Annotated in this window: 105 protein-coding genes and 1 tRNA gene (1 of these 106 only partly in view); 42 read left to right on the forward strand and 64 right to left on the reverse strand. The window is 71.1% G+C overall.

Annotated elements, in window-relative coordinates:
• Positions 1–1534, reverse strand: the 5' portion of a protein-coding gene (locus ACIGWZ_RS25135) for an N-6 DNA methylase (RefSeq protein ID WP_400068266.1). It extends 650 nt beyond the left edge of the window; only the first 1534 of its 2184 coding nucleotides appear in the window; it begins with the start codon at positions 1532–1534; the stop codon falls past the left edge of the window.
• 142 nt (positions 1535–1676) lie between these two features.
• On the opposite strand from ACIGWZ_RS25135, the gene ACIGWZ_RS25140 reads away from it, so the two are divergent.
• Entirely contained in the window at positions 1677–2450 is a 774-nt protein-coding gene (locus ACIGWZ_RS25140) for a DUF4190 domain-containing protein (protein ID WP_400068269.1), read from the forward strand.
• 146 nt (positions 2451–2596) lie between these two features.
• Here the strand turns inward: ACIGWZ_RS25140 and ACIGWZ_RS25145 are convergent, their stop codons facing one another.
• The 4 genes from ACIGWZ_RS25145 to ACIGWZ_RS25160 all read right to left on the reverse strand — a co-directional run bounded on the left by ACIGWZ_RS25145 (position 2597) and on the right by ACIGWZ_RS25160 (position 6780).
• Positions 2597–3883 (reverse strand): hypothetical protein, encoded by a 1287-nt coding sequence (locus ACIGWZ_RS25145; RefSeq protein ID WP_400068271.1) that lies wholly within the window; start codon positions 3881–3883, stop codon positions 2597–2599.
• Positions 3873–4442 (reverse strand): DUF6114 domain-containing protein, encoded by a 570-nt coding sequence (locus ACIGWZ_RS25150; RefSeq protein WP_400068273.1) that lies wholly within the window; start codon positions 4440–4442, stop codon positions 3873–3875. Before ACIGWZ_RS25150 ends, ACIGWZ_RS25145 begins: the two co-directional genes overlap by 11 nt.
• Before the next feature lie 132 nt (positions 4443–4574).
• Positions 4575–5189 (reverse strand): DUF6230 family protein, encoded by a 615-nt coding sequence (locus ACIGWZ_RS25155; RefSeq protein ID WP_400068275.1) that lies wholly within the window; start codon positions 5187–5189, stop codon positions 4575–4577.
• Positions 5190–5808: 619 nt separating this feature from the next.
• Complete coding sequence (locus ACIGWZ_RS25160; RefSeq protein WP_400068278.1) at positions 5809–6780, reverse strand: tetratricopeptide repeat protein; 972 nt, start codon at positions 6778–6780, stop codon at positions 5809–5811.
• 404 nt (positions 6781–7184) lie between these two features.
• Here ACIGWZ_RS25160 and ACIGWZ_RS25165 point away from each other — a divergent pair, with 404 nt between their 5' ends.
• Positions 7185–7832, forward strand: coding sequence for a TetR/AcrR family transcriptional regulator (locus ACIGWZ_RS25165; protein ID WP_400068280.1), 648 nt, complete (start codon positions 7185–7187; stop codon positions 7830–7832).
• An 18-nt stretch (positions 7833–7850) separates the two neighbouring features.
• Here the strand turns inward: ACIGWZ_RS25165 and ACIGWZ_RS25170 are convergent, their stop codons facing one another.
• A complete protein-coding gene (locus ACIGWZ_RS25170) occupies positions 7851–8900 on the reverse strand; it encodes an SDR family NAD(P)-dependent oxidoreductase (RefSeq protein WP_400068282.1) in 1050 nt (349 codons plus the stop codon).
• A complete protein-coding gene (locus ACIGWZ_RS25175; protein WP_400068284.1) occupies positions 8897–10051 on the reverse strand; it encodes a UDP-N-acetylglucosamine--N-acetylmuramyl-(pentapeptide) pyrophosphoryl-undecaprenol N-acetylglucosamine transferase in 1155 nt (384 codons plus the stop codon). The genes ACIGWZ_RS25170 and ACIGWZ_RS25175 overlap by 4 nt, the downstream gene beginning before the upstream one ends.
• 63 nt (positions 10052–10114) lie before the next feature.
• On the opposite strand from ACIGWZ_RS25175, the gene ACIGWZ_RS25180 reads away from it, so the two are divergent.
• Both ACIGWZ_RS25180 and ACIGWZ_RS25185 read left to right on the forward strand, forming a co-directional pair.
• On the forward strand, positions 10115–10834 hold the full coding sequence (locus ACIGWZ_RS25180; RefSeq protein ID WP_400068286.1) for a response regulator transcription factor: 720 nt from the start codon (positions 10115–10117) through the stop codon (positions 10832–10834).
• Positions 10831–12234: a sensor histidine kinase gene (locus tag ACIGWZ_RS25185; protein ID WP_400068288.1), complete on the forward strand. Its 1404-nt coding sequence runs from the start codon at positions 10831–10833 to the stop codon at positions 12232–12234. Before ACIGWZ_RS25180 ends, ACIGWZ_RS25185 begins: the two co-directional genes overlap by 4 nt.
• 19 nt (positions 12235–12253) lie before the next feature.
• On the opposite strand, the gene ACIGWZ_RS25190 is transcribed toward ACIGWZ_RS25185, so the two are convergent.
• The 3 genes from ACIGWZ_RS25190 to ACIGWZ_RS25200 form a co-directional block, all read right to left on the reverse strand.
• On the reverse strand, positions 12254–12622 hold the full coding sequence (locus ACIGWZ_RS25190; protein ID WP_400068290.1) for a hypothetical protein: 369 nt from the start codon (positions 12620–12622) through the stop codon (positions 12254–12256).
• A 35-nt stretch (positions 12623–12657) separates the two neighbouring features.
• A complete protein-coding gene (locus tag ACIGWZ_RS25195; protein ID WP_400068292.1) occupies positions 12658–13833 on the reverse strand; it encodes a hypothetical protein in 1176 nt (391 codons plus the stop codon).
• A gap of 86 nt (positions 13834–13919) precedes the next feature.
• Positions 13920–14258: a WXG100 family type VII secretion target gene (locus ACIGWZ_RS25200; RefSeq protein WP_400068294.1), complete on the reverse strand. Its 339-nt coding sequence runs from the start codon at positions 14256–14258 to the stop codon at positions 13920–13922.
• A gap of 220 nt (positions 14259–14478) precedes the next feature.
• Between ACIGWZ_RS25200 and ACIGWZ_RS25205 the strand changes: the two genes are divergently transcribed.
• Complete coding sequence (locus ACIGWZ_RS25205) at positions 14479–15072, forward strand: hypothetical protein (protein WP_400068296.1); 594 nt, start codon at positions 14479–14481, stop codon at positions 15070–15072.
• Positions 15073–15264: 192 nt separating this feature from the next.
• On the opposite strand, the gene ACIGWZ_RS25210 is transcribed toward ACIGWZ_RS25205, so the two are convergent.
• From ACIGWZ_RS25210 to ACIGWZ_RS25225, 4 genes are all read right to left on the reverse strand, one after another.
• Positions 15265–16965 (reverse strand): methylmalonyl-CoA mutase, encoded by a 1701-nt coding sequence (locus ACIGWZ_RS25210; protein ID WP_400068298.1) that lies wholly within the window; start codon positions 16963–16965, stop codon positions 15265–15267.
• Positions 16966–17217: 252 nt separating this feature from the next.
• The gene (locus tag ACIGWZ_RS25215; RefSeq protein ID WP_400068300.1) at positions 17218–17550 is read right to left on the reverse strand and encodes a DUF3817 domain-containing protein; all 333 of its coding nucleotides are present in this window, start codon (positions 17548–17550) and stop codon (positions 17218–17220) included.
• Positions 17551–17650: 100 nt separating this feature from the next.
• The gene (locus ACIGWZ_RS25220; protein ID WP_400068302.1) at positions 17651–18160 is read right to left on the reverse strand and encodes a MarR family winged helix-turn-helix transcriptional regulator; all 510 of its coding nucleotides are present in this window, start codon (positions 18158–18160) and stop codon (positions 17651–17653) included.
• Between the two features lie 360 nt (positions 18161–18520).
• On the reverse strand, positions 18521–19834 hold the full coding sequence (locus ACIGWZ_RS25225; protein ID WP_400068304.1) for an MFS transporter: 1314 nt from the start codon (positions 19832–19834) through the stop codon (positions 18521–18523).
• Between the two features lie 79 nt (positions 19835–19913).
• Between ACIGWZ_RS25225 and ACIGWZ_RS25230 the strand changes: the two genes are divergently transcribed.
• The gene (locus tag ACIGWZ_RS25230) at positions 19914–20894 is read left to right on the forward strand and encodes a DUF5937 family protein (protein WP_400068306.1); all 981 of its coding nucleotides are present in this window, start codon (positions 19914–19916) and stop codon (positions 20892–20894) included.
• Positions 20895–20962: 68 nt separating this feature from the next.
• Here the strand turns inward: ACIGWZ_RS25230 and ACIGWZ_RS25235 are convergent, their stop codons facing one another.
• Together ACIGWZ_RS25235 and ACIGWZ_RS25240 are read right to left on the reverse strand one after the other, a co-directional pair.
• Entirely contained in the window at positions 20963–21262 is a 300-nt protein-coding gene (locus tag ACIGWZ_RS25235) for an MTH1187 family thiamine-binding protein (protein WP_400068307.1), read from the reverse strand.
• Positions 21259–21609 (reverse strand): DUF3817 domain-containing protein, encoded by a 351-nt coding sequence (locus ACIGWZ_RS25240; RefSeq protein WP_400068309.1) that lies wholly within the window; start codon positions 21607–21609, stop codon positions 21259–21261. Before ACIGWZ_RS25240 ends, ACIGWZ_RS25235 begins: the two co-directional genes overlap by 4 nt.
• Before the next feature lie 192 nt (positions 21610–21801).
• Here ACIGWZ_RS25240 and ACIGWZ_RS25245 point away from each other — a divergent pair, with 192 nt between their 5' ends.
• The 4 genes from ACIGWZ_RS25245 (at position 21802) to ACIGWZ_RS25260 (ending at position 24547) form a co-directional block, all read left to right on the forward strand.
• Entirely contained in the window at positions 21802–22440 is a 639-nt protein-coding gene (locus ACIGWZ_RS25245) for an AIM24 family protein (RefSeq protein WP_400068310.1), read from the forward strand.
• On the forward strand, positions 22440–23090 hold the full coding sequence (locus tag ACIGWZ_RS25250) for an AIM24 family protein (RefSeq protein ID WP_400068312.1): 651 nt from the start codon (positions 22440–22442) through the stop codon (positions 23088–23090). The genes ACIGWZ_RS25245 and ACIGWZ_RS25250 overlap by 1 nt, the downstream gene beginning before the upstream one ends.
• On the forward strand, positions 23087–23860 hold the full coding sequence (locus ACIGWZ_RS25255; protein ID WP_400068314.1) for an AIM24 family protein: 774 nt from the start codon (positions 23087–23089) through the stop codon (positions 23858–23860). Before ACIGWZ_RS25250 ends, ACIGWZ_RS25255 begins: the two co-directional genes overlap by 4 nt.
• 210 nt (positions 23861–24070) lie before the next feature.
• Positions 24071–24547 (forward strand): MarR family winged helix-turn-helix transcriptional regulator, encoded by a 477-nt coding sequence (locus ACIGWZ_RS25260; RefSeq protein ID WP_400068315.1) that lies wholly within the window; start codon positions 24071–24073, stop codon positions 24545–24547.
• Positions 24548–24583: 36 nt separating this feature from the next.
• On the opposite strand, the gene ACIGWZ_RS25265 is transcribed toward ACIGWZ_RS25260, so the two are convergent.
• Together ACIGWZ_RS25265 and ACIGWZ_RS25270 are read right to left on the reverse strand one after the other, a co-directional pair.
• Entirely contained in the window at positions 24584–26011 is a 1428-nt protein-coding gene (locus tag ACIGWZ_RS25265) for an ATP-binding protein (protein ID WP_400068317.1), read from the reverse strand.
• Positions 26004–26666: a response regulator transcription factor gene (locus tag ACIGWZ_RS25270; protein ID WP_400068319.1), complete on the reverse strand. Its 663-nt coding sequence runs from the start codon at positions 26664–26666 to the stop codon at positions 26004–26006. The genes ACIGWZ_RS25265 and ACIGWZ_RS25270 overlap by 8 nt, the downstream gene beginning before the upstream one ends.
• Positions 26667–26801: 135 nt before the next feature.
• Between ACIGWZ_RS25270 and ACIGWZ_RS25275 the strand changes: the two genes are divergently transcribed.
• A complete protein-coding gene (locus tag ACIGWZ_RS25275) occupies positions 26802–27488 on the forward strand; it encodes a PepSY domain-containing protein (RefSeq protein ID WP_400068322.1) in 687 nt (228 codons plus the stop codon).
• A 43-nt stretch (positions 27489–27531) separates the two neighbouring features.
• Here ACIGWZ_RS25275 and meaB read toward each other — a convergent pair whose 3' ends face one another.
• The gene (meaB, locus tag ACIGWZ_RS25280) at positions 27532–28491 is read right to left on the reverse strand and encodes a methylmalonyl Co-A mutase-associated GTPase MeaB (RefSeq protein WP_400068324.1); all 960 of its coding nucleotides are present in this window, start codon (positions 28489–28491) and stop codon (positions 27532–27534) included.
• A 36-nt stretch (positions 28492–28527) separates the two neighbouring features.
• On the reverse strand, positions 28528–29703 hold the full coding sequence (locus ACIGWZ_RS25285; RefSeq protein ID WP_400068748.1) for an acetyl-CoA C-acetyltransferase: 1176 nt from the start codon (positions 29701–29703) through the stop codon (positions 28528–28530).
• Positions 29704–29876: 173 nt separating this feature from the next.
• On the opposite strand from ACIGWZ_RS25285, the gene mce reads away from it, so the two are divergent.
• The 7 genes from mce (at position 29877) to ACIGWZ_RS25320 (ending at position 40376) form a co-directional block, all read left to right on the forward strand.
• Positions 29877–30317, forward strand: a complete 441-nt coding sequence (gene mce, locus ACIGWZ_RS25290) for a methylmalonyl-CoA epimerase (RefSeq protein WP_400068326.1) — start codon at positions 29877–29879, stop codon at positions 30315–30317.
• A 208-nt stretch (positions 30318–30525) separates the two neighbouring features.
• On the forward strand, positions 30526–34773 hold the full coding sequence (gene scy, locus ACIGWZ_RS25295; RefSeq protein WP_400068328.1) for a polarized growth protein Scy: 4248 nt from the start codon (positions 30526–30528) through the stop codon (positions 34771–34773).
• Between the two features lie 114 nt (positions 34774–34887).
• The gene (locus tag ACIGWZ_RS25300) at positions 34888–35826 is read left to right on the forward strand and encodes a cellulose-binding protein (RefSeq protein ID WP_400068330.1); all 939 of its coding nucleotides are present in this window, start codon (positions 34888–34890) and stop codon (positions 35824–35826) included.
• Positions 35827–35956: 130 nt separating this feature from the next.
• On the forward strand, positions 35957–36970 hold the full coding sequence (locus ACIGWZ_RS25305) for an ATP-binding cassette domain-containing protein (protein WP_400068332.1): 1014 nt from the start codon (positions 35957–35959) through the stop codon (positions 36968–36970).
• 3 nt (positions 36971–36973) lie between these two features.
• On the forward strand, positions 36974–37747 hold the full coding sequence (locus tag ACIGWZ_RS25310) for an ABC transporter permease (RefSeq protein ID WP_400068334.1): 774 nt from the start codon (positions 36974–36976) through the stop codon (positions 37745–37747).
• A 131-nt stretch (positions 37748–37878) separates the two neighbouring features.
• Positions 37879–39084, forward strand: a complete 1206-nt coding sequence (locus ACIGWZ_RS25315; protein ID WP_400068336.1) for an ABC transporter ATP-binding protein — start codon at positions 37879–37881, stop codon at positions 39082–39084.
• Positions 39081–40376, forward strand: a complete 1296-nt coding sequence (locus ACIGWZ_RS25320; protein ID WP_400068338.1) for an ABC transporter permease — start codon at positions 39081–39083, stop codon at positions 40374–40376. The genes ACIGWZ_RS25315 and ACIGWZ_RS25320 overlap by 4 nt, the downstream gene beginning before the upstream one ends.
• A gap of 12 nt (positions 40377–40388) precedes the next feature.
• On the opposite strand, the gene ACIGWZ_RS25325 is transcribed toward ACIGWZ_RS25320, so the two are convergent.
• Positions 40389–40706: an ATP/GTP-binding protein gene (locus ACIGWZ_RS25325; RefSeq protein ID WP_400068340.1), complete on the reverse strand. Its 318-nt coding sequence runs from the start codon at positions 40704–40706 to the stop codon at positions 40389–40391.
• Between the two features lie 225 nt (positions 40707–40931).
• On the opposite strand from ACIGWZ_RS25325, the gene ACIGWZ_RS25330 reads away from it, so the two are divergent.
• Positions 40932–41972: an LLM class flavin-dependent oxidoreductase gene (locus ACIGWZ_RS25330; RefSeq protein WP_400068342.1), complete on the forward strand. Its 1041-nt coding sequence runs from the start codon at positions 40932–40934 to the stop codon at positions 41970–41972.
• 170 nt (positions 41973–42142) lie between these two features.
• Here the strand turns inward: ACIGWZ_RS25330 and ACIGWZ_RS25335 are convergent, their stop codons facing one another.
• Positions 42143–42535, reverse strand: a complete 393-nt coding sequence (locus ACIGWZ_RS25335; protein ID WP_400068344.1) for an SCO5389 family protein — start codon at positions 42533–42535, stop codon at positions 42143–42145.
• A 251-nt stretch (positions 42536–42786) separates the two neighbouring features.
• Here ACIGWZ_RS25335 and nucS point away from each other — a divergent pair, with 251 nt between their 5' ends.
• On the forward strand, positions 42787–43449 hold the full coding sequence (gene nucS, locus ACIGWZ_RS25340) for an endonuclease NucS (RefSeq protein WP_400068346.1): 663 nt from the start codon (positions 42787–42789) through the stop codon (positions 43447–43449).
• A gap of 57 nt (positions 43450–43506) precedes the next feature.
• Here the strand turns inward: nucS and ACIGWZ_RS25345 are convergent, their stop codons facing one another.
• The 4 genes from ACIGWZ_RS25345 to ACIGWZ_RS25360 all read right to left on the reverse strand — a co-directional run bounded on the left by ACIGWZ_RS25345 (position 43507) and on the right by ACIGWZ_RS25360 (position 48501).
• Complete coding sequence (locus ACIGWZ_RS25345) at positions 43507–46077, reverse strand: ATP-binding protein (RefSeq protein WP_400068348.1); 2571 nt, start codon at positions 46075–46077, stop codon at positions 43507–43509.
• A gap of 295 nt (positions 46078–46372) precedes the next feature.
• Positions 46373–46696, reverse strand: a complete 324-nt coding sequence (locus tag ACIGWZ_RS25350) for an STAS domain-containing protein (RefSeq protein WP_400068350.1) — start codon at positions 46694–46696, stop codon at positions 46373–46375.
• Positions 46697–46852: 156 nt separating this feature from the next.
• The gene (locus ACIGWZ_RS25355) at positions 46853–47701 is read right to left on the reverse strand and encodes a 3-hydroxyacyl-CoA dehydrogenase family protein (RefSeq protein ID WP_400068352.1); all 849 of its coding nucleotides are present in this window, start codon (positions 47699–47701) and stop codon (positions 46853–46855) included.
• Positions 47702–47859: 158 nt separating this feature from the next.
• On the reverse strand, positions 47860–48501 hold the full coding sequence (locus ACIGWZ_RS25360; protein ID WP_400068354.1) for a TetR/AcrR family transcriptional regulator: 642 nt from the start codon (positions 48499–48501) through the stop codon (positions 47860–47862).
• Positions 48502–48583: 82 nt separating this feature from the next.
• Here ACIGWZ_RS25360 and ACIGWZ_RS25365 point away from each other — a divergent pair, with 82 nt between their 5' ends.
• The 3 genes from ACIGWZ_RS25365 to ACIGWZ_RS25375 are packed head-to-tail and all read left to right on the forward strand — an operon-like array spanning position 48584 to position 50745.
• A complete protein-coding gene (locus ACIGWZ_RS25365; RefSeq protein WP_400068356.1) occupies positions 48584–49369 on the forward strand; it encodes an ABC transporter ATP-binding protein in 786 nt (261 codons plus the stop codon).
• 28 nt (positions 49370–49397) lie between these two features.
• Positions 49398–50162 (forward strand): ABC transporter permease, encoded by a 765-nt coding sequence (locus ACIGWZ_RS25370; protein ID WP_400068358.1) that lies wholly within the window; start codon positions 49398–49400, stop codon positions 50160–50162.
• A 10-nt stretch (positions 50163–50172) separates the two neighbouring features.
• On the forward strand, positions 50173–50745 hold the full coding sequence (locus ACIGWZ_RS25375) for a cob(I)yrinic acid a,c-diamide adenosyltransferase (protein ID WP_400068360.1): 573 nt from the start codon (positions 50173–50175) through the stop codon (positions 50743–50745).
• Here ACIGWZ_RS25375 and ACIGWZ_RS25380 read toward each other — a convergent pair.
• On the reverse strand, positions 50742–51332 hold the full coding sequence (locus tag ACIGWZ_RS25380) for a hypothetical protein (RefSeq protein ID WP_400068361.1): 591 nt from the start codon (positions 51330–51332) through the stop codon (positions 50742–50744). The two genes, ACIGWZ_RS25375 and ACIGWZ_RS25380, sit on opposite strands and share 4 nt — an antisense overlap.
• 125 nt (positions 51333–51457) lie before the next feature.
• Here ACIGWZ_RS25380 and ACIGWZ_RS25385 point away from each other — a divergent pair, with 125 nt between their 5' ends.
• Entirely contained in the window at positions 51458–52723 is a 1266-nt protein-coding gene (locus tag ACIGWZ_RS25385) for a sensor histidine kinase (protein WP_400068363.1), read from the forward strand.
• Positions 52720–53406 carry a response regulator gene (locus ACIGWZ_RS25390; protein WP_400068365.1) on the forward strand — a complete coding sequence of 229 codons (687 nt, stop codon included), beginning with the start codon at positions 52720–52722 and terminating at the stop codon, positions 53404–53406. Before ACIGWZ_RS25385 ends, ACIGWZ_RS25390 begins: the two co-directional genes overlap by 4 nt.
• 149 nt (positions 53407–53555) lie before the next feature.
• Here ACIGWZ_RS25390 and ACIGWZ_RS25395 read toward each other — a convergent pair whose 3' ends face one another.
• From ACIGWZ_RS25395 to ACIGWZ_RS25515, 25 genes are all read right to left on the reverse strand, one after another.
• The gene (locus tag ACIGWZ_RS25395) at positions 53556–54023 is read right to left on the reverse strand and encodes a DUF2550 domain-containing protein (protein ID WP_400068367.1); all 468 of its coding nucleotides are present in this window, start codon (positions 54021–54023) and stop codon (positions 53556–53558) included.
• Between the two features lie 145 nt (positions 54024–54168).
• On the reverse strand, positions 54169–54552 hold the full coding sequence (locus ACIGWZ_RS25400) for a F0F1 ATP synthase subunit epsilon (protein ID WP_018087383.1): 384 nt from the start codon (positions 54550–54552) through the stop codon (positions 54169–54171).
• Between the two features lie 108 nt (positions 54553–54660).
• The gene (atpD, locus tag ACIGWZ_RS25405; protein ID WP_400068369.1) at positions 54661–56103 is read right to left on the reverse strand and encodes a F0F1 ATP synthase subunit beta; all 1443 of its coding nucleotides are present in this window, start codon (positions 56101–56103) and stop codon (positions 54661–54663) included.
• Between the two features lie 5 nt (positions 56104–56108).
• On the reverse strand, positions 56109–57029 hold the full coding sequence (locus ACIGWZ_RS25410; RefSeq protein WP_400068371.1) for a F0F1 ATP synthase subunit gamma: 921 nt from the start codon (positions 57027–57029) through the stop codon (positions 56109–56111).
• Between the two features lie 20 nt (positions 57030–57049).
• Entirely contained in the window at positions 57050–58642 is a 1593-nt protein-coding gene (gene atpA / locus ACIGWZ_RS25415) for a F0F1 ATP synthase subunit alpha (RefSeq protein WP_400068373.1), read from the reverse strand.
• Between the two features lie 144 nt (positions 58643–58786).
• Entirely contained in the window at positions 58787–59602 is an 816-nt protein-coding gene (locus ACIGWZ_RS25420) for a F0F1 ATP synthase subunit delta (RefSeq protein WP_400068375.1), read from the reverse strand.
• Entirely contained in the window at positions 59599–60147 is a 549-nt protein-coding gene (locus tag ACIGWZ_RS25425; protein WP_400068750.1) for a F0F1 ATP synthase subunit B, read from the reverse strand. Before ACIGWZ_RS25425 ends, ACIGWZ_RS25420 begins: the two co-directional genes overlap by 4 nt.
• Positions 60148–60204: 57 nt before the next feature.
• The gene (gene atpE / locus ACIGWZ_RS25430) at positions 60205–60450 is read right to left on the reverse strand and encodes an ATP synthase F0 subunit C (protein ID WP_030065540.1); all 246 of its coding nucleotides are present in this window, start codon (positions 60448–60450) and stop codon (positions 60205–60207) included.
• A 79-nt stretch (positions 60451–60529) separates the two neighbouring features.
• Complete coding sequence (gene atpB / locus ACIGWZ_RS25435; RefSeq protein WP_400068752.1) at positions 60530–61327, reverse strand: F0F1 ATP synthase subunit A; 798 nt, start codon at positions 61325–61327, stop codon at positions 60530–60532.
• 279 nt (positions 61328–61606) lie between these two features.
• On the reverse strand, positions 61607–62044 hold the full coding sequence (locus tag ACIGWZ_RS25440; RefSeq protein WP_400068377.1) for a hypothetical protein: 438 nt from the start codon (positions 62042–62044) through the stop codon (positions 61607–61609).
• 289 nt (positions 62045–62333) lie between these two features.
• Positions 62334–63662: an MraY family glycosyltransferase gene (locus ACIGWZ_RS25445; protein WP_400068379.1), complete on the reverse strand. Its 1329-nt coding sequence runs from the start codon at positions 63660–63662 to the stop codon at positions 62334–62336.
• A 110-nt stretch (positions 63663–63772) separates the two neighbouring features.
• Positions 63773–65113, reverse strand: coding sequence for a serine hydroxymethyltransferase (glyA, locus tag ACIGWZ_RS25450; protein WP_400068381.1), 1341 nt, complete (start codon positions 65111–65113; stop codon positions 63773–63775).
• A gap of 129 nt (positions 65114–65242) precedes the next feature.
• Complete coding sequence (locus tag ACIGWZ_RS25455) at positions 65243–65920, reverse strand: protein-tyrosine-phosphatase (RefSeq protein WP_400068383.1); 678 nt, start codon at positions 65918–65920, stop codon at positions 65243–65245.
• Positions 65917–66564: an L-threonylcarbamoyladenylate synthase gene (locus ACIGWZ_RS25460; protein ID WP_400068385.1), complete on the reverse strand. Its 648-nt coding sequence runs from the start codon at positions 66562–66564 to the stop codon at positions 65917–65919. The genes ACIGWZ_RS25455 and ACIGWZ_RS25460 overlap by 4 nt, the downstream gene beginning before the upstream one ends.
• A gap of 88 nt (positions 66565–66652) precedes the next feature.
• Positions 66653–67492, reverse strand: a complete 840-nt coding sequence (gene prmC / locus ACIGWZ_RS25465) for a peptide chain release factor N(5)-glutamine methyltransferase (RefSeq protein ID WP_400068754.1) — start codon at positions 67490–67492, stop codon at positions 66653–66655.
• Between the two features lie 108 nt (positions 67493–67600).
• Positions 67601–68680, reverse strand: a complete 1080-nt coding sequence (gene prfA / locus ACIGWZ_RS25470; RefSeq protein ID WP_400068387.1) for a peptide chain release factor 1 — start codon at positions 68678–68680, stop codon at positions 67601–67603.
• A 156-nt stretch (positions 68681–68836) separates the two neighbouring features.
• Positions 68837–69058 carry a 50S ribosomal protein L31 gene (gene rpmE / locus ACIGWZ_RS25475; RefSeq protein ID WP_400068388.1) on the reverse strand — a complete coding sequence of 74 codons (222 nt, stop codon included), beginning with the start codon at positions 69056–69058 and terminating at the stop codon, positions 68837–68839.
• A gap of 174 nt (positions 69059–69232) precedes the next feature.
• Positions 69233–70357, reverse strand: a complete 1125-nt coding sequence (locus tag ACIGWZ_RS25480) for an LCP family protein (protein ID WP_400068390.1) — start codon at positions 70355–70357, stop codon at positions 69233–69235.
• Positions 70358–70717: 360 nt separating this feature from the next.
• Positions 70718–72796, reverse strand: coding sequence for a transcription termination factor Rho (gene rho / locus ACIGWZ_RS25485; RefSeq protein ID WP_400068392.1), 2079 nt, complete (start codon positions 72794–72796; stop codon positions 70718–70720).
• 382 nt (positions 72797–73178) lie between these two features.
• Positions 73179–74096 carry a homoserine kinase gene (gene thrB / locus ACIGWZ_RS25490; protein WP_400068394.1) on the reverse strand — a complete coding sequence of 306 codons (918 nt, stop codon included), beginning with the start codon at positions 74094–74096 and terminating at the stop codon, positions 73179–73181.
• 349 nt (positions 74097–74445) lie between these two features.
• On the reverse strand, positions 74446–75531 hold the full coding sequence (gene thrC, locus ACIGWZ_RS25495; protein ID WP_400068396.1) for a threonine synthase: 1086 nt from the start codon (positions 75529–75531) through the stop codon (positions 74446–74448).
• Positions 75532–75539: 8 nt separating this feature from the next.
• Complete coding sequence (locus ACIGWZ_RS25500; RefSeq protein ID WP_400068398.1) at positions 75540–76832, reverse strand: homoserine dehydrogenase; 1293 nt, start codon at positions 76830–76832, stop codon at positions 75540–75542.
• A 155-nt stretch (positions 76833–76987) separates the two neighbouring features.
• Positions 76988–78379: a diaminopimelate decarboxylase gene (lysA, locus tag ACIGWZ_RS25505; protein ID WP_400068399.1), complete on the reverse strand. Its 1392-nt coding sequence runs from the start codon at positions 78377–78379 to the stop codon at positions 76988–76990.
• Between the two features lie 34 nt (positions 78380–78413).
• On the reverse strand, positions 78414–79406 hold the full coding sequence (gene nrtL / locus ACIGWZ_RS25510; protein WP_400068401.1) for an ArgS-related anticodon-binding protein NrtL: 993 nt from the start codon (positions 79404–79406) through the stop codon (positions 78414–78416).
• Positions 79407–79514: 108 nt separating this feature from the next.
• Positions 79515–80114: a response regulator gene (locus ACIGWZ_RS25515; protein ID WP_400068402.1), complete on the reverse strand. Its 600-nt coding sequence runs from the start codon at positions 80112–80114 to the stop codon at positions 79515–79517.
• Positions 80115–80327: 213 nt separating this feature from the next.
• Here ACIGWZ_RS25515 and ACIGWZ_RS25520 point away from each other — a divergent pair.
• Positions 80328–80399 (forward strand) — tRNA-Arg (locus tag ACIGWZ_RS25520).
• A gap of 221 nt (positions 80400–80620) precedes the next feature.
• On the opposite strand, the gene ACIGWZ_RS25525 is transcribed toward ACIGWZ_RS25520, so the two are convergent.
• The 4 genes from ACIGWZ_RS25525 to ACIGWZ_RS25540 all read right to left on the reverse strand — a co-directional run bounded on the left by ACIGWZ_RS25525 (position 80621) and on the right by ACIGWZ_RS25540 (position 87789).
• A complete protein-coding gene (locus ACIGWZ_RS25525) occupies positions 80621–84277 on the reverse strand; it encodes a DEAD/DEAH box helicase family protein (protein WP_400068404.1) in 3657 nt (1218 codons plus the stop codon).
• 191 nt (positions 84278–84468) lie between these two features.
• Positions 84469–85635 carry a restriction endonuclease subunit S gene (locus tag ACIGWZ_RS25530; RefSeq protein WP_400068407.1) on the reverse strand — a complete coding sequence of 389 codons (1167 nt, stop codon included), beginning with the start codon at positions 85633–85635 and terminating at the stop codon, positions 84469–84471.
• Entirely contained in the window at positions 85632–87164 is a 1533-nt protein-coding gene (locus ACIGWZ_RS25535; RefSeq protein WP_400068409.1) for an N-6 DNA methylase, read from the reverse strand. The genes ACIGWZ_RS25530 and ACIGWZ_RS25535 overlap by 4 nt, the downstream gene beginning before the upstream one ends.
• An 88-nt stretch (positions 87165–87252) precedes the next feature.
• Complete coding sequence (locus ACIGWZ_RS25540) at positions 87253–87789, reverse strand: HPP family protein (RefSeq protein WP_400068411.1); 537 nt, start codon at positions 87787–87789, stop codon at positions 87253–87255.
• A gap of 339 nt (positions 87790–88128) precedes the next feature.
• Here ACIGWZ_RS25540 and ACIGWZ_RS25545 point away from each other — a divergent pair, with 339 nt between their 5' ends.
• Positions 88129–88308 (forward strand): hypothetical protein, encoded by a 180-nt coding sequence (locus ACIGWZ_RS25545; RefSeq protein ID WP_400068413.1) that lies wholly within the window; start codon positions 88129–88131, stop codon positions 88306–88308.
• The gene (gene rfbB, locus ACIGWZ_RS25550; protein WP_400068415.1) at positions 88305–89297 is read left to right on the forward strand and encodes a dTDP-glucose 4,6-dehydratase; all 993 of its coding nucleotides are present in this window, start codon (positions 88305–88307) and stop codon (positions 89295–89297) included. The genes ACIGWZ_RS25545 and rfbB overlap by 4 nt, the downstream gene beginning before the upstream one ends.
• A gap of 117 nt (positions 89298–89414) precedes the next feature.
• Here rfbB and ACIGWZ_RS25555 read toward each other — a convergent pair whose 3' ends face one another.
• Positions 89415–90701, reverse strand: coding sequence for a cytochrome P450 (locus ACIGWZ_RS25555; protein WP_400068417.1), 1287 nt, complete (start codon positions 90699–90701; stop codon positions 89415–89417).
• A gap of 435 nt (positions 90702–91136) precedes the next feature.
• On the opposite strand from ACIGWZ_RS25555, the gene ACIGWZ_RS25560 reads away from it, so the two are divergent.
• From ACIGWZ_RS25560 to ACIGWZ_RS25580, 5 genes are all read left to right on the forward strand, one after another.
• Positions 91137–92237, forward strand: a complete 1101-nt coding sequence (locus ACIGWZ_RS25560) for a Gfo/Idh/MocA family protein (RefSeq protein ID WP_400068419.1) — start codon at positions 91137–91139, stop codon at positions 92235–92237.
• A 95-nt stretch (positions 92238–92332) separates the two neighbouring features.
• Positions 92333–93871 carry an FtsW/RodA/SpoVE family cell cycle protein gene (locus ACIGWZ_RS25565; RefSeq protein ID WP_400068421.1) on the forward strand — a complete coding sequence of 513 codons (1539 nt, stop codon included), beginning with the start codon at positions 92333–92335 and terminating at the stop codon, positions 93869–93871.
• Positions 93868–95352 carry a penicillin-binding transpeptidase domain-containing protein gene (locus ACIGWZ_RS25570; RefSeq protein WP_400068423.1) on the forward strand — a complete coding sequence of 495 codons (1485 nt, stop codon included), beginning with the start codon at positions 93868–93870 and terminating at the stop codon, positions 95350–95352. The genes ACIGWZ_RS25565 and ACIGWZ_RS25570 overlap by 4 nt, the downstream gene beginning before the upstream one ends.
• A 4-nt stretch (positions 95353–95356) precedes the next feature.
• Positions 95357–95851 (forward strand): HD domain-containing protein, encoded by a 495-nt coding sequence (locus tag ACIGWZ_RS25575; RefSeq protein ID WP_400068425.1) that lies wholly within the window; start codon positions 95357–95359, stop codon positions 95849–95851.
• A gap of 34 nt (positions 95852–95885) precedes the next feature.
• Complete coding sequence (locus ACIGWZ_RS25580; protein ID WP_400068428.1) at positions 95886–96731, forward strand: ABC transporter ATP-binding protein; 846 nt, start codon at positions 95886–95888, stop codon at positions 96729–96731.
• Here the strand turns inward: ACIGWZ_RS25580 and ACIGWZ_RS25585 are convergent.
• Positions 96728–97624 carry an ADP-ribosylglycohydrolase family protein gene (locus ACIGWZ_RS25585; protein WP_400068430.1) on the reverse strand — a complete coding sequence of 299 codons (897 nt, stop codon included), beginning with the start codon at positions 97622–97624 and terminating at the stop codon, positions 96728–96730. The genes ACIGWZ_RS25580 and ACIGWZ_RS25585 overlap by 4 nt on opposite strands.
• A gap of 219 nt (positions 97625–97843) precedes the next feature.
• On the opposite strand from ACIGWZ_RS25585, the gene ACIGWZ_RS25590 reads away from it, so the two are divergent.
• From ACIGWZ_RS25590 to ACIGWZ_RS25600, 3 genes are read left to right on the forward strand one after another with little or no spacing between them, the layout of a single operon-like run.
• Positions 97844–98236: a hypothetical protein gene (locus ACIGWZ_RS25590; RefSeq protein ID WP_400068432.1), complete on the forward strand. Its 393-nt coding sequence runs from the start codon at positions 97844–97846 to the stop codon at positions 98234–98236.
• A gap of 60 nt (positions 98237–98296) precedes the next feature.
• Positions 98297–99424 (forward strand): hypothetical protein, encoded by a 1128-nt coding sequence (locus ACIGWZ_RS25595; RefSeq protein WP_400068433.1) that lies wholly within the window; start codon positions 98297–98299, stop codon positions 99422–99424.
• Positions 99425–99457: 33 nt separating this feature from the next.
• The gene (locus ACIGWZ_RS25600; RefSeq protein WP_400068435.1) at positions 99458–99781 is read left to right on the forward strand and encodes a hypothetical protein; all 324 of its coding nucleotides are present in this window, start codon (positions 99458–99460) and stop codon (positions 99779–99781) included.
• A 58-nt stretch (positions 99782–99839) separates the two neighbouring features.
• On the opposite strand, the gene ACIGWZ_RS25605 is transcribed toward ACIGWZ_RS25600, so the two are convergent.
• On the reverse strand, positions 99840–100949 hold the full coding sequence (locus ACIGWZ_RS25605; protein ID WP_400068437.1) for a ferritin-like domain-containing protein: 1110 nt from the start codon (positions 100947–100949) through the stop codon (positions 99840–99842).
• A 271-nt stretch (positions 100950–101220) separates the two neighbouring features.
• Here ACIGWZ_RS25605 and ACIGWZ_RS25610 point away from each other — a divergent pair, with 271 nt between their 5' ends.
• The 4 genes from ACIGWZ_RS25610 (at position 101221) to ACIGWZ_RS25625 (ending at position 104438) form a co-directional block, all read left to right on the forward strand.
• Entirely contained in the window at positions 101221–102168 is a 948-nt protein-coding gene (locus ACIGWZ_RS25610) for a diiron oxygenase (RefSeq protein ID WP_400068439.1), read from the forward strand.
• Positions 102169–102233: 65 nt separating this feature from the next.
• A complete protein-coding gene (locus ACIGWZ_RS25615; protein WP_400068441.1) occupies positions 102234–102974 on the forward strand; it encodes a TetR/AcrR family transcriptional regulator in 741 nt (246 codons plus the stop codon).
• Between the two features lie 54 nt (positions 102975–103028).
• Positions 103029–103307, forward strand: coding sequence for a hypothetical protein (locus ACIGWZ_RS25620; RefSeq protein WP_400068443.1), 279 nt, complete (start codon positions 103029–103031; stop codon positions 103305–103307).
• 117 nt (positions 103308–103424) lie between these two features.
• On the forward strand, positions 103425–104438 hold the full coding sequence (locus ACIGWZ_RS25625) for a coiled-coil domain-containing protein (protein ID WP_400068445.1): 1014 nt from the start codon (positions 103425–103427) through the stop codon (positions 104436–104438).
• A gap of 87 nt (positions 104439–104525) precedes the next feature.
• On the opposite strand, the gene ACIGWZ_RS25630 is transcribed toward ACIGWZ_RS25625, so the two are convergent.
• From ACIGWZ_RS25630 to ACIGWZ_RS25650, 5 genes are all read right to left on the reverse strand, one after another.
• Complete coding sequence (locus ACIGWZ_RS25630; protein ID WP_400068447.1) at positions 104526–105779, reverse strand: styrene monooxygenase/indole monooxygenase family protein; 1254 nt, start codon at positions 105777–105779, stop codon at positions 104526–104528.
• A 59-nt stretch (positions 105780–105838) separates the two neighbouring features.
• Entirely contained in the window at positions 105839–106495 is a 657-nt protein-coding gene (locus tag ACIGWZ_RS25635) for a GTP-binding protein (protein ID WP_400068449.1), read from the reverse strand.
• The gene (locus ACIGWZ_RS25640; protein ID WP_400068451.1) at positions 106476–106877 is read right to left on the reverse strand and encodes a DUF742 domain-containing protein; all 402 of its coding nucleotides are present in this window, start codon (positions 106875–106877) and stop codon (positions 106476–106478) included. The genes ACIGWZ_RS25635 and ACIGWZ_RS25640 overlap by 20 nt, the downstream gene beginning before the upstream one ends.
• A 73-nt stretch (positions 106878–106950) precedes the next feature.
• A complete protein-coding gene (locus tag ACIGWZ_RS25645; protein ID WP_400068453.1) occupies positions 106951–107457 on the reverse strand; it encodes a roadblock/LC7 domain-containing protein in 507 nt (168 codons plus the stop codon).
• The gene (locus tag ACIGWZ_RS25650; protein ID WP_400068455.1) at positions 107454–110321 is read right to left on the reverse strand and encodes a nitrate- and nitrite sensing domain-containing protein; all 2868 of its coding nucleotides are present in this window, start codon (positions 110319–110321) and stop codon (positions 107454–107456) included. The genes ACIGWZ_RS25645 and ACIGWZ_RS25650 overlap by 4 nt, the downstream gene beginning before the upstream one ends.
• A gap of 73 nt (positions 110322–110394) precedes the next feature.
• Between ACIGWZ_RS25650 and ACIGWZ_RS25655 the strand changes: the two genes are divergently transcribed.
• Positions 110395–110544 carry a hypothetical protein gene (locus ACIGWZ_RS25655; RefSeq protein WP_400068457.1) on the forward strand — a complete coding sequence of 50 codons (150 nt, stop codon included), beginning with the start codon at positions 110395–110397 and terminating at the stop codon, positions 110542–110544.
• A gap of 242 nt (positions 110545–110786) precedes the next feature.
• Positions 110787–111632 carry a hypothetical protein gene (locus ACIGWZ_RS25660; protein WP_400068459.1) on the forward strand — a complete coding sequence of 282 codons (846 nt, stop codon included), beginning with the start codon at positions 110787–110789 and terminating at the stop codon, positions 111630–111632.
• Positions 111633–111634: the final 2 nt, after the last annotated feature.

Genomic DNA, 111634 nt, shown 5'->3' on the forward strand with positions numbered 1-111634 from the left:
GAGTGTCGGTCAGCCGGTCGCGGACCTGGGCCAGTTCGGCGGGGCCGCCGGCCGCCGCGGGCGGCGGGAGGTGGCGGGCCGGGGCGAGGTCGACATCGTCGTCCAGGAGGTCGATGGCGGCCAGCGAGCGCCGTACGCCGGGCATTTCCTCGACGCCGCCGTCGCGGTCGAAGGCCTGCCAGGCGTCGACGGCGGCGGCGCGGACGGCCCCCCAGTCCAGCTTGTCGCGGCCGCCGGAGGCGGCGGGGGCCAGGCCTGCGGTGTCGACGACGAGGAGGTGCGGGGTGGGCTGTGCGCTGCCGTCGGGCTTGCGCAGCACCCACAGGTGGAGGGGGATGCCGTTGGGCGGGGCGGCGCCGGCGGGCAGCGCGATGACGGCGCGCAGGGCGCCGCGGCGCAGCAGATCGGCGCGGATGCGGCGGCCGGAGCGGCGGGAGGCGGCGGCGGGCGGCATGAGCAGGACGGCGGTGCCGCCGGGGTGCAGGCGGGCCAGTGCGTGCTGGACCCAGGCGAGTTCGGATTCCGTGCGGGCCGGGAAGCCGTACTCCCAGCGGGGGTCGTAGGCCAGTTCGTCATGGCCCCAGTTGCGTTCGTTGAACGGCGGGTGGGCCAGGACGGCGTCGGCGGCCAGCTTCGGGAAGGCGTCGGCGCGCAGGGTGTCGGCGGCGCGCACCCGGACCTGGGCGTCGGCGACGTCGAGGGCGAGGCGGAGCGCCGTGAGCGCGGCGAGGTCGGGATCGGCCTCCTGCCCGTACAGGGCGAGGGGGGCCGCGTCCGGCTGCGCGGCGGCCCGTTCCCGGGCGGCGGTCAGCAGGCCGCCGGCGCCGCAGGCCGGGTCGAGCACGGAGCCCAACGCGCCGTCCAGGGCGGCGAGTTCGGCCATCAGGGCGGCCGGGCCGGGCGGCGTGAGGGTGTACTGGCGCGGGTTGGCGTCCAGATGACGGCCGAGCAGGAACCCGTACGCCTCGGGGGCGCCGTCCAGGGCCGCGAGGTCGGCGGTGGCGCGGACCAGGGCGGCGGAGGGGGCGAGCGCCTCCCGGGTCAGGCCGTGTACGGGGTGGCCGTCGCCGAGCCGGGCGGCGAGGACGGAGTCGAGCATCGCGGGCAGTACGCCGGTCAGATCGGCGTCGTCGGAGGCGCCGCGCAGCTGCTTCCAGGCCGCGGGCCGGTCGCGGACGAGAAGCAGTACGGCGCCGGCCTGCCGTAGCGCGCCCGCGGCGCCGGCCGGATGTCCGGCGATCTGCTGCCAGACCCGCTCGCGCAGCGGCACCTCGGCGAGCTTGCCCTGGTCGCGCAGCCACTGCTCGATGTCACGGAGGGCGAAGGCGGGGCTGGTCTCCGTGCCGCCGACCGGCTTGGGGAAGTCGGCGTGCCGGCGGCGCCAGTTGCTGACGGCGGCCCGGCCCACCCCGGCGAGGCGCGCGATACCGGCGGCGGTCACCTCGGTGGGGCGGTCCGTCGCGTTCTCCGTTGGTGCGATGTCCGGCACCTGGCTGGCTCCCGTCCCGATGCGTGACCACTGTGTCAGCAGCATACCCATCCTTGCGTGAGCCATCCCTTCACATCGTGAACAAGTAATCTCCGCGTGTTCGTGTTGACTCGATTCACACGCTCTGCTGTTATTGACCCATCGCTTCAGCGGACTCGATTCAGCGCCCGGAAGGGGCCACTCCCGCATGTCTCAGCAGATGCAGTACCAGCCAGCACCCGCCCCACACGGCGCACCGGCCCCGCAGGCGGCCCGTAACGGCCTCGGCGTCGCCGCTCTGGTCCTCGGCATCATCGGTGCGCTCAGCGGCATCCCGATGTTCTTGTTCTGGATAGCCGGGCCGCTCGGCGTCCTGTCCCTGATCTTCGGCATCGTGGGCATGGGCCGGGTCAAGAAGGGTCAGGCCACCAACAAGGGTGTGGCGGTGACGGGCACGATCCTGGGCGCCCTCGCGATCATCCTGGCGATCGTCGGCGTCATCGTCTCCATGCTGGTGGTCAAGGGGGCGGTCGACGAGGCCACAAAGGAGATCGAGAAGCAGACGGGCAGCAGCAGCGCCACCAAGGACCTCGGCGTGGGCTCCGCGGCGAAGTACAACAACGGCCTCAAGGTCACCGTCTCGAAGCCGGCCGCGTACACCGTCGACCCGAACACCGTCGTCAGCGGCCACACCGACGGCAACAAGGCCTACAAGGTCACCATCTCGGTCAAGAACGACGGCGACAAGGCGTACTCGGACCCCCTCATGCTGACCAAGGCGGAGGCCGACGGGAAGAACGCCGAGGAGGTCGACGACAACACGCACGGCATCCTCCACCACAAGTGGGAGAAGCAGCTCGACCCCGGTGAGACCTCGAGCGTGGAGATGGTCTTCGACGCGCCGCCGTCCACCAAGGAGCTCACGATCAAGGTCACGCCGGACATCGGGCTCACCGACGCGACGTGGAAGCTGAAGCTCTGAGCCTCGGACTCCCTCTGCACAACAGCGCGTCGGGGGGGGGCCCCCCCCCCCCCGGGGGGGGGGGCCCCCCCCGGGGGGGGGGGGGGCCCCCCCCCCCCCGTTTCCACAGCTTCCGGGGAGCGCCGGCACCGGGCCGGCGCTTCCGGTCAGTCCTCGATGGTCACATGCATACCGGGGACGTGGAGATTTCCGCCGAACTGGCCCGCCTGGTCGAGCTTCACCTTGGTGAAGTAGGCGAACGAGACATTGATCGGCGGCGGGTGCTCCGGGTCGAAGACGATCGGGATCAGACCGAAGAGATTGCCCTGCAGCCGCTCGGTGTACAGCGTCACCTTGCCGCCGCGGATCGTGGACGTCGACCCCGGTGTCGACCGGACGTGGTACTTCTTGCCGGACGCCGGGTCGTCGACGATCTGGTGCAGATCGCCGATGTCGATGCTGTCGGCGGTGAACTTCAGAGCCTGCTTGGTGTGGCCGCTCTGCGTGGTGACGTTGACGACGCCCGCGTAGTCCAGACCGCGCAGGGTGAGCCCGCTGGACTCCAGGTGCCAGGGGGCGTCGGGCAGGGTGGCGGGCGTCTGCTCGTCCTTGCCCTTCTGCGTGTTCTTGACGACGCAGGGGAACGCCTGCTTGCCGCTGGCGTCCTTGCCGTCGAGTCCGCCGCCGGGCAGGGCGTTGTCCACCGTGCCGACGGCACCGTGGACGGTGTCGTTGGCCGCCCGGGCCGGATCCTTGACGGCCCTGGTGGCGCCGTCCTTGAGGCCGTTGACCGTGTCCGTGACCTTGTCGGTCCCGGAACCCGCCGCGGGGGACTCGGTGGCGGAATCCTTTGCCGCGGAGTCCTTCGCCTCGGTGTCCGTGGACGCGGACGGCGAGGGGCTCGGCTCGGTGGATTCCTTGTCGTCCGGGGTGAAGAAGTCCTTGATCTTCTCACCCAGACCCAGGCCCAGCAGGCCCCCGTCGTCCTTCTCCTCGGAGGCCGACGGCGACGGGGTCGCGGAGCTTGTGGGCTCGTCGGTCTTCGCGGAGCCGGACGGCGTGGGCTCGGGCGTCCTGCCCGCGTCCGCGGAGGGCGAGGCGGAGGGCTTGGCGGACGGCTTGGCGGCGTCCTGCCCGGCCTTCGCGTCCTCCTTGGCCTTCGCGTCGTCCTTCGCCTTGGCGTCCTGCTTGGCCTTGGTGTCCTTGCCCTCCACCTTGTCCGGGGCAGTGACGCAGGGGCCGTCCTTGAAGGGGCTCTTGGGCGCCGGCTTGGCGATCGCCATCTGGGGCGTGAGCCCCATACCCATGAGCACGGCGGACGGCATCGCGGCGATGGCTATCGCCTTGCCCGCGGGCACGTGGAGCCGAGTCAGCAGCGGCTTCCTCGGCGCCGCGTGGCGCGGTCCGGTTCTCGGCCCGGCGGCTGCGTTCTCGTGCAGCTCGTCACCCGGCACGGTGCCTCCCGTTCGATCCGTTGGTCGGGCTCGTTCCTGACAGGTCGTCCAGTCCGAAGCCCAACCCGGAACCGCCACCGGTGGCCGGTGCGGGGTTGGTGGCGACCACCGGTCCGGCGACCACGTCGCGGGCCGGTTCACCGGCGTCGTTCTTGCTCTCCGGCTTACCCGGCGCCCAGGCGACCGCCAGCGCACCGCCGATCAGCCCCAACAGGTAGCCGACCAGGAAGCCGCCGAAGTTCGAGACGACCAGGGAGACCAGGGAGAGCAGAATCGCCGCCACACCCGCGAACACCCGCGAGACGGGCTGGAACCACATGGTGAGACCGAGCACGACCAGCAGTACGCCGATGATCAGCGAGCCGGCGCCGGCGGTGGTCGCCATGCTGAGGGTCATACCGCCGAGCGAGAGATGCGCGTAGGGGAAGTACATGATCGGGACGCCGCCGAGCAGAGCCAGCATGCCGCCCCAGAACGGGCGGCGGCCGCGCCACTCCCGGAACGAAAGGCGCTTCTGGCCGATGGTCTCGATCAGCCGTGGTCGCGTGTCGGCGCTCATGTTGTACAGCTCCTCGGGACTGGCAAATCGGTGGTACTGAACTGGAGTGCCTATGTGGCGCAACCGGCGTACGGGCACGGGGCACGGCTCGAGTCGCCGTACAGCTCACCCCGCGCCCGCACGCTCAGTGCGTCAGTAGCACTCGTTCTTGCCCTTGGCGACGCTCATCTTCAGGCCGCTGAGCTTGAACGTGCCGGCCGTGGTGGCCCAGGCGCGCTGCTTGACGTTGGTGAGCGTGGCCGATTCGGCCTGCTGGGCGAACGAGCCCGGGTCGGCCTTGTCGCCCTTGTGCATGCCCGGACCCTTGGTCGTCGAGCCTGCAGCAACACCGATGTCGATGTTGTTGAAGGTCGCGTCCGCGTCCAGCTGGTCCAGGTCGATGTAGAGGTTCTTGGCCTCGACCGGCGTGGTGCCGCCGGCCTGCAGCTTCATCGACACATCGCCGAACACCGGGACCGGCACGACGACGGACTGGCACAGGTTCTTGATCTTGGCGCTCGAGAATCCCGAGACCGCCACCGGAACCTGCTTGCCGCCCTTCTGGGCGTCAATGGCTCCGTACTGAACAAATCCGGTGCCGTCCAGGCGCTCGGTAGCGACCTTGAACTGCTGACCGGAAACGCTGAACGACGCCGCGAGCGCACCCTGCGAGAGGGCTACACCGATCGCGGCCGTCGCGGCAACGCTCGGCACCATGACGACGGCGAACCGCTTCCATCTGGTCCCGCCACGAGCCAGGGACTCCATGACATTCCTCCTTCTCGGACGTACATCTCCGGTACCCGCCCTCGAAGTTGAGAGCAGCCGCACCTGGGATGGGAGAAGTGCTACGTCCTCGGGAAGGAGAGCGCCCGTCCTCGGAGGCCATGTGCGTTCCGATTACCGGCGATCACCCCCGAGCGACAACCACTGGCCACGCTCTCGCGCAACCGCACTGGACAGGCCCTGCCGGATGGGGCAGAGACCCCCCTGTCCAAGGCCGGCGCTCACTGCCGCCGGCCACTCGGTGGGGACCCAAGTACCCCGCTGCGCCGACCGGATGCCGGGCTGCGGGAAGGGACCGAGCGTGGCCGATCGTCGTGCATTCGGAGCCGCCGCACAAGGGGCTCGTTACTTGCGGGTAACGGACCGATAACCGAGTCGCGACCCACTGATACCGAACGGGCACACACCGTCGCGCTGATCGCAACGGGACATCGGTCAATTGCGGGCACAACACCGCAAGATTGGCGGCTTGGCTTACTCCAAGTAACAGCGCCTACGATTACCAAGATTTGGTAAAACGTAGGCGCCATTCCGTTTGGCGAGACACCCCGGGAGAGGTGTGGAGGTCAGGCGGTGTCGGCCGCCGTGACACGAGGGGCTGTCAGAACAGCACGCGCGCCAGGGCCGTGCGCCCGGCGGTCACCCGCGGGTCGTCCGAGCCGATCACCTCGAACAGCTCCAGCAGCCGCACCCGCGCGGCCTCCCGGTCGTCACCGGAGGTCCGCTTCACCGCGTCGACCAGCCGCCCGAAGGCGTCCTCGACATGCCCGCCGACCAGGTCGAGGTCCGCGGCGCGGATCTGCGCCTCGACGTTCGCCGGGTTCTCCGCGGCCTCCTTGCGCACCGCCTGCGGGTCCAGGTCCTGCACCCGGCGCAGCAGCTCCGTCTGCGCCAGACCCAGCTTGGCCTCCGGGTTGCCCGGGTCGTCGGCGAGGACGTTCTTGTACGCCTGGACGGCACCGCCCAGATCGCCGGAGTCCAGCGCCTGGCTCGCCGCCTCCAGCAGCGCGTCGTAGGGGCCGACGGGCACGGGCTGCTCGGCCGCCTGCGGTTCGTCCGCGGCCTGGGCGTCGACCGGCGCGCCCACGATGCCGAACTGCTGCTCGGCGGCCTGCACCAACTGGTCCAGCACCTGCCGGATCTGCGCCTCGGGGGCCGCGCCCTGGAACAGCGGGACGGGCTGACCGGCGATCACCGCGAAGACGGCCGGGATGCCCTGCACCCCGAACTGCTGGAAGAGCATCTGGTTGGCGTCGACATCGATCTTGGCGAGGACGAACTTGCCGGCGTACTCGGTCGCGAGGCGCTCCAGCAGCGGACCCAGCTGCTTGCACGGCTCGCACCACTCGGCCCAGAAGTCGATGACGACCGGGACCTCGGTGGAGCGCTGCAGGACGTCCTGCTGGAAACCCGCCTCGTCGACGTCGAACACCAGGCGGGCACCGCCCGCGGGTGCCTGCCCCGTACGGGCCGCCTCGGCGCGCGCCTGTTCGGCCTTCTGCTTCGCTTCCCCGGCCGCCTTCACCGCTGCGAGGTCGACGACTCCACTCATGGACATGTTGCGTGGCTGCATGAGTCCATCCTCCCCCCTGGGCGCCTTGTTCCGAAAAGCGATCCGAAAAAGCGGTGCGGAAAGTGCGGCGGGATGGCACGGTCACAGCTGCCGCCCGAACCGCCGTCGCCCTGCCGCCGGGCACCGTCCCTCGCGTACGCCCCGCCGGAATGCCGGCGTACGTCCGGGAAGGTGCCCGCGCCGGTCCGAGGAGGACCGGCCGTGGTCCCGAGGAGGACCGTTTCGTCCGGCCGTGGGTCCCCACCCACGGCCTGTGGTTGTCGCCGCGCGAGCCCGTACGCTGCGAGCTCTTACGCTACGACCCGTAGCGTAACTGCCCGCGACCCCCGCTCGGCACCCCGCCTGGGCCCACCGCGACGTGATCTGCCTCACGAGCCTCGCCGCCGGGGTGCCTACCGGCCGGTATGGTCGCCCGCATGCACGACTCCACCAGCCCCCGGAAAGGCCGCATCGGCCGACCGCGCAGCGTCGAGGCCGACCGCGCGATCCTCGACGCGACCCGTGCCGCACTCGTCGACCTGGGCTGGGGAAAACTCACCATGGGCGATGTCGCGGCGCGGGCCGGCGTCGCCAAGACCACGCTCTACCGCCGCTGGGCCAACAAGAACGAGCTCGTCGTGGACGCCGTGGCGGTCCTCTTCGACGAGCTCGAACTCCCCGACCGGGGCTGCCTGAAGGACGACATCGAGGGCGTGGTGCTCCAGTTCGGGGCGCTGCTCGCCCGGCCCGAGACCAAGACGGCCCTGATGGCCGTGGTCGCCGAGTCCACCACCGACTGCGCGCTGCGCGAGCGGATCCGCTCGGCGATCGTCGACCGCCAGAAGCGGCTGGTCGTCCTCGGCCGCGAACGCGCCCAGAAACGCGGCGAACTACCGCCCGACAGCCCCGGCCCCGAGGGCTCGCAGGCCGCCGCGGAGGCCATCGGCCTGATCTTCGACGTCATCGCCGGCGCGATCCTCCACCGCACCCTGGTCAGCTCCGAGCCGGTGGACCCCGCCTGGGCCCACCGGTTCTCGACGATGCTGCTGACCGGGCTGGTCGGCCTGGGCTGACGGGGTCCGGGCCGCGGCTCAGACCTGGTAGCGGTCGGCCGCGAACAGGTGCAGGTTCCCGGCCACCCACTGCGACGTCCGCGCCAGCCCCTCCTCCAGCGACACCTCCGGCCGCCACGAGGCCCACTCCCGCGCCCGGGAGTTGTCCGACAGCAGCCGCTCGACCTCACTGCCGGAGGGCCGCAGCCGCGCCGGGTCCACCACCACCTCCGCCTCCCGTCCCGAGGCCGCGATCAGCGCCTCGGCGAGCGCCCCGATCGCGATCTCCCGTCCGGTGCCGAGATTGACGACCTGGCCGAGCGCCCGGTCGCAGTCCGCCATCGCCAGGAAGCCCGCCGCCGTGTCCGTCACATAGGTGAAGTCCCGGGTCGGGGTGAGCGAGCCGAGCTTGATCTGCCGGGCGCCGGAGTGCAGTTGGGCCAGGATCGTGGGGATCACGGCGCGCGCGGACTGCCGGGGGCCGTAGGTGTTGAAGGGCCGTACGACCGTCACCGGCAGCTCGAACGCGTGCCAGTGCGACAGCGCCATCATGTCGGCGCCGATCTTCGAGGCGGAGTAGGGCGACTGGGGCTGGAGCGGGTGCTCCTCGCTGATCGGGGCGGTCAGCGCCGTCCCGTACACCTCGCTGGTGGAGGTGTGGACGAGGCGCCGGACGGCATGCCGGCGGCAGGCCTCCGCGATGTTCTCCGTCCCCACGACGTTCGTCTGGACATAGGCGCCCGGCGCGTCGTAGCTGTACGGGATCCCGATCAGCGCGGCGAGATGGAAGACGGTGTCGCACCCGGCGACGGCGTCGCTCACCCGGCCCGCGTCCCGGACGTCTCCCGCGACCATCTCGACCGGGCTCCCGGGCCGCTCCAGGTAGCGCGCCAGATTGCCCTTCTCCGCGTACGGCTTGTAGTGCACGAAGGCGCGCACCTCGGCGCCGGCCTCGACCAGCATGTCGACCAGGGTGGCGCCGATGAAGCCCTCGGCCCCGGTGACCAGGACCTTGCGGCCCGACCACCGCGCCGACGTACCGCCGTCGCCCAGAGGGCTGTTCATGCTGTTGCCCGTGCTGTTGGTCATGCTGACTCCTTGATCGTCATGGGGTGGGGGTGGCCCGCCAGCTCCAGGGCCTTGGCGGCCAGCAGGTCGGCGGCGCGGGCGTGGGTGCCCGGGTCGGCCGCCGCGCCCATCGCGGCGAGCCGGGCCGGGTCGGCGAGCAGCGCGGTGACCAGCGCGTCCAGCCGTTCCGCCGAGGTCTCCGCGTCCGGCAGCAGCAGCGCCGCCCCGGCATCGGAGAGCACCCGCGCGTTGTGCGTCTGGTGGTCGCCGGGCGCATGCGGATACGGGACGAGGACGGCGGGCATCCCGATGGTGGCCAGCTCCGCGACGGTCGCCGAACCGGCCCGGCACACCACCAGATCGGCGGCGGCGTAGGCCAGATCCATCCGGTCCAGATACGGCACCGCCTCGGCGACCGCCGCCCCGCCGTTCGCCGCCAGCAGCGCCCGGGTCTCCTCCAGGGCGGCCGGCCCGGTCTTGATCAGCAGCCGCAGATCGGAACGGGACCGATGGCGGCCCGCGAGCCCCACCGCGGCCTCGGTGAGCCGGGCCGCGCCCAGGCTCCCGCCGTTGACCAGCAGCAGCCGGGCCCCGTCCGGGACACCCAGCTCCCGCCGCGCGGCGCCCCGCAGCGCCGCCCGGTCCAGCCCGGCCAGCGGGCCGACCAGCGGCATCCCCACCGTCTCGGCGCGCTCGCCGCCCACCAGATGCGCCCGGCTGCGATCGAAGGCGAGCGCGAGATGCGGGGTGAGCCGGGCCGCGAACTTGTTGGCCCGGCCGGGCACCGCATTGGACTCGTGCACCAGGCTCGGCAGCCCGGCCAGCCGCGCCCCGACGATGACCGGCGCGCTCGGGTAGCCGCCCATGCCGACGGCCACCTGGGCGCGCTGCGCCTTGAGGATGGCCCGGCACTGGGCGCCCGATCTGAGCAGCGCGGCCGGCAGCAGATAGCGCCGGGCGCCGAGGGACGGGTCGAAGGGGATCATGTCGACGGTGTGCAGCCGGTAACCGGCCTGCGGTATGAGCCGGGTCTCCAGCCCCCGCTCGGTCCCGACGAACGAGATCACCGCGTCCGGCACCGCGCGGCGAAGCGCGTCGGCGAGGGCGAGTCCCGGATAGATGTGGCCGCCGGTGCCGCCCGCACCGATCACGACAGAGAGTGGTGTGCGCATGGCCGCCACGCTCGCCAAGTGCCCTAAGAAGCTTCTAAGAGCGGTGTTTGGGAGCCTATGGGCATGCCGCACCAGTCACCGAAGCCGCCCGCCGCCCCCAAGATCCTCGTCGTCGACGACGAACCGGAGGTGCGCGCCGCCGTCGAGGACGGACTCGCCGTCGAGGGCTATGCGGTGCGCGGCGCCGCCGACGGCCTGGCCGCGCTCTCCGAGGTCGCCGCCTGGCAGCCGGACGCCCTCGTCCTGGACGTGATGATGCCGGTCCTGGACGGGCTGGCCGTCTGCCGCCGGCTGCGCGCGCTGGACGACCGCACCCCCATCCTCGTCCTGACCGCGCTGGACTCGGTCAGCGAACGCGTCGACGGCCTCGACGCCGGGGCCGACGACTACCTGGTCAAGCCCTTCGCCCTGGACGAACTCCTGGCCCGCCTGCGCGCCCTGCTCCGCCGGGCCGCCGCCCCCGCCGCCGACGACGACACCCTGGCCTTCGGCGACCTGGTGGCCGACCCGCGCACCCGCAGCGGCCACCGGGCCGGCCGCCCCCTGGAGTTCAGCCGCACCGAATGGGCGCTGCTGGAGCTGCTCCTGCTGCACCCGGGGCAGGTGATACCGCGCGAAGTGATCCTGGAGCGGGTCTGGGGCCGCGACTTCGGCCCGGACTCCAACTCCCTCGCCGTCTACGTGGGATATCTGCGCCGCAAGCTGGAGGCGGGCGGCGAACCGCGCATCGTGCACACCGTGCACGGCGTCGGCTACCGCCTGGGCGCGCCGGAGGAGGCATGACCGGCCGGCGCGGGCTGGGCGGGCGCTGGGTGCGCCGCCGCCCGCTGCGTACCCGGCTGGCGTGGGCCGCCTCGGCGGCGGTGGCGCTGGTGGCCGTCGGCGTCTGCGCGGCCGCGTTCGTCATCATCCGCATCCAGATGACCCGTCAGCTCGACCTCAACCTGGCCCAGACGGCCACCCAGCTCACCCAGCAGACCCGGGGCTGGGGCCCGACCGCGGGCGACGCCTCCTGCCGGTACCAGGCCGTGCCCTGCGTCCAGATCGTGCCGTCAGACCCGGCCAAGGACCCGCACGAGCGCTACGCGCTCCCGCTCGGGACCGCCGCCCGCCAGGTCGCCGCCGGGCACCATCCCGCGTACTACACCAACCTGACGGTCGCCGGGCACCCGGTCCGGATGTTCACCACGCACCTCGCGCACCGGGACCAGGCGCTCCAGGTGGCGCTGCGCTCCGACAGCGTCGAGCGGGGCGTACGGCACGCCGCCTGGGCGCTGTCCGCGGTCGGCGGCGCGGGGGTGCTGCTGGCCGCCGCGCTCGGCTACTGGGTCTCGCGTACGGGCCTGGCCCCGGTCGCCCGGCTCACCGCCACCGCCGAACGCATCGCCGCCACCCGCGACGCCCGCCACCGCATCGAGCTGCCGTCCGGCCCGACCGCCCGCGAGGACGAGGTCACCCGCCTCGCCACCAGCTTCAACATCATGCTCGGCGAACTCGAACAGTCCGTCACCTCCCAGCGCCGCCTGGTCGCCGACGCCTCCCACGAGCTGCGGACCCCGCTGACGGCGCTCCGTACGAACGCCGAACTCCTCGCCCGGGCCGACCGCCTGACCGACGCCCAGCGCGACCGCGCCGCCGCCGCCCTCGGCCGTCAGCTGCGCGAGGTCACCACCCTGGTCAACGACCTGATCGAGCTGGCCCGCGACGAGGAGCCGCAGCCCCTGGTGGAACAGGTGCGCCCGGCCGCCCTCCTGGAGCATGCGGTCGGCGCGGCCCGCGGACACTGGCCGGAGATCGCCTTCACCGCCCGCATCGAGCAGGCCGCGGCCGCCGTCACCGTCCCCGGCGTACCGGCCCGCCTGACCCGGCTGCTGTCCAACCTCCTCGACAACGCCGCCAAGTTCTCCCCGCCGGGCGGCCCCGTCGACACCGAACTCGCCCTTGTCTCGGGGCAGTTGGAGCTGACCGTACGCGACCACGGGCCCGGCATCGCCGCCGCCGACCTCCCCCATGTCTTCGACCGCTTCTACCGCGCCCAGGCGGCCCGCGCCCTGCCCGGCTCCGGCCTCGGCCTGGCCATGGCCCGCCAGATCGCCCGCGCCCATGGCGCCGAACTCACGGCGGAGCGGGCACCGGGCGGCGGCGCGCTGTTCCGACTGCGGGTACCGGCCGGGACCGCCTGACGGGGACGGTGCGGCGCCGTTACGCCTCGCGGGGCCGGTAGGTGGCGCCGACGCCCTCGGCCTCCGCCTGCTCGGCCTTCTCCTCGATGTCCGCCCGCAGCGCCTGCCGGTCCTGCGGCGACATGGAGCGCCAGCTGTCCCGCATCCCGGAGATGCCGTCGGTCAGCGCCCGGTAGCCGGACGGGTCGTCCAGCACGTCCTTCAGCTCGACCCGGCCGCCGAGCATCTTGCGGGCGATGTCCTGGAGTTCGGAGGGCGCGTCGGGGTTGTTGCGCACGGCACGCAGAGCGGAGGTGAGGTGCTCGTTCTGCTCCTCGGCGAGGTCCCTCTCCTCGATGGGGTATTCGCGGTCGCCGGGGCTGGTGAAGCCGTTGTTGCTGCTGGCCATGGTGGTGGGCTCCTGTCGGGCGGTACGGGTCTGCGTCAGCCGAAGGCGTTGCGGACGCGTGCGGCCTCGTCCTGGCCGCCGTCGTTGTCGGTGTTGGTGTTGCTCTCGGCGCGGGACCTGGCCGCTCCGCCCGCGGAGGCGGTGGACGACGCGTTCGAGCCGTCGGAGCCGCCGCCGGAGGACGACGAGCTGCCGGAGCCACCCTCGGACGAGCCGCCGTCGGAGCCGCTGCCGGAGGACGACGAGCCGCCGGACCCGCCTTCGGACGAGGACGAGGAAGAGGACGACGAGGAGCCGGATCCGCCCTCGGACGAGCCGCCGTCGCCGCCTTCCGACGACGTGCCGGAACCCGAGGTGCCCGGCTCAGGGTCCTTGTAGGCGGCGCCGTAAGCGGTCTTGGCGACCTTGGCGACCTTCTGCTCCCCCTCATAGGCCTGCTTGGCGCCCTCGGCGAAGTCGCCCTGCGCCATCTTTCCAAGCCCCTGGCCCACCTCGCCGACACCCTTGACGCCGTCGACGACCTCCTTGCCCTTGTCGACAAAGGGCTTGGCCGCGGCGTCGAACGCATCCCCGGCCTTGAAGCCCTTCTGCGCCCCGAAGTGGCTCTTGATCCCCTGCGTGGCGAGGTTCCCGGCGAGCTTCTTGCCGGCGTCGATGCCGAGCTCCTTGGCCAGATCGATCACGATCTCCCTGCCCGACCGCTTCACCTTCTTGGCGATGGCGTCCTTGATGGCCTGGATGATCTGGTCCTTCGCCTTGCTGATGATCTGGCGGACCATGACCCGGGTCGTCGCCGTGGCGGCGGCCGCCCCGGCCTCGGAGGCGCCCAGCGTGACCGGCGCGGCGGCCTGGGCCGCGGCGAACTCGATGGCCAGCGCGATGAGTTGGGCAATCACCGCGATCTTCATCACCATGATGATCGCGGCCACAATTTGGAGCACCACGGCGAGCGCCTCGGCGGCCTCGGCGGACTCATCGAGAAATCCGTCCCCGGAGAACTTCTTCCATTTGTTCTCGAATGCCTCGATCGCGTCCCCGGAGTTGGCGCCGCGCACCGCTTGGGTGGCGCTCTCTCCCTGCTGCTGGGCCTCGCGCACGGAGGCGGCGAAGCTGCTCCAGGCCTCGGCCGCGTCGCGCATCTTGTCCTCGTCGATATTGGGCCACTGGAAGCCCAGTAGATCGAGAACCCAGTCGACCTCGGTCGGAAGCATGATGGCCACTATGAGTCACTCCCCCGGGAAGCGTATTTTCGTCGGCGTATGGGGTGTATGCGGGGGCGTCCCGAGCTGAATCGACGTCAATTCGCGAATTTGGGGCGGCTCGCCGCGTACTTGGCGAGGTGATCGTGCTGATCCTGCTCGGTGGTGGCGTAATGCTCGCCCGTCGCCTCGAGCTTTTCCCCGATCGTGGAGATACCTTCACCGAGAGTGGGCATCGACTCCACAAGACCTGCACTCAGCGGAGCGTAGACGTCCATGAAGTATTTGATGAAATCGTCGTCGCCCCAGTCCTCGGCCTCTTTGAGCGTGGCCGCCAACTTCTTGGCCGCACTGCCGAAATCGGAGCCGATGCCCTTGAAGACACCGCCCTGCGCCTTGAGGACGGCCGGATCCACATCGTAGCCGGAGCCCGCCACGGGTCCCCCTTGATCTGCGTTCACGCGAGTTGACAGGAATGCGTACGGATCTCGCAAGGATTGCATAAAACCTATGGCGTACGGTATCCGATGGCCGCGACCGCCGGGCGGGAGGGCCGTGAAGATCACCTCCACATACGGCGCATCACCCATTACGCGACAGAACCCCCGACAGCGATTTCCTCTACCCCCGAATCGAAAAGAAAAGGAAATATCCACCATGTCCCAGTCTGAACGCGTAGCCGAAGTGAAGAGACTGTGGGGCCGGTTCCTCCATTTGCTCTCCATCGTGATGCTGGTGGCGGCGAGTTGCGTTTCCTTCTGGTTGGGGCTGAACCAGGCAGGCGTGGTGGGCACGCACGGAACGTTCACGGTCAGGGAGTGCCATCTCGTCACCCATCACACCACCTCCGGCAAGCATGGCGGTTCCACCTCGCACAGCTACACCTGCAGCGGGACATTCCGCCCGACCGACAACAAGATCGCGATCGACGACAATTCCTCTATGAGTGATTTCGAGAAGGCGTACCCCAAGGGGCATCAATTCTCGACCCAGCGGACCGGCGCTTCCGTCATGCTGAACAGCCCCCGCGAGGCCATGACGAAGTTCCTCATCGGCTTCGCGTGCCTGCTCGCCGACGCCTTTGTGCTCTTCTGGTTCATCACACGCTTGGACAAGAACGGCAAGACCCTTAAGGAGACCTGGCGTTCGACCAAGGGCACGGCGACCCGCCCCACCGTCATCACCATCGCGGCGGTGGCCCTCGTCGGCATGGCCTTGAGTCCCGTGCTTGCCTTCACCCTGTCCGGCTGACCCCCAGGCACAACTCCCCACCGTCGCCCGGCCATCCGCCGTCCACCACTTCGCGTCCTCGTACGGCGGCGTTCCCGGCGCTGCCCGCGGCCAGGCCCGGCCCTCGGCTCCGCCCTCACCACCGGCAGCTGAGACACGGAAAGGGCGGGGCCGTCAGCACGACGGTCCCGCCCTCCATGAGCATGAGCAGCGTCAGAACCCTGCCGGCTCCGTGTAGACCCCCCACTCGTCCCGCAGCACCCCGCAGATCTCGCCGAGCGTCGCCTCGGCCCGTACGGCCTCCAGCATCGGCTCGATCATGTTGCCGCCGTTGCGGGCGGCGGCGAGCATGGCGTCCAGCGACGCCTTCACCCGGGCGTCGTCGCGGGCCGCCTTGCGGTCCGCCAGGACGCGTACCTGCTCGCGCTCGACCTCGTGGCTGACGCGCAGGATCTCCAGATCACCGGTGACCGAGCCGTGGTGGCAGTTGACGCCGACGACCCGCTTGTCGCCCTTCTCCAGGGACTGCTGGTATTGGAAGGCGGACTCGGCGATCTCGCCGGTGAACCAGCCGTCCTCGATGCCGCGCAGGATGCCGGAGGTGATCGGGCCGATCGGGTGTTGGCCGTTGGGGACCGCCCGCGCGCCGCGCTCCTTGATCTGGTCGAAGATCTTCTCGGCGTCCGCCTCGATCCGGTCGGTCAGCGACTCGATGAACCACGAACCGCCCAGCGGATCCGCCACATTGGCGACGCCGGTCTCCTCCATCAGCACCTGCTGGGTGCGCAGCGCGATCTCCGCGGCCTGCTCGCTGGGCAGCGCCAGGGTCTCGTCCAGGGCGTTGGTGTGCAGCGAGTTGGTGCCGCCGAGCACCGCCGCCAGCGCCTCCACCGCGGTCCGTACGACGTTGTTGTACGGCTGCTGGGCGGTCAGCGAGACGCCGGCGGTCTGGGTGTGGAACCGCAGCCACTGGGCCTTCTCGCTGGTCGCGCCGTAGACGTCGCGCATCCAGCGGGCCCAGATCCGGCGCGCCGCCCGGAACTTGGCGATCTCCTCGAAGAAGTCGACATGGGCGTCGAAGAAGAAGGACAGGCCCGGGGCGAAGGTGTTGACGTCCAGGCCGCGGCTCAGCCCCAGCTCCACATAGCCGAAGCCGTCGGCGAGGGTGTACGCCAGCTCCTGCGCGGCCGTCGCGCCCGCCTCGCGGATGTGGTACCCGGAGACCGAGAGCGGCTTGTACGCGGGGATGCCGCGGGCGCAGTGCTCCATCAGGTCGCCGATCAGGCGGAGATGCGGCTCGGGCTGGAAGAGCCACTCCTTCTGGGCGATGTACTCCTTGAAGATGTCGGTCTGGAGCGTGCCGTTGAGGACGGCGGGGTCGACGCCCTGCCGTTCCGCGGCGACCAGGTACATGCAGAAGACCGGGACGGCGGGCCCGGAGATCGTCATGGACGTCGTGACATCACCCAGCGGGATGTCCCTGAACAGGACCTCCATGTCGGCCGCGGAGTCGATGGCGACGCCGCAGTGGCCGACCTCGCCGAGCGAGCGGGGGTCGTCGGAGTCCCGTCCCATCAGCGTCGGCATGTCGAACGCGACCGAGAGGCCGCCGCCGCCCGCCTTGAGGATCATCTTGTAGCGCTCGTTGGTCTGCTCGGCGTTGCCGAAGCCCGCGAACTGGCGGATCGTCCACGTACGCCCGCGGTAGCCGGTCGGATACAGACCGCGGGTGAACGGGTACTCGCCCGGCCAGCCGATCCGCTCGAAGCCCTCGACGCTGTCGCCGGGCCGGGGACCGTACGCCGGCTCCACAGGGTCGCCGGAGAGCGTGGTGAAGTCCGCGTCCCGCTTCCGGGCGGAGTCGTACCGGGCCTGCCAGCGGCGGCGGCCCTCTTCGATCGCGTCAGCGTCCATACCTTCAAATTTACTAGGACGTCCTAGTAATTGTCGATGGGAAGCCGCCACCAAGTCGCGGACGCCGCGCCGTGGGCCCCTCGCGCACCATGGAACGGCAGAACGCGCCCGTCCGCCACAGGGGGGACAGGCGCGTCGGAGAGGACCGGACGATCCGAAGAGAGCCACCGGAGAGCCGTGGGGGAACGCGGAGAGCGGACGAGAGCCGCTGCCGGGCCCCATCGGCCTCGGAGGAGGAGCGGTAGCCGGTCCTCAGACCTTGACCGGCTGCGGCGCGGCCTCCGCGAGCTGCGGCTCGACCTCGCGGACGACCTTGCGCTCGACGAAGAAGGCGGCCGTCGGAATCGTCCCGGCGACCAGCACCCACAGCAGCTTCCCGAACGGCCACTTGGCCTTGGAGCCCAGGTCGAAGGCGAAGATCAGGTAGATGATGTAGAGCACGCCGTGGATCTGGGAGACGACGAGGGTGAGGTCCTTACCCATCTCGAAGCCGTACTTGAAGATCATGCAGGCGCAGAGCACGAGCAGCATCACGGCGGTGATGTAGGCCATCACCCGGTATCGGGTCAGGACGCTTCGCTTCATGCCCCTGAGCGTAACGGCCCGTTCCGGGGCGATCTTCGCCACCCCCCGCGCGCCGAAGGGCCGGCCACCCCTTGCGCGACGAGGCCCCGCGGCGGCTCGGCTACTCCTCCGCGAAATCCCCCGACGCCACGCGCAGCGGGCGCAGCATCGCGAAGATCTCGCCGCACTCCTCGGCGTCGTACGCACCGAGCCCGAAGTCCATCGCCATCAGGTCGCGGGTGGCCGCGTCACACACCTCGCGCCCCTTGTCGGTGATGGAGGCAAGGGTGCCGCGGCCGTCGTTCGGGTTCGGGCGCTTGGCCACCAGACCCGACTTCACCAGCCGGTCGACGGTGTTCGTCACCGAGGTCGGGTGCACCATCAGCCGCTCGCCGATCTTGGACATCGGCAGCTCGCCGGCCTTGGAGAAGGTCAGCAGCACCAGCGCCTCATAGCGCGCGAAGGTCAGCCCGTACGGCTTGACCACGGCATCCACCTCGGCCAGCAGGATCTGCTGGGCCCGCATGATCGACGTGATGGCGGCCATCGAGGGCACGGCGCCCCACCGCTGCTGCCACAACTCGTCGGCACGCGCGATGGGATCGAAAGCAAGGCTGAGCGGCTTCGGCACATCTCGACCCTACCCGCCGGTCATATCGTGGTCAGCCTTGTCTCAGCTTTCGGTCCCCGAGGCCCTTCGCCCTCCGAGGCCATGCCCGCGGCTTCCTCACCGCCCATGCGCTACCCACCGTAAAAATCTCCAGGGAACCAATCACTCTCCGTAATCGTTCCCGAAATAAGGAAGCCAGGAGGAGGGAGGGCGCGAGGGACGGGAGAGAGGACAGGAGAAGACGGGAGAGGACGGAAGGGGAAGGCCAGGCCGACGGCCGGACACCTGCGAGAAGGAAGGCCGGGTGGCGGACCGGAGGCGCGAGGCGGGCGACAGGAAGGCGGGGGCAGGCGAGCCGCGTCGCCCCTCCCCCCGAAGCCCTCACGTCGGCCCGGCCGCTCCCCCCGCCGCCGGGAGCCGGGTCCGTCGTGGGCCGTCCGCCGCCGTGCGCCGCACCTCGAAGATCACTGCGAGCACGCACGCCGAGCCGACCACGCCCGCCGCCGGCATCACCACCTGGAGCGGCGCGTATGCGGCGGCCACCCCGGCGAGGCTCATCCCCAGGCCCATGATCGTCATCCGGCCCGCCTGCATCACGGTCATCGCCTGGCCCAGCAGCTCGTCGGGGACCGAGGACACGAACCAGCGGTCGACACCGAAGTTGTACGAGATCCCGGTGCCGGTCAGGACGAGCAGGAGGACCGCCCCACCGAGGGAGGGGCGCAGCGCGAAGCCCAGGGAAGGGAGGACGGCGAAGAGGCCCATGGGGAAGGTGAGGCGGGTGCGGGCGCGCGGGCTGAGGAAGGTGCCGGCCAGGGTTTCGGCGGTGATCGCGCCGATGGGCATGGCGCACAGGAGGAGGCCGACGCCTGCCGGGCCGGTGCCCAGGAGGTCGCCGTAGGGGATCAGCAGCGCCTCGGGGACGACCACGAAGGTGGGCGGCAGCCAGGTGAGCAGGAGGAGGGCGCGGATCCGGCGGTCGGCCAGCAGGCGGCGGGTGCCGGCCAGGGAGGCGCCCAGGAGCGCGCCGTGGGCCGTGTCACGGGCGGGGCGGACGCGGGTGCCCAGGCGCAGCAGGACCGCCGAGCCGACGAAGGTGCAGGCGGTGATGGCGAGCACCGCCCTGGGCGGCACCACGGCCAGCAGCATGCCCCCGGCGGCGAAGCCGGCCAGCTGGGCGCCCTGGTTGACGATGCGGATGACGGAGCGGCCGAGCACGAACAGCTCGCCGTCGCCGAGGATGTCGCCGAGCGTGCCGGCGCGGGTGCCGGCGAAGACGGGGGCGATGGCGGCGGTCGCGCAGCGGAGGAACAGCAGCAGGGCGATCGGGGTGCCGGGGACGACCATTCCCGCCGCGGCGAGGGCGCACAGGACGTCGCAGACGACCAGGACGGTGCGGGCCGGGTAGCGGTCGGCGACGGCCGACAGCAGGGTGCCGCCGACGACGTACGGCAGCAGGCCGAGAGCGAAGGTCAGCGCGCTGAGCAGGGGCGAGTCGGTGAGGTCGAAGACCAGGAGGGTGAGGGCGAGCTCGCAGACGACGACGCCGAGGGAGGAGAGGAGGTGGGCGGCGAAGACCCAGCGGAATTCGGGGACGGCGAAGACGGCGCGGTAGCCGGCCGGGACGGTTCGCTCGGCCGCGTCGGCGCATGCGGGGGCGCGGCCCGGCTGTGCGGGCCCGGTGGTGGAGGGCATGGCGGCAGCGTGCCGGGGGCGGGCGCCGGACCGTAGTGTTTCGGCTGGAGCCGAATCCTGGGGAGGGGAGGCGCCGGCGGTGCCGCTGGATCTGCATTTCGGGGCGGACGACTTCCTGCGTGTCCGGTTCGCGATCTCGCCGCTGTGCGAGACGCATGAGGCGGTACGGATGCTGCGCCGCGCGGACCGGCACGGCTATCACCTGCCGTGGCTGCGGCGGATGCGCGAGACGGTGGCGGGGCTGGACCTGTCGCCGCTGTGGCTGTTCATGCCGTCGCCCGGGTACACCCCGGATTTCCTGGGGCGGCCGCCGGCCGTACCGCTGGCCGGGTTCGAGGAGCAGCTGGCGCTGCTGCGGGCCACCGATCCGGCGCTGGCGCGCGCCGAGATGGCCAGGTCGTTGGCGTGTGTGCCGGGGGCGGCCGAGTCGGCACGCGGGCGGGCGGCGCTGGCGGACCCGGCGCGGGCGATCCGGGAGCTGGCGGATGTCACCGAGCGGGCCTGGCATGCGCTGCTGGCCCCGGACTGGCCGCGGCTGCGCGCCCTGCTGGAGGCGGAGATCGCCTACCGGTCACGGCAGTTGGCGGGCGGCGGGCTGCGGCGGCTGTTCGCCGATCTTCATCCGCGGCTGTCGTGGTCGGGGGACACGCTCACGGTCAGGACCAGCACCGACTTTCTGCAGATGCAGGATCTGGACGGGCGCGGGGTGCTGCTGCTGCCGAGCGTGTTCGTCTGGCCGGACGTGGTGAGCGGCTTCAATCCGCCGTGGCAGCCCACCGTGATCTACCCGGCGCGCGGGATCGGCGGCCTGTGGAGCGAGCCGGAGACCGGCCCGGCGCTCGTACGGCTGCTGGGCGCGAACCGGGCCGCCGTGCTCGCCGCCCTCGACGCCCCGTCGACCACGTCGGCGCTGGCCCACCGCCTGGGCCTGGCGCCCTCGTCCGTTTCGGCGCATCTGTCCGTGCTGCGCGACGCCGGTCTGCTGGCCTCGCGCCGGCACGGACATCAGGTGCTGTACGAGCGGACGCCGCTGGGCATGGCCCTGGCGGCGGGCGGCTGACGCTCTTCCGCGTCACGTCCGCCGAGGCGTCGACGGTCGGTGAGACCTCGCTACGCGCCGCCGAGAAGCTACGCGCCGCCGGCGAGATGCCGTTCCACGGTCTCGACCTTGGAGGTCAGGCCGTCCGTGACGCCGGGCCGGATGTCGGCCTTCAGCACCAGCGAGACCCGTCCGCAGCGCGCCTCGACTGCCGCGACGGCGCGCTTGACGACGTCCATCACCTCGTCCCACTCGCCCTCGACGGAGGTGAACATGGCGTCCGTGCGGTTGGGCAGCCCGGACTCGCGGACGACCCGGACCGCGTCGGCGACGTAGGCGCCGACGTCTTCGCCGACACCCAGCGGGCTGACGGAAAAGGCGACGATCATGCGTTGAGGACCCCTTCCTTGCGGGCGCGGGCGGCGATCACGCCGGCTTCCTCCTCGCGCTTGAGGACCCGGTCCCCGTAGAGCCCGCCGAAGGGCAGGATCGCGAGGACGAAGAAGAAGGCGACGCGCTTGAAGGGCCACTTGGTGCGGTTCCACACGTCCAGCAGCAGCACCACGTACGTGATGAACAGCACGCCGTGGATCATGCCGAGCGGCATCACCAGGGAGTCGTATTCGAAGGCCAGCCGGAAGCCGGTGCCGAAGATCAGCAGCGCCGGGAAGGAGATCGCCTCGGGAATGGAGGCCAGGCGCAGTCGGTGCAGGGCGGCGGCGGTCTTGATGTCCACGGGAACCTCGTCAGTACGGCGGAGGGAGCCAGCAATGCGCTTGTGCAAGAGTTCACAAGCCGTGGCCCATTGTGACAGCCGTCCGAATGATCACCGCGCGGGGGGCGGCGAAGCCCGGATACGGACCAGTGCGGGGCAGACGTGACCAAAAGGGCCTGCCCCGGACGGTCCCGGCCGACTACGGTCGGATCCGTGGCTCAGTTTCGGCTCCAGGGGAGCAAGGTGCTCGCCGTCGATATGACGGGCGATGCCGTCAAGGCGAAAAACGGTGCGATGGTCGCGTACGACGGCCAGATGTCGTTCAAGAAGATGACCGGGGGCGGCGAGGGTCTGCGCGGCATGGTCACCCGGCGGCTGACCGGCGAGCAGATGGCCGTGATGGAGGTGAAGGGCCACGGCACGTGTTTCTTCGCCGACCGCGCCAGCGAGATCAATCTGGTGCAGCTGCAGGGCGAGAAGCTCTATGTCGAGGCGAGCAATCTGCTCTGTACGGATGCGGCGCTGCGTACCGGCACGACCTTCACCGGGCTGCGCGGCGCCTCGCAGGGCAACGGCCTGTTCACCACCACCGTCGAGGGCAACGGCCAGGCGGCGATCACCTCGGACGGGCCGGCGGTGGTGCTGCGGGTCACCAAGCAGTATCCGCTCCATGTGGACCCGGGGGCGTACATCGCGCACACCGGGGGTCTCAAGCAGCACTTCCAGTCCGGGGTGAATTTCCGGACGTTCATAGGGGAGGGCTCCGGCGAGGCGTTCCAGATCCGGTTCGAGGGCGAGGGCCTGGTGTACGTACAGCCCAGCGAGCGCAACACCGTGGGCGGTGAGATCTGATGCCGTTCACGGCGCTCAATTCCCGGATGGTCGAGGCCCGCATCACGCCGGGCCAGCGGATGTTCAGCCAGCGCGGCGCGATGCTCGCCTACCGCGGCGAGGTCTCCTTCACCCCGAACATCCAGGGCGGGCAGGGCGGTATCGGCTCGATGATCGGGCGGCGGATCGCGGGTGAGGCGACGCCGCTGATGACCGTGGAGGGCAGCGGCACGGTGATGTTCGGCCACGGCGGCCATCACGTCCATGTCGTCGATCTGACGGGCGAGACGCTGTACGTCGAGGCCGACCGGCTGCTGGCCTTCGACGGCTCGCTGGACCAGGGCACGATGTTCATGGGCTCGCAGGGCGGGGTGATGGGCATGGTGCGCGGCCAGGTCACCGGGCAGGGCCTGTTCACCACGACCCTCAAGGGCCACGGCTCGGCCGCGGTGATGGCGCACGGCGGGGTCATCGAGCTGCCGATCACGCACCAGCGCCCGGTCCATGTCGACCCGCAGGCCTATGTCGCGCACCGTGGCGACGTCCGCAACAAACTGTCCACGGCGCTGGGCTGGCGCGACATGGTCGGCCGCGGCTCGGGTGAGGCCTTCCAGCTGGAGCTGTCGGGCCAGGGCACCGTCTACGTACAGGCGTCGGAGGAGAAGCTGTGACCGGTCCCGTCGTCCACGATGTCGGCACCCTGCCGACCGACGACAACGTCAATCCCTATGCCTTCAGCGTGGATCTGAACGGCCAGTGGTTCCTGCAGAAGGGGAAGATGATCGCCTATTACGGGCGGATCGACTTCCACGGGATCGGGCACGGCGGCCTCGACCGGCTGATCGCCGGGAGTTTCCACTCCCCGCTGCACGCCGCCGACTGGGTGGTCGCCGAGGGGCAGGGCAAGATGGTCCTCGCCGACCGCGCCTTCGATGTGAATTCCTTCGACCTCGATGAGGGCAACCTCACCATTCGCTCCGGTAACTTGCTCGCCTTTCAGCCATCTCTGTCGCTGAAGCAGTCGATCATTCCGGGGTTTCTCACGCTGATCGGTACGGGCAAGTTCGTGGCCGCCTCCAACGGGCCGGTGGTCTTCATGGAGCCGCCGATCCGGGTGGATCCGCAGGCGCTGGTCGGCTGGGCGGACTGCCCCTCGCCGTGCCACCACTACGACCACCAGTACCTGCGGGGATTCCTCGGCGGGCTGCGGGCGCACACCGGGATCGGCGGGGCCTCCGGCGAGGAGCACCAGTTCGAGTTCGTGGGTGCCGGGACGGTCCTGCTCCAGTCGACGGAGGTGCTGATGCCGGAGCTGGCGACGGGCGCGGTGCCGGACGAGGCGGGCGTTCCGGGTGGTGGCGGGCACGCGTCGCAAAGTGGCTCACAACTGCCCCAGTTGCCGGGCGGCCTCGGGGGGCTCCAGCGTCGCTTCGGGCTGTGAGCGGTAGTCTGCGGACGGTGATCTCGAACATCTGACCAACCGCGCGGACCCCCTCGGCGTCTCACCCATCGGGACGGATGCCGGCGGGTGCCGCCGCGGCCACCGCCCGGCGCGACCCCGGCGTCACCGCTATCGTCGCGACCACCCTCACTCGAAGCTCGCGCGAACCAACTTAATTAACTATTCAACATTTACGGGTAGAATTCCTCCATGACGACCGACAGTGACACCCCCTGGCTGACCGACCAGGAGCAGCGTGCCTGGCGCACCCATCTGGACGTCAGCAGGCTGCTGATGCACCAACTGGAGCGCGATCTGCAGCCGTTCGGCCTGACGAACAACGACTACGAGATCCTGGTCAACCTCTCCGAGGCCGAGGACCACCGGCTGCGGATGAGCGACCTGGCGACCGGCACCCTGCAGTCCAAGAGCCGCCTCTCCCACCAGATCACCCGGATGGAGAACGCCGGCCTGGTGCGCCGCGAGAGCTGCGAGTCGGACCGCCGCGGCCTCTACGCGGTGCTGACGGACGAGGGCTGGGACACCATGCGCCGGGTCGCCCCGCACCACGTCGCCTCGGTGCGCAAGCACTTCATCGACCTGTTCACCACCGGGGACCTCGAGGCGCTGCGTGCCTCGCTCACGCCGGTGGCCCAGCACCTCCGGGAGCAGCGCGGGGGCCTCTGAGACACCGTCCCGGAGGGCGGGCCGGGGCCGGGAGCTTCAGGAGGCCACCGGCAACTGCAGCTCGAACACCGAGCCCTCCCGTACGGCCAGCGAGCCGCCGTGCCGCACCGCGACGTCCCGCGCGATGGCCAGCCCCAGCCCGGCTCCGCCGTCGTCCCGGGCCCGCGCGTCATCGAGCCGTACGAACCGCTCGAAGATCCGCTCCCGCTCCCCCTCGGGCACCCCGGGCCCGTCGTCGTCGACGCGCAGCACCGCCCACTCCCCCTCGCGCGCCACGGCCACCCGCACACAGGCGGACGCGTGCCGCTGGGCGTTGTCCAGCAGATTGCCCAGCACCCGCCCCAGCTGGCCGCGGGACCCGGCCACTTCCACGCTTCCCAGGTCCCCCACCCGCACCGGAACCCGGTCCCCGGTCCGCTGCGAGCTCTCCTCCCGTACCAACGCGGCCAGGTCGACACGGGCCTGCGCGGGCCGCTCCCCCGCGTCCAGCCGCGCCAGCAGCAGCAGGTCCGCGGCCAGCCGCTGGAGCCGTACGGTGTCCTCCACCGCGCCCGGCACATCCAGCAGCTCCGGGTGTGCGACGCCCACTTCGAGCTGGGTGCGCAGCGACGCGATCGGGCTGCGCAGTTCGTGCGAGGCGTCCGCGACGAACCGCCGCTGACGCTCGACGGCCGTCTCCAGGGCCGCCAGCGTTTCGTTGGTCGTCCGGGCCAGCCGGCCGATCTCGTCCTGCGCCGCGGGCACCGGCACCCGTCGGCTCAGATCCGTGCTGGCGGTGATCGCGGCCATCTCGCCGCGGATCCCCTCCACGGGGCGCAGCGCCCGCCGGGTCACCAGCCAGGTCACCCCGGCCACCACCAGGAGCAGCAGCGGCAGCCCGATCAGCATCGCGGTGCGCACCGTGCCGACGGTGCTGCGCTCGGGGGCCAGCGGCGAACCGGCCCGCACCGTGGCCTTCGCCCCGCCGGTGTCCTTGACCTCGATCGACGCGAAGCGGTAGTCGGCCACCGTGCCGTCGACGTCCGCGGTGCCGTCCCGGTCGTGCGTGTCGTCGTCGACCTCGCCGGGCCGGGGCCCGCTCGTGTGGTCATCGTCGTCGCCGCCGTGGTCGTCGCCGTCGTCATCGGCCGGCGGCGGCGCGGTTTCGCTCGGGGACGGCCTGACGGTCCTGCCGTCCACCGCCCGCACCTCGTCGCCGGCCGCCAGCACCCGCCCGTCGTCGTCCAGGACCACGACGGGATGGTCGTCGCCGTCCGGCAGATCCAGCTTCCCGTATGCCGTGCCGGTCGCGATCTGCGCGGCGACCTCCCGCGCGGCGACCTCGGCCTGCAGTCCCGCCTGGTCCTGGAGGTTGCTCCGCAGCACCAGCAGCACCGCCGTGCCGGCCGCGATCAGTGCCACCGCCACCACGACCGTCGCACCGGCCGCCGCCCTGGCCCGTACCGAGCCCAGCAGCCTACGCACCGGGCACCAGCCGGTATCCGGCACCGCGCACCGTCACGATGCGCCCGGCGCCGAGCTTGCGGCGCAGCGCGCTCACATACACCTCGATGATGTTGACATCGCCCTCGTACGCGAAATCCCAGACGTGCTCGAGGATCTGCGCCTTGGACACCACATCGCCGGCCCGCAGCGCCAGCTGCTCCAGCACGGCGAACTCCTTGGCGGTCAGCGCGACCTCCGCGCCGTCCAGCGTGACCTCGCGGGCCCCCTGGTCGAGGGCCAGTTCTCCCACCCGCAGCACGGGCTGCGCGGTCCGGCCGCGGCGGCGCAGCAGCGCCTTGATGCGGGCGACCAGGACCACGTACGAGAACGGCTTGGTCAGATAGTCGTCGGCGCCGGTGTCCAGCCCCTCGGCCTCGTCGTACTCGCCGTCCTTGGCGGTCAGCATCAGGATCGGTACGTCGTTGCCGGCGGCCCGCAGCGCCCCGCACACGCGGTAGCCGTTCATGCCGGGCAGCATGATGTCCAGCACGATCAGGTCGTAGGCGCCCGCGCCCGCCTGGTGCAGCCCGTCCAGGCCGTCGTGCACCACGTCGACCGCGTACCCCTCGGCGCGCAGGCCCTTGGCCAGCGACAGGGCCAGGCGTTTCTCGTCCTCCACGATCAACAGGCGCATGCGGCCACTGTGGCATCCCGTACCTGAAGAGGTCTTCAGGCGGCTTCAGCTTCCCTTCAGGTGCGTTCCGCGACGGTGGGGTCACTGCCGATCACCGGGCCGGACGACACCGGCCCGCCGTACAGGGGAGCACTCATGAAGCGCCATATCGTCATCGCCACCGCCGCCGCGGCCGCCCTCATCGCGGGCGGCACCGCCACCGCGGTCGCCGTCAACAGCGGCGACGGGCCCGACGGCACCCGGTCCGGCGCCCCGGCGAACGTGCGGGTCGCGGCGCACGACGACGACCGGGGCCGCGGCGAGGACGGCCGGGACGACCGCGGACGGGACGATCGCGACGACGACCACGGCCGGGAGGACGTCCGCGAGGCGAACGCCGCCGAGGTGACCGCACCGCAGGCCGCGGCGGCCGCGCTGAAGGCCGTCCCGGGCGCGGTGGCCGGCCTCGACCTGGACCGGGACCGGCCCGGCCTGGTCTGGGAAGCGGATGTGCTCGGCAAGGACGGCAAGTGGCACGAGGTCACGCTGGATGCCGTCAACGGCCGCGTACTGAACCAGCACATCGATCACGAGGACGACGGCACCGACCCCAGGGGCGCGAAGGTCGACGCCGCGGCCGCCGCCCGTGTCTCCGCCGCGCACGGCACGGTGACCTCCGTCGACCTGGACGACGACCACCGGGCGAAGGCGGTCTGGGAGGTCGAGACGGTGAGCAAGGACGGCAAGGAGCACAAGCTGCTGGTCGACCCGCGGTCCGGGAAGGTGACGGCCGCGCCGGCGCACGACGCGGACGACGACGACAACGGTGGCGCCGACGACTGAGGCCGGCGCGCAGGGGCCGCCCCGGGCACCGGGGCGGCCGTCCTCAGCCCCCGTTCGTCAGGCCGTCCACCAGCTCGTCGGCCGCTCGGTAGGGGTCCGTCTCCCCCGTGACGATGCGCTCGGCCAGCGCGTCCAGCCGGCGGTCTCCGCTGAGGTCGCCGATCCGCTCGCGCAGCGCCGTGACCGCGATCGTCTCGACCTCCCGCGCCGCACGGGCCCGGCGGCGCTGGGCCAGCACCCCGTGCTCCTCCATCCAGGCGCGGTGCTTCTCCAGCGCCTCGACGACCTCGTCCACGCCTTCGCTGCGGGCCGCGACCGTCTTGACGATCGGCGGCCGCCAGTCGCCCGGCGACCGCGCTTCGCCCAGCCCCAGCATGTGGTTGAGCTCGCGGGCGGTGGCGTCGGCGCCGTCGCGGTCGGCCTTGTTGACGACGTAGACGTCGCCGATCTCCAGAATGCCCGCCTTCGCGGCCTGGATGCCGTCGCCCATGCCCGGTGCCAGCAGCACCACGCTGGTATCGGCCTGCGAGGCGATCTCCACCTCGGACTGCCCGACGCCGACCGTCTCGACGAGGACGACGTCGCAGCCCGCCGCGTCCAGGACGCGGATCGCCTGGGGGGCGGCCCAGGCCAGGCCGCCGAGATGGCCGCGGGTGGCCATGGAGCGGATGTAGACGCCGGGGTCGGAGGCGTGGTCCGACATCCGGACGCGGTCGCCGAGCAGGGCCCCGCCGGAGAACGGCGAGGACGGGTCGACGGCCAGGACGCCGACCCGTTTGCCCGCCTTGCGGTAGGCCGTCACCAGGGCGGAGGTGGTGGTGGACTTCCCGACGCCGGGTGAACCGGTCAGCCCGACCACATAGGCGTTGCCGGTGAGCGGCGCGAGCGTCGCCATCACCTCGCGCAGCTCCGGCGCCGCCCCCTCGACGAGGGAGATCAGCCGGGCCACCGCCCTCGGGCGGCCCTGCCGGGCCTGCTCCACCAGCTGCGGGACGTCCACCATCGCTGCGCGTCTCCTTCGGCTCGGTCCGTTTCGCGGTTACTTACCCGGTACGCGGATGATCAGCGCGTCGCCCTGGCCACCGCCGCCGCACAGCGCGGCGGCGCCCACGCCACCGCCCCGGCGGCGCAGCTCGAGCGCGAGGTGCAGCACGATGCGGGCGCCGGACATGCCGATCGGGTGCCCCAGGGCGATCGCACCGCCGTTGACATTCACCTTTTCCGGGGACACCCCGAGGTCCTTCATTGACTGCACGGCGACGGCGGCGAACGCCTCGTTGATCTCGATCAGGTCAAGATCTTCGACGGCCAGGCCTTCCTTGCCCAGGGCGTGGTTGATGGCGTTGGAGGGCTGCGACTGGAGCGAGTTGTCGGGGCCGGCGACGTTGCCGTGCGCGCCGATCTCCGCGATCCACTCCAGGCCCAGTTCCTCGGCCTTGGCCTTGCTCATCACGACCACGGCGGCCGCGCCGTCGGAGATCTGCGAGGAGGTGCCGGCGGTGATCGTGCCGTCCTTGGCGAAGGCCGGGCGCAGCTTGCCGAGCGACTCGGTGGTGGTGTCGCCGCGGATGCCCTCGTCCTTGCTGAAGAGGACCGGCTCGCCCTTGCGCTGCGGGATCTCGACGGGGGTGATCTCGGCCTCGAAGAGCCCGTTCTTCTGGGCGGCGGCGGCCCGCTGGTGGGAGCGCGCGGCGATCTCGTCCTGCTCGGGGCGGGCGATGCCCAGGCGGGTGTTGTGCTTCTCGGTGGACTCGCCCATCGCGACGCCCTCGTAGGCGTCGGTGAGGCCGTCGTGGGCCATCGCGTCGAGCATCTCGACGGCGCCGTACTTGAAGCCCTCGCGGGACTTGGGCAGCAGGTGCGGCGCGTTGGTCATGGACTCCTGGCCGCCCGCGACGACGACGTCGAACTCGCCCGCGCGGATCAGCTGGTCGGCCAGCGCGATCGCGTCGAGGCCGGAGAGGCAGACCTTGTTGACGGTGAGCGCGGGGACGTTCATGGGGATGCCGGCCTTGACGGCGGCCTGGCGGGCGGGGATCTGCCCGGCGCCGGCCTGGAGCACCTGGCCCATGATCACGTACTGCACCTGGTCACCCCCGATGCCTGCCCGGTCGAGGGCCGCCTTGATGGCGACCGCGCCCAGATCGGCGCCGGAGAAGGTCCGCAGGGATCCCAGGAGGCGGCCCATGGGGGTGCGCGCTCCCGCCACGATCACCGAGGTGGTTGCGTTCGTGCCGTTCGTTGCAGACATGCGGTGCGGCCTTCCTTTGCAGGGAAGTTAACGAGGGTTCCCGTCAATGTACTGAGCGGTACGCCCGGGGTCACCGGGAAGCGGGTGTGATCGCGCGCACGTTGCGTAACCAGCCGTGCGGGCGGTGCACTGGAGCCATGCTGACGCGAATCGACCACATCGGGATCGCCTGTTTCGACCTCGACAAGACCGTCGACTTCTACCGTGCCACGTACGGTTTCGAGGTGTTCCACTCCGAGGTCAACGAGGAGCAGGGCGTCCGGGAAGCGATGCTGAAAATCAATGAGACGTCCGACGGCGGCGCCTCGTACCTGCAGCTTCTGGAGCCGACCCGGGAGGACTCCGCGGTCGGTAAGTGGCTTGCGAAGAACGGTGAGGGGGTCCACCACATCGCCTTCGGTACGGCGGATGTGGACGGCGACGCCGCGGACATCCGCAGCAAGGGCGTACGGGTCCTCTACGACGAGCCGAGGACCGGCTCGATGGGCTCCCGGATCACCTTCCTGCACCCCAAGGACTGCCATGGCGTACTGACCGAACTCGTCACCGCCGCGCCCTCCTCCCCGGCGGACCACTGACCTATACGTTCCCCGGCCGGTAGAGTGCACCTTCGGCCGGGGTACGGGAGTGGGGCTCGGCCCATACTCTGCCGATGATCTGACACCATTTCTTCGGAAGGGTCAGCTCCGATGGGCGCGAGTCCGGTACGACGTGACGTGTACGGGACGAGCATTCGCAGGACGGAGTCGGCCGCCACCATGACCAGGGGACGGATGGGACCGCGCAGTGCGGGGCAACGACCGCTACGAGGCTGACGACCACCTCTCGCAGTTCGAGGCCGAGATGGAGCGGCTGAAGACCGAGCGGGACAAGGCCGTCCAGCACGCCGACGACCTCGGCTACCAGGTCGAGGTGTTGCGCGCCAAGCTGCACGAGGCGCGCCGCAACCTCGCGGCCCGCCCTGCCTACGACAACATCAGCCACCAGGCCGAACAGCTGCTGCGCAATGCGCAGATCCAGGCGGACCAGCTGCGGACGGACGCGGAGCGCGAGCTGCGCGAGGCGCGGGCGCAGACCCAGCGGCTGCTCCAGGACCAGGCCGAGCGGCAGTCCCGGCTGGAGGCCGAGCTGCACGCCGAGGCGGTCACCCGCCGGCAGCGGCTCGACGAGGAGCTCAATGAGCGCCGGCAGACCGTCGAATCGCACGTCAACGAGAACGTCGCCTGGGCCGAACAGCTGCGGGCACGCACGGAGTCGCAGGCCCGCCGCCTCATGGAGGAGTCGCGGGCGGAGGCCGAGCAGGCGCTGACGGCCGCGCGGGCCGAGGCCCAGCGGCTGGCCGAGCGGGCCCGCGAGCGCCTGGACACCTCGGCCGAGGAGGCCCGTACCGAGGCCGAATCCATCCTGCGCCGGGCACGCACCGACGCCGAGCGGCTGCTGAACGCCGCCTCCAACCAGGCCCAGGAAGCGACCGATCAGGCCGAGCAGCTGCGTACGACGGCCGGTACGGAGTCGGAGGAGGCGCGCCGGGCGGCCGCGGAGCTGACCCGCAGCGCCGAGGCGCGGATCCAGGAGGCGGACACCGCGCTGCGCGAGGCGCGCACCGAGGCGGACAAGCTCCTCGAGGAGGCCCAGCAGGCCGCCGGCAAGCGGCTGTCGGCCGCGGAGTCGGAGAACGAGCAGCGCACCCGTACGGCCAAGGCGGAGATCGCGCGGCTGGTCGGCGAGGCGACCAAGGAGTCCGAGGCGCTCAAGGCCGAGGCCGAGCAACTGCGCGCGGATGCCCGTACGGAGGCCGACCGGCTGCTCGCCGAGGCGCAGGAGAGCGCGCGGTCCAAGGCGGCCGAGGACTCCGCGGCGCAGCTGGCGAAGGCGGCGCGGACCGCCGAGGAGGTGCTGACCAAGGCGTCGGAGGACGCCAAGGCCACCACCAAGGCGGCGGCCGAGGAGGCCGAACGGCTGCGCAGCGAGGCCGAGTCCGAGGCGGACCGGCTGCGCGAGGAGGCGCACGACACCGCCGCGCAGCTGAAGGGCGCGGCGAAGGACGACACCAAGGAGTACCGCGCCAAGACCGTCGAACTCCAGGAGGAGGCGCGGCGGCTGCGCGGCGAGGCGGAGCAGCTGCGGGCGGACGCGGTCGCCGAGGGCGAGCGGATCCGCAGCGAGGCCCGCCGGGAGGCCGTGCAGCAGATCGAGGAGGCGGCCGGTACCGCCGAGGAGCTGCTGGCGAAGGCCAAGGGCGATGCGGAGGAGACCCGTTCGGGTGCCGTCGCGGAGAGCGAGCGGGTACGGACCGAGGCCATCGAGCGGGCGTCGGCGCTGCGCCGGCAGGCCGAGGATGCGCTGGAGCGGGCCCGTTCGGAGGCCGAGCAGCTGCTGCTGGAGGGCACCCAGGCCGCCGAGACGCTGACCACGACCGCCGAGGACAGCGCCCGGGAGCTGCGCGCGGAGGCCGAGCGGGCCGCCGAGGAGAAGCGCACCGAGGCGCAGGCCGAGCTGGACCGGCTGCACACCGAGGCCGAGAGCAGGGTCACCGCCGCCGAGGACGCGCTGCGCGAGGCGCGCGCGGAGGCCGAGCGGCTGCGCCGGGAGACGCAGGAGGAGGCGGCCCGGCTCAAGGCGGAGGCCGCCGACCGGCGCCGCGCGCTCCAGCAGGAGGCCGAGGCGGAGGCCGAGCGGCTGCGGGCCGAGGCGGCCACGGATGCGTCGGCGGCGCGTTCGGAGAGCGAGGCGGTGGCCGTACGGCTGCGCAGCGAGGCGGCGGCCGAGGCGGAGCGGCTCAAGGCGGAGGCGCAGGAGACCGCGGACCGGGTGCGCGCGGAGGCGGCGACGGCCGCGGAGCGCACGGGTACGGAGGCGGCGCAGGCGCTGGCCGAGGCGCAGGAGGAGGCCGCGCGGCGGCGCCGGGAGGCCGAGCAGCTGCTGGGCGAGGCCCGCGAGGAGGCCCATCAGGAGCGCACGGCGGCGCGGGAGCAGTCCGAGGAGCTGCTGGCGTCGGCCCGTACGCGGGTGAGCGAGGCGCAGGCGGAGGCGGAGCGGCTGGTCGAGGAGGCGGACCGGCGCGCCGGCGAGCTGGTCGCGGCGGCCGAGCAGACCGCGCAGCAGGTCCGGGACTCCGTCGCCGATCTGCACGAGCAGGCCGAGCAGGAGATCGCCGGGCTGCGGTCGGCGGCCGAGCACGCCGCGGAGCGCACCACGACCGAGGCGCAGGACGAGGCGGACCGGGTCCGCAAGGACGCCTACGACGAGCGGGAGCGCGCCTCCGAGGACGCGGCGCGGGTGCGGCGCGAGGCGCAGGAGGCGTCCGAGGCCGCGAAGTCCATGGCGGAGCGGACGGTTTCCGAGGCCTTCGAGGAGGCCGAGCGGCTGCGTACCGAGGCGGCGGGGGTGCTGGACGAGGCGCGCCGGGACGCCAACGGGGCGCGTACGGAGGCCGCGGAGCAGGCGGACCGGCTGCTGACGGAGGCGACCGAGCAGGCCCAGAAGCTGGTCGCGGACGCCACGGCGAAGGCCCAGCAGCTGCGGACCGAGGCGTCGGATGCGCTGGCGTCGGGGGAGCAGGACGCGGCGCGGGCCCGTGCGGAGGCGCGGGACGACGCGAACCGGATGCGGTCGGACGCCGCCGGGCAGGCGGACGCGCTGATCACCGAGGCGCGTACGGAGGCCGAACGGATCGTCACCGAGGCCACCGAGCTGACGTCCTCGGCGCAGGACGACGCGAACCGCATGGTCGCCGAGGCCCAGCAGACCGCCGACCGGCTGCGCGCGGAGGGCGAGCAGCAGGCGCACGCCATGGTCACCGAGGCGTCCGAGGCCGCGGAGCGGCTGCGGACCGAGGCGGCCGAGGTGCTGGAGAAGGCGCGGACGGACGCCGAGGAGACCGGCGACGAGGCGCGCAAGGCGGCCAACAAGACGCGGTCGGACGCCGCGCAGCAGGCCGACGAGCTGATCTCGGAAGCCGGTACGGAGGCCGAGCGGCTGCGCGCCGAGGCGGCGGAGACCACGGCCACCGCCGAGCGGGACGCGGACCGTACCCGGGCGGATGCCCGCGAGCAGGCGGAGGGGATGCTCGCCGGGGCCACCGCGGAGGCGGACCGGCTGCGGGCGGATGCGGCCGAAACGGTCACCGCGGCACAGGAGCACGCCAATCGCACCCGCGGTGAGTCCGCGAAGGTCAAGGAGGACGCCGAGGCGGAGGCGGAGCGGCTGCGGACGGAGGCCCAGCAGGAGTCGGACCGGCTGCTGGACGAGGCCCGCAAGGACGCCGCCAAGCGTCGCGCGGACGCCGCCGAGCAGGCCGATCAGCTCATCGCCAAGGCCCAGGAGGAAGCCCTCAAGACGGCCACCGCGGCCGAGGAGCAGGCCGACACGATGGTGGGGGCGGCACGCAACGAGGCCGACCGGCTCGTCACGGAGGCGACGGCCGAGGGCAATGCGCGGGTGGAGAAGGCCCGTACGGACGCCAACACCCTGCTGGAAGAGGCCCGCGGGGACGCCACCGCCATACGGGACCGCGCCGAGGAGCTGCGGGTGCGGGTCGAGGGCGAGGTCGAGGAGCTGCACGACCGGGCCCGCCGGGAGTCGGCGGAGACGATGAAGAACGCCGGCGAGCGGGTCGACAAGCTCATCGCGCAGGCCACGGAGCAGCAGGTGGAGGCCAAGGAGAAGGCCGATCAGCTGCTGTCGGACGCCAACAGCGAGGCGAGCAAGGTCCGGATCTCGGCGGTCAAGAAGGCCGAGGGCCTGATCAAGGAGGCCGAGAACAAAAAGGCCGAAGCGGTGCGCAACGCCGAGCGGATGCACACCGAGGCGGAGGCCGAGGCCGCCCGGATCGTGGACGAGGGCAAGCGCGAGCTGGAGGTTCTGGTGCGCCGGCGGGAGGACATCAACGCCGAAATCTCCCGCGTTCAGGACGTATTGGAAGCCTTGGAGTCCTTCGAGGTGCCCGGGGGCGGCGCGGAGGGCAAGGGTGGCGTCAAGGCGGCTGCGGGGGCGGGCGCAACTCGTTCGAGTGGCAAGCAGTCTGAAGGGTAGCCACTCAAATGAGGGGTCATTCTCCACTTCAAACGCGCAATGACTCGATGACACGCCGTTAAGACCCCTAGGATTCCCCTTATCACCTCACCGGTCTCTTTCGACAGGAACCCCATGAGCGACACATCCTCCCCCTTCGGCTTCGAGCTCGTGCGGCGTGGGTACGACCGCGGTCAGGTGGACGACCGCATTACCAAGCTCGTCGCCGACCGTGACAGCGCGCTGGCCCGCATCACGTCGCTGGAAAAGCGGATCGAGGAGCTGCACCTCGAGACGCAGAACGCCCAGGCTCAGGTCAACGACGCCGAACCGTCCTACGCAGGCCTCGGTGCGCGCGTCGAGAAGATCCTCCGCCTCGCCGAGGAGGAGGCCAAGGACCTGCGCGAGGAGGCCCGCCGGGCCGCCGAGCAGCACCGCGAGCTGGCCGAGTCGGCCGCCCAGCAGGTCCGTAACGACGCCGAGTCGTTCGCCGCCGAGCGCAAGGCGAAGGCGGAGGACGAGGGCGCGCGGATCGTCGAGAAGGCCAAGGGCGAGGCGTCCACACTGCGTGCCGAGGCGCAGAAGGACGCGCAGTCCAAGCGCGAGGAGGCGGACTCCCTCTTCGAGGAGACCCGCGCCAAGGCCGCCCAGGCGGCCGCCGACTTCGAGACGAACCTGGCCAAGCGCCGGGAGCAGTCCGAGCGCGACCTGGCCTCGCGTCAGGCCAAGGCCGAGAAGCGGCTCGCGGAGATCGAGCACCGCGCCGAGCAGCTCCGCCTGGAGGCCGAGAAGCTCCGTACCGACGCCGAGCGCCGCGCCCGCCAGACGGTGGAGACGGCCCAGCGCCAGGCCGAGGACATCGTGGCGGACGCCAACGCCAAGGCCGACCGGATCCGCAGCGAATCGGAGCGCGAGCTGGCGGCGCTGACCAACCGCCGCGACTCCATCAACGCGCAGCTGACCAACGTCCGCGAGATGCTGGCGACGCTGACCGGCGCGGCGGTGGCCGCGGCCGGCGCCCCCGGCGAGGAGGAGTCCATCTCCCGGGGCGTCCCCGCCCAGCAGAGCCGCTGACGCCCGGCAGGTCCCGCCCGGCAGCTTCCCGCGCCCCCGTACCGCCACTGCGGCGGTAGGGGGGCGCGGTCGTGTGACGGGGCGCCGCGCCCAGTGGCGAGGCCCCCGGGGCGCCCCTAGCGTGCTGTACATGATCGAGCTCGAGGGGCTGACGAAGCATTACGGGGACAAGCTGGCGGTGGACCACCTCACCTGTACGGTGCGGCCCGGCATCGTCACCGGCTTCCTCGGCCCCAACGGCGCGGGCAAGTCCACGACCATGCGGATGATGCTCGATCTGGACAATCCGACCGAGGGCACGGTCCGCATCGACGGCAAGCACTACCGCCAGCTGAAGGACCCGCTGACGTATGTCGGCGCGCTGCTGGACGCCAAGGCGATGCACGGCGGCCGGAGCGCGTACCACCATCTGCTCTGCCTGGCGCAGAGCAACGGCATTCCGCGCGGCCGGGTCGGCGAGGTGCTGGACACGGTCGGCCTGACCTCGGTCGCCGGGAAACGCTCCAAGGGCTTCTCGCTCGGCATGGGCCAGCGCCTGGGCATCGCGGCGGCGCTGCTCGGCGACCCGGAGATCCTGATGTTCGACGAGCCGGTCAACGGTCTCGACCCCGAGGGCATCCACTGGATCCGCAACCTCATGAAGAACCTGGCGGCGCAGGGCCGTACGGTCTTCGTCTCCTCCCATCTGATGAGCGAAATGGCGCTCACGGCCGACCATTTGATCGTGATCGGCCAGGGCCGGCTGATGGCGGACACCTCGATGGCCGCTTTCATCCGGGAGAACTCGCGCTCCTACGTCCGGCTGCGCTCCCCCGAGCAGGAAAAACTCCTCGATCTGCTGCATGCCGAGGGCATCGAGGCGGTGGCGGTCGGCAACGGCTCGCTGGAGATCGACGGGGTGCCGGCGGCCCGGCTGGGCGAGATGGCCGCCCGGCATCAGCTCGTCCTGCATGAGCTGAGCCCCCAGCAGGCGTCGCTGGAAGAGGCCTTCATGCAGCTCACCGCGGAATCCGTGGAGTATCACGCGCACGACGACCGGCCGACGGCGGTGCGGCCGCGGCCCGTGGACGGCACGCCGGTGCGGCCGGACGGCTGGGGCGCGGACTGGCAGAAGCACCGGCAGCAGCAGAAGAAGGGGAGCTGACCGATGGCGGCGGTCACACAGGTCCTGCGCTCGGAATGGACCAAGATCAGATCGGTACGGTCGACGGTGTGGACGCTCGGCATCGCCGTGGTGGTCACCATCGCGCTGGGCGTGCTGATCTGCATTCTGGCCAGAACCGACTTCCACTCCATGTCGGCCGATTCCCGGGTCGCCTTCGACCCCACCAACATCAGCTTCGCCGGGATGGGCCTGGGGCAGCTCGCGATGATCGTCTTCGGGGTGCTGGTGGTCTCCAACGAGTACAGCACCGGCATGATCCGGGCCTCGCTCGCCGCCGTACCGCAGCGCGCCACCTTCCTCTTCTGCAAGCTGCTGGTGGCCACCGCGCTGGTCCTCGTCGTCGGCCTGGCGACGAGCTTCGCGACCTTCTTCGCCGGCCAGACGGCCCTGGGTGATCACCGGGCGCACCTCGGCGATCCCGGTGTCCTGCGCGCCGTGATCGGCGGCGGCCTCTACATGACGCTGATCGCGCTGTTCTCCATGGGCGTCGCCGTGATGCTCCGCAGTCCCATGCTCTCGCTGGGCATCCTCATGCCGTTCTTCTTCCTGATCTCCAACATCCTCGGCAATGTCTCGGCCACCCGGAAACTCGGCCGCTATCTCCCCGACCAGGCCGGCCAGAAGATCATGCAGGTCGTCCCGCGGGTGGGCGACGATCTCCCGTACGGGCCCTGGGGCGGCCTCGGCATCATGATCGCCTGGACGCTGGCGGCGCTCGCGGGCGGCTTCGTCCTCCTCAAGAAACGCGATGCCTGACGCGCAGCGCCCGCCCGGAGAGTGCCGCAGCCCACCAGGATTGACGGGAACCGTCAAGGTCCCGATAGCCTCATAACCCTCACGGGGGTACGAGGGCGCCTCTGCCCCGACCACCATGCAAGGGGCGGAGAATGATCGAGGCAGTCGGCCTGACGAAGCGCTACGGCGCCAAGACGGCCGTGCACAACCTGTCCTTCCAGGTACGGCCGGGAACCGTCACCGGCTTCCTGGGGCCCAACGGCTCCGGCAAGTCGACGACGATGCGGATGATCCTGGGCCTGGACACACCGACCTCGGGCCACGCCACCATCTCCGGTCGCCCGTTCCGCAAACTCCCCAACGCGCCCCGCCAGGTGGGCGCGCTGCTCGACGCGAAGGCCGTGCACGGCGGCCGCAGCGCGCGCCAGCATCTGCTCTCGCTCGCCCAGCTCTCCGGGATACCGGCCCGCCGGGTCGACGAGGTGCTCGGCGTGGTCGGCCTCCAGGCCGTGGCCGGGCGCCGCTCCAAGGGCTTCTCGCTCGGCATGGGCCAGCGCCTGGGCATCGCGGCGGCGCTGCTCGGCGACCCGCAGGTGCTGCTCTTCGACGAGCCGGTCAACGGCCTCGACCCCGAGGGCATCCTGTGGGTGCGCAACCTGATGAAGCAGCTGGCGGCGGAGGGCCGTACGGTCTTCGTCTCCTCCCACCTGATGAGCGAGATGGCGCTCACCGCCGAGCACTTGATCGTCATCGGCCGCGGGCAGCTGCTCGCCGACATGGCCGTCAAGGACTTCATCTCGGCCAACTCCGCCGACTTCGCCCGGGTTCGCACCCCCGACACCGAGCCCGAGCAGCGCGAGAAGCTGACCTCGGCGCTCGACGAGGCGGGTGCCCGGGTCGAGCGCGAGCCGGACGGTGCGCTGAAGGTGACCGGGCTGCCGCTCCCCCGGATCAGCGATCTCGCGCACGGGGCCGATGTCCGGCTGTGGGAGCTCTCGCCGCACCAGGCCTCTCTGGAGGAGGCGTACATGCAGCTCACCCAGGGCGCCGTGGACTACCGCTCGACGGCCGACCAGCGGGTGGGCCTGCAAATGCCGGTCGGATATGCGCCCGGCCAGGGCCAACCGCATCCGTATGCCGGCCAGGCCCCGTACATGCAGCAGCCGCCCGCCGTTCCGGGGCCCGGTTACCCGCCCCCGGGGCAGGCTCCGAGTCACCCGTACGGGGCACCCGCACCCGAGCAGTACGGTGCACCCCACCCGTACGGGCAGCCGCCGCAGCCCGCCGCGCCGATGCCGCCGGCCGCCCCTGCCGCCCCCGCCGCCATGCCCACGCCGCAGAACGAGGACGCCCGATGACCAGCCCTCAGCAGCCGCAGCCCCAGCCGCAGCCTGAGCGCGGACCGCACGACACCGGCGCGCACGAGCAGCCGGTACCGGCCTCCCCCGCGCTCGACTCCGCTCGCGCGGGGGGACCCCCACCGCCGATGCCGCCGGCCGCGCCCCAGGGCCCGCCCGCGCCCGCCGGGGAAGCCGGCACGATGATGCTCCAGGCCCAGCAGCCGCCACAGCAGCAGCCCGCGCCGGGCCCCACGCCGGCCAAGGAAGCGGGCACGATGATGCTCCAGGCCCAGCAGCCGCTCCCCCAGCCGCACCCGGAGCCCCGGCCGCTCGCCGCGCACGGCCCCGGCAGGGAAGGGGGCACGATGATGCTCCAGGCCCAGGCCGCCCCGGCTCCGCAGCCGCACCAGCAGCCGCACCAGCAGCCGCAGGCACAGCCCTACCAGCAGCCGGTCCCCCCGCAGGCCCACCCCCAGCAGCAGCCGCAGCAGTTGCAGCCCGCCGCCAACTGGCAGGGCGGACAGCCCGGTTACGTCTCCCCGATCCCGGTGAACAACACCCACCTCGGCCACGCCCTGGCCTCCGAGTGGACGAAGATCCGCTCGGTGCGCTCGACGATCTGGACGCTGGGCGTGATGGTCCTGCTGATCGTCGGCATCGGCCTGCTCACCGCCACCGCCATGTCGGGCCACACCGCCGACCCCCGGATCGCCTTCGGGTTCTTCAGCGTCATGCTGGGCACCCTGTGCATCATCCCGCTCGGCGTCCTGGTGATCTCCTCCGAGTACGGGACGGGGATGATCCGGACGACCATGACCGCCTGCCCCAGCCGGGCCCGGGTGCTCGCCGCCAAGGCGATCGTGTTCTTCCTGCTCGCCTTCGTGATCACGACGCTGTCCACCACGCTCGTCGCCGCCGTGATGTCCGGCGTGGTGGACGGCCCGGAGCCGACGACCGGCGAATGGCTGCGGTGCACGGTGGGCGCCGGACTCTATGTCTCGGTGCTCGGCCTGCTCGCCCTGGCGGTCGGCTCGCTGCTGCGGCACTCCGCCGGCGCCATCAGCGCCATGTTCGGCGTGGTCCTGCTGCCGATGCTGCTCGCGGTCTTCATGCTCGGCGCGAACAGCCTCAAGTGGCTCACCGAGGCGCTGATCAACTACTCGGTCCCCAACTCCCTGGCGACGCTGTACGGCATTCCGTTCCTCGGGGAGTCCGGCCCGCAGGGCTGGAACCCGCTGTGGATCCTCGCCGGCGTCACCGCCGTCGTGCTGGGCGCCGCATTCGCCGTCCAGGAGCGGCGCGACGTGTAGACCCCGGGGACGTCAGTACCTGGGTGCATTTCGGGACCGCTGGAGCCGCGCGCTCCGGCGGTCCCGTGCGTTCCAGCAGGCCTTGTGCCAGTGCCGGCGGTCGTCGACATCGCCGTGCTGCGGCCAGGCGACGATGTGCGGTACGCCGGGCGGGATCTCCTGGTCGCAGCCGGGGCAGCGGTAGTGCTTGGCCGCGCCGCCGCCCCCGACCTGCCGTACGGTCCAGTCCTCGCCGCGCCATTCCTCGGTCCGTTCCAGGCCGTAGCGGTCACCGCCCATGCGGTCGACGGGGTTCGCACCGCCGCGCTGGCGGTTTCGACGCGGGGACACTGAGCACCTCGGGCAATCTGCGGGGATGGGGGTCCCCCCGGGCGAGCGGAGTCGAGCGTGGGGGGAGGGTTGTCACCAGCGTACGCGGCCCGGTCACGGGTGGACCGCGCCCGGCAGGTTTCTGCGATCATCGGGAAATTTCGCGTCAGGCCGTGCCCTTGGCACGTGTCAGGCGTTGTTGCCTGTAAGGGGGAAGCCGCGTCGGCTGCGAGGAGGCAGAGAGCGATGCGCGTTGGCGCTTTCATCCTGGCCGCACAATTCCCGGGCCAGGGACAGGGGGAAGCACTGCACCGCGCGGTGCGCTCCGCACAGGTGGCGGAGGAGGCCGGGCTCGACGATGTCTGGCTGGCGGAACACCACTTCGTGCCGTACGGCGTCTGTCCGAACGCGGTGACGCTGGCCGCGCTGCTGCTGGGCCGCACCCAACGGATCGGGGTCGGTACGGCGGTGAGTGTGCTGCCGACCCAGCATCCGGTGGCGCTCGGTGAGCAGGCGGCGTTGCTGCATCTCGCTTCCGAGGGCCGGTTCACGCTCGGCGTCGGCCGGGGCGGGCCCTGGGTGGATCTCGAGGTCTTCGGCGCCGGACTGGCCGCGTACGACCACGGGTTCCCGGAGTCGCTCGATCTGCTGCTGCGCTGGCTGCGCGAGCCGCGGGTCGGCGCGGCGGGTGAACGCTATGCGTTCCGGGAGGTGGCGGTCGTGCCCCGGCCCGACGAGGCGCTGACCGATCCGGACGGCACGGCCTCCGGGCCGCCCGTGGTGGTCGCCTGCACCTCCCCCGCCTCCGTACGGCTCGCCGCCGCGCGCGGGCTGCCGATGCTGCTCGGCATGCACTGCGGCGACGAGGAGAAGGCGGAGATGGTCGCGCTGTGGCGATCGGCCGCGCGGGAGGCCGGCCGGGACGGTGACGAAGTGGCCGCGGCCGAGCATGTGTCGGCGGGCGTGGTGCAGATCGCCGACGCCCGGCGGGACGCCGAGGAGACCCTGACGAAGGCGATGCCCGGCTGGCTGCGGCAGGGGCTGGGTGCGCATGTCACGGTCGACGGCCGCTATCGCGCCATGCGGGATCCGCTGGCGTACACGGAGCTGCTGTGCGGGCTCCATCCGGTCGGCCCGCCGCGGCTGTGCGTGGACCGGCTGGCGGCGTCGGCGGAGCGTACGGGCATCCGGCGGTTCGCGCTGCTCGTCGAGGGCTCCGGCGATCTCGCCGCCACCGAGGAGAACGTCCGCAGGCTCGGCGCGGAGGTCCTGCCGCAGCTGGGGTGACTCCGCCGGACGGGGCGGAGCGGCGTGCGGCGTTCCCCGCGCGGTGCGTGGTGCGGTCATGCGATGGCGCCGTACTTCCAAGAAGGTCGTGCCGTCGTTCGGTGGTGCTGCCGCTGGCGTACGGGCACGGTGCGCGCCCCCCACGTGCTGCGCAGCGGCAGCAACTCCGATCAGCAGTCGCGCAGTTCCGGCGACTGGTTCAGCAGCTGACCCCGGATCGAGGTGAACTTGGCCAGGCGGTCGTCCACGGCCGGGTCGAGCGGGAAGACCGCGACCCGGTGGCAGTTCTGAAAAGCGAGGCGCACTCCGAAGTGACGCTCCAACGCTCCGCGGATGGCGTCACTCGCCAGCGCGCGCAGCAGCTGGCCGCGCGCCTGCTCGTCCGGCGGCGGCGTCTGGTTGTCGGCGAACTGACCGCCGTCCACCTTCAGCTGAGCCACCAGTGAGCTGATCATCCCCCATGCGTAGGGCAGGGAGTTCCGGACGCAGTCGACAAATGCGGCTTCGTCGACCTCGCCTCGCTCGGCCTGTTCGAGGAGGGCCGGTGAGACGTCGAGCGACATGAGGTTCTCCTCTCGCGGCCCCGCCGGGACGGACGGGGCCTCAGGGATGGGACCAGGGGTTTCGCGACAGAGCGTGTTCGCCTCACGACCCCCTGCTTCAACGGTATGCCGCGCAAGAGGCCCGCACCAGGAGATTGCACATACAACCGGCCAAAGGCGAGCGCCGGGGGTGCGGGGATTTCCCCCGTAAAGAGACCGTGCCCCAAGGGCGAATCGCGCGGGCGGCCCCCGGTCGAGTAGCGTTTCGCACCATGCGTCTCGTCATCGCCCGCTGCTCCGTGGACTACGCCGGCCGGCTCACTGCCCACCTTCCCTCGGCCCCCCGCCTCATCCTGGTGAAAGCGGACGGCTCCGTCTCCATTCACGCGGACGACCGGGCCTACAAACCCCTCAACTGGATGTCCCCGCCCTGTTCCCTCAAGGAGGGTGACGGCGATGTGTGGACGGTCGAGAACAAGGGTGGCGAGAAGCTCATCATCACCCTGGAGGAGGTCCTGCACGACTCCTCGCACGAACTCGGCGTCGACCCCGGCCTCATCAAGGACGGCGTGGAGGCCCACCTTCAGGAGCTGCTCGCCGACCGGATCGAGACCCTTGGCGAGGGCTACTCCCTGATTCGGCGTGAATACCCCACTGCCATTGGCCCCGTGGATATCTTGTGCCGCGACGCGGAGGGTCAGACCGTGGCCGTGGAGATCAAACGGCGGGGCGAGATCGACGGTGTCGAGCAGCTCACGCGCTATCTCGAACTCCTCAACCGCGACCCGCACTTGGCGCCCGTGAAGGGCGTCTTCGCGGCCCAGGAGATCAAGCCGCAGGCGCGCGTACTGGCCACCGACCGTGGCATCGGCTGTGTCGTGCTGGACTACGACGGCCTGCGCGGCATCGAGGACGACAAGCTGCGGCTGTTCTGAGCCCGCTGCCGCTGCACGGAGCCCGGGACCCGGACGACCGGGGCCCGGGCTCTCGTATCAGGCGGTGGAGGTGCTCTCGGTGGTCGACGGGCTGCCGCTCTGGGCGCTCGACGGGGTGCCCGAGCCGGGTGCGGACGGTCCCGCCGCTGACGCGGACGCCGAGTCGGGGCTCGTCCCCGACGGGCTCTGCGTGGGCGGCTTGTCCGTGGGGTCCTCGGTCGGCGTCGGGTCCGTCGGCTCGCCGGTCGGGTCCTGGGTCGGCGTCGGTTCGGTCGGCCGGCCGGTCGGCTTGTGGGTCGGCCGGGTCGGCCTGCTCGTGGGAGTGGTGGGATCGCCGGTGGGCGTGTTCGGGCCGGTGGTCGGGTCCGACGGCCGGGTGCTGGGGTCGGCCGGTGACTGGCTGGTGGCGGGGTCGCTCGCCGAGGGGGACCCGGTGCCCTCGTGGCCGGCGCCGGTCGGCGTGGACGTACCGGGGCCGGAGGGCGGCAGGCTCGAGCCCGTTGTGGGCGCGTCGGTCGGCAGTTCCGGGTTCTCGCCGTCCGGGGTGGTCTGTTCCGAGGTGACGTGGTCGCCGCCCTTGGAGTCGTCGTCGGACGTCATCCCGAGCGTGACGACGGTGCCGAGCACGGCCACCAGCAGCGCTCCGGCGCCCGCGGCGACGAGGTTGCGCCGGGCCGACCGCTTGCCGAGGGCGCCCGCGGTGGCCGGCAGGGCGGTGGTGGCCTCGGTGCTCGCCGCGCCCCGGGCGACGACCGTGACGCCGGTCCTCTCGGAGCGCGGGAGGCGCAGCTTGGCGGTCGGGACGGCGTCGGGCGACGGCTCTGCCGCCCCGGCGGCTACGTCCGGTGCCTTCGCGGTGGCGCCGGTCCTGGGCCCGCCGGTGGCCTTGAGGACGGTGGTGTCGGCGGCCGCCGAATCGGCCCGTGAGCGGTCGCTGACCAGCGCCAGTGCGCGCCGCCCCGCGACCGCGCCCCGGCGGTCGGAGAGCACCCCGCGCAGCCCGATGGACGCCTCCAGCTCGGCCCGCGCCCGGTCCAGGCTGCCGGTGCACAGCGCCAGCACGCCCAGCTCGTGGTGGAAGTAGGCCTCCTCGGCGACCTCGCCGGCGCGCCGCGCGGCCTCCTGGCCGTGCCGCAGGCTGCGTTCCCAGGCGCTCCAGCGCAGCGCGGCGGCGAGCGCGGGCGCGGCCGTACGGGCGAGCAGCACGGCCGCGCTGGCGTGGCCGCTCTCCCGGCTGGCGGTCAGCACGCCCATCGCGGCCAGCACCGCATCCGCCTCGCCGGCGACCCGCTCGGGGGTGACCGAGGGGTGGCCGGCCCACCAGGAGTAGTGCTGGGCGGCGGTGTGTGCCCGGGCGGCGGCGCCCTCGGCGTAGCCGTCGGCCGCCAGCTGGTCCTGGACGGTGGCGGCCAGCCGGTAGTGGGACCCGGCCGGGGTGATCAGTCCGCTGCCCAGCAGATCGCCGAGGACGGCGTCCGCGTGGGTGTCCTCGGTGAGCGCGGGCAGATGCGCCTGGTGCGGCAGTTCGCCGCCGAGCGCGACCGCGAAGCGCAGCGTCTCCCGGGCGGCGGCGCTGAGCCGGGCGGCGAGCAGCGGTACCGGCGAGGCGGCCTCGCCGAGCGTGGGCAGCGGGCCGTCGGGGTGCCCGTCGGAGCCGGCGGGTCCGTCCTGGGTGGCGTCGGTGGCGTCCGGGCCGTCGGTCTCGGCGCCGGTGGCCGTCGCCTCGGAGAGGACGCGGTCGCGCCGCCGCAGCAGCGCCGCGGCCTGGACGAACCGCAGCGGCAGGCCCTCGGACTCGAACCACAGGTCCGCGGCCCAGGCCTCCTCGTCGGGGGTGAGCGTCCGGTCCACGGCGCGCTCCAGCATCCGTACGCAGGCGCCGCGGCCGATCCCGCCGAGGAAGACCTCCTCGAGGGGGGAGCCGGCGCTGGGCGCCGGGACGCCGGGGGTGGCGGCGATCAGGAAGGCGCACTCGGGGGTGGCGTCGAGCAGTTCGTCGAGCGCGGTGCCGCCGAACTCCAGGTCGTCCAGGACGACGATCGCACCGATGGCGCGGAGCCGGCGCAGCAGCTCGGGGCGGTCGGGGCGGTGCTGCGGGGCGCGGTAGACGGCGCCGAACAGCGCGTACAGCACGTCGGTGGGGGTGCGGCGGTAGCCGGAGAGCCGGATGACGCCGTCGGGGGCGAGGTCGGCGCAGGCGGTGGCGACGGCGTCCAGCAGGCGGGTGCGGCCCGATCCGGAGGGGCCGGTGACGCGCACGGAGCGGCCGCGGGAGAGCAGCCGTACCAGGCGCTCGGTCTCCTCGGACCGTTCCTCGAGGACGGTTTCGTGCCCGGCGAAGGCGAGCGGCCCGGCGGGCAGCGGGGGCGCGGCGGCGCGGGCGGCCTCGGCGCGTTCCTCGGGCCGGAGCTTGCCGGGGAGGGACGGGCGTTCGCCGGGCGGGCAGGGCTCTATCTCGCTGCCGTCGATGGGGTTGACGGTGACGAGGTAGCCGCCCGAGACCAGCCGTACGACGCGGGCCTGGCCGCCGGAGCCGTCCTGTGGGGTGCCGAAGGGGTGGGTCGGCGCCTCGGCAGGGTGGCCCTGTTCGGCGTACTCCTCAGGTCCCCGGTTCGTGTTCGGGTCCATGCTGCAAGCTCCCAGATCTGGCGTGCCCGACTGCTCTTCCGGCCGTTCGCACCCCCGGCTCCGGCCGGGATTCCCTGGCCGTGGCGTCTGGTCTGGTCCGGTGCCCACCGCCGTGAAGGCATACGGCGGGCAACCGCACCTTAGCCCCGGGGCGCGGGGCGGGGTATCGCTGGGGCCGGACACTGCACCGAACACGCCGAACATCCCGGCAGGTCCGGATTCTCCGCCTTCACTGCTTTCATCCGGTTGTCCCGCGCCCCGCGGCGCCTCCCCCCACGGCCTCGCATCCGGTGCCTCACACGCGAGGAAGCGATTCCGCTTCGATGCCGCCCTCGATGGCGAGGATGCGGTGCAGGCGGGTGGCGACCAGGAGGCGCTGCATCTGGGGCGGCACGCCGCGCAGCACCAGCCGGCGGTTGACCCGGCCCGCGCGGCGGTGCGCCCCCATGATCACGCCGAGGCCGGTGGCGTCCCAGGAGTCCAGCTCGGTCAGGTCCAGTACGAGATCGCCATGGCCGGAGTCGACGGCGGCGTGCAGGGCCGAACGGGCGTCCGCCGCGCTGCGGACGTCGAGGCGGCCCCCGACGACCAGCTCGACGTGGTCGCCCCTGATGTGCATATGCGCTCCCCGATTGATGGGTTGTCTGCCCTTGACGTCTACAGAACTGACTGCCTCTCATGCGGCGAAGTTGCCGCTTGTAAGCGAACCGATACCGAATTCACCCCGCAGGGTGATCGCATCGGGGTCCAGGACCCCGATGCGGACTCAGCGGTATCAGTGCTTGTAGAAGCCCTGCCCACTCTTGCGGCCGATATCGCCCGCATCCACCATGCGCCGCATGAGCTCCGGCGGCGCGAACTTCTCGTCCTGGGACTCGGTGTAGATGTTGTCGGTGGCGTGCATCAGGATGTCGACGCCCGTCAGATCGGCGGTGGCCAGCGGTCCCATGGCGTGGCCGAAGCCCAGCTTGCAGGCGATGTCGATGTCCTCGGCGGTGGCCACGCCGGACTCGTACAGTTTCGCCGCCTCGACGATCAGTGCGGAGATCAGCCGGGTGGTGACGAAGCCGGCCACATCGCGGTTGACGACGATGCAGGTCTTACCGACCGACTCGGCGAATTCCCGTGCGGTGGCGAGCGTTTCGTCGCTGGTCTTGTAGCCGCGCACCAGCTCGCACAGCTGCATCATCGGCACCGGCGAGAAGAAGTGCGTCCCCACGACCCGCTCGGGGCGGGAGGTGGCCGCGGCGATCTTGGTGATCGGGATGGCGGAGGTGTTGGAGGCGAGCACCGCCTCGTCCTTGGCGAGCTTGTCCAGCGACTGGAAGATCTCGCGCTTGACCTCGACCTTCTCGAAGACCGCCTCGACAACGATATCGGCGTCGGCGACGGCTTCCAGGTCGGTGGTGGTGGTGATGCGGGCCAGCGCCTGCTCGGCGGCCGCCGCCTCCAGCTTCCCCTTGGTGACGAACTTCTCGTACGAGGCCTCGATGCCGCCCTTGCCGCGGGCCAGCGCCTCGTCCGTCACATCGCGGAGGACGACGTCCCATCCCGCCTGGGCGGAGACCTGCGCGATACCGGACCCCATGAGTCCGGCCCCGATGACGGCGAGCTTCCTTGCCACTGCTGTCCCCTAACACCCTGTGCACTTGACGGCTCTACGGACGACTCTCAGGGCGACGTTAGCGGTCGGGGGCGATCCATTGGTACGTAAGAGATGCGCGTCACGTCTCAGATGACGGACATCACACCGACGGGGCCCCGCGGCGGCACGGAAGGCCGTCAGCCGTCCGCCCGTACGGCGTAGTTGAGGACCTTGTCGCTCAGCAGCGCCTCCATCTCGTCGAGCAGGGCGAGGGCCTCGCGGGAGACGACCCCCGGCTTGCGGCCGGCGATCATCTCGTCGGCGATGGTGGTCATCAAGGTCTGGTGCACCCAGTCGATCTGGCCCGCCATCAGTCCCGGCAGCGGGTCGTCGGCGGCCGCGCCGGTCTCCTGCCGGAGGGCGGCCGCCAGGTTCTCGTACTGCTCCTGCTGTACGCGCCACAGGCGGGCCTGGAGGGTCGCCGAGCCGTGGACGACCTTCATGAACTGCTCGTACCCCTCGATGAGCCCCACCTTGGGCGAGACGCTCACCACTTCCTCGCGCAGCTCCCGCAGGACGGCGGCGGCGGCCGACTCCCCCGCGTCGCGGGCCCGTACGAACCGCGCCAGCCGGTCGACCAGCCCCTTGCTCCGGTCGAAGAACAGGTCTTCCTTTGCCGGGAAGTAGTTGTAGACCGTGTTGACGGAGACGTTCGCCGCCTCGGCGATCTCGGCGATGGTCACCGCGTCGAAGCCGCGCTGCATGAAGAGGCCGGTGGCCACGTCCGAGATGAACTGGCGGGTCTGCCGCTTCTTCCGCTCCCTGAGTCCCTCTGCCATGCCCTTCACCCTACCCTTCGCTGGGCTCTCTTAATTTTTGGAGGCATTGCAATTTTGGGGAGCCTCTGCTTCTCTGTCTGCCATGCCAGTCATCACCGCGTCCGGACTCGCCCGGACCTTCACCACCAAACGCGGCCCCGTCGAGGCCGTCCGCGGCATCGACCTCACCGTCGAACGCGGCGAGATCCTCGGCTTCCTCGGCCCCAACGGGGCGGGCAAGACCACCACCCTGCGGATGCTCACCACGCTCCTGGCGCCCACCGGCGGCAGCGCGACCGTCGCCGGCTGCGACCTGGCCCGCGATCCGGCGGGCGTGCGCCGCGCCTGCGGATACATCGCCCAGTCCGGCGGCGTCGACCCCCACGTCTCGGTGCGCGAGGAGCTGGTCACCCAGGCCCGCCTCTACCGCCTGACCAAGCCCCAAGCGCACGCCCGTACCGAGGAACTGGCCGCCGACCTGGGCCTGACCGAGCTGCTGGACCGCAGGACCGCCGCGCTCTCCGGCGGCCAGCGGCGGCGGCTGGACATCGCGATGGGCCTCACCCACCGCCCCCAGGTGCTCTTCCTCGACGAGCCGACCACCGGCCTCGACCCCGGCAGCCGCGCCGACCTGTGGGACCTGGTCCGCCGCATCCGCGCCGAGCACGGCACCACCGTCTTTCTGACCACCCACTACCTCGACGAGGCCGATGCGCTCGCCGACCGGCTGGTGATCGTCGACAAGGGGGTGGTGGTCGCCGAGGGCACCCCGGACGCCCTCAAGCGCGCCCACGCCGGCTCCCCCGACGCCTCCCTCCAGGACACCTTCCTCGCCATCACCGGGCACGGTCTCGCGCCCGGCGAGAACGCCGCCCCCCTCGCCGCCTGACCCGGCCCGCCGCACCTCAGGAGCACATGTGTCCGCATTCCTCTCCGACACCGCGCTGATCTTCGGGCGCTACGCCCGCCAGACCCTGCGCTCGCGGCTCCAGATGCTCTTCGGCATCGTCATGCCGCTGCTGTATCTGGTCTTCTTCGGCCCGCTGCTGACCGGCCTGCCCATGTCCCCGTCCGGATCTCCCGGCAGCTCCTGGCGGATACTGGTGCCCGGACTGCTCCTCCAACTCGCCCTGTTCGGGGCCGCGTTCTGCGGATTCGGCATCATCGTCGAGAAGCAGTACGGGGTCGTGGAGCGGATGCGGGTCACCCCGGTGAGCCGGCTGGCGATGCTGCTGGGACGGGTCCTGCGCGATGCCGCGCTGTTCGTCTTCCAGGCCGTGCTGCTGGTGCTGGCCGCGCTGGTCATGGGCCTGCGCGCACCACTGGCCGGCATCCTGATCGGCTTCGGCTTCGTCGCCGTACTGACCGTGGCGCTGGCCTCGCTCTCGTATGCGCTGGCGCTGAAGGTCAACTCCCCGCAGGAATTCGGACCGGTCATCAACGCCGTCACCCTGCCCTCGATGCTGCTGTCCGGGCTGATGCTGCCGATGACGCTGGGGCCCCAGTGGCTCGATGTGGTCTCGCACTTCGTGCCATTCCGCTACCTCGTCGACGCGGTCCGGGCGGCGTTCACCGGCTCGTACGCCTCCACCGCCATGCTCTACGGCGTCCTGGTCGCGCTCGCCTTCTCCGCGCTGTCGATGGCCCTGTGCACCCGGGCGTTCCGCAGGTCCGCGGCGTAGGCTCGGCCGCATGGTGAATCTGACGCGCATCTACACCCGCACCGGCGACAAGGGCACCACCGCCCTCGGCGACATGAGCCGGACCGCCAAGACCGATTCGCGGATCTCGGCCTACGCGGACGCCAACGAGGCCAACGCCGCCATCGGCGTGGCCCTCGCCCTCGGCTCGCTGCCGGACGACGTCGCCACGGTGCTGCTGCGCGTGCAGAACGACCTCTTCGATGTCGGTGCCGACCTGGCGACGCCGGTGGTGGAGAACCCGGAGTTCCCGCCGCTGCGCGTCGAACAGGCCTATGTCGACAAGCTGGAGGCCGACTGCGACCGCTTCCTGGCCGAGCTGGAGAAGCTGCGCAGCTTCATCCTCCCGGGCGGCACGGCCGGCGCCGCGCTGCTCCACCAGGCCTGCACGGTCGTACGGCGCGCGGAGCGCTCCACCTGGGCGGCGTTCGAGGAGCACGGCGAGACGATGAATCCGCTGACCGCCACGTATCTCAACCGGCTCTCCGACCTGCTGTTCATCCTGGCGCGCACGGCCAACAAGGAGGTCGGGGACGTGCTGTGGGTGCCCGGCGGCGAGCGCTAGCGCTCCGGCGTCGTCACCCGCGGCCGGTCCGGGGCCTCCGCCGCCGTGGCCCCGCCCGGGTCCTTCTTCTGCCGGATGAGGTACGTGGCGGCGACGAGGCCGTGGAGGGCGAGGATCCGCAGCGAGGTGAACTGCCAGTCGCGCAGCGAGGCGCTGTCGCCGTCGTCGCCGACGTACCAGATGGCGATCTGGAGCAGGGCCGCCGCGACGGCGACCATCAGCAGCGTACGCAGCCACAGCCTGCCCTCGTGGCGGGCGCGGGCGAGGCCGTAGCGCGGGGGCTTGACCGGGGGCGGGCCGCCGGCGAAGCGGTGCGAGAAGTGGCCGTCGACCCAGGTGATCGTGTAGTGGCCGTAGGCGACGGTGTAGCCGATGTAGACGGCGGCCAGGCCGTGTTTCCAGTCCGCCGCGGCGCCGTTCTTCAGGTCGATGGCGGTGACGATCAACAGGACCAGCTCCAGCAGCGGCTCCATCAGGAGCACCGCCGCTCCGGTACGGGGCATCCGGGCCAGGTAGCGCAGCGCCAGGCCGACGGCCAGCAGCACCCAGAAGCCGACCTCGCAGACGATGATCAGTGTGACGACCACGACGGTTCCCTCTCTGCGTGCCGATCCTCCGTTCCTCTCCAGGCTCGCAGCGGCGGGCGGCCGGAACGTCGTCGCGGGCGACGATCCGGGACTGCATCTTTCGATGTAGCGGGGTGTCTGCAGGGATGAGGCGGCGACGGCCCCGCGGCGTGTTGGATGGAGGAGTGCCAGCCCACACCGACCGCACCCTCGCCGCGCCCCGCCGGCCGCACCGTATCGATGTGCTCATCGCGGGCGGCGGGCTGCTGTGCGGGCTGCTGCTGTGGACGCTGCGTCTGCACGGCGGCCCGCCGCTGTTCGGCCTGTCCGCCCCGTTCACCCTGGTCGCCCTCACCGCGATGTCGGGGGCCGAGCTGATCCGCCGTACGGCACCGATGGCCGCACTGGCCGTCGCCGTCCTGGCACTGGCCCTGGACATCTGCAGCGGCACCCTGGTCGCCACGGTCCTGATGTTCACCGACGTGGTCTACGCGGCGGTGCTCTACGGCGGACCGGCCGCCGCCCGCCGGATCCCGTTCTACAGCGTCCTGCTGACGCTCCTTGCCACCGTCACGCTGGTCGCGCTCTGGCACGACCCCCAGGTCGTCATCTTCAGCATCGTCATCGCCCTCGGCACCATCGCCCCGGCCTGGACCGGCTCCCTCATCCGTAACCACCGCGACGCCGCCCAGGCCGCCCGGCTGCGTGCCGAGCAGACCGCGCTGCTGGCCGAGATGGACCGTGCGCAGGCGGTGGCCGGGGAACGGGCGCGGATGGCGCGCGAGCTGCATGACGTGGTCGCCAACCATCTGTCGGCGATCGCGATCCACTCGACCGCCGCGCAGACCATCGACGACCCGGCGGCGACCCGCGAGGCCCTGGGGGTGATCCGCGAGAACAGCGTGCAAGGTCTGGCCGAAATGCGCCGCCTCATCGGCCTGTTGCGGGACGCGAAAGCGGCCGACGGTGGCGACGCTCCGGCCGCGACGCCCACGCTGGACGGCCTGGAGGCGCTGATCACCCAGGCCCGTGCCAACGGCGCGAGCAGCGGGCTGTCCTTCGTACTGGACGGTCCGCCGGCCAAGCCCCGCCTGGTGGCGCCCGTCGAGCTCGCCGCGTACCGCATCGTCCAGGAGTCGCTGACCAACGCGCTCAAGCACGCCGCGCCCGGCGAGGTCCTGGTCCGGCTCGCCCAGAACGGCGACGGGCCGCTCACCGTGACCGTCCGCAGCCCCTACGCCGACCGGCCGGGCCCTCGCGCGCCCGGCTCCGGCGCCGGGCTGGTCGGGATGCACGAGCGGATCGCCCTGCTCGGCGGGGAATTCGAGGCCGGCCCCCGCCGTGGGCCGGCCGGCAAGGTCTGGCTGGTGCGGGCCGCGCTGCCCGCCTCCGAGGAGGAACGACAACGATGACAGCCGCCGCAGCACCGATCCGGGTCCTCGTCGCCGAGGACCAGTCCGCCGTACGGGCCGGGCTGGTGCTCATCCTGCGCTCCGCCCCCGACATCGAGGTGGTCGGGGAGGCGGTGGACGGCGAGGAAGCGGTACGGCTCGCCCACGAGCTGAAGCCCGCCCTGGTCCTCATGGACCTCCAGATGCCCCGGCTCGACGGGGTCTCCGCCACCCGGCGGATCGTCGCCGAGCGGCTGGCGGACGTGCTCGTGCTGACCACGTTCGACCTGGACGAATACGTCTTCGGGGCGCTCCGGGCGGGGGCCGCGGGCTTTCTGCTCAAGGACAGCGACGCGCCCGCGCTGCTGACGGCGGTGCGTACGGTGGCGTCCGGCGAGGGGCTGATCGCGCCGGCGGTGACGCGACGGCTGATCGCGGAGTTCGCCCGCCCGCAGACGGCGGCGCGGCCGGCCCGGAGCGGCGACGGCCCGGATCCCGCCGTCCTGGACGCGCTGACGCCGCGCGAGCGGGAGGTGCTGGGATGCCTGGGGCGGGGGCTGTCGAACGCCGATATCGCGCTGCGGTTGGCGATGGCGGAGGCCACCGTCAAAACACATGTCAGCCGGCTGCTGGGAAAGCTGGGCCTGCGCAGCCGGGTCCAGGCGGCCGTGCTGGCACAGGAGTTGGGGGTCGACGGGCCTTAGGGTGCGGCCGAACGGATCCCCTAAGGGGTACGAGCGCCCCCTGCGGGGCCACAACGCGGCGGGGTCGGGGGGTATTCCCGTGGCGCACGGGGTGACCGACGAGGGGGCATCCCCACACCGCACCAGGCAACCGACGACCCGCTCTCCGGCTAGGCGACGTTCACCCTCTGGCCGGGAGGGGCCGCCTCCAGCCAGGCCAGGAAGCCGGTGAGCGCGTCCTCGCTCATCGCCAGCTCCAGGCGGGTGCCGCGGTGGGCGCAGGCCAGGACGATGGAGTCGGACAGCAGTGCCAGCTCTTCCTCGCCCTGGGGGGTTCGGCGGTGCAGGACCTCGATGGCGGAGCGCTCCAGGACGCGGCGGGGCCGGAGGGCGTACGAGAACACGCGGAACCACTCGACGCGGTCGCCGTTGTAGCGGGCGACGCCGTAGATCCAGCCCTTGCCGCTGGGTTCGGCGGCCTTGTCCTGGCCTTCCGCCCTCTCCGGTACGTTCCAGCGCAGGCTGCAGTCGAAGGTGCCGCCGGAGCGCTGGATGAGCCGTCGCCGCAGCCCGAAGACGAACAGCCCCAGCAGCACCAGTAGCACGACGATGCCGCTCACAAGCAGAGCGAGGACCATCTCGACCGACCTCCTCGCCTCGGTGGGGGTACTCCCGGACGGAGCCCGGGGGTAGGGAAACGCACCTGCATTGCCTCAGCCGCGGGACGCTCCGGAGGATTCCGGGCAGCCCGCGGCTGAGGATCGATCTCGTCGGTGACGGGGCTCAGTGAACGCCCGTCACCGCACGCAGCCGGACATCGGCGCGACGCTCGGCGGCCGCATCAGCGTCCGACTTCGCTCGCTCCAGGGCCCGCTCCGCGCGCTGGACATCGATCTCGTCCGACAGTTCCGCGATCTCCGCGAGCAGAGACAGCTTGTTGTCGGCGAACGAGATGAAGCCGCCGTGCACCGCGGCGACGACGGTGCCGTCCCCGCTCTCGCCGGTCGTACGAATCGTCACCGGGCCCGACTGCAGCACGCCGAGCAGCGGCTGATGTCCGGGCATGACGCCGATGTCGCCCGACGAGGTGCGCGCGACGACCAGGCTGGCCTCGCCGGACCAGACCTGACGGTCCGCGGCGACCAACTCGACGTGCAGCTCAGCCACGATGGCTCCTCGGGTCTCCACCTGCCTGGCGTGGCAGATGTTGGGTCAAATACTAGTGGTCGTAAGGACCGGGGGCGGCCAGGGCCGCCCCCGGGACCGGTGCCGGGGTCAGGAGACGCCCAGCTCCTTGGCGTTCTTCTCCAGGTCCTCGATGCCACCGCACATGAAGAAGGCCTGCTCGGGGAAGTGGTCGTACTCGCCGTCCGCGATCGCGTTGAAGGCGTGGATCGACTCGTCGAGCGAGACGTCCGAGCCGTCGACACCGGTGAACTGCTTCGCCACGTGGGTGTTCTGCGACAGGAAGCGCTCGATACGACGGGCGCGGTAGACGGTGAGCTTGTCCTCCTCACCGAGCTCGTCGATACCCAGGATGGAGATGATGTCCTGGAGATCCTTGTTCTTCTGCAGGATCGTCTTGACGCGCGAAGCGCAGTCGTAGTGCTCCTGCGTGATGTAACGGGGGTCCAGGATCCGGGACGTCGAGTCCAGCGGGTCCACCGCCGGGTAGATGCCCTTCTCCGAGATCGGACGGGAGAGGACCGTCGTCGCGTCGAGGTGCGCGAAGGTCGTCGCCGGCGCCGGGTCGGTCAGGTCGTCCGCGGGGACGTAGATCGCCTGCATCGAGGTGATCGAGTGACCACGGGTCGAGGTGATGCGCTCCTGGAGGAGACCCATCTCGTCGGCCAGGTTCGGCTGGTAACCCACCGCGGAGGGCATCCGGCCGAGCAGGGTCGACACCTCGGAACCCGCCTGGGTGTACCGGAAGATGTTGTCGATGAAGAACAGCACGTCCTGCTTCTGCACATCGCGGAAGTACTCCGCCATGGTCAGACCGGCCAGGGCGACGCGCAGACGGGTGCCCGGCGGCTCGTCCATCTGACCGAAGACCAGTGCGGTCTTGTCGATGACGCCGGAGTCCGTCATTTCCTCGATGAGGTCGTTGCCCTCACGGGTGCGCTCGCCGACACCGGCGAACACCGACACACCGTCGTGGTTGTTGGCCACGCGGTAGATCATTTCCTGGATCAGAACGGTCTTGCCGACACCGGCACCACCGAACAGACCGATCTTGCCGCCCTTGACGTACGGGGTCAGCAGGTCGATGACCTTGACGCCGGTCTCGAACATCTCGGTCTTGGACTCGAGCTGGTCGAAGCTCGGGGCCTTGCGGTGGATGGGCCAGCGCTCGGTGACCTCGGCAGCCGCCTCCGGCTTGTTGAGGATCTCGCCGAGGGTGTTGAAGACCTTGCCCTTGGTGATGTCACCGACGGGGACGGTGATCCCGTTGCCGGTGTTGGTCACCGGGGCCTGGCGGACCAGGCCGTCGGTGGGCTGCATGGAAATGGCACGGACCAGGCCCTCGCCCAGGTGCTGGGCAACCTCGAGGGTCAGGACCTTGAGGGCGCCGGCCTGAGCCGGGTCGGCGACCTCGACGGTCAGTGCGTTGTAGATCTCCGGCATCGCGTCGACGGGGAACTCCACGTCGACGACCGGGCCGATGACCCGCGCGACGCGGCCCGTCGCCGTGGCCGTCTCAACAGTGGTGGTCATAGTTGTCAGTCACTCCCCGCGGTCGCGTCGGCCAGTGCGCTCGCGCCACCGACGATCTCGCTGATTTCCTGGGTGATTTCGGCCTGGCGGGCCTCATTGGCAAGCCGCGAGAGCGACTTGATGAGCTCGTCTGCGTTGTCGGTCGCCGACTTCATCGCGCGCCGCGTGGCGGCGTGCTTGGAGGCGGCGGCCTGCAGGAGCGCGTTGTAGATCCGCGACTCGACGTACCGCGGAAGCAGGGCGTCCAGGACGTCCTCCGCCGACGGCTCGAAGTCGAACAGCGGAAGGATCTCGCCCTTGGACGTCTCCTCCGACTCCGCCACGGCCTTGTCGAGGCTGAGCGGCAGCAGGCGGTCGTCGAGCGCCGTCTGCGTCATCATCGAGATGAACTCGGTGTAGACGATGTGGAGTTCGTCCACCCCGCCCTCGGCGGTGTCCTTCTGGACGGCGCCGATGAGCGGTGCGGCGATCGCCTTCGCGTCCGCGTACGTCGGGCTGTCGGTGAAGCCGGTCCACGACTCCGTGACCGTGCGCTCACGGAAGCTGTAGTACGACACTCCCTTGCGCCCGACGATGTAGACGTCGACTTCCTTGCCCTCGGCCTTGAGCCGCTCGGTGAGCTGCTCCGCGGCCTTGATGACGTTGGAGGAGTACCCGCCGGCCAGGCCGCGGTCGCTCGTGATGAGCAGCAGCGCGGCCCGCGTCGGGTTCTCCGCCTCGGTCGTCAGCGGGTGCTGGGTGTTCGAGCCCGTGGCAACCGCCGTCACCGCGCGGGTCAGTTCACTCGCGTACGGCGTCGATGCCGCCACCTGGCGCTGCGCCTTGATGACGCGCGAGGCGGCGATCATCTCCATCGCCTTGGTGATCTTCTTGGTCGCGGTGACGGAGCGGATGCGACGCTTGTAGACCCGGAGCTTGGCTCCCATGGATCAGGTCCCTTCCGTCGTCACTTGCTGGTGCCGGCCGGGGCGTCCTCGCCGAGCAGCTTGCCGTCCGAGGTCTCGAACTGCTGCTTGAAGCCGTCGACGGCCTCGGAGATCGCACCGATGGTGTCGTCGGACATCTTGGCGCCCTCGCGGATGCTGGTCAGCAGGTCCTTCTTCTCCCGGTGGAGGTAGTCGAGGAGCTCCCGCTCGAAGCGGCGGATGTCCTCGACGGGGACGTTGTCCATCTTGCCGTTGGTGCCGGCCCAGATGGAGACGACCTGGTCCTCGGTGGCGTACGGAGCGTACTGGTCCTGCTTGAGCAGCTCGGTCATCCGCTGACCGCGGCCCAGCTGCGCCTTGGAGGCCGCGTCCAGGTCGGAACCGAAGGCGGCGAACGCCTCCAGCTCGCGGTACTGGGCGAGGTCCACGCGGAGCCGGCCGGAGACCTGGCGCATGGCCTTGTGCTGGGCGGAACCACCGACACGGGAGACGGAGATACCGACGTTCAGCGCGGGACGCTGGTTGGCGTTGAAGAGGTCCGACTCCAGGAAGCACTGGCCGTCGGTGATGGAGATGACGTTGGTCGGAATGAACGCCGACACGTCGTTCGCCTTGGTCTCGACGATCGGCAGACCGGTCATCGAGCCGGCGCCCATCTCGTCGGAGAGCTTGGCGCAGCGCTCCAGCAGACGCGAGTGCAGGTAGAAGACGTCGCCCGGGTAGGCCTCGCGGCCCGGCGGACGGCGCAGCAGCAGGGACACGGCGCGGTAGGCGTCGGCCTGCTTCGAAAGGTCATCGAAGATGATCAGGACGTGCTTGCCCTGGTACATCCAGTGCTGGCCGATGGCCGAGCCGGTGTAGGGCGCGAGGTACTTGAAGCCCGCCGGGTCGGACGCCGGGGCGGCGACGATGGTGGTGTACTCCAGGGCGCCGGCCTCCTCCAGCGCACCGCGCACGGACGCGATGGTGGAGCCCTTCTGGCCGATGGCGACGTAGATGCAGCGGACCTGCTTCTTCGGGTCGCCGGTGCGCCAGTTGTCGCGCTGGTTGATGATCGTGTCGACGGCCAGGGCGGTCTTGCCGGTCTGGCGGTCACCAATGATCAGCTGACGCTGGCCGCGGCCGATCGGCACCATCGAGTCGACGGCCTTGTAGCCGGTCTCCATCGGCTCGTGCACCGACTTACGGACCATGACGCCCGGGGCCTGCAGCTCCAGGGCACGGCGACCCTCGGACTCGATCTCGCCGAGGCCGTCGATCGGGTTGCCCAGCGGGTCGACGACGCGGCCGAGGTAGCCCTCGCCCACGGCGACCGAGAGCACCTCACCGGTGCGCTGCACCGGCTGGCCCTGCTCGATGCCGCTGAACTCACCGAGGACAACCGCACCGATCTCGCGCTCGTCCAGGTTCAGCGCAAGACCGAGCGTGCCGTCCTCGAACTTCAGCAGTTCGTTCGCCATCGCCGAGGGAAGGCCCTCGACATGCGCGATGCCGTCGCCGGCATCGCTGACCGTGCCGACCTCTTCGCGCGAGGCCGCGTCCGGCTTGTACGCCTGGACGAAGTTCTCCAGCGCGTCCCGGATCTCCTCCGGCCGGATCGTGAGCTCCGCCATCTGGGTTCCCTGCTCTCCTTGTTGGGCCCGAAGTTACTTGCGGGTTTCCGAGGGGCTTGTCCCCTCGGGGGGTTTCCGCTTACGGCCCAACTCGGGCCGCCATCGTGCTTGTGCTGCGTCGCAGCTGTTGAGTTGGTGGCTGGGTCAGCCGGCCATCCGCCGGGCCGCCTCGTCGAGGCGCTCCGCGATGGTCCCGTTGATGACCTCGTCGCCGATCCGGACCTGGACGCCGCCGAGGACCTCGGGGTCCACGTCGAGGTTCAGGTGGATCTGCCGTCCGTACACCGCGGTCAGCGCGGCGCCGAGGCGCTCCCGCTGCCCTTCGCTGAGGGGTACCGCGGAGGTGACCACCGCGACCATGCGGTCCCGGCGGTGCGCGGCGAGCTTGGAGAGGGCATCGAGTCCCGCTTCCAGGCTACGGCCTCGCGGCTGGCTCACGAGACGGACCACCAGCCGCTCGGTGACCGGGTTGGCCCGGCCGCCCAGCAGCGAGTGCAGCAGCTCCGCCTTGGCGGAGGCGGCCGCGGTGTGGTCCGTCAGCGCGCTGCGCAGCTGCGGGGCCGAGGCGACGATCCGGCCGAACCGGAACAGCTCGTCCTCGACCTCGTCGAGCGCGCCGGAGCGCTGGGCCGCGGCCAGGTCGGCGCTGTAGGCCAGCTCCTCGATCGCGTCCGTCAGGTCACGCGAGCGCGACCAGCGGGAGCGGACCATGCCGGTGACCAGCTCGGCGGCGGGGCCGCCGATATGGCTGCCGAGCAGCCGCTGAGCCAGTTCGGCCCGCGCCTGGCCGCCCTGCGCCGGGTCGGTCAGGACCCGACGCAGCGACACCTCGCGGTCGAGCAGAGCGGTGACGGCAGCCAGCTCCTCGGCGAGCTTCGCCGCGTCGACGGAAGCGTTGTCCGTCAGCGCGTCGAGCTGCTCGCGTGCGGAGGAGAGTGCCTCGCGGCTCGCTCCGTTCATCGGCCGGCCTCAGCCTTCGTCGCGTCCGAAGCCGCCTGGGCCTCGAGCTCGTCGAGGAAGCGGTCGATGGTCCGGCTCTGCCGGGCGACGTCCTCGAGGGACTCACCGACGAGCTTGCCGGCCAGGTCGGTGGCGAGCGTGCCCACGTCCTGGCGCAGCGAGTGCGCGGCCGCCTTCCGGTCCGCCTCGATCTGGGCGTGACCGGCAGCGATGATCTCCTCACGCTGCCGCTGGCCCTCGGCGCGCATCTCGGCGATGAGCGTCGCGCCCTGCTCCTGCGCGTCCTGGCGCAGGCGCGCGGCCTCATGGCGGGCGTCAGCGAGCTGAGCCCGGTAGTCCTCAAGGACCTGCTGGGCCTCGGCCTTCATGGCCTCGGCTTCCTCCATCTGGCCTTCGATCTTGAGCCTGCGCTCGTCCAGAACCTTGTTGATGTTCGGGAGGAGCTTCTTGGCCAGGATGCCGAAGACGATGAAGAAGGCGATCAGGCCGATGACCAGCTCTGGAATCGGCGGGACCAGGGGGTTCTCAGGAACCTCCGCCGCCATGTTGACCAGGGTCACAACAATGCCTTCCGTCTAAATGGGCGTCGTCGAGCGATGCGCTTACTTGTACGCGTAGCCCATGACGATGCCGATGAGGGCGAGCGCCTCACAGAAGGCGAAACCCATGATCTGGTTGGTGCGGATCAGGCCGGCCGCCTCGGGCTGGCGGGCGAGGGCCTGGGTGCCGTTACCGAAGATGATGCCGACGCCGACGCCGGGGCCGATGGCCGCGAGGCCGTAACCGACGGAGGCGATGTTGCCGGTGAGGCCGGCGGCGAGGTTGACAGTCTCCAGAGCAGCGGACATGCCGTTACTTCCTTCTCTTTCACGGACCGGTGGGGGTTGGCCACCGGAGGACTGAATCGATTTGCGGGAGCCGGGGTGCTCAGTGGTTCTCGGCGAGCGCGCCCTGGACGTAGTTGCAGGCCAGGAGGACGAAGACGTACGCCTGGACGGCCTGGATGAAGAGCTCGAAGGCGGTCATCACGATGGTCATCAGGAACGACGCGCCCGCGTAGACGATGCCTACGCCGTTCAGCAGGTACCAGCTGGCGATGGTGAACATCAGGATCAGCATGTGACCGGCGAACATGTTCGCGAAGAGCCGGACCGCGTGGGTGAAGGGCCGGATGATCAGGTGCTGGAGCAGCTCGAGCACCATGATCAGCGGGAGGACCCAGCCGAGCGACTTGTCGTAGCCCGAGAGGTTCTTCAGGGCGCCGACGAATCCGTGCCGCTTGAAGGTCAGCGACATCCAGATGATGTAGACGACCAGCGCGAGCCCGATCGGGAAGGCGATGACCGAGGTGACCGGGAACTGCGCGACCGGGATGATGGACCAGATGTTCATGATCCACACGAAGAAGAACAGCGACACCATGAAGGGGACGTACTTGTCGCCCTCCTTCTTGCCGAGCGCGTCATAGACGAGCCCGCGGCGCACGAAGTCGTATCCCGCCTCACCGATCATCTGCAGCTTGCCGGGGACCACCTTGGCCCTGCCGAATGCGGCCCAGAAGAACCACACGACCACGACCGTGCTCAGCAGAGCGAGCAGCATCGGCTTGTTGAACTCGAAGCCACCGACGGTGAAGAGCGGCTTGAAGACGAACGAATGAAGGCCCGGGGACTCGAAGCCACACCCCGGAATAAAGAGGTGACAGTTCGCGTCGAAGGCGAGCATCGTTTCAGCACTCACCGCGGGCTCCTTCAGCGTGGCGCATGGGTACGGCAACCTCGTTGTGTCGGCGCGGCGTTGAGCCACGGTGCGGCACTGGACTGGTCTTACGGATTAGGGGGCGGCCGGCCGGCGCTGGGCCGGGCCGGATCACAGGCATCGGCCGCGAGAACTGCCCATGGGATCCCTCGGAATCTGGGAGCTCAGCCGCCTGCGCCATCTGTGCCGCAGTTGGCACCGGACGATAGCAGGCCCGCATGAGGGCATTTATCCCGGCCCTACGTCTCACGTCGGCGACCCCGCCGTCTCCGCGTTCTTCGTCTCCGCGGAGTCGGGATTCACGTACAGAATTTTCGCCTTCATATGACCGCGGGTCTGGGCCGCGATCCATACGAGGGTGGCGCCGAGCAGAGTGAACGCAAATACCTTTGTGTCAAAGAGCGTTGTGTCCTTGAACGCGATCACGAAGACCGCGACGAGCAGGATCTGCACCGTGTACAGCAGCAGGCCCATCATCTGGAACAGCTGCGGAAGCTTCTTGGCGGTCTGCTGCAGGACGACGAGTCCCGCGCCCATCACGAGCACCACCAGCACGGTGCCGAGGACGGCTCCGAGCACTGCCGTCCCGCCCGCGGCCACGGCGCTCACGGCAACGGCGATGGCGCCGAGGGCAAGCGTGGGCACAACGGCGTGAAGGAGTAGTCGGGCGTCATTCGACTGCATGGCGGCGCTCCGGCAAAGGGTGGGGGTGGTGTCGTCGAGGACGAGCGTAGACCCGGCCAGAGGCGGAACCTGAGGCCAAAGGGCCGTCGCACTACGGTCCTTCGGCTCTATCGCCGGGTTTCGTGAACGGTATCACAAACTATTTGATGAGGTCTTTACCTGGTTCGTGTGGACCCTGTCACACCTGAGCGTGAACCTGCGCGTTGGTGCACTGACAGCCAGGTAAATGTCTGGTATCGGGTCAACAGTGGCGGTTTCTGACCCCCGTCAGGGCGACACGGTCACCGGATCAACGGTTACTTCCCGCTTTACGGCGGTCCACGAAGCGTGAGCGGTCGCCGATCGCGGTGGCCCCGTTGATGCCCGCCGGGACGGGCTCGTGCTCCTCTTCCGCGTCGGCGGAGGCCGCCTCGGCCGCCGCGACGGCCGGCCCGCGACCGCTCCTGCGGTACCGCGGCGGGACCATCCACTCCGCCCAGCGCGGCGTCCGCGGCGTGAAGCGCGGCAGCAACAGCAGCACCAGGCCCACCGCGCTCAGCAGCACGATGCCCAGCACGATCCACATGCTCGCGTTGTTCACCGAGTACGCGACCGCGCCGAAGGCGATCAGCGCCGACCAGAAGTACATGATCAGCACCGCTCGGCTGTGCGAGTGGCCGATCTCCAGCAGCCGGTGGTGCAGATGGCCACGGTCGGCGGCGAACGGCGACTGGCCCTTCCACGTACGCCGCACAATGGCCAGAATCAGGTCGGCGACCGGCACCGCGATCACCGTCAGCGGCAGCAGCAGCGGAATGTAGACGGGCACCATCGCATGGGTGGCCTCGCGGACGCCGCCGGTCTTCTCGCCCAGCAGGTCAGGGTCGACCTGGCCGGTGATCGAGACCGCGCCGGCCGCCATCACCAGGCCGATCAGCATGGAGCCGGAGTCGCCCATGAAGATCCGCGCCGGGTGCATGTTGTGCGGCAGGAAGCCCAGGCACATGCCCATCAGAACGACCGAGAACAGCGTCGCGGGCGCGGCCGCCTCGATGCCGTAGCCGTACCAGAGCCGGTAGGCGTACATGAAGAACGCCGCGGCGGCGATGCAGACCATGCCAGAGGCCAGCCCGTCCAGTCCGTCGACGAAGTTGACGGCATTGATGGTGATGACGACCAGCGCGACGGTCAGCAGCGTGCCCTGCATCGGCGTCAGCGAGACCGTGCCGACACCGGGGACGGGGATCCACAGGATCGTCAAACCCTGAAGGACCATCACTCCCGCGGCGATCATCTGGCCGCCGAGCTTGACCAGCGCGTCCACGCCCCACTTGTCGTCCAGCACACCGAGGACCCAGATCAGCGCGGCGCCCGACAACAGCGCCCGCGGCTCGTTGGAGCTCTCGAACACGCTCTTGAGGTTCGTCAGATGCGAGGCGACCAGGAGGCCCGCACACAGCCCGCCGAACATCGCGATGCCGCCGAGCCGCGGCGTCGGCTCGCGGTGGACGTCACGCGCGCGGATCTCCGGCATCGCACCGGCCGCGATCGCGAACTTCCGCACCGGCCCGGTCAGCAGGTAGGTCACCGCGGCCGTGACGCACAGCGTCAGCAGGTATTCACGCACGGGCTGCCCCATTGGTATAGCTGGCCATCACAGCCACACACCCTATGCGTGTCCGCCCCCTGGCCGTGAATACAGGGGAAGACGCGGGCCACCCCGCAATGGTTCCCGCGGGCCCCCGGCGGTCAGCCGCGATCGGGATAAGGCGGGAAGCGCCGGACCAATGCCGCGGTCTCCGCGCGGACCGTGGCGTCCTCGCGCAGCGCCGCCCCGATCAGCTCGGCGATCCGCCGCATCTCGCTCTCGCCCATCCCCTGGGTCGTCACCGCGGCCGTGCCCAGCCGGATGCCGTACCGCCGGGCCGGGCGCTTGTCGGGCACCTCGGCGCACGGCAGCGCGCAGGTGTCCAGCACGATGCCGGCGGCCGCCAGGCGGCCCCGGGCGGTGCGCGCGTCCAGTTCGAGCGGCGCGGTGTCGGCGGTGATCAGATGGGTGTCCGTACCGCCGGTGCCGACCGTCAGCCCCTGCTCCGCCAGCGCCTGGGCCAGGCTGCGGGCATTGGCGACGACCTGGTGGGCGTAGGCGGAGAACGCGGGCGTGGCGGCCTCCCCGAAGGCGACCGCCTTGGCCGCGACCGCGTTCATCTGGGCGCCCCCCTGGGTGAAGGGGAACACCGCCCGGTCGATCCGCTCGGCCAGCTTCGCGCCGCACAGCACCATCCCGCCGCGCGGGCCGCGCAGCACCTTGTGGGTGGTGGCGCACACCACATCGGCGTACGGGACCGGGCTGGGCGCCGCGCCCCCGGCGATCAGCCCCATCGGGTGCGCCACGTCCGCGATCAGATAGGCGCCGACCTCGTCGGCGATGTCGCGGAAGGCCGCGTAGTCGAGGTGCCGGGGGTAGGAGATCGAACCGCACACGATCGCCCGCGGGCGGCGGTCGCGGGCCAGGGCGCGGACCGCGTCGTAGTCGAGGAGCCCGCTCTCCTCGTCGAGGCCGTACCCGGCGAAGTCGAACCACCGGCCGGAGAAGTTGGCGGGCGATCCGTGGGTGAGGTGGCCGCCGTGCGGGAGGGACATGGCCAGAACCGTGTCTCCCGGGCTCAGCAGGGCGGCGTAGGCGGCCAGCACGGCCGAAGACCCGCTATGGGGCTGGACGTTGGCGTGTTCGGCGCCGAACAGGGCCTTGGCGCGCTCCACGGCGATCCGCTCGGCGAGATCGACGATCTCGCAGCCGCCGTGGTGCCGGGCGCCGGGATACCCCTCCGCGTACTTGTTGCCGAGGGGGGAGCCGAGGACGGCGAGCACGGCGGGTGAGGCGTAGTTCTCCGCGGCGATCAGCTGGAGGCAGTCGGCCTGCCGGGCGCTCTCCCCGAGCAGCACCCCGGCGATCTCCGGGTCCTGGCGCAGCAGCGCGTCGAAATCGGGGGCGCCGGCCGGGCGGGCGGTGCCGTCGCGGGCGGCGGCCCGTGCCCGCTCCTCGGCGGCCTTGCTCTCGCTGCGGGCTGACGCGGTGGTGGCGGACATCGCTGGCTCCGGGCCTCGTACGGGGACGTAGTCCCAATGTAGGCGCGGTGGAGCGATCGGGCGCGGTGTGTGCGGCGCACGGGCGGCGGCCCGCCCCGGAGCGGGCGGCGGCCGCCTCTGGGACAGGCCCTAGGCGCGCGCCGGGACTCCCGTGAGCGCCGTGACGACCGGGTCCAGCGCCTGGTTGATCTCGTCCCCGATGGAGCGGAAGAAGGTGATGGGGGCGCCGTAGGGGTCGTAGACCTCGTCGGACTCCGGGTTGGGCGCCAGCAGCCAGCCGCGCAGCGCGGCGGCGGCACCGACCAGCGCACGGGCCCGCTCGACCAGCCCGCCGTCCGGCAGGTCCGGGTCGGGCTCGGGCAGGGTGGCGGGGTCTATGGCCCGCACCAGCCGGTTGAACTCCTTGAGCGTGAAGGTGCGCAGCCCCGCGGAGTGGCCCATCGAGATGACCTGGGCGCGGTGGTCGCGGGTCGCGGTGAGGACCAGGTCGGCCCGGATGACGTGCTCGTCGAGCAGCTCCCGGCCGAGGAAGCCGTCGGGGTCCGCGCCGTAGTCGCTGCACACGGTGGCGGCGTGCGCCTCCATGGGGGCGCCCTCGTGCCCCCAGGTGCCGGCGCTCTCCACCAGCAGCCCGCCGCTGCACTGGGCGCCGAGCCGCAGCTCCAGGGCGCGCCGGTGCAGCCGCTCGGTGATGGGCGAGCGGCAGACGTTGCCCGTACTGACGTGCAGGATCCGGAAAGGGCGGGCAGGGGGAAGAAGGAAGTCGTCGTCCGGTCCCGCTATGCCACGCCCCAGGGGCGCCATCAATTGGCCACCTCGAGCTCGGGTACCACCTTGCGCAGCTCTTCCGCGGTGAGCGCGCCCTCGCGCAGCAGCACCGGAGTCCTGCCGGTGACGTCGACGATCGAGGACGGTACGGCGGCGGGGGTGGGGCCGCCGTCGAGGTAGACGGAGACCGAGTCGCCGAGCATCTCCTGCGCGGCGTCGCAGTCCTGCGGGGAGGGGTGGCCGGTGAGGTTGGCGCTGGAGACGGCCATCGGGCCGAATTCGGTGAGCAGCTCGATCGCGACGGGGTGCAGCGGCATCCGTACCGCGACCGTGCCGCGGGTCTCGCCCAGGTCCCAGGTCAGCGACGGCTGGTGCTTGGCGACGAGGGTGAGCGCGCCGGGCCAGAAGGCGTCGACCAGCTCCCAGGCCTGCTCGGAGAAGTCGGTGACCAGGCCGTGGAGGGTGTTCGGGGAGCCGACGAGGACCGGGGAGGGCATCCCGCGGCCGCGGCCCTTGGCCTCCAGCAGGTCGCCGACGGCCTCGGCGCTGAAGGCGTCGGCGCCGATGCCGTAGACGGTGTCGGTCGGCAGCACGACCAGTTCGCCGCGGCGGATGGCCGAGGCGGCCTCGCGCAGACCGGTCGCGCGGTCGGTCGCGTCGTTGCAGTCGTAACGCCGGGCCATTACTGGACCTCCTCGTGCGGAACGGATACAGCGGATGCAGCGGATACGGCGGGTGTACCGGCCGCATCGGGCGCCGAGGCGGGACGCGTCATGGCGTCGCCCGGCGCGCGGTGGCGAAGCGGGGCCTGTTGTTCAGGTCCGGGTGGTCGGCCGCGTCCGCCCACCCCTTCTCCTCGGTGAAGATCCACGGCACCTGTCCGCCCTGGGTGTCGGCGTGCTCGATGACGACCACGCCGCCGGGCCGCAGCAGGCGGTGTGCGGTCCGCTCGATGCCGCGGATGGTGTCCAGGCCGTCCTGGCCCGAGAACAGCGCCAGCTCGGGGTCGTGGTCGCGGGCCTCGGGAGCGACGTACTCCCACTCGGTCAGCGGGATGTACGGCGGGTTGGAGACGACCAGGTCGACCTGCCCGTCCAGTTCGGGAAGCGCGGTCAGCGCATCGCCGTGGTGCAGAACGACGCGGGACCCCTCGACGTTCTTGCGCGCATAGTCCAGTGCCTCTTCGGACAGCTCCACGGCGTGCACCCGCGAACGCGGCACCTCCTGTGCGAGGGCCAGGGCGATCGCCCCCGAGCCCGTGCACAGGTCGACGATCAGCGGTTCGACGACGTCCATGGCCCGTACGGCGTCTATGGCCCAGCCGACCACCGACTCGGTCTCCGGGCGGGGTACGAACACCCCTGGCCCGACGGTGAGTTCGAGGTAGCGGAAGAAGGCGCGGCCGGTGATGTGCTGAAGCGGTTCGCGCGCCTCGCGGCGGGCGATCGCCTCCCAGTAGCGGGCGTCGAAGTCCGCGTCGGGGACGGTGTGCAGCTGGCTCCGCTTGACGCCGTGCACATGCGCGGCGAGCTCTTCGGCGTCGAAACGCGGTGAGGGCACGCCGGCGTCGGCCAGTCGCTGGGTGGCCTGGGCCACCTCGGCGAGCAGCAGAGACCGGGAGCTCGGCCCGCGGCGCGGCCGCTGGGGGTCGCTGTGCCCCCCGGGAGATTGCTGCACTGGGGTCCTCCAGCCGGTACGTACAGGGTCTTGCGGGCTTGCTTACTGCGCGGCGGCGAGCTTCGCCGCCGAGTCGGCGTCGACGCACGCCTGGATGACCGGATCCAGCTCGCCGTCGAGCACCTGGTCCAAGTTGTACGCCTTGAAGCCGACCCGGTGGTCCGAGATCCGGTTTTCCGGGAAGTTGTACGTGCGGATCTTCTCGGAGCGGTCGACGGTGCGCACCTGGCTGCGGCGGGCGTCGGCGGCCTCCTGCTCGGCGGCCTCCTGGGCGGCGGCCAGCAGCCGGGAGCGCAGGATGCGCATGGCCTGCTCCTTGTTCTGGAGCTGGCTCTTCTCGTTCTGGCAGGAGGCGACCACACCGGTCGGCACGTGCGTGATGCGCACCGCGGAGTCGGTGGTGTTGACGGACTGGCCGCCGGGGCCCGAGGAGCGGTACACGTCGATGCGGAGATCGTTCATGTTGATCTCGACGTCGACCTCTTCGGCCTCGGGGGTCACCAGGACGCCGGCCGCGGAGGTGTGGATGCGGCCCTGCGACTCGGTGGCGGGCACCCGCTGGACGCGGTGCACCCCGCCCTCGTACTTCAGGCGCGCCCAGACGCCCTGTCCGGGCTCGGTGGCGCCGTTACCGCCCTTGGTCTTCACCGCGACCTGGACGTCCTTGTAGCCGCCCAGCTCGGACTCGGTGGAGTCGATGATCTCGGTCTTCCAGCCGACCCGCTCGGCGTAGCGCAGGTACATGCGCAGCAGGTCGCCGGCGAACAGGGCCGACTCGTCGCCGCCCGCGCCCGCCTTGATCTCCAGGAGGACGTCCTTGTCGTCGCTGGGGTCACGCGGGACGAGCAGCAGCCGCAGCTTTTCGGTCAGCTCGTCGCGGCGGGCGTCGAGCTCCTTGACCTCGTCGGCGAAGTCCGGGTCGTCCGCGGCCAGTTCGCGCGCGGTCTCCATGTCGTCGCCGGTCTGCCGCCAGGAACGGTAGGTGGCGATGATCGGGGTCAGCTCAGAGTAGCGCTTGTTGAGCCGCGTGGCCTCGCGCTGGTCGGCATGGACCGCGGGGTCGGCCAGCCGCTTCTCGAGATCGGCGTGCTCGCCGACCAGTTCCTCGACCGCCTCGAACATCGTGTGTTCCTCTGCTGACTGACTGGACTTGCCGCGGCTGCCCCCGTACGGGGCCCCGGGCACCTCCCGGCCGGACGGCGGGGAGGCCTGACGACAAAGACGCCGGCCCGGTCACCCCTGTCCAGGGGCGACCGGAGACCGGCGCCTTGCGGGTCGCTACTTCTTGGCGGCTGCGGCCTTGCCGAAGCGGGCCTCGAAGCGGGCCACGCGGCCGCCGGTGTCCATGATCTTCTGCTTGCCCGTGTAGAACGGGTGGCACTCGGAGCAGATGTCGGCGCGGATGGTGCCGCCGGCAACGGTGCTACGGGTGGTGAACGAGGCGCCACAGGTGCAGCTGACCTGGGTCTCGACATACTCCGGGTGGATGTCGCGCTTCAAGGGATTCTCCTAGGTTCGGGAGTGCACCGGGTCGTGTCGCGGGTTGCGTCACGTGAACCGGGGCCGACGGTCCAGTCTGCCAGGACTAGCCGTATCTCCCAAAACCGGGGTAGGTCCGCAACTATTCCCCCTGGGTGTCCGGGGCCCGGCGGGCCCCCGCACCCCCTACGACGGCTACTTCACGTACCGGCTCGTGCCGCCGGTGTCACCGGCCGAACCCTTGATCGCGGACTTCGGGACGGCCCGGTCCTGCCGCAGCGCGTCCCAGACCTGCTTGCCCTGCTTGGTCAGGGGCACCACCCGGTCCGGGTCGGTCGGGTCGTACGTCACCGGCAGCGTCAGCATGTCGATGTGGTCCGACCCGATGGAGCCCAGGCTCTTGGCCAGCCCGGTCAGCTCGCTCACCGAGTTGAGGTCGGTGTCGGTGGTGATGGCCTTGGTGGCGGTGTCGGCGACGTCGTAGAGCTTGGCGGGGTTGGTCAGCACCCCGACGTTCTTGACCTGGTCCATCAGCGCCTTGATGAACGTCTGCTGGAGCTGGATACGGCCCAGGTCGCTGCCGTCGCCGCCGGGGACGCCGTGCCGGGTCCGGACGAGCCCGAGGGCGTCCTCGCCGTTCAGCGTGTGCTTGCCGGGCCGCAGGTGCAGGTGGCTGTCGTTGTCGTCGATCGCCTTGGTGGTGGTGATGTCCACGCCGCCCAGCGCGTCGATGAGCTTCTTGAAGCCGGTGAAGTCCACCTCGAGGAAGTGGTCCATCCGGATGCCGCTGATCGACTCGACGGTCTTGACGGCGCAGGCCGGGCCGCCGACCTCGTAGGCGGTGTTGAACATGGCCCGCTGCGCGCCGGGGACGACCTGGCCGTTCTTGGTGCAGTCCGGCCGCTTGATCATGGTGTCGCGAGGCACGCTGACGACGCTGGCCTTCCGGTGCCCCTTGTAGACGTGGACGACCATCGCGGTGTCGGAGCGGGCGCCGCCCTCGTCCTTGCCGTACTTGCCGTTCTTGCCGGCCCGGGAGTCCGACCCCATCACCAGGATGTCCATCGAGCCGTTGTCGACGTTCTGGGGGCGGTCGTGGCCCAGGGCGGCGTTGATGTCGATGCCCTTGAGGTTCCCGTTCAGCTTGAAATAGACGTACCCGAGTCCGGCCCCGCCGAGCAGTACGGCGCTGACCAGCGCGCACAGGGTGATCGTCAGTGCCCGGCGGCGCCGGGTCGGGCCCTTGCGCCGGCGGCCCGTGGCACGTATGCCGCGGGCACGGCTTTCGGCCGTCATCGCGGTCCCGTTACTGTCCGCCATCTGCTCCTCAGTCCTTGGTCTCTCGGCTACCCCTCGCCGCGCCGTGCTCCGTGCTTCACGGCCTGTGGTGTCTGGTCAGACGGGAGGTAGACGGGAAGGGTTGCACAGCGTGGTGTGTGCCCTTTCTTAGAAGAGGGGCGGGCCGGCTCGCGGCGATCCGGGACTTTCGTCCTTCTCACCAGGGATTTCGGCCCGATACCGGACATTGCGCGAACAGGTGTACGTTGCGCGGTCCTGTGCGGAACGTCTCAGCGGCGGACGGCTCCGGCGCGGCACGCGTCACACCCGGGAGCACACAGCACGAAGCCCTCCCCACCCATAGGGGTGAGGAGGGCTCCGTGAGCGGCGTCGCTACGGGCGTCAGTCGTTGCCGTTGCCCATGCCCGGCGTCGTCTTCTGGATCTGCAGCAGGAACTCCGCGTTGGACTTCGTCTGCTTCATCTTGTCCAGCAGCAGCTCGATGGCCTGCTGCTGGTCCAGGGCGTGCAGCACCCGGCGCAGCTTCCACACGACGGACAGCTCGTCGCTGCCCATCAGGATCTCTTCCTTACGGGTGCTGGACGCGTCCACGTCCACCGCCGGGAAGATGCGCTTGTCCGAGAGCTTGCGGTCGAGCTTGAGCTCGAGGTTGCCGGTGCCCTTGAACTCCTCGAAGATCACCTCGTCCATCCGCGAGCCGGTCTCGACCAGCGCGGTGGCCAGGATGGTCAGCGAGCCGCCGTCCTCGATGTTGCGCGCGGCACCGAAGAAGCGCTTCGGCGGGTAGAGCGCGGTCGAGTCGACACCACCGGACAGAATGCGGCCGGAGGCGGGGGCGGCGAGGTTGTACGCGCGGCCCAGACGGGTGATGGAGTCCAGCAGGACGACCACGTCGTGACCCAGCTCCACGAGGCGCTTGGCGCGCTCGATGGCCAGCTCGGCGACGGTGGTGTGGTCCTCGGCCGGGCGGTCGAAGGTCGAGGAGATGACCTCGCCCTTGACCGACCGCTGCATGTCGGTGACCTCTTCCGGACGCTCGTCGACCAGGACGACCATCAGGTGGCACTCGGGGTTGTTGCGGGTGATCGAGTTGGCGATCGCCTGCATGATCATGGTCTTGCCGGTCTTCGGCGGGGCCACGATCAGACCGCGCTGGCCCTTGCCGATCGGCGTGACCAGGTCGATGATCCGGGTCGTCAGGCCGCCCGACTCACCCTCCAGGCGCAGCCGCTCCTGCGGGTAAAGGGGCGTCAGCTTGCCGAACTCCGGCCGCTGGCGGCCCTGTTCGGGCGCCACGCTGTTGACGGTGTCGAGCCGCACCAGCGCGTTGAACTTCTCGCGCCGCTCGCCGTCCTTGGGCTGGCGGACCGCGCCGGTGACGTGGTCACCCTTGCGCAGTCCGTTCTTGCGGACCTGGGCGAGCGAGACGTACACGTCGTTCGGGCCGGGCAGGTAGCCGGAGGTCCGGATGAACGCGTAATTGTCGAGGATGTCGAGGATGCCCGCGACCGGGATCAGGACGTCGTCCTCGGTGACCTGCGGCTCGTTGCCGAAGTCCTCGCGGCCGCCACGACGGCCGCGGCGGTCGCGGTAGCGCCCGCGACGGCCCCGGCGGCCGCCCTCGAAGTCGTCCTCGTCGTCGGGGCGGCGGTCGCGCTGGCGGTCCTGGCGCTCGCCGCGCTGGCCGCCGCCGTCGCCCGCGTCACCCTTGCGGCGGTCGCCGCGGTCCTGGCGCTCGCCGCGGTCCTGACGGTCGCCGCGGTCCTGACGGTCGCCGCGCTGGCCACGCTGGCCGCGGTCGCCCTTCTGCTGGCGGTCCTGGCGGTCGCCGCGGTCCTGGCGGTCCTTGCCGGGCCGGCCCTCGGCGGTCTCCACCGCGGTCTCGGCCTTGGCGGTCGCCGTCTCGGTCCGCGCCTCGACCTTGGTGTCGGTCTTGACGTCGCCCGCGACGGTCTCGGGGCTGCCCGCCGCGGCGGTGGCCCGGCGCCGGCGGCGCTCGCCGGCCGGCTGCTCGTCGCTGACCGGCTGGCCGGGGATCTCGATCTGCTGCTGGGTGGCCGCGGACTGCTCGGCGGCCTTGTCACCCTTGGCGGGCTTGTCGGCGCTCTTGTCGGCCGCGGCCTCGCCCGTACGGGCCTTGGAGGTCGTACGGCGCTTCGGCTTGGTCTCGGCGGCGGGCGCGTCGGCCTTGGCCGCGGCACCGGAGCCTCCGGCCTGCTTCTCCTTGATGACCTCGATCAGCTGGCTCTTGCGCATCCGCGCGGTGCCCTTGATGCCGAGGCCGGAGGCAACCTGCTGGAGCTCTGCCAGGACCATGCCGTCAAGGCCGGTGCCAGAACGGCGTCGCCGCGTGGCAGGGGCTGTGGCAGCACCGGTGGCAGGCGCGGCGGGAGCGTCCGTGGCGGGCGCGGTGGCACTGCCATCGGTGCGCACGCCCATCAGATCGGTGGTGTCGCTCACGAAGGGTCCTTCCCTGGAGCGGGCGTCGGCCTGTCTGGCTCGGCGACCGGGTTGTGCTGTCCGGCTCGATGTCCCTGGTCTTGCGGACCGGGCCGGGGCGGTGGTCCCGCCGGATATGGCGGAAAGATCAAGATCAATTCATGGTTCCGGCGTGAAGAGATGCAGAGTGACTCATGACGCCACGCCGATTCCGGAGCGTGCTCACTTCTGCTCAGGCCATTGCTCCAAGCAGTTTGGGAGGCTCCCGGAAGAAAGTGGTCCCGACTGGGGACACCAAGCACCGCGCCGCACAGGCGTCGGGTACTGACTTGAGGTTAACACTACCGGATCCAACAAACATTCCCCCTCTCCAAGACCGGCAATCAGTCGATCACAAGCGTGATCACCCGGCGAGCGGCAGCACGCAGGTGCCCGCCGCGTCGAGGGTCAGCCGGTTGGCCGCCCACCCCTCTCCCGCCAGCGCGGCAACCTTGTCGGCCGCCGCGTCCTCGACCAGTGCGAGCACGGTGGGGCCCGCACCGGAGACAACTGCGGGGACGCCGTCCGCGCGCAGTTGGTTCACCAGGGCCACACTCTCCGGCATCGCGGGGGCGCGGTACTCCTGGTGAAGTCGGTCCTCGGTCGCGGCCAGCAGCAGCTCGGGGCGCCTGGTCAGGGCCTCCACGAGCAGCGCGGCGCGACCGGCGTTGGCCGCCGCGTCCACATGCGGGACGGTGCGCGGCAGCAGTCCACGGGCGGTCTCGGTCAGCACCGGCTTACCGGGCACGAAGACCACCGGAACGATGGAATCGGCGGGATCCATCCGGATGGCCCGCGCGGTGCCGCCGTCCATCCAGGCGAGCGTGAAGCCACCCATCAGGCATGCGGCGACGTTGTCGGGGTGGCCCTCGATCTCGGTGGCCAGCTCCAGCAGCGCGGTGTCGTCGAGCTTCTGCTCGCCGCCTATCGTCACGGCGCGGGCGGCGACGATGCCGGCGCAGATGGCGGCCGACGAGGAGCCCAGGCCGCGGCCGTGCGGGATGCGGTTGGCGCAGACGATCTCCAGGCCGCGCGGCTGTCCGCCGAGCCGGTCGAAGGCGGCACGCATCGACCGTACGAGCAGGTGGTTCTCGTCGCGCGGGAGGGTGTCGGCGCCCTCACCTGCGATGTCGACGTGCAGACCGGAGTCGGCGACGCGCACGACGACATCGTCATAAAGGCCCAGGGACAGGCCGAGGGCGTCGAAGCCGGGACCGAGATTGGCGCTGGAAGCGGGGGTGCGCACCCGGACGGCGGCGGCGCGGAACGCGGGACCGGCCATCGCTCGATGACTCTCCTTGATTGATGCTGCGGTACTGCCCCAGAACACCGGCACCGTAGCGCCCGGGCGGCTCGTGGGGTCTGTTCTGACTTGCCCTGCACACCACTGCGTTATGCCGTGGGGAGGGGAGTTGGCTGCCAGCCTATCGAAGGAAGGTTCTGTGGCGACATAGGGCGCACAGGAGGCGCACGGTGCGTGTCGCGCGCCTTCCTGTGCCCCGACGTCTTCTTCTACGGGCTTTGCACCTTTGCACACCGGTCGGTGCGCAGGCGCCGGGGGCGGCAGCCGCCCCCATCCGGGTCCGTACGCGCAGGTCCTGCCCGTACGGACCGGTGAGCACGCCGGGCGGTCAGGCGAGGCCCAGCCGCTCGGCGGCGGCGTCCGCGTCGATCGGGACCGTCACGGGCTGCGGCGCGCCGGCCACCGCCCAGTCCGGGTCCTTGAGGCCGTTGCCGGTGACCGTGCAGACGATCTTCTGGCCCGGGTCGACCTTGCCCTCTTCGGCGGCCTTGAGCAGACCGGCGACGGACGCGGCCGAGGCAGGCTCGACGAAGACGCCCTCCTGGGAGGCCAACAGGCGGTAGGCGGCGAGGATTTGACGGTCGGTCACGTCGTCGATGAAGCCGCCGGACTCGTCCCGGGCGCGCTCGGCGAACGCCCACGAGGCGGGGTTGCCGATGCGGATCGCGGTGGCGATGGTGTGCGGGTCCTTGACGACCTCACCGCGCACGATGGGCGCGCTGCCGGAGGCCTGGAAGCCCCACATCCGCGGGGTGCGGGTGGCGATGCCGTCGGCCGCGTACTCCTGGTAGCCCTTCCAGTACGCGGTGATGTTTCCGGCGTTGCCGACGGGCAGCACATGGATGTCGGGCGCGTCGTCGAGCATGTCGACGATTTCGAAGGCGGCGGTCTTCTGGCCCTCGATGCGCACCGGGTTCACGGAGTTCACAAGTGCGACGGGGTAGTTGTCGGACAGGCTCCGGGCCAGCGTCAGACAGTCGTCGAAATTCCCGTCGATCTGCAGGATCTTCGCGCCGTGGACGAGCGCCTGCCCCATCTTGCCGAGCGCGATCTTGCCTTGGGGGACGAGCACCGCGCAGACCATGCCGGCGCGCACCGCGTAGGCGGCGGCCGAGGCGGAGGTGTTGCCCGTGGAGGCGCAGATGACGGCCTTGGCACCCTCCTCCTTGGCGCGGGTGATGGCCATCGTCATCCCGCGGTCCTTGAAGGAGCCGGTGGGGTTGGCGCCCTCGACCTTGAGGTGCACCTCGCAGCCGGTGCGCTCGGAGAGCACCTGGGCCGGTACGAGGGGAGTGCCGCCCTCCCGGAGGGTGACGACCTCGGTCGTGTCGCTGACCGGCAGCCGGTCACGGTATTCCTCGATGATTCCGCGCCACTGCCGGCTGGCGGTGGACGTGGTGGAATTGGCAGACATGGGTTCCTTTACTCCCCTTCGACCCGCATGATGCTGGCGACACCGCGGACGGTGTCCAGCTCGCGCAGTGCCCCGACGGTCGACGACAGGGCCGCGTCGGCCGCTCGGTGGGTGACGACGACGAGGGATGCCTCGCCGTCCTTGCCCGACTGACGGACCGTATCGATCGATACGCCGTGTTCGGCGAAGACCGTCGCAACCTGCGCAAGAACGCCGGGCTTGTCGGCCACGTCGAGACTGATGTGGTACCTCGTGACGACCTCGCCCATGGGGCTGACGGGCAGCCGCGTGTACGCGGACTCGCCCGGCCCGGTGGCACCGGCGAGCTTGTTGCGGCAGACCGCGACGAGGTCGCCCAGGACCGCGGAGGCGGTCGGCGCACCGCCCGCGCCGGGCCCGTAGAACATGAGCTGGCCGGCCGCGTCGGACTCCACGAACACCGCGTTGTAGGCCTCGCGCACGGAGGCGAGCGGATGCGTCAGCGGAATCATCGCGGGATGCACCCGCGCGGTCACGGAAGCGCCGTCCGCGGCCCGCTCGCAGATGGCCAGCAGCTTGACCGTGCAGCCCATCCGCTTGGCGGAGGCGATATCGGCCGCGGTGACCTCGGTCAGCCCCTCGCGGTGGACGTCGTCGATGGTGACGCGGGTGTGGAAGGCGATACCGGCCAGGATCGCGGCCTTGGCGGCGGCGTCGAAGCCCTCGACGTCGGCGGTCGGGTCGGCCTCGGCGTACCCGAGGGCGGTCGCCTCGTCCAGCGCCTCGCTGTAGCCGGCGCCCGTCGAGTCCATCTTGTCGAGGATGAAATTCGTGGTGCCGTTGACGATGCCGAGCACGCGGTTGACCTTGTCGCCGGCCAGCGACTCGCGCAGCGGCCGCACCAGCGGGATCGCGCCGGCCACCGCGGCCTCGTAATAGAGATCCGCGCCGTTGGCCTCGGCCGCCGCATGCAGCGCGGCACCGTCCGCCGCGACCAGCGCCTTATTGGCCGAAACCACGCTGGCGCCGTGCTCGAAGGCGGTGGTGATCAGGCTCCGCGCGGGCTCGATCCCGCCGATGACCTCCACCACCACATCGATGTCGCCGCGTTTGACGAGGGCGGTCGCATCGGTCGTGACCAGCTCGGCCGGGATGCCTTCGCGCACCCTGTCAGGGCGGCGGACGGCGATCCCGGCGAGCTCCACGGGCGCGCCGATGCGGGCGGCGAGGTCGTCGGCGTGCGTCGTCATGATGCGCGCCACCTCTGAGCCGACAACACCACAGCCCAGCAGCGCCACCTTCAGCGGACGCGTACGCATCATTCGACCCCTGCTTCTCATCGATCAGCGATTGTTCAGCTTGCTCATGCACTCAGCGTGCTCACGCACAAGTCTCACGCACCGGACGGCAGATTCCGTCCATCGTCCAGATGCCGAGACATTTATTTCATTACGGGCCGGGCCCCGTGGATCCGGCCCTACCCGACATCCAACCGCAGGAGATCTTCCTCCGTCTCCCGCCGGACGATCACCCTGGCCTCACCCTTCTTGACCGCCACGACCGGGGGTCGCAGCGCGTGGTTGTAGTTGCTCGCCATGGAGCGGCAGTACGCGCCCGTGGCGGGCACCGCAAGCAGGTCTCCCGGCGCCACGTCGCCCGGCAGGAATGCGTCCCGTACGACGATGTCCCCACTCTCGCAGTGCTTGCCGACCACCCGCGACAGCATCGGCTCGGCGTCCGAGGTCCGCGACACCAGCGCCACGCTGTACTCCGCGTCGTACAGCGCGGTGCGGATGTTGTCCGACATCCCCCCGTCCACGGACACATACGTCCGCAGGCCTTCCAGCTCCTTGACCGTGCCGACCTCGTACAGCGTGAACGCCGTGGGCCCGACGATCGCCCGCCCCGGCTCGACCGACAGCCGCGGCACGCCCAGCCCGGCGGCCTCGCACTCCTTCGTCACGATCTCGCCCAGCGCCTTGGCGATCTCGTGCGGCTCGCGCGGATCGTCCTCGGAGGTGTACGCGATCCCGAGGCCGCCGCCGAGGTCGATCTCCGGCAGCTCGACGCCGTGCTCGTCGCGCACCTCGGTCAGCAGCTGCACGACCCGGCGGGCGGACACCTCGAATCCGGCCATGTCGAAGATCTGCGACCCGATGTGGCTGTGGATCCCGATGAGTTCCAGGCCGTCCAGCTTCAGGACCCGGCGGACGGCCTCGGCGGCCTGCCCGCCGGCCAGCGCGATACCGAACTTCTGGTCCTCGTGCGCGGTCGCGATGAACTCGTGGGTGTGCGCCTCGACACCGACCGTGACCCGGATCTGCACCCGCTGCCGCTTGCCGAGCTTCTCCGCGATGTGCGCGACCCGGACGATCTCCTGGAACGAGTCGAGCACTATCCGGCCGACCCCGGCCTCCACGGCCCGGGTGATCTCCTCGGTGCTCTTGTTGTTGCCGTGCAGCGCGATCCGCTCCGCGGGCATGCCCGCCGCGAGCGCCGTGGCGAGCTCTCCCCCCGAACAGACGTCGAGGTTGAGCCCTTCCTCGGTCAGCCACCGCACGATGGCCCGGGACAGGAACGCCTTCCCGGCGTAGAAGACATCGGCCCCCGGCCCGAAGGCGTCCTTCCAGGCCCGGCAGCGCGCCCGGAAGTCGTCCTCGTCCAGGAAGTACGCCGGCGTGCCGAATTCGTCGGCGAGCGCGCGGACGTCCAGCCCGCCGACGGTCACCGCACCGTCGGCGGAGCGCCGGACGGTACGGGACCACACGCGCGGGTCAAGGGTGTTGAGATCGGCGGGCGGCCCGGCGTAGTGCCCCTCGGGCAGCACGTCGGCATGCCGGGGCCCGGCAGGATGCGCGGAACGACTCATAGCAGCGGGGATCCCCTCAAATTCTCAATGCACATCAAAGGTATTCGGGAGCGGAGACGCCGAGCAGACGCAGGCCGTTGGCGAGCACCGTCCCGGTGGCCTCGGCGAGGGCCAGCCTGGCGCGGTGCACGGCCAGGGGTTTCTGCTCCCCTACGGGCAGCGGCGGGCACACCTCGCACCACCGGACGAACGCGTCCGCCGTCGCTTCCAGATGCCGCACCATCCGGTCCGGCGCCCGGTGCCGGGCGGCGGCCTCGACGGTGGCGGGGTAGGTGGCCAGGAGGGTGGCCAGGGACTGCGTGGCGGAGCCGGAGCGCGGCCCGGCCGGGGCGACCTCCCCGGGCTCGCTCGCAAACGCGAGGTCCCGCGCATTACGCAGCAGCGCCCGCGTCCTCGCGTACGCGTACTGCACCCGGAACCGCGGATTCTCCTCCCGCTGCACGGGCCGTGCGGGCAACCGCACCGCATCCCGCGCCGCGGGCCGCAGCAGCGCCCAGCGCGCCTCGTCCGCGCCCAGTCGGGCAACGATCCCGGCGAGCTCCGCGGCGGCGCCCGGCGGCGTCGGCGGGGACTCCTCCGGCCGCCCCGTACCGGCCGCCCTCGTCATCCGCCCCAGCGCCTCGGCGACGATGACGCCGCGCGCATCGCCGGGCAACGGACCGTCGACCGGGCGCTCCCCCGGCTCCCGCTCGCCGTACCGCGCCCCGGCCGCCAGGACGTCCCGTACGAGCGCGGAGCGGGCACCGTCCCCCAGCGTGAAGTTCAAGAACCCCGGCCCGGCGATCTCCACCCGGGCGATCCCGGCGCTGCCCACCAGCCGCTGCCGCAGGATCTCGGCGATCTCCCGGGCCGGCCGGCCGGCGTCCTTGGCGAGCTGGAGCGCCACGTTGGAGGCGTAGTCCCCGCACCCGGCCCGCCGCGGCGGCCGCACCACGATGCGCTCCGGCACCGGCACGGAGAGCTCCTTCTCCTCCACCGCGCCGCGCACGGAGCGCAGGACGGTACGGGAGAGCTCGGCGGGGGTCACATGACAAGCGTATGGGAGAAGGACTCGGGACATGCGACCGGTTTCGCCTTGTGGACACCTCGCGCAGCGCGCGGGCCGGTCATCCGCCGGCGAAACCCGAGCCGCGGCTCACCCTCCGGGCCGGGCCGCGGCCTCCGGCCCCCCGCTCGTCTCCGCACCCGCCTCCACCTCGACGTCCAGGTCCACGTCGCCCAGCTCAGCCAGATCGTCCAGGCCGGCATCCACCGGTCCCCCGCCGCCACGGCCCGTCCCCGCGGACCCCGCCCCACCGTCCGCCCGCCCGGCGCCGGCCGCTCGCTCGTCCTCCTTCTCGGCGCCGCGCTCCCGCTGCCGCCCTTCCCGGACGAGCGTGCCCACGGTCCGGACCAGTTCGGCGGGCTCGAACGGCTTCGCCAGGAAGGCATCCACGCCCATCCACTCGCCGTTGTCCACCTCGCCCTGGGTGCATGCGCTGACGATGGCGATGGGGATGTCCCACGTCCGTGGATCGGACCGCAGCCGCGCCGCGGTGTGCAGACCGTTGAGCCGCGGCATCACCACGTCGAGGGTCACGACATCGGGTCTCACGTGGTGCACGACGTCCAGACACTCGGCACCATCAGCCGCGGTCACGACCTCGAAGCCCTCCAGCTCGAGATTGACCCTGATCAACTGCCGGATCACCTTGTTGTCATCGACCACAAGGATCCGACCGGACAAGCCAGGCACACCATGAGACTAGGGGCCCACCTGCGACAGCGTCCCGGTTTTGCCCACTTCCGCCCCCATGCGGGGGACCTTCCCCCGACCACCACCGGCACGCCCCCCGGATGCGCTAGGCCCCCTCCGACGCCCGTCCCCCACCCCGCAAAACCCTGTTCCTGAACACCCCATCAGAGCTGGTAGTGTTCTACCCGTCGCCACGAGAACACAGGCGGCAACGCCCCCGTAGCTCAGGGGATAGAGCAACGGCCTCCGGAGCCGTGTGCGCAGGTTCGAATCCTGCCGGGGGCACCCTGTATGAGGTGCCCAAAGACCCCGTCACCAGCGGAAACGCTGAGGCCGGGGTCTTCGCGTATGTGGCGCTCGCTCCGGCGAGGGATGTTCTGCCGGTGGCCGCCGCGCTCAACAGGGCGCTCGGGGTTGGGACTCGGTCGTCGAGCGGTTGCCGAGCGGCCCGGACCTCGACGCGGGCGCTCCTGGGTGGAGTGCCCGGCGTCGGGCGGGGTGATGCGCTATGCGGCCAGGTCGGCCGGCAGGGCGCGCTTGCGGAGTTCCAGGACGATCACCTTGAGCTCGGCGGCCTCTTCCTTGCTGAAGTAGCCGAACAGGTTCTTCGGGAAGCGGTCGGTGAAGGGGCTCCGGAAGAGGTCCTGGGGCTCCAGGTAGCCGCGCTTGGTCAGCGCCTCGACGATCAGGTCGAGGAAGTCCCACTGCTGGGGACTGAGCCGGCGTCCCGCGGTGAAGCCCTCGAACGCATGCTGGGCCGCGGCGCGGTCGAGACCGGCGAGGGAACGGATGAACAGGCCCAGCCCCGGCCCTTGCCGCACCACATGGTCCAGGTCCTCGGCGGAGGCCACGCCCTCGGCCAGGAAGGCCCGCTCCAGCGCGTCGAGGTCATCGGCGGTGATCTGCTCGTTGTGTGTGAGCTTGTGCACAGCGGGGTTGTCGGGGTGCTCGGCCAGGTAGGCCCGGGTCTTGGCACGGAAACGGTCGATGTCCGTGCCGACCTGCATCCCCGGGAGTTCCACTTCCACGGGATCGCCGAGCTCGTCCGCGAAATCGGTGTAGACGATCTTGCGCTTGGCGGGCGGGTCGATCAGCTTGACCAGCGGACGCAGCCGCCGCCGTAGGTCTTCGAGCTGGGGCAGCGTCACCTGCTCCCACCACGCGTCACCCGCCCATTCCTGGAGCGGTTCGGCCTGCTTCTTCACCTCGGGGATGTTCAGCTTGCCGAGCAGGTTCTCGGCGATCTGCTGCATCTCCGCGCGGCGCTTGGGGTAGTCGCCGCTGCCTTCCAGGGCTGCGAGTTGGAGCTCGTACGCCTTGAGGTCGAAGCGCCTGGCCTCCTCACCCGGGTCCTTCTCCTCCTCCCGCCATTCGCTGGGGAGTCCGAGCAGGCCGGAACGGAGCCGATGGTCGGCCTCGTCGTCCAGGAGGCGCCATACGGCGAAGTCGCCGAAGCGTTCCACCTCCCGGCGGTGCGGACGCACCAGGACGTTGTGCTCGGGGGACATCCCGCTCACCGCGCTGTGCAGCCGATGCGCGAGGGACCAGCGCAACTCCGCTTCGGTGGCGTATGCCTCGGCGCCGGCGTCCCGGGCCGGGTCCGGGGGTGTACGCCGGTCGAGGGCACGGATCAGTTCGAGCCGGCGCACCTGGGTGCGTTCGGCGAGGGAGAGGGTGGTGCGCCCGTCGCGGGTGGGCAGGTCGGCGCTGAAGTAGGCGAGGTTGCCGCAGAAGTCGAAGACCTGGAAGTTCTTCTTGGCGTGGTCGGGGTTGTCGGCGTCGGGCCCGAAGAGAGCCGGGCGCAGGCGGGTCCCCCGGCCCATCATCTGCCAGAACTTCGTCCTGGAGTAGACGGGCTTGGCGAAGACGAGGTTGACCACCTCGGGCACGTCGACGCCGGTGTCCAGCATGTCGACGGAGATCGCTATGTCGGGTGCCTCGTCCGGGCTCTTCGGGGCGGGGTCGGCGAAGGCGTCCAGCAAGGCCTGGGCCCGCTTCTCCTTGTACGTGATGACGCGGGCCTTCTTGCCGCCGTACTGCGGGTAGTTGGCGTTGAAGCGTTCCTCGATGTACCTGGCGTGGTCGTTGTTGCGGGCGAAGATGATCGTCTTGCCGAGCCGGTCACCGCCCTCGACCTTGATGCCGTACGCCATCAGGGTCTCCAGCATCTTGTCCACCGTGTCCGCGTTGAACAGGTAGCGGTTCAGCTCGTGCGGGGAGACGGAGTCCGGTATGCGGCCGTCCTCGCTCCACTCCAGGCGGTCCCACTCGGCCTTCTCCTCGGCGGAGAGACCGGCGTACGCGACGCCCAGCTCCATGAACTTCAGCGGCACCTTGATCGGGACGGGCGGCACGAGGTAGCCCTCGCGGACGGCGTCGTCCAGGTCGTAGAACTCGGTGGGGACGCCGTCCTCCAGCTGGAAGAGGCGGTAGGTGTTGCGGTCGATCTCGTTCTTCGGGGTGGCGGTCAGGCCGAGGAGGAGCGAGTCGAAGTACTCGAAGATCCAGCGGTACTTGTCGTAGACCGAGCGGTGGGCCTCGTCGATCACGATGAGGTCGAAGAAGCCGGGGCCGAAGCGGCGGCGGCCGTCGGCGTCGGTACGGCCGATGAGGTTCATCATCGTCTGGTAGGTGGAGAAGTAGACGCGGGCGTCGTCCTTCTTCTCCTCCAGCAGATTGACCGTCGGCGTCTGCTTCAGGTGGGCGTCGAACGCGCGCTTGGCCTGGGTGACCAGGGCTTCGCGGTCGGCGAGGAAGAGAGCTCGCTGTACCCAGCCGGCCCGCTGGAGGACGTCGGTGAGGGCCGCGGTGGTACGGGTCTTGCCGGTGCCGGTCGCCATCACGAGCAGGGCCTCGCGCTGCCGCTTCTCGAACGCCTCGCCCACGCGCACGATGGCCCGCTTCTGGTACGGCCGCCCGGCGATCTCCTCGTTGACGGGGGTGTGGAGCAGCGAACGGCGGCGGGCGCGCTGCTGGATGCGCCAGAGGAGTTCCTTCTTCGTGAGGAAGCCCTGGATCCGCCGCGGCGGGTAGTTGATCTCCCGGGCGTCGTCCCAGACGTAGGTCTCGTAGCCGTTGGTGTAGAAGATCACCGGCCGGCGCTTGAACCGGGCCTCCAGCGCGTCCGCGTACAGCCTGGCTTGTTCCTGTCCCTCTCGGGCGTCGAGGCGGGTGCGCTTCGCCTCGACGACGGCGAGCGGCTTGCCGTCGTCGCCCCACAGGACGTAGTCGATCACTCCCCGGCCGCTCTTGGTCGGCATCCCGTCGACCTCGTACTCGATGTCCTTGCCGCGGGTGAAGTTCTCCCAGCCGGCCTCGCGGAGCAGGACGTCGATGAAGGCCTCGCGGGTGGCCTCCTCGTCGTAGTCGTGGGTGTCGGGGAGCCGCTCGTTCTGCCGCGTGATCTCCGCGATGCGCTGCTGGGCCTCTTCCAGCCGGCGTTTCAGTTGCTCGTTGGCGGCCTCGAGCCGCTCCCAGCGCTCCTGAAGCGCCTTTTCCTGCTGCTGCTTCTGCTTCAGCAGTTCCTGCTGCTTGGCCTGGCGGGCCTGCGGCGAGAGGGGCCGAGGGAGGAGGCCGAGGTCGAAGGAGAGGTCCGACGGGGGCAGGGTGTGGCGCTCGCCGTCGGTGTAGCTGCGGGCGAACCAGTACAGCAGGTGGAACAGCTCGCGGAGGCTGTCGAGCGCCAGCTGGACCGGGACGGGGGCGGGCTTGTGCACCGCGCGGTTCCCGTTGAGGCGGACGAGGTCCATCTTGGCGATCAGCCCCGGACCGGCCAGCTGTTTGAAGCTCGGCGCCTTGGACATCGCGTTGAGGTCCATCTTGTACGGAGGGACCAGACGGCGGTCGTTCCGGTACATCCACTCCACGGCCTGTTCGAGAACGAACCGGGAGTAGAACGCGGAGGCACGGGGGTCGGCGTGGGCGAGGCGCTCGGCCTTGCGGGCGTCGTCGTGGAGGGTGGTCCAGGCGTCCTGGAGGAAGGCGAAGTTTCCGGCGGCGCGGGCGGCGGCGTCCTGGGCGGGCTTCGGATCCGCAGGGGCGGGGACCGGGTCGGTGGGGCTACCGGGCGGGGGCGGTCCGGCCCGGCCGGTGGGCGGTTCGGCCGACGTCGGCTGCGCCGGGCTGCTGTGTCGCTCGTCCTCGTGGCTCCGGTCGATGGCCATGGTGGTGGTACGCCCCTCCCCCTCGGTGCGTACAAGGGAGTGGGCGCTCCCCCGTAGCGTTCCTCGCTGTGTTCTCTCGTCCTGTGCGCGGGTGGTACGTCAGGGCCGCCGGGCCGTGCCACACGGTGCGGTGCGGCTCGGCCGAGCGGCCGGTGGTGCTGCGGTGCGGCCGGCGGTGGCGGCCCGGCGGGTCAGGCTGAGCGTGCCTGGTCCGGGCTCGCGTCGCGCAGGCGTGGGTGCATGATCGCAGAAGGGAGAGTGCCACGGAAAGCACGCTTCTGGAGGGACGTGAAAAGCTCGTCCAGCGCGGCGAGATGGTCGTGGTGGAGATCCCGTGCGCGCCGGATGACCCGCACCCGCTGCTGGAACTCACGCTGCCAACTCTTTCCGGGCAGGGGAATCCGCACCGCACCCATCGTCTTCTGGTTCACCTTGAACGTTCCGTTCGTGGTGCGTGCCGCGGCCTCGACCTGGCGCCGCACGGCCGGGGTCCTCCAGATGACGTCAAGGTATTCCGGGACTATCACATCCTCACGGATGGGAGCGGCCAGGACCGTATCCGGGTAGACGGTGTCCGGAATCGCGACCGGCGAGAATGCGCCGACGCCGACCAGCCGCTTGTTCCCGTTTCCGCGCACCAGCATGAACACGTTCGGCTTCACCGAGTGGTCCGGCGTCGGGTCGGATGCGAAGAGGCCGTTCTTCCATGCCGACGGGTCGAATCCGCCACGCGTCAGGGCCGAGAGGGTGAGCACTTTCCCCTCGTGCGTGCCCTTGGACGAGGGAGAGGTTCCATTGCGCAGGCGGCGCCCCAGCACCTCGTCGAGGGCAACGGTTTCCGCGTCCTTCGGCAGCGTATGCGAGACGATCGACGAGAGCAGCTCCTCAAGAAGAGCGGCAGCCTCGCGACGCTTGGTACGCAGCCCCTCCACGCGGTCGAGAACGGCGGCGATCCGCTGCTGCACCTCCATCGGCGGCCGCGGGACCGGAATCTCCTTCAGGAACTTGAAGTGCCGGGAATATCCGGCGCTCGGAACGGGCGCCGACCGGAGATAGTGGTAAAGGAACTTCGGGTCGAAACCCGATCTCGGCCGCAGCACCTTCACGCCGTCCGCGCCCATCGCGAAGGGGAAATCCACGAACTTGAAGATTCTCGTGTGATCGCCGAAGACGATGAGCGGACCCGGTTCTTTGTGTGCGAGTTCCGGATCGTCCACAAACCCCGCGATGACGTTCTGCCCCTGGTCGATGACCGGGAGGGCACCGTCCGCCAGATACTGCGTCTTAGGGATTTTGACATTCTTGGCCGAGACGTCGGTCAGCGCCTCCAGGAAGGGGACTTCGGTCCATTGGCTCATCCCAGCATCCCTTCCAGTTCCGCCGTCGCCGAGTCGATGTCCTCGTTCAGCCGCTTCAGGGCGGCGATGATTTCGGCCGGCGCGCGCGTCTCCACTTCCTCGTGGCGGACTTCCTGATAGCTGTTGAGGGAGAGGTCGTATCCCTTTTCGGCGATCTCCGCTTTCGGAACGGTGAAGGACTGGGCCGTGCGCGGGCGTTCGCGCTCCGATGCGTTGCGGCGGAACCAGCGGGTGAGGACGTCGGGGAGATTGTTCTTCTCGTGCTCGGCGTCCATGAGCGCACCGGCCTCGGGACGGGCGCCCAGTCTGTCGTCGTCGAGCAGCGGGGTGCGCTTGTCGTCGAGCGAGTAGCCGTCGGCGTGGACGTTGTAGAACCACACCTCGTCGGTGCCACCGGTGTCCGTGCGGGTGAAGAAGAGGACGGCGGTCGAGACGCCGGCGTACGGCTTGAAGACGCCGGAGGGGAGCTTCACCACCGCGTCGAGCTTCTGCTCCTCCACCAGTGCGCGGCGCAACGCCTTGTGCGCGTTGCTCGGGCCGAACAGCACGCCCTCCGGGACGACGACGGCGGCTCGGCCGCCCGGCTTGAGCAGGCGCAGGAACAGCGCCAGGAACAGCAGTTCGGTCTTCCGGGTCTTGACCGTGCGCAGGAGGTCGGCGGCCGTGGACTCGTGGTCGAGGCTGCCGGCGAACGGGGGGTTCGCGAGGATCAGGGAGTACGCCTCGTCGTCATCGAGCTCCGCACCCGCCTGGGAGAGCGAGTCGCGATGGCGGATGTCCGGGTTGGCGACACCGTGGAGCAGCATGTTCATCGACCCGATGCGCAGCATCGTCGGGTCGAAGTCGAAGCCGTGGAACATCTCCTCGTCGAAGTGCCGGCGCTCCTCCGTGCCGAGCAGGTCCTGCTTGTGCTCGCGCTTGAGGTAGGCCGCGGACTGGACGAGGAAACCGGCGGTGCCGCAGGCGGGATCGCAGATCGTGTCGCCGGGGCGCGGCTGGGTCATGTCGACCATGAGGTCGATGATGTGCCGCGGGGTGCGGAACTGGCCGTTCTGCCCGGCGGTGGCGATCTTCGCGAGCATGTACTCGTAGACGTCGCCCTTGGTGTCGCTGTCCTCCATCGCCTCCGCGATGTCGTCGAGCAGATCGACGACCTTCACCAGGAGATTCGGGCTCGGGATCTCGAAACGCGCGTCCCGCATGTGATGCGAGTACGTGGAGTTTTCGCCGCCCATGCGCCGCAGGTACGGAAAGACGCCCTGGCTCAGCACGTCGTACATGGCCTGCGCCTGCATCGTGCGGAAGTTCTGCCACCGCAGGTCCTGCTGGTCCTCCGTGAAGAACGGGTTCGGGTCCGGGACCCCGGAGAACTCGGCTGCCTGGTCCTGGTCCGTCTGCAGGTCGTCCAGGCGCTTGATGAAGAGCAGATAGGTGAGCTGCTCCATGACCTGCAGGGGGTTGGAGATGCCGCCCGTCCAGAACGCGTCCCAGACGCGTCCCACCTTGTTCTTCAGTTCGCCCGTAATCACACGGAGGATCCTACGACCCTGAGCCTGACGGCAACGCCGACCCGAAAGGCGCGGGACCCCGCCGCCGCGCGCCCGGGGCGTCGGCCTGTCACCACCAGTAGGCGGGGTAGCGGTGGGCGGTGCGCTTGGTGCGGGTGGCGACGACGCCGGACACGACCACCATGACCGTGGCCAGACAGAGCAGGGTCAGGAACCGGACGGGAGGCGGGGACTGGAGGACGATGATGACGGCGGTCGCGGCCGCGGGCGAATGCGGCGTGCGCGTGATCATCATGACCCCGAGGGCGAGGCCGCCCGCCAAGGCCGCCGCCCACGGTGAGTGGCCGAGCCCGGCCTGGACGAGCAGGCCGGTGAGAGCGGACAGCAGGTGGCCGCCGATCACGCTGCGCGGCTGGGCCAGCGGCAGCGTGGGGGCGCTGTGCACCAGCGCGGCGGTCGCCGCGAGCGGCGGGATGAGTATCGGCTCGTGCAGCACGGCCCCGGCCGTGACCAGGAGCAGCAGGATCGATATCGAGGCCCCGGTGGCGTGCAGCAGCGCGGAGGGAGCGGGCGGGGCCGGGGCACGCCCGAGGAGCGGTCGCACGAGGGCGGGGCGAGGGCGGCGGGTGGCCTGGTCGGTACTCAACGAAACGGACTCCGGAAGACGCCGGGCATGGCGCGTGGTGGCGGTGGGCGGGCGGGGTGAAGCGGCCCGGCGCCGCCGGAGATCTCCGTCAGCGCGCCTACGTGATCAACGGAGGGCGGCCTTACGCGGTCCCCGGATCTGGGCGGCGCAGCTCTGCGGACAATTTACCTGCACCGTCCATCTGTCCAGGTCGGGGGTGGCCCCGGTACCACTCCGGGCTTCTTCGCGCCGGTGCCGCCGCGCGGCGGGCGGGAGACCGTCGGCCCCGCTCAGATCGGGGCGGGCGCCCCGGTGACCGGCTCCGGTTTCGGCCCGTCGGCGTCGGTGGCGGAGAATCGTGTGAGCGACAGCAGTGAGATCGAGTGCACGAGCGTGCCGGCCGGCTCCGCCATCGAGCGCGCCGGCCGTACCGAGGCGTCGCCGACCGGCAAGGACGTGCGGGTCAGCGGCACGCAGCGCACGCCCCGGGCCCACCGCCTCGTCCTCGGCGACCACAGCAAGGTGCAGATCACGCCATGAGAATTCTCGTCACCGGCGGCGCCGGTTTCATCGGCTCGTGTTTCGTCCGCATGCTCCTGGGCCCGGACGGACCCGACGGGCACCCTCGCCCGGAGGCCGTCACCGTGCTGGACGCCCTCACCTACGCCGGGAACCGGAGCTCCCTCGCGCCGGTCGCCGCGGACCCGCGGCTGGAGTTCGTCCACGGCGACATCCGCGACCACGGGCTGGCCCGGTCCCTGGTGGCCGGCCACGACGCGGTGGTGCACTTCGCCGCCGAGTCCCATGTCGACCGGTCCCTCTCCAGCGCCACCGAGTGCGTCTCCACCAATGTGGTCGGCACCCAGACCCTGCTCGATGCCGCGCTGTCCCGTCCGTCGGTGACCTTCCTGCACGTCTCCACCGACGAGGTGTACGGATCGCTGGCCGAGGGATCGTGGTCCGAGGACGAGCCGCTGCAGCCCAGCTCCCCGTACGCCGCCTCCAAGGCGTCCTCCGATCTGCTCGCGCTCGCCTACCACCGCAGCCACGGCCTGGACGTGCGGCTGACCCGCTGCTCCAACAACTACGGGCCGTACCAGTTCCCCGAGAAGGTCATCCCGCTGTTCACCACGCGGCTGCTGGACGGCGGCACGGTCCCGCTCTACGGCGACGGGCGCCATGTCCGCGACTGGCTGCATGTGGAGGACCACTGCCGGGCGCTGCTGCGGGTCCTGGCGGACGGCCGCCCCGGCGAGGTCTACAACATCGGCGGCGGCACCGAGCTGTCGAACCGCCGGCTCACGGAGCGGCTGCTGACGGCCTGCGGCGCGGGCTGGGAGCGGGTCGAGCACGTCGCCGACCGGGCCGGTCACGATCTGCGCTACTCGGTGGACTCCCGCCGGATCCGCGCCGAGCTGGGCTGGGCGCCGAGGCACGCGTTCGACGACGGCCTGGCCCGCACCGTCGCCTGGTACCGGGACAACCGCGCCTGGTGGGAGCCGCTCGCCGCGCGGGCGGCGGCCCGATGAGCCCGCGCCGCTCCCGGAACGCCGGCGGGGAGTGAAGCTGCCGCGACGACGAACGACCGGGCACTCGGCGGGCCGGCCGGGTGCCCGGTCGCACGACGGCGCCGGGAAGGCGTCCGGTCAGCCGCCGAGGTGCACCGGGAGCGACTCGATTCCGTAAACGATGGACAGCTTGCGGAATTCGAGGTCCTCGGGCTCGACGGCCAGGCGCATGTCGGGGAAGCGGCGGACCAGCGCGGGGTAGGCGGCGCGGAGTTCCATCCGAGCGAGTTCGGCGCCGACGCAGCGGTGTATTCCGTAACCGAAGGCGAGGTGCGAGGGGACATTGCGGGACGGATCGAACTGCTCCATGTCAGGGCCGAGTTTGCCGTCGCGGTCGGCGCCGCTGAGGGAGCACAGGACGACGTCTCCGGAAGTGATCTGCACGCCGCCGATTTCGATGTCCTTGCGGGCGAAACGCGGGAATGCGACCTGCACGACGGTGAGATAACGGAGCAATTCCTCGACATAGCGTTCCCCCGCGTCGTCGCCGCCCTTGACGGCCGCGAAGTGCTCCGGGTCCTGGAGGAGGACCAGGGCGCCGAGGGCGAGCATGCTGGCGGTGGTCTCGAAGCCGCCGGTGAGGACGCCGTCGGCCAGACCGGCCAGTTCTTCGTCGCTGACCGAGTCGCCGTGTTCCTTGACGATCATGCCGAGCAGGCCGTCGCCCGGGTTTTCGCGCTGCTTCTTGACGATGTCCCGGAAATAGGAGAGCGATTCGGATATGGCGCCGAAGGAGGCGTTCGCACCGCTGAAGAGGTCGAATCGGGCGGCGCTGAGGCGTTCGAAGTCGGCGCGGTCCTCGTAAGGGACGCCGAGGAGTTCGCAGATGACGAGGGAGGGAATGGGCAGGGCGAAGGAATGCACGATGTCGACCGGCTCGCCGTTCCTGCCCGCGGCCTCCATGGCGTCGAGGCGTTCTTCGACGATCTCGTGGATGCGCGGGGTGAGCCGGCCGAGGCGGCGCATGGTGAATTCGGGGGTCAGCAGGCGGCGCAGCCGGGTGTGGACGGGCGGGTCGGCGAAACCGAGGCCGCCGGGGTTCTGTTCGGCGCCCGCGCCGGCCTTGCCGACGAGGTTGGTGAAGTCCGAGCTGAAGGCATCGGCCTTTCCGAGCACCTGCTTGACTTCGTCGTAGCCGGTGACCAGCCAGACATTGGCGGCTATCGGCACCGGAAGTCTGGTGATCGGTTCCTTCTCCCGGACGGCCCCCAATTCGCCCACCGGGTTGAGCCCCTCACGCCGCAAGGGCATCAGGACGGACTCGGGCAAGAAAGACATCCGAGACAGGTCGAACCCCTTCTTGCGTGTTCTCGCCAGATACATACGGCCGGCCCAGGCGATGATCCGGGAACGGAGAGTCGTCATGACGCTAATACTGCCTTTCGTCGAGGGGGTCGGTCACCCGCGCTCCGCGGCCCATGGGGCCGAGACGGCACGGGACCTCCACTCGGCGTGCACGGATGAGACGTACGCCATAGCCCCTCGCCCGCGGTGGTCATGGCGCGGGGCCATGCCATCGACCGATGTCATCGGTCGGTCGCATCGGCGTGACGAGCTCGGCCTTGTGCTTTTCGGGCTGTTCGGACTTTTCGGTCTGGTCGTTGAGCTTCTTCAGGTCGTTCAGGTCGGTCCGGACGAGTTTACAAAGTGTCATCGGGACCGTTCACGGAACGAGGGGGATGTCAGCGGCCCCCGCGGGCTCCCACGCCCCCGCGGGTTCCCGGGCGGACGCGGACGCGGATACCGCCGGGCGGCGAAATTGCTTGGCGGGCGGCCGTGCCGCGCGGACAGACTGGTGCGATGGCTGCCATCGGAGTCGTCGGGCTGGTCCGCGGGCTGTACGTGGCGCGATGGTGCGCGCGGCTGGGCATCCGGGTCACCGCATTGTGCGATACGGACGCGAAGCGTGTCGCGGCGGCGGCCCGCGCCTTTCCCGGGGCCCGTACGACGAGCCGGTGGAGCAATCTGCTCGCGCCGGAGGCCGGGCTCGACGGCGTGCTGCTGGCGCACGACTTCGACCGGCACGCGGAGGCGGCGGTGGCGTTTCTCGGGCGCGGCATCCATGTGCTGAGCGAGACCGCGGCCTGTACGACGGAGCGGGAGGGGCGGGCGCTGGTCGCGGCCGCCGGGCGGAGCGCCGCGTCGTACTCCTTCGCGGAGAACTATGTCGCGCATGCCCATGTGCGCGCCATCGGGGAGCTGGTGCGCGCCGGTGCGATCGGCGCCCCGCAGCTGGTCGAGTCGGACTATGTGCATGCCGCGTCCCCGGAGGACGTCGCGGCCCTCATCGGCGACCCCGCGCACTGGCGTGGCCGGATCCCGCCGACCGCGTACTGCACCCACGCCCTCTCCCCCGTGCTGGACGTCACCGGCGCCTGGCCGGTCGAGGTGAGCGCCGTGCCCGTGACCGCGCAGGAGCGGCCGGGGGCGGTGGTGCTGACGGTGCGGCTGTCGGACGGCGCGCTGGCCCTCACCCGGCAGACGTTCCTGCAGGGCGAGCCGGACAGTCACTGGCACTGGTTCTCGGTGCGCGGCTCGCGGGGCCTGGCCGAGTCGGTACGGGCCGCGGGTGAGCGGTCCTGGAACGTCCGGGTCCGGCGGGACGCCTGGGCGGCGCCGAAGACGGCGGCGGGCCAACAGGGCGCGCACGAGGAGGAGTTGACGCCTCCGGTGCTGCGGATCGGGGACGGCCGGGCCGCGGGGCCGCTGCGGGTGCCGCGGCACGACGAGGGTACGGCGGTCATCGTGGACGCCTTCCGCGCCTGCATGGAGGAGGGCGCGGCGCCCCGGGTCGGGGTGCGGCAGGCCGTCGCGGCGTCGCTGGTGGGGACGGCGGCGGCGGTGTCGCTCCGGAACCACGGGCGGGCGGTGGCCGTGCCGGACGTACGCGCCTGGAATTGAGGGCGCCCGCCGTGGGCTCCGCGCCCCGGTCCCGCCCCCGAACACCGGGTGCGACATAACGGATATATGGCTCGCCGCTTGCTACGTTGCCTGCCATGACGGCAACGGCACCGGCGGCTCCCGCGCGCCCCGCGGACACTCCCCCACCCGTGCCGCTGCCACCCAGGCGGCGGGGCACCGAACTGGGCCTCCTGGCAGGCGCCGTGTTCATCAGCGTCTGCGGGTATCTGACCGTGGGGATCGCCACGGGGCACGCCGTTCCGGTCGGCGCGGCGAAATACGGCGCCGGTCTCGGCGCGCTCGCACTGCTCGCCCATCTCGCCGTACGCCTGTGCGCCCCGTACGCCGATCCGCTGCTGCTCCCCATCGCCGTCCTGCTCAACGGCCTCGGGCTGGTGCTGATCTTCCGGCTCGATCTGGAGACGCCCGGCGAACGTGCCGCACCGGCGCAGCTGGTGTGGTCCAGCATCGGCGTCGGTCTCTTCATCGGCGTCGTGGTGCTGCTGCGCGACCACCGGTTGCTGGAGCGGTTCGCCTCCCCCTGCGCGGCCCTCGCGCTGCTGCTGATGATCGCGCCGATCGCGTTCCCGGCCGTCAACGGCGCCAAGATCTGGATCCGGGTGGCGGGGCTCTCGCTGCAGCCCGGCGAATTCGCCAAGGTGCTGATCACGGTCTTCTTCGCGGCGTATCTCGCGGCGAACCGCGGTGCGCTGGATGCCGACGGGAGCGCGAGGTGGAGCCTGCGGCTGCCCACCGGCCGGGTGCTCGGGCCGGTGGTGGCGATCTGGCTGGTGAGCGTGGGGGTACTGGTCCTGGAGCGGGATCTGGGGACCTCGCTGCTGTTCTTCGGGATCTTCGTGGTGCTGCTGTACGTGGCCACCGGGCGGATCGGGTGGCTGGCGGTGGGGCTGCTGCTGGCGGCCGCCGGCGCGACGGCGGTCGCCACGCTGGAGCCGCATGTGCACGGGCGGGTCGAGGACTGGCTGCATCCGTTCGCGGGGATCGCGGCGGGCCGGGGGCCGGGCCAGCTCGCCCAGTCGCTGTTCGCCTTCGCGGCGGGCGGGCTGCTGGGGACCGGGCTGGGGCAGGGCGACTCGCAGCTGATCGGGTTCGCCATGAAGTCCGACTTCGTGCTGGCGACCTTCGGCGAGGAGCTGGGGCTGGCCGGGCTGTGCGCGCTCTTCCTGCTGTACGCGCTGCTGGTGGGGTGCGGCTTCCGGGCCGCGCTCGGCATCCGCGAACCGTTCGGCGGGCTGCTGGCCGTGGGCCTCGCCGCGCTGCCCGCCGTCCAGGTCTTCGTCATCGCGGGCGGGGTGATGGGACTGATCCCGCTGACGGGGATGGCGTTGCCGTTCCTGGCGCAGGGCGGGTCGTCGGTGGTGACGAACTGGATCATCGTGGCGCTGCTGGCGCGGATCAGCGACCGGGCGCGGGGGCCCGAGCGGCCGCGGCGGCGGGGGCGGCCGGAGGGGGCCGAGGACCCCGCCGCAGGGCACCCCCACCGCGCGCCGGGGCCCGTCGCCGAGGCGGGGTCCGTCCCCGAGCCGGGGTCCGTCCCCGAGCCGGGGCCCGTCCCCGAGCCGGGGCCCGTCCCCGAGCCGGGCGCCGTCCCCGAGCCGGGGGCCCGCCCGTGATCCGCTGCATCCGGCAGATCGCCGCGATCTGCGTCCTTTTGCTGCTCGCGCTGCTGGTCAATGCCGCCCGGGTGCAGGTGTGGGAGGCCGACGCCTACACCGCCAATCCGGCCAACCGCCGTGCCACGCTGGCCCGTTACGCCCAGCCGCGCGGCGCCGTGCTGGTCGCGGGCCGGCCCGTCACCGGCTCCCGCGACAGCGGCGGCCGGCTGCGCTACGAGCGGACGTACACCGACGGCCCCCTGTACGCGCCGGTCACCGGCTACTCCTCGCAGCTCTACGGCACCTCCCTGCTGGAGCGCGCCGAGGACGGCATCCTGGCCGGCACCGACGACCGGCTCGCCACCTTCCCCTGGTGGGACCGGCCGACCCACGGCCACCGGCCCGGCGGCAGCGTCGCCACCAGCATCGATCCCGCGATGCAGCGCGCGGCGTTCCGGGGGCTGGGCCGCAAGAAGGGCGCGGTGGCCGCCGTCGAACCGCGTACCGGACGGATCCTGGCGCTGGTCAGCAGCCCCTCGTACGATCCCAACACCCTTGCCGGAAACGGGACTTCGGTCAGCGACAGCTGGCGGCGGCTGAACGGCGCGCGCCGGCGGCCGATGCTCAACCGCGCGATCCGCAAGGCGTATCCGCCCGGCTCCGTCTTCAAGGTCGTCACCGCGGCGGCGGCGCTGGAGAGCCGTCGGGTCACCGATATCGACGCCCCCACGGACACCCCCGATCCGTACACCCTGCCCGGGACCGCCACCCGGCTGGGCAACTCGGCGAAGGGCTGCCACAACGCCAGCCTCAAGGACGCCTTCCGGATCTCCTGCAACACCGTCTTCGCACGGCTGGGCGCCCGGGTCGGGCTGTACGAGATGGCCGAGGCCGCGGAGCGGTTCGGGTTCAACGACCGCCGGCTGCGCATCCCCTCCCCCGTCGCGCCGAGCACCTTCGGCACGCAGATGGACACCTCGCAGGTCGCGCTGTCGGCGATCGGGCAGTTCGACACCACCGCCACCCCGCTCCAGATGGCGATGGTCGCGGCGGCGGTCGCCAACGGCGGGATTCTGACGCCGCCGTACCTGGTCGACGGCGTGACCAACGCCTGGGGGACCACCGTGGACGCCGGGCCGCAGCGCTCCGCGCACCAGGCGATGGGGCCGTCCGTCGCCGCGCAGCTCCAGGAGATGATGGTCGACGTCGTGGAGCACGGAAGCGGGAAGCAGGCCGCCATCAAGGGCGCCACGGTGGGCGGGAAGACCGGTACGGCGCAGCACGGACCGCGCAACGAAGGGGTGCCCTACGCCTGGTTCATCTCCTGGGCGAGGGCCGAGGACAGCAGCGATCCGGCGGTGGCGGTCGCCGTGGTGGTCGAGGACGCCGCCGCGGACCGGTCGGACATCAGCGGCGGCAGCATCGCGGCGCCGATCGCCCACGACGTGATGGCGGCCGCGCTGCGGCGCGACGGACGCATCGGCGCCGGGCCACAATGACCCCATGGCCGATACGACACCGCCCCCGCCGCTGACCCTCACCGAGGTCGAGGAGCTGGCCCGGCGGGCACATGCGGGACAGACCGACAAGGCGGGCCGTCCGTACGCCGAGCATCTGGCCGCAGTCGCGGCGGGGGTACGGGAGCGGGGCGGCAGCGAAGAGCAGATCGCGGCGGCCTGGCTGCACGACGCCGTCGAGGACGCCGCGCTGAGCCGGGAGTGGCTGGCGGGCGCGGCGCTGAGCGAGGCGACCAAGGCGATGGTCCTGGCCGTCACCAAGCGGCCGGGCGAGCCGGTAGAGAAGTACACCGCCCGCATTCTGGCCACGCCCGGCGCGCTGCTGGTCAAGGAGTCCGACCTCGCGCACAACGCGGACCCGGCCCGGCTGGCCGTGCTGGACGCGCCGACGCGGGAGCGGCTGACCGCCAAGTACGCAGCGGTACGGGGCCTGTTGGGGCTGGCCGGGAGCCGGCCGGCGGTCCAGGCATCGGACATCTGAGCAGAAAGATGCCCTGCGCAGCTACTCTGCCGCGATGACTCTCCCGCAGCCTTCGCACCCGTCTTCGGGCCCGCCCTCGGACCCGCGGACCGCCCGCGTGATCGCCGCGCTGGACGGTGTCGGCGTCCGCCGCCACACCACCGACCAGGTCATCCTCGACGCCGTCGACTGGACCGTACGCTCCGGTGAGCACTGGGCGCTGCTCGGCGCGAACGGCGCGGGCAAGACGACCGTCCTGCGGATCATCGGGGCGCTGATGTTCCCCACCGTCGGGACCGTCGAGGTGCTCGGGCACCGGCTCGGCACGGTGGACGTACGCGAGCTGCGCGCCGTCATCGGCCTGGTCTCCGGCGCGCAGAAGGTTCCGCAGGACGCCACCGGGCACACCGTCGTGCTCACCGGCGCCACCGGCACCGTGCAGCCGTTGTGGCGCAAGTACGACGCGGCCACCCGTGAGCGCGCCCATGAACTGCTCGCCGAGCTGGACTGCAAGGAGCTCGCCGACCGTCCGTACGGAGTGTGTTCGGGCGGCCAGCGGGCCCGGATCCTGATCGCCCGCGCGCTGATGGCGGATCCCTCGCTGCTGCTGCTCGACGAGCCGTTCAACGCGCTCGACCTGCCCTCCCGCGAGGATCTGATCGATGCGCTGCACCGGCTCGCCCTGGGGCGGCCGGAGTTGGCGACCGTGACGGTGACGCACCACCTGGAGGAGCTCTCCCCGGCGATCGGCCACGCCCTGCTGCTGCGCGACGGGCGGGTGCAGGCGCGCGGCCCGGTGGCCGAGGTGCTGACCGGGGAGCGGATGACGGCGTGCTTCGGCCGGCCGATCGAGGTGTCCCGGCACGAGGGGCGCTGGATGGCGCGGTCGGGCAGGCGCTAACTGCCCGTGGGCGGCAGCGGTTCGCGGCGGCGCGCCCACTCCTCGGGCAGCGCGCCCGTTCCCGTCCGGGCCGCCACCACCCCGCCCGCGATGGCGCAGGTGGTGTCCACGTCGCCGAGGCCGGCGGCGGTCGCCCACAGTGCGGCCGTCAGGTCCTCGGGGTGGCGGGCGGCGCACCACAGGGCGTACGGGACGGTGTCGTCGGCGCGGACCCGGCGGCCGCTGCCGAGGATCTCGGCGGCCTGTTCGGGGGCGGTTTCCGGGGGCAGCCCAGCGGCCCGCAGCAGGCCCTCGCGCACCGGGCCGTCGGGGGTGCGGGCGGCGACCGCGGTGAGTTCCGGCACCTCGCCGCGGGCCGAGAGGGCCGCCGCCACGGCCACCGCCACCGCGCCCGCGATGCCCTGGGGATGGGCGTGGGTGACGGCGGCGGAGCGGGCGGCCTGTTCGGCGGCGCGGTCGAGGTCGCCGTGGAACCAGGCGCCGAGCGGGGCGACCCTCATCGCCGCGCCGTTGCCGAGGCTGCCCTCGCCGCCGAAGAGGGCGGTCGCCAGCGACTCCCACTCGCCGGGGGCGGCGGCGACGCGGGGCAGCAGGGCGTGCATGCCGGGGCCGTAGCCGCGGCCCGGGTCGTCCTTGTAGCGGGCCGCGAACCGCTCGGCAAGCGCCGGCGACCGGACCTCGCCGTGTGCCTCCAGGACCGCGAGCAGGCTCAGCGCCATGGCGGTGTCGTCCGTCCAGTGCCAGTGCGCATCGGGCGGCGTACGACGCTCCGCGATCAGCTGCCGGGCCTCGGCCTCCGGCCGGAACAGCCCGAAGAACCGCTCCCCGAAGGCGTCACCGAACGCCAACCCCGCCATGCTCGCGCGCGCCGCGGCCCGTCGTCGTGCATCCATGACGGGGATCCTGCCATGCGGGCCGTCGGCGCCGGAACGGATTTCCCACCGGAGCCGAGCGGCATTTGCGCACGCCCCGCCGAGCGGTTCATCAATCAACCTTTACGCTGCATTTACTCCTCGACAATCCCCATTTACATGGCAATCTTCACGGACGCTGGCCGCATACCGTCTCTTTGCTGTACCGTTACCAAAACTTTCATGCACCAAGGGGGAATCATGTCCAGCGAACCGCAGAAACAGGTTGACGAGTCGGAATTCATGGAAATCGCCAAAGATCCGGCAGAGGCGCGGGTCCTGCGTAAATCCCTGGAGTTGATTGCCGGCGGCGGGGCGGGAGACACCCTCAAGGAAATGGCCCAGGAGGTCCTCAGCGGCCGGATCGGGCTGCGTCAAGCCACGCAGGCCAGTGGTTACAGCGACGCCCTGCTGGAGAAGGGGCAGTGGGAGGAATGGAACGAGATGTCCGACTCCGAACGCCATGCCCGTGCCATCGAAGGCGAAAAGGCACTCGACGCCGAGCGCCGCGAAATGGCGGAAGAGCGTGCGACGCAGGGCCGGAGCTCATCCGCTCAGGGCCGGCACAGCGGTAAAGGCTGGTCGGCGTTCTAGGGCGCGGCCACCGACGCAACGCCACCATTCATCCGCAGGTCCGAGGGGGACAGGAACATCGTGAGTTTCGCCGTAGAGCCAGCCGATCTGGACGGCTATGCCAAGCTGCTTTTCCGTGCGAGCGAGGACGCCGGTGCGGGTATCGACTACATGCAGAAGAACTGCAAACTCGAGGCTGCAGCCGGGGACATTTGGCAGTTGATCTTCACGCCGCACAGCGAGCATATGCACGATGCGAAGAAGTGCCTTGAAGCGTTTCAGCGCGTCCTCGACGCCTCTTCGGACGAGCTGAAAAAATCGGCCAAATACTACCTGTCGACCGATGAGGAGCAGGCCCGTAAGGTCGATGCCACCTATCCGCAGAGCAAACCTCATCGAAGCGGGGACGCCAAGGCGGCGAAAGGGCCTTCGTCGAGCTTCGCGGACAAGGCGGACGCCAGCTCCCGACTGAAGGCTCCGGGCGGCGAGGACAGCTATGTGGCCGACTGGCTGGCAGAGGCCGGGCAGCACCCCGGGGAAAAGATCGCCGGGACGCTGCTCGACCTTGCCAGCCCCTCCGCCATGGTGCTGGAATTCATCAAGATCATGACCGGGTGGGATCCGCTCGGGGACTTCCTGAGCTGGATCGCGGGAGACTGGGAATCATATCTCGAATGCGCCGAAGTCTGGGGATGTCTGGCCGATCTCTGTGGCGAGATCTCTCAGAACGTCAAGGCGGGCAATATCGAACTGGACGCGACCTGGCAAGGTAATTCCGCGGATTCCGCGTACGTCTACTTCGACGAGGCCGGTGGCAAGCTCCTGGAGCTCCAGGAAACCTTTACCTCACTCCAGGACAACTACTCCCGCATCTCCGGCGCCGTATACGCCTTCGCTGAATTCCTCAAGGGCCTGATAGTGCAGGTTCTTGATCTGGGCCTCAATGCGCTGCTCAAGAAAATTGCCGGCGATGCTGCGCTGGCCGCGGGCCCCCTCGGCGCCACGGTGGCCGCGCCCCTCTATGCGATGGTCGCCGCCGATATCCTGCGAATCACGAAAAAATGGGGGGATGCAATGCAAATGGTCGACAAGGTCATGAAGGTGGTCAGCGCCGGGGCGGGTGTGATTGAGGGCACGCTTGCCGGTACGGTCAAATCGGTCAGCGATTTTCCGGTACCGGGCAAGGGCTACGACAACCGGGCCGCATAGGGCAGGCCACTCTTCGCCACAGCAGGAGAAGACATGTCGCACCGCGAGGAAAGGCCGGACGTGACCCGAGAGATCCCCGACGACACGGAACTGCGCATTCTGGCCTCGAAGACGTGGTTGTACAAGCGCGCGATGGTCGTCATCAGCGCGCTGGTCCCATGGATATTCATCCGTGTCGCATGGAGGGACAGTCCGGGGCTGCTCTGGATCCCGGTGCTGAATCTGATCGCTACGTACGTGGGGATCTATCTGGTGATCCGGCGCTGGCGGGGTCCTGGTCGTCGCCTGTATCCGGCGGTGGCGGGTGTGGTGGCATGCTGGGCCGTCTGCATCGAGCTCCTCCGGCTCCTGAAGTGAGCCCGGGGCGCCGGGGCACACCCGCTGCCGGGCCCCGGCGCCTCGGCGTTCCCTCCGTTCAGCCCCCCGCCGCCCCCCGCGCGATCGCGTCGGCGACCTCGGCCGTACGGGCCTCCTCCTCGGCGGCGAAGCGTTCCGCGTCCAGCTTCTCGGCCAGTTCCTCGTCCTGGGCCATCAGCAGGTCGAGGTTGGAGTCGCCCATCTCGAAGACGCCCATGTCCAGGTAGGCGCGCTGGAGGCGTTCGCCCCACAGGCCGATGTCCTTCACACAGGGCACGATGCGGCTGAACAGCAGCTTCCGGAAGAGGTGCAGGAATTCGGAGCGCTCGGTGAACTCGGCGGCCTCCGCCTTCGGTATGCCGAAGTTCTCCAGCACCTCCAGGCCGCGCAGCCGGTCCCGCATCAGATAGCAGCCCTCGATGACGAAGTCCTCGCGCTCGCGCAGTTCGGCATCGGTGAGCTGCTTGTAGTAGTCGCGCAGCGCCATCCGGCCGAACGCGACATGGCGGGCCTCGTCCTGCATGACGTAGGCGAGGATCTGCTTCGGCAGCGGCTTGGTGGTGGTGTCGCGGATCATGCCGAAGGCGGCCAGCGCCAGGCCCTCGATCAGCACCTGCATGCCCAGGTAGGGCATGTCCCAGCGGGAGTCCTTGAGGGTGTCGGCGAGCAGTGCCTGAAGGTTGTCGTTGACCGGGTAGAGCATCCCGATCTTCTCCTTCAGGAAGCGGCTGTAGATCTCCGCGTGCCGGGCCTCGTCCATGGTCTGGGTGGCGGAGTAGAACTTCGCGTCCATGTCCGGGGCCGATTCCACGATCCGCGCGGCACACACCATCGCGCCCTGCTCGCCGTGCAGGAACTGGCTGAACTGCCAGGAGGTGTAGTGCTGGCGGAGATCGCCACGGTCCTTTTCCGTCATCTTGTCCCAGTACTTGGTGCCGTACAGGGACATGGACTCATCGGGGGTGCCGAGCGGGTCCTTGGGGTCGACCTCCAGGTCCCAGTCGATGCGCAGAGTGGCGTCCCACTGCTTGTCCTTGCCCTTCTGGTAGAGGGCGAGCAGCCGGTCGCGGCCGTCGTCGTACTCCCAGCTGAAGCGGGCCGCGCCGGTGGCGGGCACCGTCCACAGGGAATCGCCAGGGTCCTGTACGTAAAGATCACGGCTCGACACCGACGCCTCCTCAGCTCACCGAATTCACCGCACACGCACCACAGCACTCGTCACCGCTCTCGCCGGGGCGCCCGCGGGAACGCTCACCGAAGCGCTCACCACACGCGTGCCAAACACCCCACCGCGGGCAGTCGTTGGCAGGCTCACACGTTTCTTACCGGTGGGTCAATAAGTCGTGCGCGGGGGATTGACGAGCTTACTGACACGCAGTCTCATAAGGGGCGATCCAACGTGACCGCCGGTAATCCCCCGTGAGTGAGGTAGCCACGCAATGACGAGCGCGCCAACCGCAATGACCGTGCCGGACACCGAAGTCCTGCGGGACGCCCTCGGGCTGCTCAAGGACCGGGAGCAGGTCGCCGAGCGCCTGCTCGACTCCTCGGCCAAGCACTCCTTCGACCCCGACACCGAACTCGACTGGGACGCCCCCCTCGAGGACGGCAAGTGGTTCTGGCCGCCGGAGCTCGTCTCGCTCTACGACACCCCGATGTGGAAGAAGATGTCGCTGGAGCAGCAGCAGGACCTCTCCCGGCACGAGGCGGCCTCGCTCGCCTCGCTGGGCATCTGGTTCGAGATCATCCTGATGCAGCTGCTCGTCCGGCACATCTACGACAAGCCGGTGACCAGCGCGCACGTCCGCTACGCGCTCACCGAGATCGCCGACGAGTGCCGGCACTCCAAGATGTTCGCGCGGATGATCCAGCGGGGCGGGGCGCCCACGTACCCGGTCTCCCGCCTCAACCACAACCTCGCCCGGATCCTCAAGACCGTCTCCACCACCCCCGGTTCCTTCGCCTGCACCCTGCTCGGCGAGGAGATCCTGGACTGGATGCAGCGGCTGACGTTCCCGGACGAGCGGGTGCAGACGATCGTGCGCGGAGTGACCCGCATCCACGTCGTCGAGGAGGCCCGGCACGTCCGCTACGCCCGCGAGGAGCTGCGCCGCCAGATGGTCACCGCGCCGCGCTGGGAACGGGAGTTGACCCGGATCAGCTCCGGCGAGGCGGCCCGGGTCTTCTCCCTCGCCTTCGTCAACCCCGAGGTCTACACCAACGTCGGCCTGGACCGGCGCGCGGCCCTCGCCCAGGTCGAGGCGAGCGGCCACCGCCGCGAGGTGATGCAGTCCGGGGCCCGGCGGCTGACCGACTTCCTCGACGAGATCGGCGTACTGCGCGGTATGGGACGGCGGTTGTGGCGCAGCTCCGGGCTCCTGGCCTGAAGGGCCCGCCCGCTCCGTCCGAGCACCCGTACGACGTGACATCCGGGGCGGTTACGCTGCTGCTCATGAACGGCAGCGGCACCGCCCCAGCAGTACCCCGACCCGCCTACCGCAGGCTGAGCGTCGAGCAGCGCCGCAGTCAACTGCTCGCCGCCGCACTGGGCCTGTTCGCGCAGCGCGCGCCCGAGGACGTCTCGCTGGACGACGTGGCGACCGCCGCCGAGGTCTCGCGGCCGCTCGTCTACCGCTACTTCCCGGGCGGCAAACAGCAGTTGTACGAGGCCGCACTGCGCAGCGCGGCCGACATCCTGGAGCGCTGCTTCGCCGAGCCGGACACCGGCCCGCTCACCCAGCGGCTGGCGCGCGCCCTGGACCGCTACCTGGCCTTCGTCGACGAGCACGACGCCGGGTTCAGCGCGCTGCTCCAGGGCGGCAGCGTGGTGGAGACCTCCCGGACGACCGCGATCGTGGACGAGGTGCGGCGTGCCGCCGCCGACCAGATCCTGCGGCATCTGGGCGAGCCGGAGCCGGGCCTGCGGCTGCGGATGGCGGTCCGGATGTGGATCACCGCCGTGGAGGCCGCCTCGCTGATCTGGCTGGACGAGGACAAGCAGCCCGGCCTGGACGAGCTGCGCGACTGGCTCGTCGACCACTTCGTCGCGCTGCTGACCGCAGCTGCGGCCCGGGACGAGCAGACCGCGCGGGTGACCCGGGCGGCGCTGGCGCTGGAGACCGCCGAGGGGCCGGTCGGCGATCTGGCCCGCCGCGTCCTGCCCGTCGTCGGTGACGCCGCGCACCTGCTGTGACCTGCCGCGACGCGGCGGGAGCGGGGCAGTGGACGGGAGTGTGACACTGAAGGGGTGAGAAGCGAGAACACCCCCTTCGTCGGCGGACCGCTGGACGGCCGGGTCCTGCCGGTGCTGGTCGGCCCGACCGGCCAGCCGCCGAAGAGCTACGAGATCCCGGTGCCGAACGACGACGGACGACCCCCGACGGTCTATGTCTACCGACGGGTCCCGGGGCGGGTGGGACGGCTGGGGCTGCCGAGCGGCTGGAAGTACACCTACGACCCGGACGAGGCCCCGCGGGGCGACCGAGCGCTGCGGCGCTTGTTCCGACGGGACCGCTCCCAGCGCTGATCGGGTGGACCGGGCGCCCCACCGACGCCCATTAGTCCGGAATATACGACTGTCGTGACAGCATTCGAATCGCCCGGACCGTGCGGGCGATTCGGAGCTTGCGGCGGAGGTGGAGCGGTGTCCCGACGTGTTCTGCCCTGGGTCTGCACCCTGGGGCTCATCGGCGTGGTGGCGCTGACCCTGCCCTCGTCCGTCCTGGCCGATCCCGGACCGGACGCGGTACCCGCGGAGCTGACGCCCGGGGGGTCGAGGTCCGCGGGGTGGGAGGACACCAAACCGTCGGACACCAGGCCCCGGAGCACCCATTCCCCGGACACCCGGTCCCGGGACACCAAGCCCCCGCACGACGGCCCGACTCCCGGGACCCCGGACTCCGGGACGGCGGACACCTGGATCCCGGACACCGGCGAGGGCGAGCTGGGCCGGGTCACCGAGGGCGCCGACGGAGGCGACCCGGACGGCCCGGACGGGATGCCCGACGGTACGGCCACCGGCGGTCCCGCCGGCGGCGCCGACGAACCGTCGGACACCGGCCCCGCCGGCGCCCCCTCCCCCGCCGCCTCCGACCTCAGCCCGGTCGCCCTCCTCCGGAAGCTGCAGAGTCTCTACCGCCAGTCCGAGGAATCCACCAAGGCCTACCAGGAGACGGAGGACGACCTCCGGGCGGTGCGGCGGCAGTCCGACAGCCTCACGGCCCAGCTGACCCGGGCCCGTGCGCAGCTGGACGGCGGGCGCGCGGACGCGGGGCGGCTGGCGCGGCTGCAGTACCAGGCGTCGGGGTCGCCGGTCGCGTCGTATCTGCGGGTGCTGCTGGCGAAGGATCCCCGGCAGGCCATGGACACCCGGCACCTGATCAGGGAGGCGGCGCGGGACCAGCGCGCCGCGGTGGCCCGGTTCACCAGCAGCGAGAAGAAGGCGGACGCACTGGCGACCAAGGCCCGTGCGGCGATGGACAAGCAGCAGGCGCTCACCGACCGGGCCCGCTATCAGCGGGAGACGGCGGCGCGGAAGCTCAAGGAGGTCGAGGCGCTGCTCGCCACGCTCTCCCCCGAGCAGCTCGCGCAAGTGGGGCGGCTGAAGACTCAGGCGACCGACGGCGTGCGGCGTGACGACCTGCCGGCGGAAGCCTGATGGCAAGGAGCCCGGCCGGCGGACCGTATGGAGGAGTCCGCCGGCCGGGAGTGGCAACGAGTCGGCCGGTTCAGCCGGTGAGCCGGTTCAGCCGCTGAGCGAGGCGAGGTAGGCGTTCGCCTTGTCCGGGTCGTAGAAGAAGTTCTCGAAGTCGGACGGGTCGTCGAAGCCGTTGGCGAAGCGGTCGGCGATCGGCTGGACCTGGCCGGCCGCGCCGAGGATGTTCAGGACGTGCTCCGGCGGCGGGGCCAGCATCGTGTTGGTCCACTTGGTGACGTGCCGGGCGGTGTTCCAGTAGCGGTCGAAGGTGGCCTGCATCCAGTCGGCGTCGAACGGCTCCTCGCCGCGCTCGACGATGGCGGCGAGGTAGGAAGCGGCGCACTTGGAGGCCGAGTTGGAGCCCTGGCCGGTGATCGGGTCGTTGGCGACGACCACGTCGGCGACGCCCAGGACCAGGCCGCCGGAGGGCAGCTTGCCGATCGGGTTGCGCACGGTCGGGGCGTAGCGGCCGGCCAGCGTGCCGTTGGCGTCGGTCAGCTCGACCTCCGTGCAGCGCGCGTACTCCCACGGCAGGAACGTCTTCATCAGGTCCAGCGTGATGGCCAGGTGCTCGGCCGGGTCCTTGACGGATCCGAAGACGTCCAGCGGACCGCCGGGGATCCCCTCCCAGAAGAGGATGTCGGCGCGGCCGGAGGTGGTCAGGGTCGGCATGACGAAGAGCTCGCCGACGCCGGGCACGAGGTTGCAGCGGACCGCCTCGAAACCGGGGTGTTCGGGGCGCGGGCCCAGGCCGTGGACGTACGCGACGGCCAGCGCGCGCTGTGGGGCGTCGTACGGGGAACGGGCGGCGTCCCGGCCGAACATGGACACCAGCTCACCCTTGCCGGCCGAGACCAGCGTCAGGTCGTAGCGGCTCGCGAAGAAGTCCAGGTCGGAGACGGCGGCGCCGTGGATGACGAGCTGGCCGCCGCGCTGCGCGAAGGTCTCCATCCAGCCGGCCATCTTCACCCGCTGGTCGACGGACTGGGCGTAGCCCTCCAGCATGCCCACCCAGTCCATGGCCCGCTGGGAGCCCTCCGGCGCCTCGTGGCTGCCGGGGGCGGCGACCGAGACGCCGAGGCCCTCGATGCGCGGGGCCTGGTTCTCCCAGAAGTTGATCTGGAGGTCGCGCTCGTTCCGGAGGGCGGTGTCGAACATGCACTGCGTCGACATGACCCGGCCGGAGCGGATCTCGTCGGCGGTGCGGTTGGACATGAGGGTGACCTCGTAGCCCTGGGACTGGAGACCGAGGGCGAGCTGGAGACCGGACTGGCCGGCTCCGACGATGAGTATCTTCCGCATGGCAATGCTCTTCTCTGTTACTGCTGTTGAGGGGAGGTGTGCCGGGGCGGGCCGGCGGCCTACTCGGGCGCGGACTCCAGCGCGTGGCCGACCAGCGCCAGCAGCGACTGGACCACGGTGGTCCGCTCCCGCGCATCCATGATCACGACGGGTATGTGCTCGGGCACGGTCAGCGCCTCGCGGACGTCCTCCACGGCGTAGGACCGGGTGCCCTCGAAGTGGTTGACGGCCACGATGTACGGCAGACCGCAGCTCTCGAAGTAGTCCAGCGCCGGGAAGCTGTCCTCCAGCCGCCGGGTGTCGGCCATCACGACCGCGCCGATCGCGCCGCGCACCAGGTCGTCCCACATGAACCAGAAGCGCTGCTGTCCGGGCGTGCCGAACAGATAGAGCACCAGGTCCTGGTCGAGGGTGATCCGCCCGAAGTCCATCGCGACCGTGGTCGTGGTCTTCTCCGGGGTGGCGGTCAGATCGTCGGTGTCCTCGCTGGCCTGCGTCATCACCGCCTCGGTCTGGAGCGGGGTGATCTCCGAGACCGAGCCGACGAAGGTGGTCTTGCCGACGCCGAAGCCGCCCGCCACCACGATCTTGGTGGCGATCGGCGCCCGCGTACGGTCCGTCTGCCAGCCCTGCAGCCCCGCGTCGGCGGCCTGCCCGCCGGCCTCGCCGGCCGGTGTCGGCCCGGCCGGTGTCGTGTCAGAGGCTGTGAAGTCCACTGAGCACCCTTTCGAGCAGCGCGCGGTCGGGCCGGCCGGAGCCGTGCCCGGTGCCGTAGACGCGAATCTTTCCCTGGTCGGCGAGATCGCTGAGCAGGACGCGGACCACGCCCAGCGGCATCTTCAGCAGCGCGGAGATCTCCGCGACCGAGCGCATCCGGCGGCACAGCTCGACGATCGCCCGCATCTCGGGCATCACCCGGTCGCCCCAGCCGCCGGAGGTGAGCTCGCGGCGCTCCTCCGGGGCCTCCAGCGCGGCCACGAACGTCTCGACGAGCAGGACGTGCCCGAAGCGCGTCCGGCCGCCGGTGAGCGAGTACGGCCGTACGCGCGCGGGTTTCTTCTCTCCGCCGCGTATCGGGAGTTTGGGGGAGCCGCTCATGCCGGAACCTCGCTTCGCAAGGCCTCGCGCCCGCTCGGTACGCGCCTCTCCATGGTTCGCTCGCTACGTTCGCTCACTGGGCGTTCTCCATCGACTGACGCAGTTCGGTGCGGAGTTCGGGGGTCAGGACATGGCCGGCCCGGCCGACGAAGAGCGCCATGTGGTAGGCGATGACGCTCATGTCGCAGTCGGGGGTGGCGTGCACGCCGAGCAGCGAGCCGTCGCTGATGGCCATGACGAACAGGCTGCCCTCGTCCATCGCGACCATCGTCTGCTTGACCTCGCCGCCGTCCATCAGCTTCGCCGCGCCGCCGGTGAGGCTGCCGAGGCCGGACACGATGGTGGCCAGGTCGGCGCTGGACCCCAAGGGGCCGTCGGTCTTCTGCTGTGTCTCGTCCGCGAGGCCCGGGTCGGAGGCCAGCAGCAGCAGTCCGTCGGAGGAGACCACCGCCACCGAGCGGATGCCCGGCACCTCGTCGACCAGGTTGGTCAGCAGCCAGTGCAGATTTCTCGCCTGACTGCTCAGTCCCCGTCCGTCACCGGCGGGCGCTTGCCTACCGGTGGGCGCTTGCGCGTTCAATCGCGTGCCTCCTCGACAACGTGGCTCTCTCCCGGCGCCCCCGCTCCGTCGGTGTCCGTCTGGGGGATGTGCTGCTCCGCTGTACGTTCCGCGATCTCGGCCTCGACCTCGCGGCGGCCGTCCTGCGCCCCCTGCTGGAACCCGCCGAGCCGGCGCCGCAGCATGTCGGCGGTGGCCGCGCCGGTCCTGCGCGGTGCGGTGGGCGCCTGCTGCTGCGCCACGACCTGGGGCGTGCGCTTGGGCAGGCCGGTGGCGGTCCGCCGCTTCTGCGGGGACACCGCGGGGAGCTCCTCGGCGTCCGGTCCGGCCGCCGCCTCGCCGGGCGCGTCGGCTTCGGAGGCGTGGGCTTCGGGTGCGGCCGCCTCGGGAGCGTCGGCCTCGGGGGCTTCCGCCTCGGGAGCGTCCGCCTCTGGCTCCTCGGCCGGGGCCGGGGCGTCGTCGGGGCGCGTGTGCGTGTCCGGGCCGATGGCGTACGGGTCGTCACCGGCGGCGGGCGCGGCCGTCGCCTCCGCGGCCTCGTCCGGCGCCGCGTCGGCGGAACGGGCGTGCTCGCCGGCCGGTTCGGCCCGCGTCGCCCGCGTCGGCAGGGCGTTGGAGTTCGCCTCGGCGACCGAGCCGGGCAGGCCCGGGGTGTGCGCCAGGTCCCGCGGCACCGTCGCCGGCGGGGCACCGGCCGGCGCCGGGCGGGTGGGCAGGATCGACTTGGGCAGGACGACGACGGCGGTGACGCCGCCCTGCTTCTGGTCGCGCAGCTGGACCCGTACGCCGTGCCGGGCGGCCAGCCGCACCACGACATAGAGGCCGAGGCCCAGCGCCTCGTCGATGGTCTCGGAGGACGAGGCCGCATCGACGTCGGAGAGCCGTTCGTTGAGCTCCGCCATCCGGTCGGAGGTCATCCCTATGCCCTCGTCCTGGACGGAGAGCATGACCTCGCCGCTCTCCAGCAGCCAGCCGGACAGCTCGACATGGGCGTTGGGCGGCGAGAACGCGGTGGCGTTCTCCAGGAGTTCGGCGAGCAGATGGCTGAGGTCGTCCGCGGCGAAGCCGGCGACCTGGGAGTGCGGGGGCAGCGACTCGATGCGCACCCGCTCGTACCGCTCGATCTCGCTGATGGCGGCGCGCAGCACGTCCAGCAGCGGCACCGGGCCCGGGTGGCTGTTGCCGTGCTGTTCGGCGCCCGCCAGGACCAGGAGGTTCTCGCTGTTGCGGCGCATCCGCGCGGCGAAGTGGTCGAGCTTGAAGAGGGTCTCCAGGCGCTCCGGGTCCTGCTCGCTGCCCTCCAGCGACTCGATGACGCCGAGCTGCCGCTCCACCAGCCCCAGGGTGCGCAGCGAGAGGCTGACGAACCGCCCGTGCACGCCGGAACGCAGCGCCGCCAGCCGCTCGGTGAGGTCGGCGATCTCCTGCTTGAGCTCCGTGGCCTGGTCCTGGAGGACCTCGCGCTCGGCGACCAGCCGCTGCCGGCCGCCGATCAGCCGCTTGCGCTCGCCCGCCAGTTCCTCGTTCTTCTTCGCCAGCTCGCTGACCTGGGCGTGCAGCGCGTTGACGGACCGTACGGCGGCGGCGAATTCGTCGTCGCGGCCCTTGTAGGTGATGGGCTCCTCGTGGGCGGGGTCCTCGGCGACCCGCTTGGCGCCGATCCGCAGCGCGGCCAGCGGCTGGGTCATCGTGCGGGCGGCCCAGATGCCGGCGCCGACGGCCAGCAGCAGGCAGAGCCCTTCCAGCGCGATACGGATCTCCAGCGCCGTCACATCGTCGTCGCGCAGGGCGCTCAGGCGCTCGATGTCGGCGGTGGCCATCGCGGACTCGACGCCGCGGATCAGCCCGATGCGGGCGGTGAGCGTGGACTGCACCCGCTGACGGTTGAGCCGCAGATCGGCGGCGTCCAGCCGGGGCTGGTCGGTGAGCCGGGTCAGATAGCGCTCGGCGGTGGTGACATCGCCGCCGTTCACGGTGCGGTCGTAGCGCTCCCGGGCGCCGTCGCTCGCGGACTGCGCGAAGTCGCCCAGGGAGCCCTGTTCGCGCAGATGCGCCACCTGTGCGGCGGCGGTCAGCCGGGGCTGCGGGCCGCCCGCACCGAGGGCGGCGAGCAGCAGGCCGCGGGTGCCGGCGGCCTGGTCGGCGGCGCGGCCGAGGGCGGGCAGCGCGCGGGTGTCGGCGTCCGCGGAGTCCGCGCGGGCGGGCAGCCCGCGGGCGATGTCGTCGCTGATCGCGCCGAGCGCCTGGACGACCTCGGTGTAGCCGGCGTAGGTCTCCTCGGGCGTGCCGGGCCCGGTGAGCGCCTGGTGGCGGATCTGCTGGAGCCCGGCCAGGAGCCGTTCGGCGGCGGCGAACGCCTCGGTGTCCCCGGAGGCGCCGTCGGCCTCCTGGCGCAGCTCCTTGATCTGCCGGTCCACCCGGTCGCGCTGGGAGGCGGATTCCGGGCCCGCGGCGTCGGCACGGGCGACGGTGGCGGCGGCGCGCGGAGTTCCGGTCGCCCGGGAGGCGGCGTCGCGGGTGCCGCGCCCGGCCGCCACATACGCGGTCATCGCGTCGCGCTCGTCGGCGAGGGAGTGCGCGAGCGCCATGGCACGCGCGTTCAACTGGGCCAGGTCGACCAGCTGCTGGGAGGTCTGGGCGTTGTCGGCCGCGATGGCGACGGCGGGGGCACCGGCCCCCAGGACGGCCGCGGCCACCACCGCCACGGCCCCGACGAGCCGGTTGCGTACCCGCGCGGGACGCCGTCCCGTGGGGGTTGCACCGTCGCCCGTCGTACCGGCCGTGCCCGGACCCGAGCCCGTGCCCGGTCCCGAGACCGAACCGGCCGGTGAACCCGGCTTCCCTGCGCCGCCCCGAAGCCGCTTCATCCGCACCGCTGCTCGCATTCTTGTCTCGCCTGCGCACGCCGTGTGGCGGCGCCGACCCGGCTCGCTTTCCGCCCGCGGAAAGGAGCCTGCGGTGAAACCGCAGCAGCGCGCACTTCCGCAAAGCAAAAACAGCCCGGCTCTGCGCGTCGCAACGAACGTCCTGGCCCCGCCCCGTGATCCGGGCATCGACCATTCCACCGGCACCGCGCAGTGGCTCGGCAACACCTGCCCGGCCACCTGAAGGAGTGAACATCAATCGGAGTTTGACCATCAACTTCCCTGCCTCCGCGGTTGCGGCCGCAACGGCGGGCAATCCCGAGACAGGTTTGGAGATGCGCCCCGGTCCTGGAAGGATGCGCGCCCGCACTCGCCCCGGCCCCGCGGTCCATACCTTCTGTACGGCGCTGACCTGCCCGTACGTCATCGCCCCCGGTACCGCCCGGTCGACGCGCCGCATTCGCCGCCTCCGGCAGACTTTTCCGTATGCGCATCGAACTCGCCACGGAGCCCGGCGATCCCCAACGCCCAAACGAGGACTACGCATCGGTCGCCCTCCCCGCCGGTGGCCAGGGCGGAGTCCTGGTTCTGCTGGACGGGGTGACGCCGCCGGAGGGGGACTGCGGCTGCGTCCATTCGGTGCCGTGGTTCACCGCGCGGCTCGGCGGCGCAATGCTCGAACTGTCTGCTTCACACCGGGATATGACGCTCGCTGAGGCCCTCGCCTCGGCCATCTCCCGGACGGCCGACGCCCACCGGGCCTCGTGTGACCTTTCTCACGTCCGCACTCCGCAGGCAACTGTCGTCGCCGCGCGGTGGTCCGAACGGAGCGTCGAGCACCTGGTGCTGTCCGATTCCGTCCTCCTTCTGGAGCACCCGGACGGATCGGTACATCCGGTGCTGGACCCCCGGCTGGACGCACTGCCCCCGGCCGTCCGCGCCCGGCGCGAGGCCGTACGGGCGCTGCCCCGCGGCTCGGCCGAACGCGCCGCCGCGGGGCGGGAGTACGGCCGGGCGGTCGAGGCGCTGCGCAATGCCGAGGGCGGCTTCTTCACCGCGGCCGCGGATCCGGCGGTGGCGGAGCGGGCCGTGACGGGCAGCACCCCGCGCTCCGAGGTCCGCTCGCTGACCGCGCTGAGCGACGGCGCGGGCCGCTGGGTCGAGGTCTTCCGCGAGGGCTCCTGGGCCCGGTGTGCGGCGCTGGTCGCCGAACAGGGGCCACAGGCGCTGATCGACCGGGTCCGGGCGGCGGAGGCGGCGGATCCGGAGGCCAGGTCGTACCCGCGGGGGAAGCCGCGGGACGACGCCTCGGTGATTTTTGTGGCGCCGTGACA

This window comes from Streptomyces sp. NPDC053427 (assembly GCF_044544985.1).
GTDB lineage: Bacteria > Actinomycetota > Actinomycetes > Streptomycetales > Streptomycetaceae > Streptomyces.

Bases quoted from the DNA above. Each gene is read 5' to 3' on its own strand.
- atpA (WP_400068373.1), bottom strand. From the start codon at position 58,642: ATGGCGGAGCTCACGATCCGGCCGGAGGAGATCCGGGACGCGCTGGAG.
- ACIGWZ_RS25335 (WP_400068344.1), bottom strand. From the start codon at position 42,535: ATGTCGCTCGACGTCTCACCGGCCCTCCTCGAACAGGCCGAGCGAGGC.
- ACIGWZ_RS25345 (WP_400068348.1), bottom strand. From the start codon at position 46,077: ATGGACCCGAACACGAACCGGGGACCTGAGGAGTACGCCGAACAGGGC.
- ACIGWZ_RS25215 (WP_400068300.1), bottom strand. From the start codon at position 17,550: ATGAAGCGAAGCGTCCTGACCCGATACCGGGTGATGGCCTACATCACC.
- thrC (WP_400068396.1), bottom strand. From the start codon at position 75,531: ATGTCTGCCAATTCCACCACGTCCACCGCCAGCCGGCAGTGGCGCGGA.
- ACIGWZ_RS25180 (WP_400068286.1), top strand. From the start codon at position 10,115: ATGCCGCACCAGTCACCGAAGCCGCCCGCCGCCCCCAAGATCCTCGTC.
- ACIGWZ_RS25555 (WP_400068417.1), bottom strand. From the start codon at position 90,701: ATGACGACTCTCCGTTCCCGGATCATCGCCTGGGCCGGCCGTATGTAT.
- ACIGWZ_RS25610 (WP_400068439.1), top strand. From the start codon at position 101,221: ATGACGAGCGCGCCAACCGCAATGACCGTGCCGGACACCGAAGTCCTG.
- ACIGWZ_RS25440 (WP_400068377.1), bottom strand. From the start codon at position 62,044: ATGCAGTCGAATGACGCCCGACTACTCCTTCACGCCGTTGTGCCCACG.
- ACIGWZ_RS25195 (WP_400068292.1), bottom strand. From the start codon at position 13,833: ATGCTTCCGACCGAGGTCGACTGGGTTCTCGATCTACTGGGCTTCCAG.
- ACIGWZ_RS25270 (WP_400068319.1), bottom strand. From the start codon at position 26,666: ATGCGCCTGTTGATCGTGGAGGACGAGAAACGCCTGGCCCTGTCGCTG.
- ACIGWZ_RS25190 (WP_400068290.1), bottom strand. From the start codon at position 12,622: ATGGCCAGCAGCAACAACGGCTTCACCAGCCCCGGCGACCGCGAATAC.
- atpB (WP_400068752.1), bottom strand. From the start codon at position 61,327: ATGCTCGCCTTCGACGCGAACTGTCACCTCTTTATTCCGGGGTGTGGC.
- ACIGWZ_RS25205 (WP_400068296.1), top strand. From the start codon at position 14,479: ATGTCCCAGTCTGAACGCGTAGCCGAAGTGAAGAGACTGTGGGGCCGG.
- ACIGWZ_RS25375 (WP_400068360.1), top strand. From the start codon at position 50,173: ATGGTGAATCTGACGCGCATCTACACCCGCACCGGCGACAAGGGCACC.
- ACIGWZ_RS25360 (WP_400068354.1), bottom strand. From the start codon at position 48,501: ATGGCAGAGGGACTCAGGGAGCGGAAGAAGCGGCAGACCCGCCAGTTC.
- ACIGWZ_RS25275 (WP_400068322.1), top strand. From the start codon at position 26,802: ATGAAGCGCCATATCGTCATCGCCACCGCCGCCGCGGCCGCCCTCATC.
- ACIGWZ_RS25630 (WP_400068447.1), bottom strand. From the start codon at position 105,779: ATGCGGAAGATACTCATCGTCGGAGCCGGCCAGTCCGGTCTCCAGCTC.
- ACIGWZ_RS25580 (WP_400068428.1), top strand. From the start codon at position 95,886: ATGACTCTCCCGCAGCCTTCGCACCCGTCTTCGGGCCCGCCCTCGGAC.
- ACIGWZ_RS25410 (WP_400068371.1), bottom strand. From the start codon at position 57,029: ATGGGAGCCAAGCTCCGGGTCTACAAGCGTCGCATCCGCTCCGTCACC.
- ACIGWZ_RS25660 (WP_400068459.1), top strand. From the start codon at position 110,787: ATGCGCATCGAACTCGCCACGGAGCCCGGCGATCCCCAACGCCCAAAC.
- ACIGWZ_RS25140 (WP_400068269.1), top strand. From the start codon at position 1,677: ATGTCTCAGCAGATGCAGTACCAGCCAGCACCCGCCCCACACGGCGCA.
- ACIGWZ_RS25530 (WP_400068407.1), bottom strand. From the start codon at position 85,635: ATGAGCCAATGGACCGAAGTCCCCTTCCTGGAGGCGCTGACCGACGTC.
- glyA (WP_400068381.1), bottom strand. From the start codon at position 65,113: ATGTCCGCCACCACCGCGTCAGCCCGCAGCGAGAGCAAGGCCGCCGAG.
- ACIGWZ_RS25585 (WP_400068430.1), bottom strand. From the start codon at position 97,624: ATGGATGCACGACGACGGGCCGCGGCGCGCGCGAGCATGGCGGGGTTG.
- prfA (WP_400068387.1), bottom strand. From the start codon at position 68,680: ATGTTCGAGGCGGTCGAGGAACTGGTCGGCGAGCACGCCGATCTCGAG.
- ACIGWZ_RS25310 (WP_400068334.1), top strand. From the start codon at position 36,974: ATGGCGGCGGTCACACAGGTCCTGCGCTCGGAATGGACCAAGATCAGA.
- ACIGWZ_RS25640 (WP_400068451.1), bottom strand. From the start codon at position 106,877: ATGAGCGGCTCCCCCAAACTCCCGATACGCGGCGGAGAGAAGAAACCC.
- atpE (WP_030065540.1), bottom strand. From the start codon at position 60,450: ATGTCCGCTGCTCTGGAGACTGTCAACCTCGCCGCCGGCCTCACCGGC.
- ACIGWZ_RS25305 (WP_400068332.1), top strand. From the start codon at position 35,957: ATGATCGAGCTCGAGGGGCTGACGAAGCATTACGGGGACAAGCTGGCG.
- ACIGWZ_RS25315 (WP_400068336.1), top strand. From the start codon at position 37,879: ATGATCGAGGCAGTCGGCCTGACGAAGCGCTACGGCGCCAAGACGGCC.
- ACIGWZ_RS25560 (WP_400068419.1), top strand. From the start codon at position 91,137: ATGGCTGCCATCGGAGTCGTCGGGCTGGTCCGCGGGCTGTACGTGGCG.
- ACIGWZ_RS25350 (WP_400068350.1), bottom strand. From the start codon at position 46,696: ATGCACATCAGGGGCGACCACGTCGAGCTGGTCGTCGGGGGCCGCCTC.
- ACIGWZ_RS25175 (WP_400068284.1), bottom strand. From the start codon at position 10,051: ATGCGCACACCACTCTCTGTCGTGATCGGTGCGGGCGGCACCGGCGGC.
- ACIGWZ_RS25480 (WP_400068390.1), bottom strand. From the start codon at position 70,357: ATGGCGGACAGTAACGGGACCGCGATGACGGCCGAAAGCCGTGCCCGC.
- ACIGWZ_RS25395 (WP_400068367.1), bottom strand. From the start codon at position 54,023: ATGGTCCTCGCTCTGCTTGTGAGCGGCATCGTCGTGCTACTGGTGCTG.
- ACIGWZ_RS25185 (WP_400068288.1), top strand. From the start codon at position 10,831: ATGACCGGCCGGCGCGGGCTGGGCGGGCGCTGGGTGCGCCGCCGCCCG.
- ACIGWZ_RS25615 (WP_400068441.1), top strand. From the start codon at position 102,234: ATGAACGGCAGCGGCACCGCCCCAGCAGTACCCCGACCCGCCTACCGC.
- ACIGWZ_RS25420 (WP_400068375.1), bottom strand. From the start codon at position 59,602: ATGAACGGAGCGAGCCGCGAGGCACTCTCCTCCGCACGCGAGCAGCTC.
- ACIGWZ_RS25650 (WP_400068455.1), bottom strand. From the start codon at position 110,321: ATGCGAGCAGCGGTGCGGATGAAGCGGCTTCGGGGCGGCGCAGGGAAG.
- ACIGWZ_RS25165 (WP_400068280.1), top strand. From the start codon at position 7,185: ATGGTCGCCCGCATGCACGACTCCACCAGCCCCCGGAAAGGCCGCATC.
- ACIGWZ_RS25320 (WP_400068338.1), top strand. From the start codon at position 39,081: ATGACCAGCCCTCAGCAGCCGCAGCCCCAGCCGCAGCCTGAGCGCGGA.
- ACIGWZ_RS25425 (WP_400068750.1), bottom strand. From the start codon at position 60,147: ATGGCGGCGGAGGTTCCTGAGAACCCCCTGGTCCCGCCGATTCCAGAG.
- ACIGWZ_RS25365 (WP_400068356.1), top strand. From the start codon at position 48,584: ATGCCAGTCATCACCGCGTCCGGACTCGCCCGGACCTTCACCACCAAA.
- ACIGWZ_RS25565 (WP_400068421.1), top strand. From the start codon at position 92,333: ATGACGGCAACGGCACCGGCGGCTCCCGCGCGCCCCGCGGACACTCCC.
- ACIGWZ_RS25600 (WP_400068435.1), top strand. From the start codon at position 99,458: ATGTCGCACCGCGAGGAAAGGCCGGACGTGACCCGAGAGATCCCCGAC.
- ACIGWZ_RS25155 (WP_400068275.1), bottom strand. From the start codon at position 5,189: ATGGAGTCCCTGGCTCGTGGCGGGACCAGATGGAAGCGGTTCGCCGTC.
- lysA (WP_400068399.1), bottom strand. From the start codon at position 78,379: ATGAGTCGTTCCGCGCATCCTGCCGGGCCCCGGCATGCCGACGTGCTG.
- ACIGWZ_RS25385 (WP_400068363.1), top strand. From the start codon at position 51,458: ATGAGGCGGCGACGGCCCCGCGGCGTGTTGGATGGAGGAGTGCCAGCC.
- ACIGWZ_RS25525 (WP_400068404.1), bottom strand. From the start codon at position 84,277: ATGGCCATCGACCGGAGCCACGAGGACGAGCGACACAGCAGCCCGGCG.
- ACIGWZ_RS25460 (WP_400068385.1), bottom strand. From the start codon at position 66,564: ATGGCCCGGCGTTACGACTGCAACGACGCGACCGACCGCGCGACCGGT.
- meaB (WP_400068324.1), bottom strand. From the start codon at position 28,491: ATGGTGGACGTCCCGCAGCTGGTGGAGCAGGCCCGGCAGGGCCGCCCG.
- atpD (WP_400068369.1), bottom strand. From the start codon at position 56,103: ATGACCACCACTGTTGAGACGGCCACGGCGACGGGCCGCGTCGCGCGG.
- nucS (WP_400068346.1), top strand. From the start codon at position 42,787: ATGCGTCTCGTCATCGCCCGCTGCTCCGTGGACTACGCCGGCCGGCTC.
- ACIGWZ_RS25390 (WP_400068365.1), top strand. From the start codon at position 52,720: ATGACAGCCGCCGCAGCACCGATCCGGGTCCTCGTCGCCGAGGACCAG.
- ACIGWZ_RS25250 (WP_400068312.1), top strand. From the start codon at position 22,440: ATGCCGTTCACGGCGCTCAATTCCCGGATGGTCGAGGCCCGCATCACG.
- ACIGWZ_RS25260 (WP_400068315.1), top strand. From the start codon at position 24,071: ATGACGACCGACAGTGACACCCCCTGGCTGACCGACCAGGAGCAGCGT.
- ACIGWZ_RS25150 (WP_400068273.1), bottom strand. From the start codon at position 4,442: ATGAGCGCCGACACGCGACCACGGCTGATCGAGACCATCGGCCAGAAG.
- ACIGWZ_RS25500 (WP_400068398.1), bottom strand. From the start codon at position 76,832: ATGATGCGTACGCGTCCGCTGAAGGTGGCGCTGCTGGGCTGTGGTGTT.
- ACIGWZ_RS25575 (WP_400068425.1), top strand. From the start codon at position 95,357: ATGGCCGATACGACACCGCCCCCGCCGCTGACCCTCACCGAGGTCGAG.
- thrB (WP_400068394.1), bottom strand. From the start codon at position 74,096: ATGGCCGGTCCCGCGTTCCGCGCCGCCGCCGTCCGGGTGCGCACCCCC.
- ACIGWZ_RS25300 (WP_400068330.1), top strand. From the start codon at position 34,888: ATGAGCGACACATCCTCCCCCTTCGGCTTCGAGCTCGTGCGGCGTGGG.
- ACIGWZ_RS25590 (WP_400068432.1), top strand. From the start codon at position 97,844: ATGTCCAGCGAACCGCAGAAACAGGTTGACGAGTCGGAATTCATGGAA.
- ACIGWZ_RS25330 (WP_400068342.1), top strand. From the start codon at position 40,932: ATGCGCGTTGGCGCTTTCATCCTGGCCGCACAATTCCCGGGCCAGGGA.
- mce (WP_400068326.1), top strand. From the start codon at position 29,877: ATGCTGACGCGAATCGACCACATCGGGATCGCCTGTTTCGACCTCGAC.
- ACIGWZ_RS25160 (WP_400068278.1), bottom strand. From the start codon at position 6,780: ATGCAGCCACGCAACATGTCCATGAGTGGAGTCGTCGACCTCGCAGCG.
- ACIGWZ_RS25445 (WP_400068379.1), bottom strand. From the start codon at position 63,662: ATGGGGCAGCCCGTGCGTGAATACCTGCTGACGCTGTGCGTCACGGCC.
- ACIGWZ_RS25170 (WP_400068282.1), bottom strand. From the start codon at position 8,900: ATGACCAACAGCACGGGCAACAGCATGAACAGCCCTCTGGGCGACGGC.
- ACIGWZ_RS25210 (WP_400068298.1), bottom strand. From the start codon at position 16,965: ATGGACGCTGACGCGATCGAAGAGGGCCGCCGCCGCTGGCAGGCCCGG.
- rfbB (WP_400068415.1), top strand. From the start codon at position 88,305: ATGAGAATTCTCGTCACCGGCGGCGCCGGTTTCATCGGCTCGTGTTTC.
- ACIGWZ_RS25225 (WP_400068304.1), bottom strand. From the start codon at position 19,834: ATGCCCTCCACCACCGGGCCCGCACAGCCGGGCCGCGCCCCCGCATGC.
- ACIGWZ_RS25235 (WP_400068307.1), bottom strand. From the start codon at position 21,262: ATGATCGTCGCCTTTTCCGTCAGCCCGCTGGGTGTCGGCGAAGACGTC.